Annotated in this window: 99 protein-coding genes and 3 tRNA genes (2 of these 102 only partly in view); 66 read left to right on the top strand and 36 right to left on the bottom strand. The window is 66.7% G+C overall.

Features of this window, described 5'->3' with window-relative positions:
• From miaB to ACTJI4_RS15440, 7 genes are all read left to right on the top strand, one after another.
• On the top strand, positions 1-1159 hold the 3' portion of the coding sequence (gene miaB, locus ACTJI4_RS15470; RefSeq protein WP_440869856.1) for a tRNA (N6-isopentenyl adenosine(37)-C2)-methylthiotransferase MiaB. The gene continues 290 nt to the left of window position 1, outside the view; the window shows 1159 of its 1449 coding nt (coding positions 291-1449); the start codon falls outside the window, past its left edge; it ends in the stop codon at positions 1157-1159.
• Positions 1160-1635: 476 nt separating this feature from the next.
• Positions 1636-2619 carry a PhoH family protein gene (locus tag ACTJI4_RS15465; protein ID WP_068850654.1) on the top strand — a complete coding sequence of 328 codons (984 nt, stop codon included), beginning with the start codon at positions 1636-1638 and terminating at the stop codon, positions 2617-2619.
• Positions 2620-2693: 74 nt separating this feature from the next.
• A complete protein-coding gene (gene ybeY, locus ACTJI4_RS15460; protein WP_068850652.1) occupies positions 2694-3179 on the top strand; it encodes an rRNA maturation RNase YbeY in 486 nt (161 codons plus the stop codon).
• A gap of 28 nt (positions 3180-3207) precedes the next feature.
• Positions 3208-3819 carry a hypothetical protein gene (locus ACTJI4_RS15455; RefSeq protein ID WP_440869855.1) on the top strand — a complete coding sequence of 204 codons (612 nt, stop codon included), beginning with the start codon at positions 3208-3210 and terminating at the stop codon, positions 3817-3819.
• A 64-nt stretch (positions 3820-3883) separates the two neighbouring features.
• Positions 3884-4765, top strand: a complete 882-nt coding sequence (locus ACTJI4_RS15450; RefSeq protein WP_392916257.1) for an HlyC/CorC family transporter — start codon at positions 3884-3886, stop codon at positions 4763-4765.
• An 8-nt stretch (positions 4766-4773) separates the two neighbouring features.
• Positions 4774-6039: a lipoprotein N-acyltransferase Lnb domain-containing protein gene (locus tag ACTJI4_RS15445; RefSeq protein WP_440869854.1), complete on the top strand. Its 1266-nt coding sequence runs from the start codon at positions 4774-4776 to the stop codon at positions 6037-6039.
• Between the two features lie 15 nt (positions 6040-6054).
• Complete coding sequence (locus tag ACTJI4_RS15440; RefSeq protein WP_392916251.1) at positions 6055-7044, top strand: magnesium and cobalt transport protein CorA; 990 nt, start codon at positions 6055-6057, stop codon at positions 7042-7044.
• Between the two features lie 121 nt (positions 7045-7165).
• On the opposite strand, the gene ACTJI4_RS15435 is transcribed toward ACTJI4_RS15440, so the two are convergent.
• The 4 genes from ACTJI4_RS15435 to ACTJI4_RS15420 form a co-directional block, all read right to left on the bottom strand.
• Complete coding sequence (locus tag ACTJI4_RS15435) at positions 7166-8530, bottom strand: NAD-dependent succinate-semialdehyde dehydrogenase (RefSeq protein WP_440869853.1); 1365 nt, start codon at positions 8528-8530, stop codon at positions 7166-7168.
• A gap of 85 nt (positions 8531-8615) precedes the next feature.
• Complete coding sequence (locus ACTJI4_RS15430; RefSeq protein ID WP_392916246.1) at positions 8616-9458, bottom strand: ABC transporter permease subunit; 843 nt, start codon at positions 9456-9458, stop codon at positions 8616-8618.
• Positions 9455-10366 carry an ABC transporter permease subunit gene (locus tag ACTJI4_RS15425; RefSeq protein ID WP_440869852.1) on the bottom strand — a complete coding sequence of 304 codons (912 nt, stop codon included), beginning with the start codon at positions 10364-10366 and terminating at the stop codon, positions 9455-9457. The genes ACTJI4_RS15430 and ACTJI4_RS15425 overlap by 4 nt, the downstream gene beginning before the upstream one ends.
• Entirely contained in the window at positions 10363-11496 is a 1134-nt protein-coding gene (locus tag ACTJI4_RS15420; protein WP_392917568.1) for an ABC transporter ATP-binding protein, read from the bottom strand. The genes ACTJI4_RS15425 and ACTJI4_RS15420 overlap by 4 nt, the downstream gene beginning before the upstream one ends.
• 778 nt (positions 11497-12274) lie before the next feature.
• Here ACTJI4_RS15420 and ACTJI4_RS15415 point away from each other — a divergent pair.
• The 3 genes from ACTJI4_RS15415 to ACTJI4_RS15405 all read left to right on the top strand — a co-directional run bounded on the left by ACTJI4_RS15415 (position 12275) and on the right by ACTJI4_RS15405 (position 15359).
• Positions 12275-13102, top strand: a complete 828-nt coding sequence (locus ACTJI4_RS15415; protein WP_440869851.1) for a M35 family metallo-endopeptidase — start codon at positions 12275-12277, stop codon at positions 13100-13102.
• A gap of 380 nt (positions 13103-13482) precedes the next feature.
• Positions 13483-14862, top strand: coding sequence for a flavin-containing monooxygenase (locus tag ACTJI4_RS15410; protein ID WP_392916241.1), 1380 nt, complete (start codon positions 13483-13485; stop codon positions 14860-14862).
• Between the two features lie 20 nt (positions 14863-14882).
• Positions 14883-15359, top strand: coding sequence for a hypothetical protein (locus tag ACTJI4_RS15405; protein WP_440869850.1), 477 nt, complete (start codon positions 14883-14885; stop codon positions 15357-15359).
• A gap of 57 nt (positions 15360-15416) precedes the next feature.
• On the opposite strand, the gene ACTJI4_RS15400 is transcribed toward ACTJI4_RS15405, so the two are convergent.
• Positions 15417-16520, bottom strand: a complete 1104-nt coding sequence (locus tag ACTJI4_RS15400) for a polyamine ABC transporter substrate-binding protein (RefSeq protein WP_440869849.1) — start codon at positions 16518-16520, stop codon at positions 15417-15419.
• A 94-nt stretch (positions 16521-16614) separates the two neighbouring features.
• Positions 16615-18066, bottom strand: a complete 1452-nt coding sequence (locus ACTJI4_RS15395; RefSeq protein WP_392916234.1) for a glutamine synthetase family protein — start codon at positions 18064-18066, stop codon at positions 16615-16617.
• A gap of 145 nt (positions 18067-18211) precedes the next feature.
• Between ACTJI4_RS15395 and ACTJI4_RS15390 the strand changes: the two genes are divergently transcribed.
• Positions 18212-19513 (top strand): NAD(P)/FAD-dependent oxidoreductase, encoded by a 1302-nt coding sequence (locus ACTJI4_RS15390; protein ID WP_440869848.1) that lies wholly within the window; start codon positions 18212-18214, stop codon positions 19511-19513.
• A 349-nt stretch (positions 19514-19862) separates the two neighbouring features.
• Positions 19863-21398, top strand: a complete 1536-nt coding sequence (locus ACTJI4_RS15385; RefSeq protein ID WP_440869847.1) for an MASE1 domain-containing protein — start codon at positions 19863-19865, stop codon at positions 21396-21398.
• Position 21399: 1 nt separating this feature from the next.
• Here ACTJI4_RS15385 and ACTJI4_RS15380 read toward each other — a convergent pair whose 3' ends face one another.
• Complete coding sequence (locus ACTJI4_RS15380) at positions 21400-21834, bottom strand: hypothetical protein (RefSeq protein ID WP_440869846.1); 435 nt, start codon at positions 21832-21834, stop codon at positions 21400-21402.
• A gap of 522 nt (positions 21835-22356) precedes the next feature.
• Between ACTJI4_RS15380 and ACTJI4_RS15375 the strand changes: the two genes are divergently transcribed.
• The 3 genes from ACTJI4_RS15375 (at position 22357) to ACTJI4_RS15365 (ending at position 25293) form a co-directional block, all read left to right on the top strand.
• Positions 22357-23229 (top strand): hypothetical protein, encoded by an 873-nt coding sequence (locus ACTJI4_RS15375; RefSeq protein WP_440869845.1) that lies wholly within the window; start codon positions 22357-22359, stop codon positions 23227-23229.
• Between the two features lie 192 nt (positions 23230-23421).
• Positions 23422-24762 carry a GGDEF domain-containing response regulator gene (locus tag ACTJI4_RS15370; protein WP_392916218.1) on the top strand — a complete coding sequence of 447 codons (1341 nt, stop codon included), beginning with the start codon at positions 23422-23424 and terminating at the stop codon, positions 24760-24762.
• 69 nt (positions 24763-24831) lie between these two features.
• On the top strand, positions 24832-25293 hold the full coding sequence (locus ACTJI4_RS15365; RefSeq protein ID WP_068850625.1) for a bacteriohemerythrin: 462 nt from the start codon (positions 24832-24834) through the stop codon (positions 25291-25293).
• Here ACTJI4_RS15365 and ACTJI4_RS15360 read toward each other — a convergent pair.
• Positions 25274-26569, bottom strand: coding sequence for an MFS transporter (locus ACTJI4_RS15360; RefSeq protein WP_392916214.1), 1296 nt, complete (start codon positions 26567-26569; stop codon positions 25274-25276). The two genes, ACTJI4_RS15365 and ACTJI4_RS15360, sit on opposite strands and share 20 nt — an antisense overlap.
• 207 nt (positions 26570-26776) lie before the next feature.
• On the opposite strand from ACTJI4_RS15360, the gene ACTJI4_RS15355 reads away from it, so the two are divergent.
• The 4 genes from ACTJI4_RS15355 (at position 26777) to ACTJI4_RS15340 (ending at position 31127) form a co-directional block, all read left to right on the top strand.
• Positions 26777-28129 (top strand): aspartate aminotransferase family protein, encoded by a 1353-nt coding sequence (locus tag ACTJI4_RS15355; protein WP_440869844.1) that lies wholly within the window; start codon positions 26777-26779, stop codon positions 28127-28129.
• A gap of 52 nt (positions 28130-28181) precedes the next feature.
• Positions 28182-29060 (top strand): plasmid replication/partition related protein, encoded by an 879-nt coding sequence (locus tag ACTJI4_RS15350; RefSeq protein ID WP_440869843.1) that lies wholly within the window; start codon positions 28182-28184, stop codon positions 29058-29060.
• Positions 29061-29191: 131 nt separating this feature from the next.
• Positions 29192-30484 carry a DUF445 domain-containing protein gene (locus tag ACTJI4_RS15345; RefSeq protein ID WP_440869842.1) on the top strand — a complete coding sequence of 431 codons (1293 nt, stop codon included), beginning with the start codon at positions 29192-29194 and terminating at the stop codon, positions 30482-30484.
• 244 nt (positions 30485-30728) lie between these two features.
• Positions 30729-31127: a DUF4124 domain-containing protein gene (locus tag ACTJI4_RS15340; protein ID WP_392916202.1), complete on the top strand. Its 399-nt coding sequence runs from the start codon at positions 30729-30731 to the stop codon at positions 31125-31127.
• Positions 31128-31151: 24 nt separating this feature from the next.
• Here the strand turns inward: ACTJI4_RS15340 and ACTJI4_RS15335 are convergent, their stop codons facing one another.
• Positions 31152-32381, bottom strand: coding sequence for an aminotransferase class V-fold PLP-dependent enzyme (locus ACTJI4_RS15335; protein ID WP_440869841.1), 1230 nt, complete (start codon positions 32379-32381; stop codon positions 31152-31154).
• 246 nt (positions 32382-32627) lie between these two features.
• Here ACTJI4_RS15335 and ACTJI4_RS15330 point away from each other — a divergent pair, with 246 nt between their 5' ends.
• Genes ACTJI4_RS15330 through ACTJI4_RS15320 form a run of 3 tightly spaced genes read left to right on the top strand, consistent with a single transcriptional unit; the run spans position 32628 to position 34908 of the window.
• Positions 32628-32951: a DUF3649 domain-containing protein gene (locus ACTJI4_RS15330; RefSeq protein ID WP_440869840.1), complete on the top strand. Its 324-nt coding sequence runs from the start codon at positions 32628-32630 to the stop codon at positions 32949-32951.
• A complete protein-coding gene (locus tag ACTJI4_RS15325; protein ID WP_440869839.1) occupies positions 32948-34582 on the top strand; it encodes a PepSY-associated TM helix domain-containing protein in 1635 nt (544 codons plus the stop codon). The genes ACTJI4_RS15330 and ACTJI4_RS15325 overlap by 4 nt, the downstream gene beginning before the upstream one ends.
• On the top strand, positions 34579-34908 hold the full coding sequence (locus ACTJI4_RS15320) for a DUF3325 domain-containing protein (protein ID WP_440869838.1): 330 nt from the start codon (positions 34579-34581) through the stop codon (positions 34906-34908). The genes ACTJI4_RS15325 and ACTJI4_RS15320 overlap by 4 nt, the downstream gene beginning before the upstream one ends.
• Positions 34909-34966: 58 nt before the next feature.
• Here the strand turns inward: ACTJI4_RS15320 and rlmKL are convergent, their stop codons facing one another.
• On the bottom strand, positions 34967-37111 hold the full coding sequence (rlmKL, locus tag ACTJI4_RS15315; RefSeq protein WP_440869837.1) for a bifunctional 23S rRNA (guanine(2069)-N(7))-methyltransferase RlmK/23S rRNA (guanine(2445)-N(2))-methyltransferase RlmL: 2145 nt from the start codon (positions 37109-37111) through the stop codon (positions 34967-34969).
• Between the two features lie 176 nt (positions 37112-37287).
• Positions 37288-37815: a hypothetical protein gene (locus ACTJI4_RS15310; RefSeq protein WP_440869836.1), complete on the bottom strand. Its 528-nt coding sequence runs from the start codon at positions 37813-37815 to the stop codon at positions 37288-37290.
• 57 nt (positions 37816-37872) lie between these two features.
• Here ACTJI4_RS15310 and ACTJI4_RS15305 point away from each other — a divergent pair, with 57 nt between their 5' ends.
• Entirely contained in the window at positions 37873-38442 is a 570-nt protein-coding gene (locus tag ACTJI4_RS15305; RefSeq protein ID WP_440869835.1) for an N-acetylmuramoyl-L-alanine amidase, read from the top strand.
• Positions 38443-38482: 40 nt separating this feature from the next.
• Here the strand turns inward: ACTJI4_RS15305 and ACTJI4_RS15300 are convergent, their stop codons facing one another.
• The 3 genes from ACTJI4_RS15300 to ACTJI4_RS15290 form a co-directional block, all read right to left on the bottom strand.
• The gene (locus ACTJI4_RS15300; RefSeq protein ID WP_392916178.1) at positions 38483-39391 is read right to left on the bottom strand and encodes a sulfurtransferase; all 909 of its coding nucleotides are present in this window, start codon (positions 39389-39391) and stop codon (positions 38483-38485) included.
• Complete coding sequence (locus ACTJI4_RS15295) at positions 39388-40170, bottom strand: CoA pyrophosphatase (protein ID WP_392916176.1); 783 nt, start codon at positions 40168-40170, stop codon at positions 39388-39390. Before ACTJI4_RS15295 ends, ACTJI4_RS15300 begins: the two co-directional genes overlap by 4 nt.
• Positions 40171-40280: 110 nt before the next feature.
• Positions 40281-40982, bottom strand: a complete 702-nt coding sequence (locus ACTJI4_RS15290; RefSeq protein ID WP_392916173.1) for an FKBP-type peptidyl-prolyl cis-trans isomerase N-terminal domain-containing protein — start codon at positions 40980-40982, stop codon at positions 40281-40283.
• A gap of 170 nt (positions 40983-41152) precedes the next feature.
• Here ACTJI4_RS15290 and ACTJI4_RS15285 point away from each other — a divergent pair, with 170 nt between their 5' ends.
• The 17 genes from ACTJI4_RS15285 to rnt all read left to right on the top strand — a co-directional run bounded on the left by ACTJI4_RS15285 (position 41153) and on the right by rnt (position 55283).
• Positions 41153-41935, top strand: a complete 783-nt coding sequence (locus tag ACTJI4_RS15285) for an enoyl-CoA hydratase/isomerase family protein (RefSeq protein WP_392916170.1) — start codon at positions 41153-41155, stop codon at positions 41933-41935.
• 3 nt (positions 41936-41938) lie between these two features.
• Entirely contained in the window at positions 41939-42301 is a 363-nt protein-coding gene (locus ACTJI4_RS15280; RefSeq protein ID WP_440869834.1) for a hypothetical protein, read from the top strand.
• On the top strand, positions 42301-42975 hold the full coding sequence (gene nth, locus ACTJI4_RS15275) for an endonuclease III (protein ID WP_440869833.1): 675 nt from the start codon (positions 42301-42303) through the stop codon (positions 42973-42975). The genes ACTJI4_RS15280 and nth overlap by 1 nt, the downstream gene beginning before the upstream one ends.
• Before the next feature lie 181 nt (positions 42976-43156).
• Positions 43157-44368: an OprO/OprP family phosphate-selective porin gene (locus tag ACTJI4_RS15270; RefSeq protein WP_392916162.1), complete on the top strand. Its 1212-nt coding sequence runs from the start codon at positions 43157-43159 to the stop codon at positions 44366-44368.
• A gap of 238 nt (positions 44369-44606) precedes the next feature.
• Positions 44607-45626, top strand: coding sequence for a phosphate ABC transporter substrate-binding protein PstS (gene pstS, locus ACTJI4_RS15265; RefSeq protein WP_392916159.1), 1020 nt, complete (start codon positions 44607-44609; stop codon positions 45624-45626).
• A gap of 312 nt (positions 45627-45938) precedes the next feature.
• Positions 45939-47030 carry a phosphate ABC transporter substrate-binding protein PstS gene (pstS, locus tag ACTJI4_RS15260; RefSeq protein ID WP_440869832.1) on the top strand — a complete coding sequence of 364 codons (1092 nt, stop codon included), beginning with the start codon at positions 45939-45941 and terminating at the stop codon, positions 47028-47030.
• A gap of 61 nt (positions 47031-47091) precedes the next feature.
• Positions 47092-48060 (top strand): phosphate ABC transporter permease subunit PstC, encoded by a 969-nt coding sequence (gene pstC, locus ACTJI4_RS15255; protein ID WP_068850586.1) that lies wholly within the window; start codon positions 47092-47094, stop codon positions 48058-48060.
• A complete protein-coding gene (pstA, locus tag ACTJI4_RS15250; RefSeq protein ID WP_392916152.1) occupies positions 48060-48935 on the top strand; it encodes a phosphate ABC transporter permease PstA in 876 nt (291 codons plus the stop codon). The genes pstC and pstA overlap by 1 nt, the downstream gene beginning before the upstream one ends.
• A 19-nt stretch (positions 48936-48954) precedes the next feature.
• The gene (pstB, locus tag ACTJI4_RS15245; protein ID WP_068854606.1) at positions 48955-49785 is read left to right on the top strand and encodes a phosphate ABC transporter ATP-binding protein PstB; all 831 of its coding nucleotides are present in this window, start codon (positions 48955-48957) and stop codon (positions 49783-49785) included.
• 141 nt (positions 49786-49926) lie between these two features.
• The gene (gene phoU, locus ACTJI4_RS15240) at positions 49927-50631 is read left to right on the top strand and encodes a phosphate signaling complex protein PhoU (RefSeq protein WP_392917565.1); all 705 of its coding nucleotides are present in this window, start codon (positions 49927-49929) and stop codon (positions 50629-50631) included.
• Positions 50632-50760: 129 nt separating this feature from the next.
• Positions 50761-51102, top strand: coding sequence for an RcnB family protein (locus tag ACTJI4_RS15235; protein ID WP_392916149.1), 342 nt, complete (start codon positions 50761-50763; stop codon positions 51100-51102).
• Between the two features lie 223 nt (positions 51103-51325).
• Positions 51326-51835, top strand: a complete 510-nt coding sequence (locus ACTJI4_RS15230) for an RNA polymerase sigma factor (protein WP_392916146.1) — start codon at positions 51326-51328, stop codon at positions 51833-51835.
• An 81-nt stretch (positions 51836-51916) separates the two neighbouring features.
• Positions 51917-52273 carry an HvfA family oxazolone/thioamide-modified RiPP metallophore gene (locus tag ACTJI4_RS15225; RefSeq protein ID WP_440869831.1) on the top strand — a complete coding sequence of 119 codons (357 nt, stop codon included), beginning with the start codon at positions 51917-51919 and terminating at the stop codon, positions 52271-52273.
• Positions 52260-53123, top strand: a complete 864-nt coding sequence (locus ACTJI4_RS15220; RefSeq protein ID WP_392916141.1) for an HvfB family MNIO-type RiPP peptide maturase — start codon at positions 52260-52262, stop codon at positions 53121-53123. Before ACTJI4_RS15225 ends, ACTJI4_RS15220 begins: the two co-directional genes overlap by 14 nt.
• The gene (locus tag ACTJI4_RS15215; RefSeq protein ID WP_440869830.1) at positions 53120-53875 is read left to right on the top strand and encodes an HvfC family RiPP maturation protein; all 756 of its coding nucleotides are present in this window, start codon (positions 53120-53122) and stop codon (positions 53873-53875) included. Before ACTJI4_RS15220 ends, ACTJI4_RS15215 begins: the two co-directional genes overlap by 4 nt.
• A gap of 76 nt (positions 53876-53951) precedes the next feature.
• On the top strand, positions 53952-54611 hold the full coding sequence (locus ACTJI4_RS15210) for an HvfX family Cu-binding RiPP maturation protein (protein WP_440869829.1): 660 nt from the start codon (positions 53952-53954) through the stop codon (positions 54609-54611).
• A gap of 84 nt (positions 54612-54695) precedes the next feature.
• A complete protein-coding gene (rnt, locus tag ACTJI4_RS15205; RefSeq protein WP_392917562.1) occupies positions 54696-55283 on the top strand; it encodes a ribonuclease T in 588 nt (195 codons plus the stop codon).
• On the opposite strand, the gene ACTJI4_RS15200 is transcribed toward rnt, so the two are convergent.
• The 3 genes from ACTJI4_RS15200 to ACTJI4_RS15190 form a co-directional block, all read right to left on the bottom strand.
• Entirely contained in the window at positions 55284-58310 is a 3027-nt protein-coding gene (locus tag ACTJI4_RS15200) for a two-component regulator propeller domain-containing protein (RefSeq protein ID WP_440869828.1), read from the bottom strand.
• A gap of 151 nt (positions 58311-58461) precedes the next feature.
• The gene (locus ACTJI4_RS15195) at positions 58462-59874 is read right to left on the bottom strand and encodes an ATP-binding protein (protein ID WP_392916131.1); all 1413 of its coding nucleotides are present in this window, start codon (positions 59872-59874) and stop codon (positions 58462-58464) included.
• Entirely contained in the window at positions 59871-60581 is a 711-nt protein-coding gene (locus tag ACTJI4_RS15190; protein WP_214901591.1) for a response regulator, read from the bottom strand. The genes ACTJI4_RS15195 and ACTJI4_RS15190 overlap by 4 nt, the downstream gene beginning before the upstream one ends.
• A 284-nt stretch (positions 60582-60865) precedes the next feature.
• Between ACTJI4_RS15190 and ACTJI4_RS15185 the strand changes: the two genes are divergently transcribed.
• The 3 genes from ACTJI4_RS15185 to ACTJI4_RS15175 are packed head-to-tail and all read left to right on the top strand — an operon-like array spanning position 60866 to position 65399.
• Entirely contained in the window at positions 60866-62038 is a 1173-nt protein-coding gene (locus ACTJI4_RS15185; protein ID WP_440869873.1) for an efflux RND transporter periplasmic adaptor subunit, read from the top strand.
• The gene (locus tag ACTJI4_RS15180) at positions 62035-64005 is read left to right on the top strand and encodes a MacB family efflux pump subunit (RefSeq protein WP_440869827.1); all 1971 of its coding nucleotides are present in this window, start codon (positions 62035-62037) and stop codon (positions 64003-64005) included. Before ACTJI4_RS15185 ends, ACTJI4_RS15180 begins: the two co-directional genes overlap by 4 nt.
• Entirely contained in the window at positions 64002-65399 is a 1398-nt protein-coding gene (locus ACTJI4_RS15175; protein WP_440869826.1) for a TolC family protein, read from the top strand. Before ACTJI4_RS15180 ends, ACTJI4_RS15175 begins: the two co-directional genes overlap by 4 nt.
• A gap of 98 nt (positions 65400-65497) precedes the next feature.
• On the opposite strand, the gene rlmB is transcribed toward ACTJI4_RS15175, so the two are convergent.
• From rlmB to rnr, 3 genes are all read right to left on the bottom strand, one after another.
• On the bottom strand, positions 65498-66241 hold the full coding sequence (gene rlmB, locus ACTJI4_RS15170; protein ID WP_440869825.1) for a 23S rRNA (guanosine(2251)-2'-O)-methyltransferase RlmB: 744 nt from the start codon (positions 66239-66241) through the stop codon (positions 65498-65500).
• Between the two features lie 85 nt (positions 66242-66326).
• Positions 66327-66797 (bottom strand): GFA family protein, encoded by a 471-nt coding sequence (locus ACTJI4_RS15165; RefSeq protein WP_392916116.1) that lies wholly within the window; start codon positions 66795-66797, stop codon positions 66327-66329.
• 98 nt (positions 66798-66895) lie between these two features.
• Positions 66896-69226 carry a ribonuclease R gene (gene rnr / locus ACTJI4_RS15160; RefSeq protein ID WP_440869824.1) on the bottom strand — a complete coding sequence of 777 codons (2331 nt, stop codon included), beginning with the start codon at positions 69224-69226 and terminating at the stop codon, positions 66896-66898.
• Between the two features lie 260 nt (positions 69227-69486).
• Here rnr and ACTJI4_RS15155 point away from each other — a divergent pair.
• Positions 69487-69573 (top strand) — tRNA-Leu (locus ACTJI4_RS15155).
• 44 nt (positions 69574-69617) lie between these two features.
• Here ACTJI4_RS15155 and ACTJI4_RS15150 read toward each other — a convergent pair.
• Positions 69618-70301 carry a glutathione S-transferase family protein gene (locus ACTJI4_RS15150; RefSeq protein ID WP_440869823.1) on the bottom strand — a complete coding sequence of 228 codons (684 nt, stop codon included), beginning with the start codon at positions 70299-70301 and terminating at the stop codon, positions 69618-69620.
• A gap of 99 nt (positions 70302-70400) precedes the next feature.
• Between ACTJI4_RS15150 and ACTJI4_RS15145 the strand changes: the two genes are divergently transcribed.
• Together ACTJI4_RS15145 and ACTJI4_RS15140 are read left to right on the top strand one after the other, a co-directional pair.
• Positions 70401-70487, top strand: a tRNA-Leu gene (locus ACTJI4_RS15145).
• 131 nt (positions 70488-70618) lie between these two features.
• Positions 70619-70705, top strand: a tRNA-Leu gene (locus ACTJI4_RS15140).
• A 678-nt stretch (positions 70706-71383) separates the two neighbouring features.
• Here the strand turns inward: ACTJI4_RS15140 and ACTJI4_RS15135 are convergent.
• Genes ACTJI4_RS15135 through ACTJI4_RS15120 form a run of 4 tightly spaced genes read right to left on the bottom strand, consistent with a single transcriptional unit; the run spans position 71384 to position 76103 of the window.
• Positions 71384-72970: a DHA2 family efflux MFS transporter permease subunit gene (locus ACTJI4_RS15135; protein WP_392916107.1), complete on the bottom strand. Its 1587-nt coding sequence runs from the start codon at positions 72968-72970 to the stop codon at positions 71384-71386.
• 7 nt (positions 72971-72977) lie between these two features.
• Positions 72978-74159 (bottom strand): multidrug efflux MFS transporter periplasmic adaptor subunit EmrA, encoded by a 1182-nt coding sequence (emrA, locus tag ACTJI4_RS15130; protein ID WP_392916104.1) that lies wholly within the window; start codon positions 74157-74159, stop codon positions 72978-72980.
• A gap of 10 nt (positions 74160-74169) precedes the next feature.
• Positions 74170-75663 carry an efflux transporter outer membrane subunit gene (locus ACTJI4_RS15125; protein WP_440869822.1) on the bottom strand — a complete coding sequence of 498 codons (1494 nt, stop codon included), beginning with the start codon at positions 75661-75663 and terminating at the stop codon, positions 74170-74172.
• Positions 75660-76103 (bottom strand): MarR family winged helix-turn-helix transcriptional regulator, encoded by a 444-nt coding sequence (locus ACTJI4_RS15120; protein ID WP_392917558.1) that lies wholly within the window; start codon positions 76101-76103, stop codon positions 75660-75662. Before ACTJI4_RS15120 ends, ACTJI4_RS15125 begins: the two co-directional genes overlap by 4 nt.
• Before the next feature lie 205 nt (positions 76104-76308).
• Here ACTJI4_RS15120 and parC point away from each other — a divergent pair, with 205 nt between their 5' ends.
• The gene (gene parC, locus ACTJI4_RS15115; RefSeq protein ID WP_440869821.1) at positions 76309-78552 is read left to right on the top strand and encodes a DNA topoisomerase IV subunit A; all 2244 of its coding nucleotides are present in this window, start codon (positions 76309-76311) and stop codon (positions 78550-78552) included.
• A gap of 179 nt (positions 78553-78731) precedes the next feature.
• Here parC and bfr read toward each other — a convergent pair whose 3' ends face one another.
• A complete protein-coding gene (gene bfr / locus ACTJI4_RS15110) occupies positions 78732-79220 on the bottom strand; it encodes a bacterioferritin (RefSeq protein ID WP_093533183.1) in 489 nt (162 codons plus the stop codon).
• Positions 79221-79347: 127 nt separating this feature from the next.
• Here bfr and ACTJI4_RS15105 point away from each other — a divergent pair, with 127 nt between their 5' ends.
• Positions 79348-81714 (top strand): penicillin acylase family protein, encoded by a 2367-nt coding sequence (locus ACTJI4_RS15105; protein WP_440869820.1) that lies wholly within the window; start codon positions 79348-79350, stop codon positions 81712-81714.
• Positions 81715-81758: 44 nt separating this feature from the next.
• On the opposite strand, the gene ACTJI4_RS15100 is transcribed toward ACTJI4_RS15105, so the two are convergent.
• A complete protein-coding gene (locus ACTJI4_RS15100; RefSeq protein WP_440869819.1) occupies positions 81759-83153 on the bottom strand; it encodes a cation:proton antiporter domain-containing protein in 1395 nt (464 codons plus the stop codon).
• A gap of 100 nt (positions 83154-83253) precedes the next feature.
• A complete protein-coding gene (gene asnB, locus ACTJI4_RS15095; protein WP_440869818.1) occupies positions 83254-84945 on the bottom strand; it encodes an asparagine synthase B in 1692 nt (563 codons plus the stop codon).
• A 329-nt stretch (positions 84946-85274) separates the two neighbouring features.
• On the opposite strand from asnB, the gene ACTJI4_RS15090 reads away from it, so the two are divergent.
• Both ACTJI4_RS15090 and ACTJI4_RS15085 read left to right on the top strand, forming a co-directional pair.
• On the top strand, positions 85275-86147 hold the full coding sequence (locus ACTJI4_RS15090; protein ID WP_440869817.1) for a tetratricopeptide repeat protein: 873 nt from the start codon (positions 85275-85277) through the stop codon (positions 86145-86147).
• A gap of 72 nt (positions 86148-86219) precedes the next feature.
• A complete protein-coding gene (locus ACTJI4_RS15085) occupies positions 86220-86903 on the top strand; it encodes a pentapeptide repeat-containing protein (RefSeq protein WP_440869816.1) in 684 nt (227 codons plus the stop codon).
• 122 nt (positions 86904-87025) lie between these two features.
• Here the strand turns inward: ACTJI4_RS15085 and dapE are convergent, their stop codons facing one another.
• The 7 genes from dapE to map form a co-directional block, all read right to left on the bottom strand.
• Positions 87026-88153 carry a succinyl-diaminopimelate desuccinylase gene (gene dapE, locus ACTJI4_RS15080; RefSeq protein WP_440869815.1) on the bottom strand — a complete coding sequence of 376 codons (1128 nt, stop codon included), beginning with the start codon at positions 88151-88153 and terminating at the stop codon, positions 87026-87028.
• Positions 88150-88512 (bottom strand): arsenate reductase, encoded by a 363-nt coding sequence (locus ACTJI4_RS15075; protein ID WP_392916076.1) that lies wholly within the window; start codon positions 88510-88512, stop codon positions 88150-88152. Before ACTJI4_RS15075 ends, dapE begins: the two co-directional genes overlap by 4 nt.
• An 84-nt stretch (positions 88513-88596) precedes the next feature.
• The gene (locus tag ACTJI4_RS15070; protein ID WP_440869814.1) at positions 88597-90378 is read right to left on the bottom strand and encodes a hypothetical protein; all 1782 of its coding nucleotides are present in this window, start codon (positions 90376-90378) and stop codon (positions 88597-88599) included.
• Between the two features lie 65 nt (positions 90379-90443).
• Positions 90444-92084: a hypothetical protein gene (locus tag ACTJI4_RS15065; RefSeq protein WP_440869813.1), complete on the bottom strand. Its 1641-nt coding sequence runs from the start codon at positions 92082-92084 to the stop codon at positions 90444-90446.
• 203 nt (positions 92085-92287) lie between these two features.
• On the bottom strand, positions 92288-93340 hold the full coding sequence (gene dapD / locus ACTJI4_RS15060) for a 2,3,4,5-tetrahydropyridine-2,6-dicarboxylate N-succinyltransferase (protein WP_392916067.1): 1053 nt from the start codon (positions 93338-93340) through the stop codon (positions 92288-92290).
• Positions 93340-95979: a [protein-PII] uridylyltransferase gene (locus ACTJI4_RS15055; RefSeq protein WP_440869812.1), complete on the bottom strand. Its 2640-nt coding sequence runs from the start codon at positions 95977-95979 to the stop codon at positions 93340-93342. Before ACTJI4_RS15055 ends, dapD begins: the two co-directional genes overlap by 1 nt.
• 2 nt (positions 95980-95981) lie before the next feature.
• Positions 95982-96755 carry a type I methionyl aminopeptidase gene (gene map, locus ACTJI4_RS15050; RefSeq protein ID WP_392916061.1) on the bottom strand — a complete coding sequence of 258 codons (774 nt, stop codon included), beginning with the start codon at positions 96753-96755 and terminating at the stop codon, positions 95982-95984.
• Positions 96756-97012: 257 nt separating this feature from the next.
• On the opposite strand from map, the gene ACTJI4_RS15045 reads away from it, so the two are divergent.
• From ACTJI4_RS15045 to tsf, 8 genes are all read left to right on the top strand, one after another.
• Positions 97013-97546, top strand: coding sequence for a Csu type fimbrial protein (locus ACTJI4_RS15045; protein WP_392916058.1), 534 nt, complete (start codon positions 97013-97015; stop codon positions 97544-97546).
• A 7-nt stretch (positions 97547-97553) separates the two neighbouring features.
• Positions 97554-98309: a fimbrial biogenesis chaperone gene (locus ACTJI4_RS15040; protein WP_440869811.1), complete on the top strand. Its 756-nt coding sequence runs from the start codon at positions 97554-97556 to the stop codon at positions 98307-98309.
• Positions 98310-98355: 46 nt separating this feature from the next.
• On the top strand, positions 98356-100689 hold the full coding sequence (locus ACTJI4_RS15035; RefSeq protein WP_440869872.1) for a fimbria/pilus outer membrane usher protein: 2334 nt from the start codon (positions 98356-98358) through the stop codon (positions 100687-100689).
• The gene (locus tag ACTJI4_RS15030) at positions 100686-101726 is read left to right on the top strand and encodes a Csu type fimbrial protein (protein ID WP_392916053.1); all 1041 of its coding nucleotides are present in this window, start codon (positions 100686-100688) and stop codon (positions 101724-101726) included. Before ACTJI4_RS15035 ends, ACTJI4_RS15030 begins: the two co-directional genes overlap by 4 nt.
• A gap of 66 nt (positions 101727-101792) precedes the next feature.
• Complete coding sequence (locus ACTJI4_RS15025; protein ID WP_392916050.1) at positions 101793-102062, top strand: hypothetical protein; 270 nt, start codon at positions 101793-101795, stop codon at positions 102060-102062.
• Positions 102041-102757 carry a fimbrial biogenesis chaperone gene (locus ACTJI4_RS15020; protein WP_440869810.1) on the top strand — a complete coding sequence of 239 codons (717 nt, stop codon included), beginning with the start codon at positions 102041-102043 and terminating at the stop codon, positions 102755-102757. Before ACTJI4_RS15025 ends, ACTJI4_RS15020 begins: the two co-directional genes overlap by 22 nt.
• A gap of 213 nt (positions 102758-102970) precedes the next feature.
• Positions 102971-103777 (top strand): 30S ribosomal protein S2, encoded by an 807-nt coding sequence (gene rpsB / locus ACTJI4_RS15015; protein WP_392916045.1) that lies wholly within the window; start codon positions 102971-102973, stop codon positions 103775-103777.
• A 126-nt stretch (positions 103778-103903) separates the two neighbouring features.
• Positions 103904-104785 carry a translation elongation factor Ts gene (tsf, locus tag ACTJI4_RS15010; protein WP_392916042.1) on the top strand — a complete coding sequence of 294 codons (882 nt, stop codon included), beginning with the start codon at positions 103904-103906 and terminating at the stop codon, positions 104783-104785.
• 225 nt (positions 104786-105010) lie between these two features.
• Here the strand turns inward: tsf and ACTJI4_RS15005 are convergent, their stop codons facing one another.
• The gene (locus ACTJI4_RS15005) at positions 105011-105706 is read right to left on the bottom strand and encodes an AIM24 family protein (RefSeq protein ID WP_392916039.1); all 696 of its coding nucleotides are present in this window, start codon (positions 105704-105706) and stop codon (positions 105011-105013) included.
• Between the two features lie 274 nt (positions 105707-105980).
• Here ACTJI4_RS15005 and ACTJI4_RS15000 point away from each other — a divergent pair, with 274 nt between their 5' ends.
• The 8 genes from ACTJI4_RS15000 to bamA form a co-directional block, all read left to right on the top strand.
• Positions 105981-107480 (top strand): GGDEF domain-containing protein, encoded by a 1500-nt coding sequence (locus ACTJI4_RS15000; protein ID WP_440869809.1) that lies wholly within the window; start codon positions 105981-105983, stop codon positions 107478-107480.
• Positions 107481-107604: 124 nt separating this feature from the next.
• Positions 107605-108333 carry a UMP kinase gene (gene pyrH, locus ACTJI4_RS14995; protein ID WP_392916033.1) on the top strand — a complete coding sequence of 243 codons (729 nt, stop codon included), beginning with the start codon at positions 107605-107607 and terminating at the stop codon, positions 108331-108333.
• A gap of 47 nt (positions 108334-108380) precedes the next feature.
• A complete protein-coding gene (gene frr / locus ACTJI4_RS14990; protein WP_392916030.1) occupies positions 108381-108935 on the top strand; it encodes a ribosome recycling factor in 555 nt (184 codons plus the stop codon).
• A 5-nt stretch (positions 108936-108940) separates the two neighbouring features.
• The gene (gene uppS / locus ACTJI4_RS14985; RefSeq protein ID WP_440869808.1) at positions 108941-109711 is read left to right on the top strand and encodes a polyprenyl diphosphate synthase; all 771 of its coding nucleotides are present in this window, start codon (positions 108941-108943) and stop codon (positions 109709-109711) included.
• Positions 109708-110532 (top strand): phosphatidate cytidylyltransferase, encoded by an 825-nt coding sequence (locus ACTJI4_RS14980; protein ID WP_392916024.1) that lies wholly within the window; start codon positions 109708-109710, stop codon positions 110530-110532. Before uppS ends, ACTJI4_RS14980 begins: the two co-directional genes overlap by 4 nt.
• A 2-nt stretch (positions 110533-110534) precedes the next feature.
• The gene (gene dxr / locus ACTJI4_RS14975) at positions 110535-111725 is read left to right on the top strand and encodes a 1-deoxy-D-xylulose-5-phosphate reductoisomerase (RefSeq protein WP_392916022.1); all 1191 of its coding nucleotides are present in this window, start codon (positions 110535-110537) and stop codon (positions 111723-111725) included.
• Positions 111726-111759: 34 nt separating this feature from the next.
• Positions 111760-113118, top strand: a complete 1359-nt coding sequence (rseP, locus tag ACTJI4_RS14970; protein WP_440869807.1) for an RIP metalloprotease RseP — start codon at positions 111760-111762, stop codon at positions 113116-113118.
• 73 nt (positions 113119-113191) lie between these two features.
• A protein-coding gene (gene bamA / locus ACTJI4_RS14965; RefSeq protein ID WP_392916016.1) for an outer membrane protein assembly factor BamA crosses the window boundary here: on the top strand, positions 113192-114111 show its 5' end (the start). It continues 1504 nt past the right edge of the window; the window shows 920 of its 2424 coding nt (coding positions 1-920); the start codon lies at positions 113192-113194; its stop codon lies off the right edge, out of view.

The following is a 114111-nucleotide window of genomic DNA, read 5'->3' as shown; positions in this document are numbered from 1 at the left end:
AAAGGTATTCAGCCAGCTGGGCTACTGGAAGGCACTGAAAAACAACGGCCGTGGCGTGATCATCGGGGTAGGCGGCTGCGTGGCATCGCAGGAAGGCGAAGCAATCATCAAGCGCGCCCCGCACGTGGACCTGGTGTTCGGTCCGCAGACCCTGCACCGCCTGCCGGAGCTGATCCGCCAGCGACGCGAATCGGGCAAGTCTCAGGTAGACATCAGCTTCCCCGAGATCGAGAAGTTCGACCGCCTGCCGGAGCCGCGAGCCGAAGGCGGTTCGGCGTTCGTGTCGATCATGGAAGGCTGCTCCAAGTACTGCTCGTTCTGCGTGGTGCCCTATACCCGTGGCACCGAGGTCAGCCGCCCGTTCGAAGACGTGGTGGTGGAGGTGGCGCAGCTGGCCGCACAGGGCGTGCGCGAGATCAACCTGCTGGGCCAGAACGTGAACGCATACCGCGGGCCGTATGGCGAAGGCGAAATCGCCGACCTGGGCCTGCTGATCCGCACCATCGCCGAGATCGACGGGGTGGACCGGATCCGCTTCACCACCTCGCATCCGCTGGAGTTCAGCGATTCGCTGGTGGACGCCTACCGCGACGTGCCGCAGTTGGCCAACTTCCTGCACCTGCCGGTGCAGGCCGGCAGCGACCGCGTGCTGTCGGCGATGAAGCGCGGCTACACCGCGCTCGAATTCAAGGCCAAGATCCGCAAGCTGCGTGCGGTTCGCCCGGACATCTCAATCAGCTCGGACTTCATTGTCGGCTTCCCCGGAGAAACCGACGCGGAATTCGAGAAGACCATGAAGTTGATCGAGGACGTCGGTTTCGACCACAGCTTCTCCTTCATCTATTCGCGGCGGCCAGGCACGCCCGCTGCCGACCTGGAAGACACCATCAGCGACGCGGAGAAGCACGCGCGGCTGTCGCGCCTGCAGGCCCGGATCAACGAGCAGGCGGCCGCGATTTCCCATGCCATGGTGGGCACGGTGCAGACGGTGCTGGTGGAAGGTCCGTCGCGCCGCGACCCGAACGAGCTGACCGGCAAGACCGAGAACATGCGGTCGGTGAACTTCCCGGGGCAGGCGCGATTGGTCGGCCAGCTGGTGGATGTGGAGATCACCGAGGCATACAGCAATTCACTGCGTGGGCGGTTGGTCATCGCGTGAGGCCACGTACCGGCCGACGGTCGGTACCTCCCGGGCAGGTGCCGACCGCTGGTCGGCATCCGCGCTGATCCAGGCGCTTGCGGAACCGATGAAGGCCTGCAGCCAGCACCTTCGTCCACCGCTCCCGCCAGCGCGCGCCAAGCAGCACGATGCCGCGCACACGCACTGGTCATGAAATGATCACCCCTCCGCAGCCATTGCGCCGCAGGGGATAACGCCGCTTATCCACACCTTTCCCGCGCAACCGCCCACAAGCGGTGTGGAAAACCCCGAGGTAGATGTCGCTTTTTTGACCACGCAGGCGACAGCATTGCGGCAGTAGGGCCGTCAGCAACTATCCACAGGTTGCTGCACTGCTGCTGCACAGCCGCTGTGGAGAACCCCGCTGCTGTGGCGAGGCCCCCGCGCCCGCGCTACCCTGTCCTTCCTGTTCCCAACTTGCGGCACGGTCCTGGCGACCGCAGCCGACCGACGCAATGACCGCACTGGCACACCGCGACTTCACCCTGGCCCCGGAAGACAATGAACGCCTGGCCAACCTGGCCGGCCCCTTCGACGAGCACCTGCGCCAGATCGAACTCAAGCTCGGCGTGGAAATCGCCAACCGCGGCCACGTCTTTCGGGTGACCGGCCCGAAGGCCGTGGCCGAGGAAGCACAGGCGCTTATCGAGGCGCTGTACCTGGAGGCGGCCGAGACGCCCTTCGACAGCCACGCCATCCACCTGCGCCTGAACCAGGCCAACGTGGAGCACCTGGTAGAGCGCAGCTACGAAGCGCAGGAAGTCACCATCAAGGTCAAGCGCGGCACCGTGCGCGGCCGTGGCGCCAACCAGGCGCGCTACCTGCACCAGATCACCACCCATGACATCAACTTCGGCATCGGCCCCGCCGGTACCGGCAAGACGTTCCTGGCCGTGGCCAGCGCGGTGGATGCCTTGAACGAATCCCGCGTCCAGCGCCTGATCCTGGTGCGCCCGGCGGTGGAAGCCGGCGAGAAGCTCGGCTTCCTGCCGGGTGACCTCAGCCAGAAGGTCGACCCCTACCTGCGCCCCCTGTATGACGCGCTGTATGAAATGCTGGGCGTGGAAAAGGTGATCAAGCTGCTGGAAAAGAACGTCATCGAGATCGCGCCGCTGGCCTACATGCGCGGGCGCACCCTCAACGATGCATACGTGATCCTGGACGAGGCGCAGAACACCACCGTCGAACAGATGAAGATGTTCCTGACCCGGCTGGGCTTCGGCTCCACCGCCGTGGTCACCGGCGACCTCACCCAGACCGACCTGCCCAAGCACGTGAAGTCCGGCCTGCGCGACGCCATCGAAGTGCTGCGCGACGTGGACGGAGTGAGCTTCACCTTCTTCGAGGCCCGCGATGTGGTGCGCCACCCGCTGGTGGCGCGCATCGTCAGCGCTTACGACCGCCGCGACCTGCAGCAGGTCAAGCCGGGTGCCGAATGAGCGCGGCCGTCGCGGTGCGGCGCTACACGCGCGATACTGTCGTTTCCTGATTGACCAGACGTTCCGGAACCGCCATGACCAAAGGCCCCATTCGACTCGATGTCGCCGTCAGCTACGCGCTGCCCCGTGCCGGGTTGCCGTCGGCGGTGAGTTTCCGTAAATGGGTGGCCGCCGCGCTCAACGGCCGCATCCGCGAGGCCGACCTGGCCATCCGCGTGGTCGACGCGAAGGAAGGCCAGTCGCTGAACCGGCACTACCGCGGCAAGGACTACGCCACCAACGTACTCAGCTTCCCCGCCGAGCTGCCCGAGGGCCTGCCAAAGGGGGTCAAGTTCCCCCTGCTGGGCGACCTGGTGATCTGCGCGCCGGTGGTGGCCGCCGAAGCGATGGAACAGGCCAAGGCGCTCAATGCCCACTACGCGCACCTGACCGTGCACGGGGTGCTGCACCTGCTGGGCTGGGACCACGAGGACGACAAGGAAGCCGAGGCCATGGAACAGCTGGAGCGCGAGATCCTGGCCGACCTCGGCATCGCCGACCCCTACGCCGGCGAGCGCTGAGCCGCCGCCCCTGACGGACGTTTCCTGCATGACCTTCGCGCGCCCCGCCTGCCTGTGCCTGCTGGCCCTGTTCTCCACCCCGGCCCTGGCCGCCGCCGCGGCCGCCGCGCCGCTGGACCTGGCCGCGCTGATCGAGTGCCGCCAGCGCGTGGCTGACTATGACGCGGTCGCCCCGGTCGTGGCCGACCCGCTCAAGGCGGTGGCCAACGGCATGCAGCCGCTGCCGCAGAACAACCCGTTCATGAGTGAGTACCGCCTGGCTGCGCCGTTGACGGTGTTCGGCGTGCGCACCGAATACGTGGCGGTGTCCGGGGCCAGCATCATGGCGATCCTCGACGTGGCCGATCCCCGCCCGATGGCCAGAACCCTGGCGCTGGAAGACGGGGTGGACAACCCGGACAAGTTCATGGCCGGCCGTGAAGTGGTCAGCCAGGACGTGACCGATCCGCGCACCGGCGAGCCGATGATCGAATCGATCATCCTGAGCCTGTCCACGGTCAAGACCCACCCGGGCAAGACCTTGGCCGGCTGCACCTACAGCCTGGACCTGCCCGCCGAGGAGGAGGCCCCGGCCGACACCCCGGCGCCGCCGGCCGGCGCCCTGCCCCCGTCCGCGAAAACCCCGGCGGACGGGCACTGACAGCGGCCCGCATCCTGCTAGACTGGCACCAACGCCCGGCTCGCCGGGTGCCTTTTTTGCAGAGATGTCTGAAGACGACAGTAGTGGCTCCGTTCCGGAGCAAAATGAGAAGAAGCGCAGCTGGCTTGAACGCCTGACCTCTGCCTTCTCCGGCGAACCCCACACCCGCGACGAGCTGGTGGCGGTACTGCACTCCGCGCACGAAGACGGCCTGATCGCCGCCGACACGCTGCGCATGATGGAGGGCGCGATCTCGGTGGCCGAGCTCACCGTGGGCGACGTGATGATCTCGCGTTCGCAGATGGTCTCGCTGCCGGTGGAAGCTCCCTTCCTTGAACTGATGAAGCAGGTCGTGGAATCCGGCCATTCGCGCTTCCCGGTGCACGGTGACAACAAGGACGACATCCTGGGCGTGTTGCTGGCCAAGGACCTGCTGCGCGGCGTGGTCGCCGACAACGGGCCGGCCAACGTCCGCGAGCTGCTGCGCCCGGCGGTGCTGATCCCCGAAGCCAAGAAGCTCAACGTGCTGCTCAAGGAGTTCCGGCTGTCACGCAACCACATGGCGATCGTGGTGGACGAGTACGGTGGCGTTGCCGGGCTGGTCACCATCGAAGACGTGCTGGAGCAGATCGTCGGCGAGATCGACGACGAGCACGACGAGGCTGAAGACCATACCGCGCAGATCGCGATCCAGGCCGACGGACAGTACGTGGTCGACGCGCTGACCCCGATCGAGGATTTCAACGAGCGTTTCGGCGCCACGTTCCCCGACGACGACTACGACACCATCGGTGGCCTGGTCACCGAGGCGATCGGGCACCTGCCCGAAACCGGCGACGAGCTGACCCTGGACCGCTTCGTGTTCCGGGTGGCGCGCGCCGATGCCCGCCGCGTGCAGGCGTTCCACGTGACCGTGCTGCCGCCCGACGCCATCATCGAGGATTGACCCACGCCATGCGGCCCCTGCTGACGCGGTGGCCGTTGTGCCGCCTGTTGTTCCTCCTGTTCCTGGCCAGTGTGCCCAGCCTGCCGCAGGCGGCGCTGGCACAGGCAGCGGCTGAACCCGCGACGGCCCGCGCCGTCGCGTCGCCCGCAGAAGCACCCCCGCCCCGCATCGGCATCGTGACCATGCAGCCGGGCAGCATCTTCTTCGAGCGCTTCGGCCACGATGCGATCGTGGTCGCGGACCCGGTGACCGGCGAGGCCACCTCGTACAACTTCGGCTATTTCGACCCCAGCGAACCCGACTTCGTCGGCCGTTTCCTGCGCGGCGAAATGATGTATTACCTGGTGGCGCTGCCACTGGACCAGGACCTCACCTATTACCGTGACAGTGGCCGCGGCGCCAACCTGCAGTGGCTGGACCTGGACCCGGCACAGGCCCGCACCCTGGCCGCCTCGTTGGCCGAGCGCGCCAAGCCGGAAAACGCGCGCTACCGCTACGATTACTACACCGCCAACTGCGCCACCATGGTCCGCGATGCAATCGATGGTGCCTTGGGCGGCGGGCTGCACTCTCAGCTGTCCGGGCGCTCGCGCGGCAATACCTACCGCAGCGAATCCGTGCGTCTGGCTTCGCCAGCCCCCTGGATGTGGCTGGGCTTCGACATCGGGCTGGGCCCGTATGCCGACAAGCCGTTGTCACGGTGGCAGGAAGCCTTCGTGCCGATGCGCCTGGCCGATGCCCTGCGCGAAGTGCGCAACAGCGACGGTCGCCCACTGGTGAAGGCCGAGCAGGAACTGCTGCCGCACCGGATCGCGCCGGAGCCTGCTGAATTCGCGCGCCGCTGGTGGCCATGGCTGCTGTGCGGGCTGGTGCTGGCGGCCGGCGTGCCGGCCCTGCAGCGCCACCGGCGCCTGCTGGCCGGGTTGGCACTGCCGCTGTGGGTGTTCTGCGGTATCGCCGGCATCCTGCTGGCTTACCTGTGGGGTTTCAGCGCACACCACGCCGCCTGGGCCAATCGCAACCTGCTGCAGCTTTCGCCGCTGTGCCTGCTGCTGGTGCCGGGCGCGGTGACCCTTGTGCGCGGGCGCGCACCCGGGGCGTGGTTCCGCTGGATGCTGTGGGCGGTTGCCATGCTGTCGCTGCTGGGCCTGGTGCTGCACTGGCTGACCCTGCAGGCGCAGGTGAACCTGCAGTGGATCGTGCTGATGCTGCCACTGCACGCGGCGCTGGCGTGGGTGCTGGGCCGTCGTGACCTGCCTGTCACAGGCCGCTGAAGCAGGATGTCGTCCATGGAAACCACCGCCAATCCAACCTGCGTCATCAACTGCGTGCACTATGACGACCAGGGCAAGCGGCACGACATCGCGCTGGATGCGATCAGCGACGTGATCGCCAGCAACAACGGGTTCGTCTGGGTGGGGCTGTACGACCCTGCCGATTCGGTCCTGTTGAAACTGCAGGAAGAGTTCTGCCTGCACGACCTGGCCATCGACGATGCGCGAAACGCACACCAGCGGCCCAAGGTGGAAGCGTACGGCAACAGCCTGTTCGTGGTGGTCACCACAGCGCAGCGGGTGCACGACCGGATCGAGTATGGGGAAACCCATGCGTTCCTCGGCCCGCGTTTCCTGGTCACGGTGCGCCACGGTGCCTCGCTTTCCTACGCGCCGGTGCGCGCGAGGGTGGAACGCGAGCCGCAACTGCTGACCATGGGTGCGTCCTACTGCCTGTATGGCGTACTGGACTTCGTGGTCGACAACTACCTGCCGATCACCACCGACTTCCGCGACACCCTGGATTCGCTGGAGAAGGACATCTTCGCCGACAGCTACCAGCGCAGCACCGTGGTGCGCCTGTACGAGCTCAAGCGCGAACTCAACAAGATGCGGATGGCGGTGGCGCCGCTGCAGGACGTGCTGGCGCAGCTGCGCCGGTACCCCGGCGAACTGATTCCCGATGAAGTGAAGCTTTACATCCGTGACGTGCACGACCACGCAGTGCGCATCAGCGATGTGATCGATACCCTGCGCGAGATGCTGGGTACCGCGCTGAGCGTGAACCTGTCGCTGGTCACCCTGGCCCAGGGCGAGACAGTCAAGCGACTGGGTGCCTGGGCGGCCCTGCTGGCCGCCCCCACGCTGATCACCAGCTGGTACGGCATGAACTTTACCCACATGCCCGAACTGGACAAACCGTGGGCCTACCCCGCGATGATCATCGGGGTCGGCGCAATCTGCGTGGGTCTGTATCGCCTGTTCAAGCGGGTACGGTGGCTGTAAGCGCGTATCGACCAACGGTCGATACCTACCGCCGTACGTGACCACCGTAGTGTCCCCGCCGGTAGGTGACCACCGTGGGTGTCCCCGCCGGTAGGTGACCACCGTTGGTGGTCACGCTGTATCAGGCGACGTAAACCGTCTTGATGTTCATGAACTCGTGGATGCCGTGGTCGGCCAGTTCGCGACCGAACCCCGAGCGCTTGCTGCCACCGAACGGCAACCGAACATCGCTTTTGACGATCGCGTTGACGAACGCCGCGCCGCATTCAAGCCGCTTGGCGATGCCTTCACCACGCACCCGATCGCCGCTCCACACGCTGCCACCGAGCCCGAACGTGGTGTCGTTGGCCACGCGCAGCGCCTCGGCATCGTCGCGCACGCGCAGGATCGCCGCCACCGGCCCGAACAGTTCCTCGTCGTAGGCCGGCATGCCCGGCACCACGTTGTCGAGGATGGTCGCCGGATAGCCCGCATGGGTACCGGCCAGCGGCTCGCCGCCCAGCAGGACCTTCGCGCCCTTGCCCACGCTAGCCTGCACCTGCTTGTGCAGCTCATCGCGCAGGTCCGCACGGGCCATCGGCGCCAGCGTGGTCTTCTCGTCCTGCGGATCGCCGTACACGCGCGCTCCGGCCGCAGCAACGAACTTCTCCACGAACGCGTCGGCAATCGCGTCGACCACGATGAAGCGCTTGGCTGCGATGCAGGTCTGCCCGCTGTTGTCGAAACGTGACTTCACCGCTGCGGCCACGGTCTTGTCCAGGTCCGCATCGTCCAGCACCACGAACGCATCGCTGCCACCCAGCTCCATCACGCACTTCTTGAGCTGGTCTCCGGCGTTGGCCGCGATCGAGCGCCCTGCCCGCTCGCTGCCGGTCAGGGTGACCGCCTTGACCCGCCTGTCGCGCAGCACCTCGGCCGCCTGATCGTTGTCGATGTGCAGCACGTCGAACACGCCCTCTGGCAACCCGCCGTCGCGGCACACCGCCAGGATCAGGTCGGCGCACTGCGGCACGTTGCTGGCATGCTTGAGCAGGGCCACGTTGCCGGCCATGAACGCCGGCGCCAGGAAGCGAAACACCTGCCAGATCGGGAAGTTCCACGGCATCACCGCGAACACGCAGCCGATCGGTTCATAGCGCACGTAGCTGCGCTGGGCTTCGGTGTCGATCAGCTGGGGCTTGAGGTAATCGGCGGCATGGTCGGCGTAGTACTCGCAGGCCTGCGCGCACTTTTCCACCTCGGCCAGCGCCTCGCCCTTGAGCTTGCCCATCTCGTTGGTCATCGCCTGCTGGATGTCGTCCTTGCGTGCGCGCAGCTGGGCGGCGATGGCGCGCAGGATCGCACCGCGCTCCTGCAGCGAGCGGGCCGACCACAGGGGGAAGGCCGCGGCGGCAGCGGCCAGCCGCTGCTCGATCCCGGCGGCGTCCAGCAGCTCATGGCGGTAAGTCACAAGGCCCGTGGCGGGGTTGACGATTTCGACGGTCATCGCGGTGCTCCGAAAGACAGGCACCCATTCTGCGCCCGGCCCTGTGAGCCGGGTGTTTTCGGGCGTTGCCGGGCAGAGCCCGGCACTACCGGTCTTGGAGCGCCATCTGCACGTCGCGCTGCCGGCGCTTCTCGCTGCGCGCGGTGATGAACCACCCGGCCACCGCCGCGATCGAGACCGCCAGCACCATCAGCGTGGCCAGCGCGTTGATCTCCGGCTTGATGCCCATCCGCACCGAGGCGAATACCTTCATCGGCAGCGTGGTCGAATTCGGCCCGGCCACGAAGCTGGCGATCACCACGTCATCCAGCGACAGGGTGAAGGCCAGCAACCAGCCGGCCACCAGCGCCGGGGCGATGATGGGCAGGGTGATCTGGAAGAACACCTTCAGCCGGCTCGCGCCCAGGTCCATCGCCGCCTCTTCCAGCGAACGGTCCAGCTCCTGCAGGCGCGAGGAGACAATCACCGTCACGAAGGACAGCGTGAAGGTGACATGCGCGATCCAGATGCTGCCCACCCCGCGGCTGGGGAAGCCGGGAATGCCGCCCATCGCCACCAGCAGCGTCATCAGTGAGAAGCCCAGGATCACCTCGGGCATCACCAGCGGCGCGGTGATCAACGCGCCGAACACGGTCTTGCCCGGGAAGCGCTTGAAACGGGTCATCACCATCGCCGCCATCGTGCCGAGCACGGTGGCCGCGCTGGCGGTCCAGAACGCCACCTTCAGGCTGATCCACAGCGCATCCAGGATCTGCCGGTTGTTGAACAGCTCGCCGTACCAGCGCGTGGAGAAGCCGGACCACACCGTGGCCAGCTTGGACGCATTGAACGAATAGATCATCAGCAGCAGGATCGGCAGGTACAGGAAGGCAAAGCCCAGGCCCAGGACCGTCCAGCCCAGCCAGCGGCTGCGGCGCACCATGCTCATGTCAGCTTCCCTTCCAGCTCGCGCTGCTGCACCCGGTTGAACAGCAGGATCGGCACCAGCAGCAGGGCCAGCATCACGATCGCCACCGCCGAGGCAGTCGGCCAGTCGCGGTTGTTGAAGAACTCGCCCCACAGCACCCGCCCGATCATCAGCGTGTCCGGCCCGCCCAGCATTTCCGGGATCACGAATTCGCCCACCGCCGGAATCATCACCAGCATGCAGCCGGCGATGATCCCGGTGCGCGACAACGGCAGCGTGATGCGCAGGAACGCCTGCCACGGCTTGGCACCGAGGTCGTAGGCGGCCTCCAGCAGGCGGTTGTCCAGCTTCACCAAATTTGCATACAGCGGCAGCACCATGAACGGCAGGTAGCAGTACACGATGCCGATGTAGGCGGCGGTCGGGGTGTACAGGATCTGCAGCGGTGCATCGATCACCCCGATTTTCAGCAGCAGCTGGTTGAGCAGGCCGTTGCGGTCGAGGATGCCGATCCAGGCGTACACCCGGATCAGGAACGAGGTCCACGACGGCAGCACCACCAGCATCATCGCCACGTTGCGCGCGGCAGGACTCATCCGCGAAATCACATACGCCATCGGGTAACCGATCAGCAGCGTGAACAGCGTGGCGATCACCGCGATCCTGATCGAGCTCAGATAGGCCAGCACGTACTGGCTGTCCTTGACCATGGCCGCGTAGTTGCCCAGGTTGAGCTTGAGCGAGAACGCACCGTCCACGTACTCCAGCAGCCAGGTATACGGCGGCGAGCCGACCTGGGTGCGCGAGAACGAGATCATGAGGATGATCACGAACGGCACCGCGAAGAACAGCAGCAGCCACAGGTAGGGCGCGGCGATCACGCTGCTGCGCGTGCCGGGGAGCCAGCGCTTCCAGCCGGTGGCGTTCATGCGGTGAGCACCACGCCGTCGTTGTCGCGCCAGTGCACCCAGACGCTGTCGCCCCAGGTCAGGCCATCGCTGGCCCAGCGCTGGGAGTTGGCGAAGTTGGACAGCACCTTGGCCCCGCTGGGCAGGCGCACGTGGTACACCGAATGGCTGCCGAAGTAGGCGATCTCCTCGATCACGCCCTGCGCCTTGTTGGTGTCGCCGGCCGGCTCGTCCTTGCCGATCATCACCTTCTCCGGACGCAGTGCGAACGCCACCGGCTGCCCTTCATAACCGGTGATGCCGTGGGCCACGTAGATGGGCGCCGGGAACAGCGGCGTGCGCACGGTGACGTACTCGGGCAGGTCCTCGTCGATCACCCCATCGAACAGGTTGACCGAGCCGATGAAGCCGGCCACGAAGCGGTTGGCCGGCTGCTCGTAGATTTCGTCCGGCTTGCCGACCTGCTGGATCCAGCCGGCGTCCATGACCGCGATGCGGGTAGCCATGGTCATCGCCTCTTCCTGGTCGTGGGTGACCATCACGCAGGTCACGCCCGAGGTTTCGATGATGTTGACCAGCTCCAGCTGCATCTGCGAGCGCAGCTTCTTGTCCAGCGCGCCCATCGGCTCGTCCAGCAGCAGCAGCTTGGGCCCCTTGGCCAGCGACCGCGCCAGCGCCACGCGCTGCTGCTGGCCGCCCGACAGCTGGTGCGGCTTGCGCTTGGCCAGCTTCTCCAGCTGCACCAGCTCCAGCATCTCGCCGACCCGGCGGCGGATCGCGTCGCGGGCCAGGCCGTCCTGCTTCAGGCCGAAGGCGATGTTCTGCTCCACGCTCATGTGCGGGAAAAGCGCATAGGACTGGAACATCATGTTGATCGGGCGCTGGTAGGGGGGCAGCGCATTGATGCGCTGGCCGTCCAGGTCGATGGTGCCGGCGGTGGGGGTCTCAAAACCACCCAGGCAGCGCAGCAGGGTCGATTTGCCGCTGCCCGAGCCGCCCAGCAGGGCGAAGATCTCACCCTTGCGCACGTCCAGGCTGACGTCGTCGAGCGCGACGAAGCCGTCGAACTCCTTGCGCAGCGCGCGGATGGACAGATAGCCCGGCTCCAGGACCGGGACGACCTCGCCTTCCGGCTTGGCTTCAAATGGCATGGGCAGCGGCTCCAGGAGCGGCATCAGGACGGGGGGACGGCCCATTTTAGCGACCGTTGGCGACAGCAGCGATACCGGATCGTGGCGGTTGGGGCTGGCCGGGAAGAAGCTGAGTCCCCCAAGACACTAATAATAAAGGTGCAGAGGCAGGGTGAACGGGCTTAAAGGTCCCTTCAGCCCTCAGGCGGGTCAAGCCGTCGAGGACCAGCCAGTTGGTCCCCGACATACCGTTAGCGTTGAGCGCACGAGACCGATATACCTTCAGGGCAAGGGAATTTGCTAGGCCCGGAAAATCCTCTGCCACGCAGATATGCGTAACACTTCACAGATCCAAGCCCTGACCAATCCAAAACTCTATCCTTCATCACAAAGCAGGCGCTTGCTTTGTTGATGCACGAATCTGGTGTGAAATGCTTCCACCTCACCCTCAATGGTCCCGACATAGATGTCAACAAAAGCCATTTTCGCAACGTTGTGTGCACTCGGATTTGCATGCCAGCCGTCAATTGCCGGAGCGCAAGTAGTAGCGACCGTAGAGCAAGCCAAGTCGGCGAATCCGTCCACCGTGGCACTGCTCGTCACATACGTAAACAAAGGATCTGAACCTGTCGCACTCCGCCTGATCGATGTTCCGCGCACGGGAAAAGACGAGAAACTCAGAAGCAACGCGCTCAATGTAGTGGGAATCGACGGTTCGCGGCCGAGGTACTTGGGCTACCACATGGGGATGACCAGAGAGGCTTTGAGTCGAACTCAGACACTTGCGCCAGGTGAGTTCATGACCAGGACCATCAACCTCCATGCAAACTACGAACTGAAAGCGGGCATGAGCTATGACGTCTCGCCAACGGAGTACCGCCAAAGTTCAGTCCAGCAATCTGAAGAGTGTGCAGCTTCTCGTGATCGACAACGCTGCACCCGGGCAGTATTCACGACACCTCCAACCATCAGGATCACGGTCCCCAGTAGCATCAAGCCGCATTTCCCGCCGGAACGAGTTGCCAGTGCCAACACAGAAAAGGCCTGCACGCCAGATCAACTGAACGCGATTACGGGGGCCATGGGACCATCCTCCGATCTCGCCCGGGCCGCAAAGTCTTACCTGGCTTCGCTCTACAGGACGGAGGTTATCGATGGAAACGTTGTAACTCGCTTCAACCAGACCCCCCGATACAGCAGCTGGTTCGGTAGTCATGGTGATCCAGATGCCCCAAATCCTGTGAATAAGAGAATCAGGGACGTCGTCAATGCTGCAGCTGACCGATATGGAATGCTGTCACCCGCCACTTGCAGCTGTTCGGACGAAGACGAAAAGGACGGCACTACCGCTTGGGTTGACCCCAACTCCGCCCACGTCATCAACTACTGCCCTGCGTTCTTCAAACTCCCGGTCGGACCCAACATCCAGACTGGCTCACAGGCGGTCACGATCTACCATGAAGTCACACATTTCGATGACTTTCTGTCCAAGGGAGTCTCTGATCTCGACGGCAAATTCAGCTCTCCCGAAGATGCGCGTTGGGTAGCAGGGAATGAGCGCGACCTGGCGGCGGACAACGCCTACAACTTCGAGTACTTCGCTGACAATTATTCCAGTGAAGAGTGAGGCTTCATTCAAGGCACCCGTAACGGTGCAAGCGCTGCACGTACCCCGACACATCGTCGGGGTAGAATCTCTGCAGGGTTGCCCAACGCAGAGCCCTCGCTCAGCAAGCAACCTGCGCTTTGCACATTGCTGCACACGCCTTGCTTGACAGCCTAAGGCATGGCTCACGGGCTTTCACGGCCGAAAACGCTCCCTACTCTGACGTTCCCGGCTAGCCCAGGCGGGCGCGTGTGCAGATCCTTGATGGCCCGCACAGGTTTGGAAATGCAGATCAGCTGAGTCAAGCATCGGATCACAATCCGTACGATCCTGCGTTGACGATGCAACTCCTTCAAGGCGTTATCTCCAGAATGGCGAACGCGCACCAAAAGGAGATACGCATGTACACCAGTGACCGGCTCAAGCGGACCTCGGAAAGTGAACAGCGCTCCCTCAAGTCACACCTTGATGTCGCAATCATTGGAGCCGGACACTCCGGCCTGTCTCTCAGCGCCTTGCTCGTAGAGGCAGGCGTGAGTCACCAGGTTCTGGAAGCAGAAACCATCGGCTCCAGCTGGACGCGGCGGTGGGACTCATTCCGTCTCAATACGCCCAACTTCCTGACCGCCCTGCCCGGCTATCAGTACGACGGCATGGATCCAACGGGTTTCGCCACCGCGCCCGACGTCATCGAGATGCTGACCGGCTATGCGCGTCGACGGCAGCTGCCCGTCGTCGAGGGATGCGTCGTGCATCGGGTCTTTGCGGCAGGCGATGGCTACCGCGTCATCACCAGCGAAGGGACGCTGGAAGCACGCTGCGTGGTGGTGGCCAGCGGGGAATACCGTCGCCCGCGCTGGCCACGGGCGTTCTTCTCCCCTGCCCCCGAGCTGGAGGTCGTCCACTCCAGCGACTACCGTCGACCCGAGCAGCTCGGCCCCGGTGCAGTGCTTGTAATCGGCGGTGGCCAGTCCGGCGCGCAGATCGCCCAGGACCTGCGCACTGCCGGGCGCGAGGTGTATTGGTCCATGGCCGACCGCTTCTCGCACATCCGCCGGGTGCGCGGCAGGGACTCGATGCACTGGTGGGACATGCAGGGGCTGCTGCACCGGCATGTGAGCGAACGCCCGGACGTGATCGCGGGGCTGCCGGGCGCCCTGCAGAAGGCGCGAACGGCGGAGTTCCCCTTGGTATCGGGTACCGGCGCGCTGGGCATGGGCAGTTCGATCAGCCTGCTGTCGATGCACCGCGACGGCATCGTGCTGCTCGGCAGGCTGAAGCATCTGGAAGGCCACATCGCGCATTTTCGCGACGCGCGCCCGCAGATCCGCGCAGCGGTGGCCGGCACCCGCGCCGAATACAAGCACCTCAACGACATGGCCGATGCGCACTACACGACAGCCACAGAGATCCCCACTGACGACGCGCGCTACCTGCCCGAGGAGGTCTATCTGGACTGGGAGCCGGACGCCTCACCGCGCTGCATCCGGCTGGACGCAGCCGGCATCGGCGCCATCGTGGCGGCCACCGGTTTCGACGCACAGTGGCCATGGCTCGAAGTACCGGGCGTGCTCGATCCGAACGGCTACCCGCTGGGCGCTTACGGCGTCTCCCCGCAGCCGGGCCTGTTCTTCATCGGCATGTACAACCTGCAGCGACCAAGCTCGAACTTCCTGTGCAATGGTGGGCGGGATGCGGAAGCGCTCTTGCCGAGCATTCTCGCGCAGCTACGGTATCCTTCGGCGATGGTCAATTCGTGCATCGAACGGATGGAATCGTGAGGGTCCAAAGGCCATGGATGGTGGCTGCCCTCCTGCTATGTGTTTCTTCTACCGAAGCGAGAGTCGCCGCATCCATCAAGCAACGCTGCGCGCCACCCAGCGACAGCGTTGTGGTGACGGTGCGGTACGTCAACACAGGCGCACAGACAGCCACGATCCGCGAAGCAGACATTCCCCGCGCGATGCCTGACGGAAAACTGTGGAGCGACTATTTCCAGGTGGTCTCGACCTCTGGCAACGCGGCGAGGTACACGGGAAACGTGGTCAACCTGGTGCCGGAGGTACGGAATGAGGCCGTGGCACTGAAGCCAGGCGAGGAGGTTGCTGTCGACGTCAACATCTCCGCCAACTATGCGCTGGATCAGGAAGCCACGTACGACATCCAACTCCGCGGATTTCAACAGTCGTCCGAACACGGCACCCGGACCTTCACGGACTCCCCGTCGACCAGAATCCTCCCGCCTCGCATCTGGGCACGCCGGCGCTGCTCCCAATGAAAAAGGGCCGCCGATTCTGACCGGCGGCCCTTCCATCCATCCTTCAGACCCGTCGCCTCAGCGACCCGTCTTCACCTCGGTCCACAACCGGGTGTAGAGCTTGTCCACTTCCGGCGGGTTGATCGAGTAGGTGAACATCTTCGCGGCCACCTCGGCCGGCGGGTAGATGGTCGGGTCATTGCGGATCGCTTCATCCACCATCGGCGTGGCCGCGCTCACCGGGTTGGCGTAGTGGATGAAGTTGGTGTTGGCCGCGGCGACCTTCGGGTCCAGCAGGTAGTTGATGAAGGCATAGGCCGCTTCCGGGTGCTTGGCATCCTTGGGGATGGCCAGCATGTCGAACCACTGCGGCGCGCCTTCCTTCGGGATCGAATAGGCCACGGTCACGCCGTTGGCCGCTTCGGCCGCGCGGTCGCGGGCCTGGATGATGTCGCCCGACCAGCCCACCACCAGGCAGGTGCCGCCGTTGGCCAGCGAACCCACGTACTGCGAGGAGTGGAAGTTCTGCACGTACGGGCGGATGGTCTTGAGCAGGTCGGCCGCTTTCTGGATCACCGCCGGGTCATGGCTGTGCGGGTCTTCGCCCAGGTAATGCAGCGCGATCGGAATCATGTCGGCCGGGGTATCCAGGATCGTGATCCCGCAATCCTTCATCTTGGCGATGTTTTCCGGCTTGAAGATCAGGTCCCAGCTGTTGGCGATCTCGGTGCTGCCGCCGAAACGCTCCTTGAGCATCTCCACGTTGTAGCCGATGCCGGTGGTGCCGATCATGTACGGCACACCGTACTTGTTGTCCGGATCCTGCTGCGCGATGCGCTTCATCATCTCCGGATCGAGATTGGCCAGGTTCGGGATCCTGCTCTTGTCCAGCGGCAGGAACACGCCTGCCTGGATCTGGCGGCCGAAGAAGTTCAGGGTCGGCACCACCACGTCGTAGCCGCTGCCACCGGCCAGCAGCTTGGTCTCGACCATCTCGTCGCTGTCGAACACGTCGTAGGTCACCTTGCTGCCGGTGGCCTTTTCGAAGTTCGGGATGGTGTCTTCGGCGATGTAATCGCTGTAGTTGTAGACGTTCAGCACCTTGCTGTCTTCCTGCTTGGCGCCGCCACAGGCGCTGAGCAGGGACACGGCGATGCCGAGGGTGAGGATTCGCAGCTTCATTGGACTCTCCGCAGGTCAGGTGCGAGGTGGGGGAACCGGCCGGACCGGTAGAACGGTGCCAGCGTACCGGGCAACTGCTTGTTTTCCCAGCCGCTCACACATTCAGCAGCAGGAATTCGCGTTCCCAGGAGCTGATGACCCGGAAGAAGGTCTCGTATTCCTTGCGTTTGACCGACACATAGGCCCGGCAGAAGCGCTCGCCCAGCATCTCGCGCAGCTCGGGGCAGCGCTCCAGGCCATCCAGCGCCTCGCCCAGTGAGCGCGGCAGATCGTAGCCCAGCTCCTTGGCGCTGCCGCTGATCGGCGCGGTCGGCGAGCCCTGCTCGCGGATGCCCAGCAGGCCGGCGGCCAGGGTGGCGGCCATGGCCAGGTAGGGATTGGCGTCAGAGCCGGCGAACCGGCTTTCCACCCGCATGTTCTCGGGGGTGTCCATCGGTACCCGCAGCCCGCAGGTACGATTGTCAAAGCCCCAGTGCACGTTGCTCGGCGAGACCTCGCCAAATACCAGCCGGCGGTAGGAATTGACGTTCGGCGCAAAGAAGGCCATCGCTGCCGGCACGTACTTCTGCAGACCGGCCAGGTAGTGCCCGAACAGCGGGCTGAACTCTTCGCCGCCGCTGTCGCCGCTGAACACGTTGTGGCCGTCGCTGATCCGCACCAGGCTCTGGTGGATGTGCATGGCGCTGCCCGGCTCGGTTTCCATCGGCTTGGCCAGGAAGGTAGCGTACACCCCGTGGCGCATGGCCGATTCGCGCATGGTGCGCTTGAACAGAAACACCTGGTCGGCCAGGTCCATCGCGTGGGCGTGGGTGAAGTTGACCTCCAGCTGCGCCGCGCCGGATTCGTGGATCAGCGTGTCCACGTCCAGCTTCATCGCGTCGCAGTAGTCGTACATCAGGTCGAGGATCGGATCGAATTCGTTGACCGCATCAATCGAGTACGACTGGCGTGCCGTTTCCGGGCGGCCGGAGCGGCCGGCGGGCGGCAGCAGCGGGAAATCCGGGTCGGTGTTCTTCTGCACCAGGAAGAACTCCAGCTCCGGCGCCACCACCGGTCGCAGGCCCAGTTCGGCATAGGCATCCAGCACCCTGCGCAGCACGTTGCGCGGGGCCAGTTCGTGCGGCTCGCCGTGCTTGGTGTAACAGTCGTGGATGACCTGCGCAGTGGGATCGGTGGCCCACGGCACCATGCGCACGGTGTCCGGGTCCGGGCGCAGGATCATGTCCGAGTCCGACGGCGAGGTCAGCTCGTAGTAATCGTCCGGGAACTCGCCGGTGACTGTGGTGGCGAAAATGCCCTCGGGCAGGCGGGTGCCGTAATCGTGCGAGAACTTGTCGGCGGGGATGATCTTGCCGCGCGCGTTGCCGGTGATGTCCGGCACCAGGCATTCCACCTCGGTGATGCGACGATCCTTGAGCCAGCGCAGCAGCGCGCTCTCTTCGGCGGCCGGCTTTTCGGCGGCCTTGCGCGAGGGCGGCTTCCGCGGGGAAGCGGCCGTCTTTCGCGATGGAGAAGGAGCTTTGCGCGAACGCGTTCGGGTGGTCATGACCGGTCTGCTGTGCTGGAGTAACGACGACAAGCTTCGCCGAAGGGCTGGAACATCGTGTGATAGTGCCACTCTAACTCCGCCGGCGGCCGCCGTCACAGCGGGCGCACCTGCCCTCGACACGGGTTGCTGGCATGCTGTGCGCATGAGCGAGTCCCCGATGAGCCTGGCCGGCCAGGCACACGCACCCAGCTGGTATGCCGAAAGCGTGCCCGACACGGCACTGCGCGCGCCGCTGCGGGGCGACCATGCCACCGACGTCTGCGTACTGGGCGGCGGCTACACCGGCCTGTCGGCCGCACTCTCGCTGGCCGAGCGCGGCTATCGGGTGACCGTGCTTGAAGCGCAGCGGGTCGGCTGGGGCGCCTCCGGGCGCAACGGCGGCCAGGCCATTGTCGGCTACGGCTGCGAGGTGGATACGCTGGAACGGCTGGTCGGCAATGCCGATGCGCGCCGCCTGTTCGACTTCTCGCGCGAGGGCATGGCCCTGCTCCGCAATCGCCTGAGCCACTACGCCATCGACTGCGACTGGCGCGACGGTCATGCCAGCGTAGCGATCAATGCCCGCCAGGAGCGTGCGCTGCGCTCAGGCATGGACACCTTGGTGGAGCGCTACGACTACCCGCTCCAATGGTGGGACCGACAGCAGCTGTGCAGCCAGCTCGACAGCCCACGCTATCGCAGCGCAATGTTCGATGCGGCCAGCGGTCATCTGCATCCGCTCGCCTATGCGCAAGGGCTCGCCCGCGCGGCCGAGGGGCTGGGCGTGGTGATCCACGAGGCCAGCCCTGTCCTGGACCTGGTGCGCGGGGACCGCCCGCAGCTGCGCACCGCCAGCGGCACCGTCACCGCCAATCAGGTGGTCATCGCCGGCAACGCGTGGCTGCAGGGCATCGCGCCGGAGCTGGAAAGCCGGATCATGCCGGTGGGCACCTATATTGGCGCAAGCGCCCCCTTGGGGGAGGAACGGGCCCGGGCGCTGATCCGCAACGACATGGCCGTGGCCGACGTGAGCTGGGCGCTGGATTACTTCAAGCTCAGTACCGACCACCGCCTGCTGTTCGGCGGCCGCGCCAGCTATTCGGCGCTACCACCGCCGAACCTGCGCGGGGTAATGACCAGACGCATGCACCAGGTGTTTCCGCAGCTGGCCGACGTGGGCATGGAGCAGGTCTGGGGCGGCTACGTGGACATCACCCGCAACCGCGCCCCGCATTGGGGCCGGCTTACCCCTAACGTGTACTTCGCGCAGGGTTTCTCCGGCCATGGCGTCGCGGCGACGGGATTGGCCGGCAAGGTCATCGCTGATGCCATTGCCGGGCAGAACGAGCGGCTGGACGTGTTTGAGCGCATTCCGCATGGGCGCTTCCCGGGGGGGAAGCTGCTGCGCACGCCATTGCTGGTGGCCGCGATGTCCTGGTACAAGCTGCGGGATGTGCTGGGGTGAAGGCTGATCGGTGATCGGAAGCGCCGTATCCGGGTTCGTTCCGGGTGGGAGGCGTCAGGCCCACGAGATCGATGAAGATAGGAATATGTGCGGACTTGGGCGCGCATCGGCGGCGACAGAACGATGTAGGTCGCACCGGAAGTGAGACGCACCTCCGACTATTTCTCAGGATCTGTCGGATATCCCTCCAAGCGCGTGGAGTCCGCCGCAGACCCGCAGATCAAGCAAGCGCGTAGACGCTTCCAGCCATCGATCCAGCGATTGATTCCGATGTGGCCGGCCGATACCGTCTCCGCCCGAAGCGTGCCTGCATGAGCTGGCACTGATCCTGCAGGGACCGGAGGGGAATGTGAAACTGGATTGGTGGAGAGATGGACTTCGACTGGACTTTCGCATTCGGCCCATGGGGATCGCACTATCGGCCTTGTACGCGATTACTTGTCTGGCCGTGCGCGATGTTTCCCTCGATCAGTTTCACCTTCCTGCCGGGATCCGGATCGCGGCGCTGCTGTTGGTGCCTCCGCGCCTCTGGATATACCTGGCACTGGGTGAGTATGCATACCTAGCATGGGTGCGGTACCCCTTGGTCGAGGAGTTTGGACTTGCGTGGGCCACCGTCGGGTCGGCGATTCTTATTCCCTTGGTCGCAGTGGCCGTGCGGCTGCATATGCCAAGCATGAAGTCCCAGCAGGTTTACTGGTTGCTATCACTGGCCGCCTGCTCGGCCGTCCTGATAGCAGTGATCAGGCTTTCGACGATGCATCTACTGTGGCCTGAGCCACCGGAGGAACGCTTTCTCGCCAGCATTGGACGGCACGTGCTGGGCGACTACATCGGAATACTGACCGTTGCTCCGTTGGCACTACTCTGGGTAAAGCGCCATGAACAGCCTATGCTGGACCGCACGTTGCTTTGGCCATCCGTCTCATCTGTTTTGGTGCTGGTCGCCTTGGGCGCCGCGCCGACCTACTTCACAATCGGATCCGTGGCAATAAAGACCGCCATCCAGCTCATGATGCTTGCTCCCGTCATCGCACTGACCTGCATGCATGGGTGGCGCGGCGCGGCAATCGGCGTTCCCCTGATCAATCTGGCCGTCCACCTAACAACCCCCAGCACAGGCCTCCCCGGGTCTTTCGACGCCGCTACGTTCAAGACTCAGCAGATCATTGCCGCGACGGGCACTGCACTACTGGCACTCGGCTCACGAATCACGCAGCTGTACTACCACCATGTCCATGGCAGGCTTGATCGATCTGAGGCCATGAGCCTGACCCGCTCGGCTCAGATGGCCAGTGAGATGAATCTGCGTGCCCGCGCCCTGGATATTCGAGGCCTGAGCGATAACCTTGACAGAGCTCTCAGCGACCATGCTGACTGGCTCAGAAATCACGGGCACGACAAGCTGGCCAACAGCTTGCTGAAGACTACTGTCCTGCATTCGAGGAAGTTTCGCGAGCAGGTCACGATGGTTTATCCCACGTCCCTTGAGCATGTCGGCCTCTATCTTGCTCTCCAGATTGGCGGCATCAGTGAAGCCTGGAGCACCACAAATCGACTTCTCGAGCATCGCCTCACCGGGGACCCCTGCCAGCTCAGCGTTGGTTTGCAGCTGGCGGCGTATCGCACCCTGACCGAAGCAGTCGCGCTGTTGCTTCGGAATGAACCAGGGCAGATCCAGATCCGGGCGCGTAGCGGGACGCTTAAGAAACAGAAGGGAATCATGGTGTCGATATCTGTACAGAATTCCAGCCAGACACTCTCGGCCACCACGCTGACCCAGGCGGTGGAACGGCTTGCCGGACGGACAATTGGTTATGGCGGCTCAGTCGAGTGCCGCCACAACAGGATCCGGATGCTGCTGTTGGAGGAGCGTGCCGGTTAGGTCACGGACCTGCGGATTCGACCGACCAGATCGACCGATCACCGTGTCGGTAGACCAGCAGGGTGAAATCGGGGTGTCGGTAGACCGGCAGGCGTTGCGCGCCGGAAGCGATCTCCAGCCGACTGGGTGGCAAAGAGACCTCATGCGAACCTTGACCCGCGGGCAGGGCCCAGAACTGATCATCCAGATTCCCAACGATGGCGAGGACATTTCCCTCGATGTCGTTGATCTGATAGTACGTTATGCCATCGCGCTGGAAGCCGTAGACACGCCAGCTTGGGTCCAAGCTGAGGTTCCTGGCTGAAGGATACGATTCCCCCAGTCCTTGGGCGGCGAGCTCCGCTCCGGTACCAGAGCCTGGACAGCATTGCGCAGCGGCAAGCATCGGCGCTGACATCAGAAGCGAGAGGGAGATGGCGAGTTTGGCTGATTTCACGGGCACGGCGGGATCTCCAGTTGGAGGGGTGAGAAGGCTCACTCCCATGCTATCCACGCCGCTCAGTCGCACGCTCTGCAACATCTCTGAGTCTGCGGGCACCTATGACGGTTGATCCGGTTGGCTATACAACGGCAGCAGATCCGCTCAGTCTTTGGGGGAGGCGGAGGGTTCGCCGGGAGCCCGGGTCGAGGACTGCGAACCAACACACCATTTTCGTCGAGCCGTGGTCGCCGCGATTCCGCCAACGGCGGATTGGAACCATTGCGTAGCTTCGTCATTGCCTGCGTGTCACACCAGAATGCCGGATCATCGCTACCCTCCGATGGAAGATGCATCAGGGCACGATACTGAGGAACTAGATCCTAGCGAAACTTCCAATATTCAATCGCACACGTAACTCCTGAATGCCTGCGTGCCAACCGCCGCCATCAGGGTTGCTTGGAGCGATGGAAATCGGGAAGCGGTTCATTCAACCAGCCGGCAGAGTAATGGGCTGCGACCCCTAGAAGGCAATTCAGCATGGGCATTACGATTGTTGGGCGCTTCTCCAGCGCGGCAACCCCTGCTAGACCGCTGCAAGGCCTGCACCGTGGGCGAATCAAGGTTCGGAATGTACAGAACCGCTGGCTGAAGATCGGGGTAAGTCTTCACCCGCACATCAATCCAGTGCGGAGTGACCGCCCTGCGCAGAATGATGCGCGACAAGCATATCAATTGAATGCCCTTCGACACGGGCACGCGCTGATTGGTCTGCTGCGGATCTTTTCGCTTCCCAAGCTCGATGCCAGAACTCGCACCACACTCGTTGAGGCGATCGAGTCCGTTCGACAGTCGGCCATCAGCGGTCAGTTCGGGGATGCCAAACATCATCTTCAGGACGCGAGCCAGGAATGCCCGCCAGACATCCGCGGAGAACTGCGGGCCGTTGGAATGAGACTATCGTCTTCCGTCGAACCGATCAGTCCCTGCAACCATCCAGTGGAACAGATTGGATCGCAGGCAATGGCCGGAACAATCTGCGCAAGGCTGCTGGGGAACGTGCAGCGACCTGAATTGCAACCATTCGAGCCGGTCCCTGCCCTTCGCAGCACAGCGATCGTGACCGTAGCAGAGGCGCTCACGCGCGAACTGGCGACATGTGAGAGCAAAGATCAGGTGATTGCCGTTCTCTCCGGTTTCGTGGACAGGTTCAGGCTGGGTGAGGTGCCGCTTCCGCCAGGCAGGTTCACTGTGCTTGATGAGGCGCGAAGTGCACTTGTGTACTGCGAGAAATTCGATGTCAGGCAGGCTGGGCAGTCGCTGTCCGCTCCCATGAGTGGGTTTCCGCTTCTAGAAGCCAAGGCTTTGAATGAGGCGGATCATGATGGTTGGCGGGCGGCCTTGATGGCATAACGCCGGGATGTTGCGAGGTTGCCACGCAGGGCGTGGCACTACGGAGTCGGATGCGGGCATTGCGGCGTTGGATCCTGGCAATGGGGTCGCGGATCCGGACATGGCGATCACAGATCCGGAGATTGACCCTAAAGTCCGGCGTGAAGACGCCGATACACCTTCCGACCCTCTCGGATTTCGAGCGTACGTACCATGCCGGCACTGTTTCAGGGCGCCTTTCCCAGCGACCCCGGTGATGACCTCCCCCAGCGGATCCTGCTGGTGGAGAACTCGCGCACGTTCACCAGCATGCTCAAGGAAGCCATCGAGCAGCGCCTGGAGCTGCCGGTGTCGGTGGCGACCTCGCTGGCCGAGGCTGGGCGGCTGCTGGATGAGGAACAGGGCTGGTTCCTGGTGCTGACCGGACTGGTGCTGGCCGATGGCGACCGCGACAAGGTGGTGGAGTATTTCCTTTCGCGTGGGCTGCGCACCGTAGTGGTCAGCGGGGTATACGACGAAGACCTGCGCAAGCGCGTGCTGCAGCAGCAGATCATCGACTACGTGCTCAAGAACACCCCCGGCAGCATCGATTACCTGGTGTGGTTGGTGCAGCGGCTGGAGCGCAACCGGCGCATCGCCGCGCTGGTGGTTGACGATTCGATGTCCGCGCGCATGTATGCCGCCTCGCTGCTGCGCATGTACGGCCACGATGTCTACGAGGCCGCTGACGGCACCGAAGGCTTGAAGGCGATTGAAGCCCACCCTTCGATCCGGCTGGCGGTGGTCGACCAGGAAATGCCCGGCATGGAGGGCGTGGAATTCACCCGCCGCCTGCGCACCCTGCGCTCACGCGACAAGGTGGCGGTAATCGGCATTTCCGGCAATACCGATCCGTCACTGATTCCGCGCTTCCTCAAGAACGGCGCCAACGACTTCCTGCGCAAGCCTTTCTCGCGTGAAGAGTTCTTCTGCCGCGTCTCGCAGAACGTTGACCAGCTGGAGCTGATCGGCACCCTGCAGGACCTGGCCACCCGCGACTTCCTCACCGGCCTGCCCAACCGCCGCTGCTTCCTGGAGCAGAGCACGCGCCAGCTGCCCAAGCTGCAGTTGGAGGGCGAGCAGGTGGCGGTGGCGATGATCGACATCGACCACTTCAAGCACATCAATGACACCCACGGCCATGAAGCCGGGGACGACGCGCTGCGGGCGGTGGCCGCCGCGGTGGCCGACCACGCGCGCGACCAGGACCTGATCGCCCGTTTCGGCGGCGAAGAGTTCTGTCTGCTGGTGCCGGGGCTGGAAGAAGACGAGGCGATCGGCTATTTCGAGATCCTGCGCCAGCGCATCGCGGCGCTGGAAGTGGATCTTGGCCACACCACCCTGCGCATGACCGTCAGCATCGGCTTGTGCTGCCTGCGTCCGCAGCAGGATTCGCTGCACCGGCTGATTTCCGAAGCCGACCGCCAGCTGTACCTGGCCAAGGCCGGCGGCCGCAACCGCGTATGCAGCACGCGCGAGGCCACCGCCGCCCGGGAACCCGCGCTGGCGCCTTGATCCAGATCAACGCGGAGCCGCCGTGCCCTGCCTAGAGTCGTTCCCAGCGAACATCACAGGGAACGCAGCATGGCACTTCTGGTCTGGCAGGACGACCTGAACATCGGCATCGACGTCATCGACCACCAGCACATGCGGATCGTGGAGATGCTCAACCACCTGCACGTGGCCCAGACCAGCCTGCACAAGGTGGCCGTGGCCGAGGTGATCGACGAACTCGTGGACTACACCATGTCGCACTTCGCGTTCGAAGAAGAGCTGATGGAAGAAGCCGGCTACCCGTTCTGCGCCGCGCACAAGCGCGTGCACGAGATCTTCGGCAAGCGCGTGTCCGAATACCGGCTGCGTTTCCAGGCCGGCGAAGACATCACCGACGAACTGCGCACGATGCTGTCGCGCTGGCTGTTCAACCACATCCGGGGCGATGACAAGGCCTACGCCGAATCGGTCAAACAGCACCTGAACCAGTTTGCCCGCGACCACCAGCAGGGCAGCTGGCTGGGTCGCACGCTCAAGCGGATTTTCCGCTGAGCCGGGTCGGCCGGCCCATGGCCAGCAGCGCCAGGATGGTGATCACCGCGGTCAGGCACAGGTAGTAGCCCACTGCGACCAGACCAAAACGGCCGGCCAGCCAGGTGGCCACGTACGGCGCCGGCGCCGCGCCGAGGATGCCGGCCAGGTTGAACGACAGCGAAGCGCCGGTGTAGCGCACCTGGACCGGGTAGATTTCGGCCAGGAACGTGCCGCACGGGCCATAGGTCAGGCCCATCAGGAACAGGCCAAGCGCGAGGAACCCCACCACCAGCCACGGACTGCCTGCCTGGAACAACGGCGCGAACAACACGCCGAAGCCGAGGATCAGGCCGCTGGCCACGATCATCGTGCGCCGGGTGCCCCAGCGGTCGCCGTACATCGCCGACAGCGGAATACCGGCGGCGAAGAACAGGATGCCCACCATCTGCAGCAGCAGGAACTGCTCGCGGCTGTAGCGCAGCACAGTCGTGCCGTAGCCCAGGGTAAACACCGTCATCAGGTAGAACAGCACGAAGGTGGCGAATGCGCCGAGCGTGCCCAGCACCAGCGTGCGCGGATGATGGCGCAGCACGCTCCACATCGGCAGGCGCACGCGTTCGTTGCGGTCCAGTGCGGCCTGGAACTGCGGGGTCTCATGGATGTTCAGGCGCACCCACAGGCCTACCGCTACCAGCAACGAACTGGCCAGGAACGGCACGCGCCAGCCCCACTGCAGAAAGTCCGCATCGCTCATCGCGCGGCCCAGCAGCAGGAAGATGCCGGCCGAGAGCAGGAACCCGAGTGGCGCGCCCAACTGCGGGAACATGCCGTACCAGGCGCGCTTACCCGGCGGCGCGTTTTCGGTGGCCAGCAGTACCGCCCCACCCCACTCACCGCCCAGGCCCAGGCCCTGCCCGAACCGGCACAGCGCCAGCAGCGCCGGCGCCACGATGCCGATGCTGGCGTGGGTGGGCAGCAGGCCGATCGCCACGGTCGACACGCCCATGGTCAGCAGCGCGGCCACCAGCGTGGCCTTGCGACCGATCCGGTCGCCGTAATGGCCGAATACCGCCGAGCCGACCGGGCGGGCGATGAACGCCACCGCGAAAGTCGCCAGCGACTGCAGCAGCGCTGCACCCTCGCTGCTGTCGGGGAAGAACAGGTGCGGGAACACCAGCACCGCCGCCGTAGCGTAGATGTAGAAGTCGAAGAATTCGATGGTGGTGCCGATCAGGCTGGCCAGCAGGATACGGCGGGGCGAATTGGCGGCGGTGGCTGCGGCAGGAGTCGACATCGTTCACGTGCGGGAAGATCAGCTGCCCGATTCTGCCACGTGACCGCCGCCGACCGGCGGGATGGTTGCACCGGCAACATTGACTGGCCCCGTGATGCTTGACGACACCCGCGGCAGCCCCGGCCGTTGGCCGGGCCAGGCGGTCCACAACGAAGCAACGATCCAGGCAGTAGAGTCGATCCCATCCACATCCGCAGATCCAGCACCATGGCCCGAACGGAAACCCCACCGTCCTCCCTCTCCCAACATGCGCCCACCACCCTCGACGCCTGGTGGATGCCGTTCACCGCCAACCGCCAGTTCAAGGCCGCGCCGCGCCTGCTGGTGCGTGCCGAAGGCATGTATTACCACGACGTGGACGACCGCCCGATCCTCGATGGCGCCGCCGGGCTGTGGTGCTGCAACGCCGGGCACGCGCGGCCGCGGATCGTGCAGGCCATCCAGCAGCAGGCGGCTACGCTGGATTTCGCCCCGCCGTTCCAGATGGGCTCGCCGCTGCCATTCGTGCTGGCGCAGCGCCTGGCCGCGCTCGCCCCCGGACCGTTGAACCATGCCTTCTTCACCAACTCCGGTTCCGAGGCGGTGGATACGGCGATGAAGATCGTGCTCGGCTATCACCGGCTGCGGGGCGAAGGCCAGCGCACCCGTTTCATCGGGCGCGAGAAGGCCTACCACGGGGTCGGTTTCGGTGGGCTGTCGATTGGCGGGCTGCCCAACAACCGCAAGGGTTTCGGGCCGCTGCTGGCGGGCACCGACTTCCTTCGCCACACCCTGGACGTGTCACGCAATGCCTTCACTCCCGGGCTGCCCCGCCACGGCGCCGAACTGGCCGAAGACCTGGAACGGCTGATCGCGCTGCACGACGCCTCGACGATCGCTGCGGCGTTCGTCGAGCCCATTGCCGGTTCGGCCGGGGTGATCCTGCCGGCGCCGGGCTACCTGCAGCGCCTGCGCGAGATCTGCGACCAGCACGGCATCCTGCTGGTGTTCGACGAGGTCATCACCGGTTTCGGCCGGGTCGGCAACGCCTTTGCCGCGCAGCGCTTCGGGGTCACCCCGGACCTGCTGACGATGGCCAAGGGGCTGACCAACGGCGCGGTGCCGATGGGCGCGGTAATGGTGTCCGATGCCATCCACGCCGCCTATATGCAGGGCTCGCCGGGGGCCATCGAGCTGTTCCACGGCTATACCTATTCCGGCCACCCGCTGGCCTGCGCTGCTGCGTTGGCGGCACTGGACACCTATGCCGCCGAGGGCCTGTTCGAGCGTGCCATCGAACTGGGCGAATACTGGCAGACCCGCCTGCACAGCCTGCGCGGGCTGCCGAACGTGGTGGACATCCGCAATTTCGGGCTGATCGGTGCGGTCGAGCTGGCGCCGCGCAAGGATGCTCCCGGCAGCCGGGGCTATGAGGTGTTCGAGCGCTGCTTCCGCGATGGGGAACTCCTGGTGCGCTGTACCGGCGATGTGATCGCGCTGTCGCCGCCGCTGATCATCGACCGGGCGCAGATCGACCGGATCGTGGACGTGCTGGGCGAGATGATCCGCGCCACGGCGTGATGCTGGCGACCGGTACAATGGGCGGTCAACAGCTGCTCGCCGACCGGATTGCATGGATATTGTCGTCAAAGAAGAACTCAAGGCCTACATCGATCCGCTCACCGCCGACGAATACGAGGCACTGGAGCGCAGCATCCTGGCCGAAGGCTGCCGCGACGCGCTGGTACTGTGGAACGATGTACTGGTGGATGGGCACAACCGCTACGGCATCTGCCAGAAGCATGGCCTGCCGTTCCAGACGGTGCAGAACACCCGCTTCCAGTCGATGGATGACGTGCACCTGTGGATGATCGAACAGCATCTGGGCCGGCGCAGCGTCTCCGACTTCCAGCGCGGTGTGCTGGCCCTGCGCAAGCGCGACATCTTGGCCGAGCGCCACCGCGCCGACCAGGCCCAGCTGCAGCGCGAAAGCGACGGCGAGATTGCCGATGCCACGCCCGAGGGTGACGATGACAGCCCACCGTGGGCGCCGGCGCCGAAGGTGAGCCGCGCCGACATGGCGCGCGAAGCCCGGCTGAGCAGCAGTCAGGTGACGATGATCGAGCGTATCCACAAGCAGGCCGCGCCGGAACTGGTGGAAGCGGTCAAGAGCGGGGTGATCTCGATCAGCGCCGCGGCGGCGGTGGCTGCGCTGCCGGAAGAGGAGCAGCGTGCGGCCGCAGCCGCCGGCAAGGAAGAGCTGAAGCAGGCCGCCAAGCGCGTGCGCGAGGCCAAGCGCAAACCGCGCAAACCAGTGCAGGAGGTTCTGCACAGCGCCGATGGCGAGCTGGAGATCGATCCCAGTCGTGAAGCCGAGATTGCCGAGGCACTGACCTCGCTGGGCGAAGGTCCGGCCGAGCTGCGCCAGCGGGTGATCGCGCTGACCCTCGAAAACGATGCGCTCCGCGCGCAGCTGAGGTCACTTCGCCAACAGGTCGGCGAAGTGGCGTAACCCGTTTTGCCGGCCAACGACCGGCACTACCGTCGAGCGATGAGGAATTTCCATGGTAGCGCCGGCCGTTGGCCGGCCCTCCAGAATGCCTGTCGAGGCGGTGTTCGCACCCGTGTCGATACACTTGCCGCATGAACACCCCTCCCTCGATTGACCCCCGCCGCGCCCAGCTGCGCCGCCTCAAAGCCATTGCCCTGGCGATGCTGCTGGCCATGCTGGCCGGTTTCGTCGTCAGCCACCTCAACGGCGAGCGCGGCATCTGGGCGTGGGTGTCCGCCTTCTGCGAAGCGGCTGCGGTGGGCGCGCTGGCCGACTGGTTCGCGGTGGTGGCGCTGTTCCGTCACCCGCTCGGGCTGCCGATCCCGCACACCGCGATCATCCCGCGCAGCAAGGAACGCATCGCCGACAGCCTGGCGGTGTTCGTGCGCGACCAGTTCCTGGAACCGCAGGCACTGCTGGCCCGGCTGCAGGTATTCGACCCCGCCAGCCGGCTCGGTAGCTGGTTGGCCGATCCGGAACGCTCGCGGCTGTTGGCCGACATGGCCCGCGGCTGGGCCCTGCAGGCGCTGGATTTCCTTGACGAAGCTGCCGTGCGCCGCAGCATCCAGTCGTTCGTGGTCGAGCAGTTGCGGCAGTGGAACGCCGCAGCCACCGCCGGTGAGCTGCTCGGCCTGCTCACTGCCGATAACCGCCATCAGCGGGTGCTGGACGAAGGGCTGACCCGGATCAGCCAGTGGATGGACAACGAAGCGGTGCGGCAGCGGGCGTCCGAGTTGATCGTGCGCTACATCCAGCGCGAATGGCCGAAGCTGGCCAGCACGGTCAACTGGGTCAAGCCGATCGATGAAATCGGCGACAGCCTGGCCGAGCGCATGGCGCACGCAGTACTGGCCGAGCTGCAGCAGATCCTGGCCGAGCCGGAACACCCGCTGCGCAAGGACTACGAGGTGTGGCTGGGCGACTACATCCGGCGCCTGCGTCATGACCCGGCCCTGGCCGAAAAGGTCGACCAGCTCAAGCAGCAGGTGATCGACCACCCGGCCGTGCAGGAGTACGTTCAGGGCCTGTGGGCGCGCATCCATGCCAGCCTGCGCGCCGACCTGTCCAGCGAAGACTCGGCGCTGGCCGGACACCTGCGGCGCAGCCTGGCCAAGGTCGGCCAGGCGCTGCAGGACGATCCCTCCCTGCGCGAGGCGCTGAACCAGCATCTGATGGACGGTGCCGAGCGCCTGACCAGCCGCCTGCGCGAGGGCGTGACCAGCCATATCGCCCAGACCGTGAAGGGGTGGGACGAACGGCACCTGGTGGAGCAGCTGGAGCTGAGTGTGGGTCGCGACCTGCAGTTCATCCGGTTCAACGGCACCCTGGTGGGTGGGTTGATCGGGCTGTTGCTGCATGCGTTGACTGTTTGGATGCACTGGTAATGCACGGTCACGACCAACGGTCGTGACCTACCGGAATCCGGCATCGATCAACACCGGATGGGGCATCGATCAATGCCGGATGGGGCATCGACCAACACCCGCCGGCATGGATCAGTGCAGGTAGGTCACGACCGTTGGTCGTGACGCGCGTGTTGCCCGGTTGACAGATTGCCCGGGTGTTTTTGAGACGTGGTTCGCGTATTCTGCCGCGCATTCAGGGCTGGAGTGGCCCGCCGGGGGAACCATGCGAAGGACGATCGTGACGTTGGCGCTGTGTGCGCTGGCCTGCAATGCCCACGCCGGGCGCGTGTACAAATGTGCCGCTGGCGGCCAGACCATCTACCAGACCGTGCCCTGCCCCCCCGAGCAGGACACCGGCGTGACCCGCCCGATCGTCAAAGACCCCAACCTCACCTGGGAAGAGCGCACGCGCGCCCAGCGCGACCTGCACCAGGCCCGTCGCCGCATGCAGGCCGACGCCGGCCGCGGCCAGCCGCCGGTCCGCGGCACCGTGATCGAGGGTGCGGCCAATCCGGAACAATGCGAAGAACTGCGTTCCCGCCGTGAGATCAGCGAGATGTTCGGACGCCCCGCACCGGCGCGCATCGACGCCGAAATCGCCAAGGCCTGCAGCTCGCGCTGAACGTCTACCGGCAGGGAGACCCTGCTAACCAGCAACTGCGCGCACGGCGTCGATCAGCGACTGCATCTGCGGGGGGGAGCTGAAGATGCCGGGTGTCACGCGCACGCAGGCGCCGGATGCCAGTCCGTCGCGGGCCACCACGAAGACACCGCACTGTTGCAGCATGCGCTCGGCGGTGGCGGTGTTGGCCTCCAGGCTGAACTGACCGCGCAGGCGGAAGGCGGCGATGGCGCTGGACAGACGCGGATCCGGTGAGGACAGCAGCTGGATCCGGGCGTCGTCGCGCAGCGCGTCCAGCCACTGGTTGCGCAGGCGCAGCAGACGGGCACGTTTGTTCGCCACGCCGATCCGCTGGTGCAGCGACAACGCGGCCGGCAAGGCCATGACGGCTGCGAAGTTGACCGTACCGGTGTGGACGCGGCTGTCGATTTCGCCGGTGTCCGCCTCGCCCATGCAGGGATCCAGGTCCTGGACGCGTCCGCGACGCACGTAGAGCGCGCCCATGCCGACCGGTGCGCCGATCCATTTGTGCAGGTTGATGCCGACGAAATCCGCGCCCAGCGCGTGCAGCGGTGTGTCGACCTGGCCGATGCCATGGGCCGCATCCAGCACCACGTCCGCGCCGGCCGCGCGGGCCAGTGCGCTGATCTCCGCCACCGGCAGCAGCATGCCGTTGCGATGGCCGACCTGGGTGAGCAGCAGCAGGCGGGTGCGCGGGTAGCGCGCCAGCGCCTGGCGATAGGTGTCGACGATGCCGTCATGGTCGAACGGCTCCGGCAGCACGATGCGCTGTACCTCCACCCCCCTGCGTTCGCGCAGCCACTGCACTGCAGCGATCGCGCTTTCGTGGTCGGTGTCCGCATGGAGCACGGTATCGCCCGGAGACAGGTTCCGGTAGCCGGCAATCAGGACCTGCATCGCTTCCGTCGCGCCCCGGGTCAGCGCGATCTCATCGGCACCCACGCCAAGCGCTTCGGCCAGCGTTGCACGCGCGTGTTCCAACAGCAGCGGGAACTCCCGTCGCCCGAACCAGGCGTTCTCGCGGTTCACCCGCGCGGTGGCGCGGTGATACGACTGCAACACTGGCCGCGCCATCGCGCCCCAGTAGCCGTTGTCGAGCATGACCACCTCGTCGGTCAGGTCGTACAGCGCCGCTACCCGGGACCACCAGTCCTCATCGGCTGCCAGCATGTCAGGGTCGCGCCCGGCGGGATCGGGCAAGGCGCCGGGAGCGTGCAGGTCTGCGTCGGTCATGCGGCCAGTATTGCAGCCGCCGCGCGAAGAGCGGGTGGCGCGAAACGCCTATCAATCTTGCCGAAGCGAATGATAATGACTATCATTAGCGCACTGGATGCTTCCTCGATGCCGTCCTGCGCGAGGCAACACCGATCTCCAGGGATACCCCGCCCTGTGCGGCGGCTTGGCCAAGGATGGCCACCCTCCCCTGTCACCGGCCACGGCCGGTGACCTTCGTTGTTCGATCCGACATTGCAGGTTCCCGTGGACAGCACGCCTGATGCCAGCTGGTACAACCGCTTCGGCGGTTTCTTCGCCCGCCCCTGGTTGGGAGTGCTGTCGCGTTCGTTGGCCGCGATCATCGGCGGCTACGCGCTGGCCGCCACCTGCGCGATGTTCTTCGCCGTGGCCCTGCCGATCGCCCGCGCCCAGGCGGTGCTGACCGGCATGCTGGTGGCGATCGTGCTGTGCGCCTGCGCCGCGCTGTGGGCATTCGCCGCCCGCACCGCACTGCGCGCCTGGATCGGCATCGCCGTGCCCACCGCGTTGTTCTGGCTGGGCACCCTCGCACTGGGAGCTCGTGCATGAAGAATGGATTCCGCCAGTCCATGGCCTGGCTGCACACCTGGACCGGCCTGCTGGTCGGCTGGCTGCTGCTGCTCATCTTCATGGCCGGCACCGCCAGCTACTACCGCGAGGAAATCAGCCGCTGGATGCGCCCGGAGCTGCCACGCAGCAGCGTGCCCACCGAGGTTGCCGCCGAGCGCGCGGTAACCTTCCTGCAGCACAAGGCGCCGCAGGCCGAAAGCTGGAACGTGACCCTGCCCGACCCGCGCAACCCGGCGATGCGCATGTTCTGGCGCAACCCCGAATCGATGATGAAACCGCCGGCCGAAGGCGAAAGGCGCCGCCGCGGCGGTGGCCGCTTCGGCGATGCCACGGTGGACCCGGCCAGCGGCGAGGAAGTGGCCGCTCGCGAAACACGCGGCGGCGATTTCTTCTACCGGCTGCATTTCGACCTGCATTACATTCCGGTGCTGTGGGCGCGCTACCTGGTGGGCTTCTGCGCGATGTTCATGCTGGTGGCGATCATCACCGGCGTGATCACCCACAAGAAGATCTTCAAGGACTTCTTCACCTTCCGGAAGGACAAGGGCCTGCGTTCGTGGCTGGACTTCCACAACGTCAGCGCGGTGATGGCCCTGCCCTACCACGCGATGATTACCTATACCGGGATTGTCACGCTGATGTTCATGTACCTGCCGCAGGGCGTGAGCGTGGCCTATCCCAAGGACGAGGATGCCTTCTTCAGCGAGGCCTTTGCGCGCCTGGCCGATCCGACCGACCCCGCCGAAGGTCGCGCCGCCGCGCTGCCGATCCAGCAGCTGCTCAACAGCGCACGCGCCGAATGGAAGGGCGCGCAGGTCAGTGGCTTCACCGTGTTCCATCCGGGCGCGGCCAATGCGGTGATCGACATCTACCAGCGTGACGGCAAGCGGCTGTCGGTCGACACGCCTTCGCTGCGCTACCACGCGGTCAGCGGCGCGCTGATCCAGACCAGCCCGGTGCCCGGCGGCGCTACCCACGCCCGTGGCGTGATGTACGGCCTGCACCTGGCCCGGTTCGCGGACTGGGGCCTGCGTGCCCTGTTCTTCCTCTCCGGCCTGGTCGGCTGCCTGATGGTGGCCAGCGGCGTGGTGCTGTGGGCGGTCAAGGAGCGCCCCAAACACGCCAAGGCCGGCCGGATCGGCTTCGGCCTGCGCCTGGTGGATGCGCTCAACATCGGCGCCGTGGCCGGCCTGCCGATCGCGTTTGCCGCCTACTTCTGGGGTAACCGCCTGCTGCCACTGCAAATGGCCGAGCGTTCCGACGCGGAAGCCAGCGTGTTCTTCCATGCCTGGGGTGCCGCCCTGCTGGCGGCCTTCCTCTGGCCCAGGCGGTTGATGTGGGCCTGGCAGCTGTACCTGGGCGCTGCCCTGTTCGCGCTGATTCCGCTGATCAATGCGCTCACCACCCGTGCGCATCTGGGCGTCACCCTGCGCACCGGCGACTGGGCACTGGCCGGGTTCGATCTGGTGATGCTCGCCTTCGGCGCAATGCTGGCGTACTGCGGCCTGCGCATGCAGCGTTGGCAGCCGGCGTTGAGTGCGGCAGAGAAGAAGAAGCGCCAGACGGCTGCCCTTGCCGCCACGGCGGATACCGCCGAGGCCCGCGCATGATGCTGCTGGCGCTCACGTTGAATTTTTCGGCGTTCGCCGCGCTGTCGCTGGCGATGGAAAAGCACCAGCTCGATCTACACGGCAAGGCGCACCCCAGGCCAGCGCGCATGCGGCTGTGCCGCGGGTCGGGCTGGGCATTGCTGGTCACCGCGTTTGCCGCGTGCGTGGTCGACCACGGCTGGGCCGCCGGCCCGGTGCTGTGGCTGGGCGCGATGACGGTCAGCGGCCTGCTGATCGCCTTCGGCCTGTACCCCTGGCGGCCGCGTTGGATCGCGCCCCTGGCCTGGGCATTACCCGTGGTGGGGCTGGCTGCGGCTGTGCTGTAACGCCCGCCACGACCAACGGTCGTGGCCTACCGATGTTGCCGGTAGGTCGCACGTTGGATCAGGCGCCGTAGCGCCGGATCTCCCATGCGCGGTGGATGCGCGGATTCCGCTCGAAATCCTCGCCGATGGTATCGGCGGAAATCTCGCGGCACTCGGCGAACTCCTTGACCGCTTCCTCGTCGAGCTTGAAGCGGCGGAAGTTGTTCGAAAAATACAGCACGCCTTCCGGGCTCAACCGCGCCACGGCCGCGCGCAGCAACCGCACGTGCTCGCGCTGCACGTCGAAATCCTCGGCGCGGGCGGAGTTGGAGAAGGTCGGCGGGTCGCAGAAGATCACATCGAAACGATGCCGCTCGGCTTCCAGCCACGCCAGCGCATCGGCCTGGATCAGCTGGTGCTGGCTGCCGCCCTTGCCGTTCAGGGCCAGGTTGTCGGCGCACCACTGCAGGTAGGTGCCGGACAGGTCCACGCTGGTGGTGGAGGCCGCACCAGCCACCGCCGCCTGCACGCTGGCCACGCCGGTGTAGCAGAACAGGTTGAGGAAGCGCTTGCCCTGCGCTTCCCTGGCCATGTGCCAGCGCAGCGGGCGGTGGTCCAGGAACAGGCCGGTGTCCAGGTAATCGAACAGGTTCACCCGCAGCAGTGCATCGTTCTCGCGCACCAGCACGAACTCGCCACGCTGTTCGAAGCGGCCATACTTGCTGCCGCCCTTGCCGCGCTCGCGCGATTTCAGCGCGACCTGTTCGGCCGGCACCTGGAATACCTCGCGCGCGGCCGATAGCAGCTCGTTGCGGCGGCGGCGCACGTCCACGTCGGGAATGGTGGCCGGCGCGGCGTATTCCTGCACGTGCAGGAAGGTGCGGCCCGCGCCGCCGTCTTCCTCATACACGTCGATGGCGGCGGCGTACTCGGGCAGGTCGGCGTCATACACGCGGTAGCAGGTGACCTGTTCGCGCGCTCTCCATGTCTTGAATTTGCGGATGTTCTTGCGCAGCCGGTTGGCCACCATCTGCGCGCCTTCGCTGAGCTCGCGCGGCTGCCCTGCATGCTCGCGCTGCGGCACGGCGATGGGATCGCACACGATCAACGCACACTCGATGGCGCCGTTGAACAGCTGGTATTTCTTGTTCGCGCGCAGGCCGGTGGCAAATGCCAGTTCGGCGCTGCCGCACAGCAGGCTGGCCCGCCACTGCGGTACCGCACGCTTGAGCGCATCGCCCAGGCGGCGATACAGCACCGCATCGGCGGCCAGACGCTCGTCATACGGCGGGTTGCACACCACGCAGCCGGTTTCCTGCGGCGGCACCTGCACGTCTGCCACGTCACGCACACCAAACCAGATCGCTGCGGCGACACCGGCGGTTTCCGCGTTTTCCTTGGCCGCGCGGATCGCATGCGGGTCGATATCGCTGCCGTGGATGACCTGCTTGAGCGCGGCGCGCCCGGCCTGCTCGCGGGTGCGCGCCTCGGCCATCAGGGCGTTCCAGGCATCACGATCAAAGCCCAGCCAGCGGCTCGGCGGAATGCTGCCATGGCGCTGCAGCCCCGGCGCAACGTCGGCGGCCATCAACGCGCCTTCGATCAGCAGGGTGCCGCTGCCGCACATCGGGTCGAGCAGGCCGCCCCCTTCGGCGTGGATCCTGGGCCAGTTGGCGCGCATCAGCACGGCCGCCGCCAGGTTTTCCTTCAGCGGCGCCTCGTTCTGCGCCATGCGCCAGCCGCGCCGGTGCATCGGGCCGCCGCCAAGGTCGATCGAGATCGAGGCACGGCCCTTGCGCAGGGACAGGTTGATGCGTACATCCGGGAATTCGGTATTCACCGACGGCCGCTCCAGGCCCTGCGCGCGCAGGCTGTCGACCACACCATCCTTGACCCGCTGCGCGGCAAAGCGCGCGTGGGTGATTTCGGTCCCCGACACATGCGCGTCCACCGACAGGGTCAGCTCGGGGCTGATGTGCTGCTCCCACGGCATCGACGACACGCCCTGGTACAGCGATCCCTCGTCCGGGCAGTCGAACTCGGCCAGTGGCCAGAGTACCCGGCTGGCCAGGCGCGACCACAGCACCACCTTCAGCGCCTGCGGCAGCTCGCCCTCGGCATTGACGCCGGAAATGGTGGCAGTGGCCCTGGACAGGCCCAGCGCCAGCAGTTCGTCGGCGAGCAGGTACTCCAGGCCCTTGGCGCAGGAAACAAAGAATTTCACGGGATCGGTATCGCAGGTCAGCAGGAAGGGGGGCCCACGGGCACCGCAGGCGGCCCGGGCGCAGGCGCCGGACCGTCCATTGTACGTGACCCGGCCGGAATCGCCCCGGGACGCCCTGCGGCAGGTGCCAACCGCCTGTCGGCCTCCGATAGGTACCCACCGTTGGTGGGTACGCGTCAAAGGCCCAGAAGCAGCGCCTCGAACGCCTGCGCCGACGCATCCACGTGGTTGTTCAGGCGGTGCCCGTCATCCACCAGCAGCAGCCGCGCCGCGCGCGCCTGGGCCCAGGCGATCACATCGGCGGCCGGAATCAGCTCGTCGTGCCAGGCGTGGACCACGCTGGTGGGCACGCGGGCGGCGTCCAGGGCCGGCATCGGCCCCATCCGGGTCGGTGGCACCATCAGGAACAGGCCCTTGACAGGCACCTGCAGCGAGGCGATGGCGGAAATGTAGGCGCCCAGCGAGGACCCGGCCAGCACCACCGGGCCACCTGCGGCAGCGGCGCCGGCACGTTCGACCAGGCGCTGCAGGCGGGCACGGACATCGCCCACGCTGCTGACCTCGCGCAGGGCATCCAGGTCGGTGTAGTCCGGGCGTTCGTGGGTCCATCCCAGCCGCTGGGCCACCTCGGCCAGGGCGGTCACCTTGGTGGCGTCCGGGCCGCTTTCGAAGCCGTGGGAAAGAATGCAGTGGCCGCGGCTCATGCAGCCACCGCGTGGAAATCGATATCAGCGCTCATGCCCGAATGCTAGCATCGGCGCATGCCCGACCGCGCCCCGCCCGACATCGTTGAACAGCCGCTGCCCTACCTGGCGCAGCTGGGTGAGCGGGCGGTGGACGACATCGATCTGGTGGTGATCCACTGCACCGAACTGCCCGATCTGGCCACGGCGCGCCGCTATGGCGAACGCGTGCTGTATGACAGCGGCACCGGCAACAGCGGGCATTACTACATCGACCGCGACGGCAGCATCGTCCAATACGTCCCGATCGAGCGCGTGGCCCACCACGTCAGCGGCTACAACCCGCGTTCGATCGGCATCGAACTGGTCAACACCGGCCGCTACCCGCACTGGCTGGACTCGCGCCACCAGGCGATGGACGAGCCCTACCCGGACCCACAGATCGCTGCCCTGATCGATCTGCTCCAGCACCTGTGCGCTGTCCTGCCCGCCCTGCACCACATCGCCGGGCACGAAGCGCTGGACACCCGCGAAGAGGTGGCCAGCGATGACCCCGACCGCCGTGTGCCACGCAAACGCGACCCGGGCCGGTTGTTTCCATGGCCGCGGGTGCTGGCAGCGATCCGGTTGACTCCCCTGGCCCTTTGATCGCCGTCCGCGCGGGCCGGCCAATGGCCGGCGCCACCGCTCAGCTGCCCGTAGCCACCGGCCGGCTTGAATCACTGACCCACCCGCTCCACGAATCGGCATAGATCCGCGCACCGTGCAGCCCGGCCACTTCCATGGCCAGCAGCAGATGGCAGGCGGTGACGCCCGATCCACACATCAGCACCACCTGCTGCGGATCATGGGTTCCGATCAGTGGGCGCAGCGCGGCCTGCAGCTCGGCCGCCGGTCGCAGGCGCCCTTCGGCCACGTTCAACCCGAATGGGCGGTTCACCGCCCCCGGCACATGCCCCGCCACCGGGTCCAGCGGCTCCACCTCACCGCGGAAACGTTCGCCGGCGCGCGCATCCAGCAGCCAGCCCGTCGCGTGCTTCAAGCGTGCGGCAACCTCGTCGGACGACGCCACCTGGGTGGTGTCGAAGCGACCCGGGTAGGCCGGCAACGGCGCCACCTCCGGTACCTCCGTGGTCAGCGGTAGACCGGCGGCCTGCCACGCCGCAAGGCCACCGTCGAGCACCGCTACCTGTGCATGCCCGATCAACCGCAGCAGCCACCATGCGCGTGCCGCCGCCATGCTGCCGTCGCCGCCGTCGTAGACCACGACCTGGGTATCCGGACCGATGCCCCACCGCCCCAGCGTGGCAGCAAACGCATCGCTGTCCGGCAACGGGTGGCGGCCGTGGCCGACCACGCTCATGTCGGCCAGATCGCGGTTCACGTCCGCCCGCAGCGCGCCCGGCAGGTGCCCTGCGGCGTAGTCGCGCGCACCGGCCTGCGGATCGGACAGCGAAAAGCGCGCATCCAGCAAGCGCGGCGCCGCACTCGCGATGGCGCGGGCATCCAGCAGGCGGGCATCCCCCTGCGCCAGTGCGCTGGACAGCGTCGCCACATCGACAAGCGTGGTCCAGGCATTCGGCTTCGCAGTACTCATTCCAGTTGCTCCAGGCGGCGACGCAGGTTGTAAAGGATGGCGGCGGTGGCGCCCCAGATGCGCTGGCCAGGCCAGCCGTATTCCAGAACGTGGCGGATGCGGCCGCGGTGATCGATCTCGACCTGGCGCAGGTTGGCCGGGTCCATCAGGTAATCGAACGGCACCTCGAATACTTCGGCCACTTCATCCGGCTGCGGCACCGCCACGAAGCCGGGATCGATCACCGCCACCACCGGCATCACCCGGTAGCCGGTGATGGTCACGAACGGATCCAGGTAGCCCAGCGCCTGTACCTGATCGTGCGCAAGCGCGATTTCCTCATTGCTTTCGCGCACGGCGGCGGCCACCGCATCGCGGTCATCGGGCTCCTGGCGGCCGCCGGGAAACCCCACCTGCCCGCCGTGCTGGCGCAGGGTATCCGTGCGCCGGGTCAGCAGTACCTGCGCGCCGCCGGGGCGCGGAATGATCCCGGCCAGCACCGCCGCTTCCACCGGCGGGCCGGGCGGCAGCAGGTCAGCCAATTCGCTGCGGTTCCAGCCCTCGCCCCCTGGGGGTGCATCGAGCGGGTGCAGCGCGCGCAGCAGCCGCTCGTGGCTGGCCAGCGAGCCACCCAGCGACTGCCGCAGCTGTTCGCGCAGCGGCAGCACCTGCCGCATCACATGATGTTGTTCGTGTCGGGTCATCGTTGACCAGCGGGTGATTTCATCCACACTGCGCAGGCAGCCGCCGCACAGCCCGGCGCGATCAAGCGCGCAGGTTCCGATGCAGGGGCTGGGCATGGCATGAGCGGGGTTTTCCGGGAAGTGCACCGGGCAACAGTAGCGCGAATACAGGCAACAAAAAACGCGCCGATGTTGCCATCGACGCGTTCTGTGGTCTGCAGCCGTTCTTATTTGACGCTGACCAGCTTGATTTCAAACTGCACGGCGACGTTCGGCGGGAACGGGGTACGCGGGTCGGCACCGTAAGCCTGTTCCGGCGGCAGGGTGACTTCCCACTTCGAACCGGCCGGCATCTGCAGCAGCACTTCGCGCATGGCCTTCATTTCGACTTCGCTGACCTTGATCGACGGAATCTGCTGTGCCGGGCGCGCCTCGGTCGGGCGCTGGCCGAACGGGTACGGCCCGGCCACTTCCAGCTGCACGGTGCTGGCCTGGGTCGGCTTGGCGCCCTTGCCGGCTTCGACGATGCGGTACTGCACGCCGCTCGGCAGCGCCTGCACGCCGGCCTTGGCCTTGTTGGTGGCCAGGAACTGGGTGCTCTTGGTCTTGTTTTCGGCGGCAGCCTTTTCGTACTCGGCCTTGGCGGCGGCGGCACGACCCTGCTCACGCTTCTGGAAGGCTTCGACGGCCGGCTTCAGCTGCTCGGCGGTGATCGCCGGCTGCTTCTTGGCGTAGGCATCCTGCAGGCCCTTCACCACCGAATTGATGTCCAGCTGTTCGCCGCGACCGGTGAGCTCAGCCAGGTTGTTGCCGTAGTCGTAACCGAAGTAATAGCTCAGCTTGCCCTTTTCGGACGAAGTGTCCTGGGCGAAGGCATTGCCCGTCAGGGCCAGGGCCGCGACGGCGACCGCGATAGAACGCAACTTCATCAAACGTTTCTCCAGGGGTGGTAACTCAGGACGCATTGGGCCGCCCTGAGGCGACGGGTTAGGATAGCCGCCGCAACGTTGAACCGCCACTAACGACGAAGGCTATGACCTGCCTTTGTTTCCAGAGTTCAATATCACTTTTTTTTAACGTTTATCCAGGAGCCCCCGCCGTGGCCGACGCCCCCCTTACCGTTGCCGACGATGGTGCCATCCGCTGGATCACTGTCAACCGTCCCGACAAGCTCAATGCGCTCAATCGAGAGACCCTGGAGGCCCTGGATTCCGCGTTTCTGGCCGCAGCACAGCAGGAATCGGTCCGCGTGGTGGTGCTGACCGGGGCCGGCCCCAAGGCCTTCGTCGCCGGGGCCGACATCGCCGAAATGAACGGCCTGACGCCGGTTCAGGGACGTGACTTCTCGCTGCTGGGCCAGGCCGTGATGCGCCGCATTGAACGCCTGCCCAAGCCGGTGATCGCCCGGATCAACGGTTTTGCGCTGGGCGGCGGGCTGGAACTGGCCATGGCCTGCCACCTGCGGGTCGCCGCCGACACGGCCAGGGTCGGCCAACCCGAGATCAACCTGGGGCTGATTCCCGGCTTCGGCGGCAGCCAGCGCCTGCTGCGCCTGTGCGGTCGAGCCGCTACGCTGGAGCTGTTGCTGCTGGGTGCGCCGATTACCGCTGCACGGGCGCTGCAGTTGGGTATCGTCAATGAAGTGGTCGCCGCCGATGCACTGGATGCACGCGTCGGCGAACTGGCCACCCAGCTCGCACGTTCGGCACCGCTCGCCCTGCGCGGCATTCTCGATGCCGTGCATGTCGGTGGCGAATGCACGCTGGCCGACGGGTTGGAGTACGAGAGCGCGCAGTTCGGCCTGATGTTCGCCACCGAGGACATGCGCGAAGGGACATCTGCATTCCTTGCACGGCGTCCGCCGGTGTTCCAGAACCGCTGAGCGATGATGCACGACGCCACGCCCCTGCCCGCCCGCCTGTTGCTGCTGGTACTGGATGACGACCTGGATGCTGCGCTGGCGGCGGGACTGATGGGCTACGTGCCCGCCCCGGGCGATGACGCGCTGCTGGCTGGCCATCCCGACCTGCCGGCACGCCTGCTGCACGCACAGCAGCAGCTGCAGCGTGCATGGGCCGCACGCGAGCGTTATCGCCAGCGCACGCAGCGGCTGGCACGCCGCGCGGCCGAACGCGATGCACGCCGTGCGCCCGCCGCACCCACTCCCGATCTGAAGCCGGCCCTGCCGCCTGCGGCTGCCGCGATTCTTGCGCGCGCCAAAGCCAGGGCTGCTGGAAAACCTTCCTGATGACCACCGTTGCAAAGGCCGCACCGCGCAGCGCGCGCATGCCCAAGGCCGACGTCGTGGAAATGTTCACGCGGTTGCGCGAACTCAATCCGCATCCAAAGACCGAACTGGAATACAGCTCACCGTTCGAGCTGCTGGTCGCCGTTGCGCTCTCCGCGCAGGCCACCGACGTGGGGGTCAACAAGGCTACGCGCAAACTGTTCCCGGTCGCCAACACGCCGCAGGCGATCCTGGCGCTGGGCGAGGACGGACTGAAGAAGTACATCGCCACGATCGGGCTGTTCAATGCCAAGGCGAAGAATGTCATCGCCACCTGCCGCCTTCTGATCGACCAGCATGGCGGCGAGGTACCCCGCGACCGCGCCGCGCTGGAAGCCCTGCCCGGGGTCGGTCGAAAGACCGCCAACGTGGTGCTCAACACCGCGTTCGGCGAGCCGGTGATGGCGGTGGACACCCACATCTTCCGGGTCGCCAACCGCACCGGCCTGGCGCCCGGCAAGGACGTGCGCGCGGTCGAGGACCTGCTGGTCAAGGTGATCCCGGCCGAATTCCTGCGCGATGCCCACCACTGGCTGATCCTGCACGGCCGTTATGTGTGCCGGGCACGCAAGCCGGACTGCCCGCAGTGCGTGATCCGCGACCTGTGCCGGTTCAAGCAGAAGACCGCCGCCTGACGGGCGGCGACGACTGCCATCTCAACGCAACCGGGCAGTCATCTGTTTCAGGCAGTTTTGGCAACCCCAGCAACGGCTTGCCTTGGGACCGGGGCTGCTTTGTCCGAAACTGTCATATTTACGCAATCTTCACTTATTAGCCTGCGCAGCATCTTCCCACCTGCCTGCAAGGCTCCTTTCCATGAAACTGCATCGCCAACTCCTCACTGCGGCCGTGGCTGCTGCGCTGTTCGTGCCGGCCGCTCACGCTGAAGTGGCCATCGACGTGATCGGCGGCTCGGAGATCACCTTCGAAGGCCTGGTCCAGGCCGACGGCAACTGGTTCGACAACGATGTGACCGATCTCAACGGTGGCGACGCCGCCAACGGCAAGGACAGCGAATTCGAACTGCGTCGCGCCGAGCTGGTGCTGAAGGGCAAGGGCCCGGGCAACGTGGAATGGGTGGTCGGCTACGACGCCAAGGCCGACAAGTTCCTGGACACCAACGTCAAGTACAAGCTGGCCGGCAACGCCAACCACTTCGTGCAGCTGGGCCAGTTCAAGCAGCCCAACAGCCTGGAAGAGCTGTCCAGTACCAAGAACAACGACTTCATCTCCAAGGCTGCGGTCACCAACACCTACGCCGTGGCCCGCCGCCTCGGTGGCGCCTACAGCTTCGGCGACAACAACTGGTCGGTCACCGCCAGCGCCTTCGGCCGTGAACTCACCCGCAACCTGGCCCACGGCAGCGGCTACGGCGCGCGGGGTACCTGGGCGCCGATCAACGACAAGGGCCAGGTCCTGCACTTCGGCCTGAGCTATGTCGACTACGATACCGACGCGGACACCCTGCGCGTGCGTGCCCGTCCGAACGCCGACCTGGCCACCGCGCGCCTGGTCGACAGCGGAAACATGACCGACACCGACCGCGTCAAGACGATCGGCGCCGAAGCGATGTACATCGGCGGCCCGTTCAAGGCGCAGGCCGAGTACTACACCAGCGAAGCCAAGCGCATGACGCGCGACAACTACACCAGCGACGGCTTCTACGTAAGCGGTCTGTGGAACATCACCGGCGAGACCTGGGGCTACAAGGGCGGCACCCCGACCACCGGCCTGCCGGACGAGCCGGGCCGTGGCATGTGGCAGCTGGGCGCGCGCTATGACTCGATGAACCTGGATGACGGCAACCTGCGCGCCAACCCGGTCGCCGGTCGTCCGCCGATCGTGGACGGCGTGCTCGGCGGCAAGATGGATATCTGGACCGTGGGCGTGAATTATTACTGGCGCTCCAACACCAAGTTCGCACTGAACTACGTGATGGTGGACAGCAAGAAGTACAGCTCGGCCACGCGCACCTTCGTGAACGATGACCCGAACATCCTGGAAGCGCGCCTGCAGTTCTTCTGGTAAGTCCTGCTGTAATTGTGTGATGGAGGGGCGCAGCTTGGGCTGCGCCCTTTTTTTCGTTCCGATTTCCATGCGTTAGCGGGCGTTGAACCGTTCACTGCAGTCGTCTTGCGACCGACCCTACCCCGCACGCCGGTGTCACGGTTGCGTCATATGACAGTCGCTGCGCTGTCACGGAACCGTTATGGAATAGGCACCGGGCGGGAAACCCCGCACCACCATCCATCCCAGGAGCCACCCCGTGATCCACGCCTTCAAGTCGCGCGCCGCTGTTGCCGTCCTCGCCGCGTCCTCCGTGTTCGCCGCCAATGCCGCCGATGTGACCGGCGCGGGCGCATCGTTCATCTACCCGGTCATGTCCAAATGGTCGGCCGACTACAGCACCGCGACCGGCAAGAAGGTCAACTACCAGTCGATCGGTTCCGGTGGTGGCATCGCCCAGATCAAGGCGGCCACGGTGGACTTCGGTTCGTCCGATGCCCCGCTGAAGCCGGAAGAGCTGGCTGCGGCCGGCCTGGCCCAGTTTCCGTCGGTGATCGGCGGCGTGGTGCCGGTGATCAACGTGGCCGGCGTCGCCCCGGGCGCACTGAAACTGGATGGCCCGACCCTGGGCAACATCTTCCTCGGCAAGATCAAGACCTGGAACGATCCGGCGATTGCCGCGCTCAACCCGGGCGTGAAGCTGCCTGACGGCAAGATCACCGTCGTGCACCGCTCGGACGGTTCGGGCACCACCTTCAACTTCGTCAACTACCTGTCCAAGGTCAACCCGGAGTGGAAGTCCAAGGTTGGCGAAGGCACCTCGGTCCAGTGGCCGGTCGGCATTGGTGGCAAGGGCAATGAAGGCGTGGCTGCGTACGTGAAGCAGATCAAGGGCGGCATCGGCTACGTCGAACTGTCCTACGCGCTGCAGAACAAGATGTCCTACGCCGCGATGAAGAACGCGTCGGGCAAGGTCGTGCTGCCGAGCGACACGTCCTTCGCCGCCGCTGCCGCCAGCGCCGACTGGGCCAGCGCCAAGGACTTCTACCTGGTCATGACCAACGCCCCGGGCGCCGACGCATGGCCGATCACCGCGACCAACTTCATCCTGGTCCGCAAGCAGCCCAAGAACGTCAACAGCGCCAAGGCCACCCAGGAGTTCTTCCGCTGGATCTACAAGAGCGGCGATGCCCAGGCCAAGCAGCTGGACTACGTGCCGCTGCCGGACACGCTGGTCAAGCAGATCGAGACCTACTGGTCGCAGAACCTGAAGTACTGATCGACCGCCCCACAAGGCAACGGTGTCGCCAGGTCCTCTCTCCCCCTGGCGGCACCACCGGCGCGGATCGCAAGATCCGCGCTTTTTTTTTGCCGCAAGCGTTGAGGGCCCCGCCGGGGGACATTCGCCGGAAAGGGTATGGCGCCCCGGCGCTCGATTCACCGGCAGCCGCTGTAGATCCCCCCGCCAACCCTTGCCCCACGGGCCTCCGGCGTGCCCCCGGTCACGACGTCATCAAGCTGTAACAAAAACATCATTTCATAGCAGCGTCAGCCGGCAAGACCGGCCCCCTATCCCGCTACGGAGTGACGCATGAAACTGCATACGGCCGGCTTCGCCGCCCTTTCCCTGGCCATCGCGCTGGGCCTGTCCGCCTGCAAGCCGGCCGCCGAAGGCCGGGCTACCGCCCCGGCAGAAGGTGCGCCCGCCGCTGCCCCGGCCGCCGGCGACAAGCTGACCGCCGAGATTTCCGGCGCCGGCGCCTCCTTCATCTTCCCGCTGGTGTCCAAGTGGTCGGCCGACTACAACGCCGCCACCGGCGCCAAGGTCAACTACCAGTCGATCGGTTCGGGCGGCGGTATCGCCCAGATCAAGGCCGGCACGGTCGACTTCGGGTCCTCCGACAAGCCGCTGTCCAGCGAAGAGCTGGCCCAGGCCGGCCTGGGCCAGTTCCCGTCCGCCATCGGCGGCGTGGTCCCGGTGGTGAACATCGACGGCCTGGACGCCGGCAAGCTGCGCCTGAGCGGCCCGCTGCTGGCCGATATCTTCCTGGGCAAGGTCAAGACCTGGAACGACCCGGCCATCGTGGCCGCCAATCCGGGCGTGAAGCTGCCCGACGGCAAGATCACCCTGGTCCACCGTTCGGACGGTTCGGGCACCACGTTCAACTTCTCCAACTACCTCTCCAAGGTCAGCCCGGACTGGAAGAGCAAGGTTGGCGAGGGCACCTCGGTGCAGTGGCCGGATGGCGTGGGTGGCAAGGGCAACGAAGGCGTGGCCTCGTACGTGAAGCAGATCAAGGGGTCGATCGGCTACGTCGAGCTGGCCTACGCGCTGCAGAACGGCATGCCGTACGCCTCGATGCAGAACGCGGCAGGCAACTGGGTGCAGCCGACCGCTGAAACCTTCGCTGCCGCTGCGGCGAGCGCCGACTGGGCCAGCGCCAAGGATTTCAACCTGGTCATCACCAACGCCCCGGGCGACCAGGCGTGGCCGATCACCGCCACCAACTTCATGCTGATGCACAAGCAGCCCAAGGATGCCAAGCGCAGCAAGGACACCCTGGCGTTCTTCAAGTGGGCCTTCGAGAACGGCCAGGCCCAGGCCAATGAACTGCACTACGTGCCGCTGCCTGCGGAACTGGTGAAGCAGATCGAAGGCTACTGGACCGCTGAATTCAAGTGATGCAACCAGGCCCGCGCCCTGCGCGGGCCTGCCCCCTACCTAACGGGCCCCAGCCTTACCCATGAATGCCATCGCCCAGCCTGTTCCCGCACCGTCCACCCGCGACCTGCGTGACGCCCGCAATGACAAACTGTTCCGGTGGGTGCTGATCGCCACCGTCGTCCTGGTCCTGGTCGCCCTGGCCTGCGCCGCGCTCTCGATGCTGTGGGGCGGCCGGCATGCCCTGCAGGAGCAGGGCCTGAGCTTCTTCTACTCCTCCGACTGGAATCCGGTGGAGAACAAGTTCGGCGCGCTGGCGCCGATCTACGGCACCCTGGTCACCGCATTGATCGCGATGCTGATCGCGGTGCCGGTGAGCTTCGGCATCGCCTTCTTCCTTACTGAAGTGGCGCCGCGCTGGATGCGCGGCCCGGTCGGTACCGCCATTGAACTGCTGGCCGGCATTCCCTCGATCATCTACGGCATGTGGGGCCTGTTCGTGCTCGTCCCGGTGATGACCGAGTACGTCACCCCGACCCTCAATGAAACCCTGGGCGAATGGCCGATCATCGGCCCGCTGTTCCAGGGTCCGCCGCTGGGCATCGGCGTGCTCACCGCCGGCTTCGTGCTGGCCATCATGGTGATTCCGTTCATCTCCTCGGTGATGCGCGAAGTGTTCCTGACCGTGCCGACCCGCCTGAAGGAATCGGCCTACGCGCTGGGCTCCACCAAGTGGGAAGTGAGCTGGGACATCGTGCTGCCCTACACCCGCTCGGCAGTGATCGGCGGCATCTTCCTCGGCCTGGGCCGTGCGCTGGGTGAAACCATGGCCGTGGCCTTCGTGATCGGCAACAGCGTGCGCCTGTCGCCGTCGCTGCTGGAACCGGGTACCACCATCGCCGCGCTGATCGCCAACGACTTCGGCGAGGCGACTGAAACCTACCGCTCGGCGCTGCTGCTGCTCGGCTTCGTGCTGTTCATCGTGACCTTCGTGGTGCTGGCAATCGCCCGCCTGATGCTGATGCGCCTGTCCCGCAAGGAGGGCAACTGATGTCCACCGCCATCGCCAACAACCCGCAGCCGCTGTACCTGCGCCGCCGCATCGTCAACATCGTCGCGCTGCTGCTGTCCTGCCTGACCGCGCTGTTCGGCCTGTTCTTCCTGGGCTGGATCCTGTTCACCCTGGCCTCCAAGGGTCTGGCCGGGATCAACCTCGATCTGTTCACCAAGATGACGCCACCGCCCATGCAGGAAGGTGGCTTGGCCAATGCCTTCTACGGCAGCGCGGTCATGTGCGCACTGGCGATCGCCATCGGCACGCCGCTGGGCGTTCTGGCCGGCACCTGGCTGGCCGAGTACGGTAACTTCCGCAAGGCCGGCACGGTGGTGCGTTTTGTCAACGACATCCTGCTGTCGGCACCGTCGATTGTGCTGGGCCTGTTCGTCTACACCCTGTACGTGATGCAGACCGGCGGCCAGTTCTCGGCCTTCGCCGGCGCGCTGTCGCTGTCCTTCATCGTGCTGCCGGTGGTGGTCCGCACCACCGATGAAATGCTGCGCCTGGTGCCCTCGCAGATGCGCGAAGCGGCCCTCTCGCTGGGCATCCCGCAGTGGAAGGTCACGGTGCAGGTCCTGTACCGCAGCGCCGCCGCAGGCATCGTCACCGGCATCCTGCTGGCCCTGGCCCGCATCTCGGGCGAAACCGCGCCCCTGCTGTTCACCGCCTTCGGCAACCAGTACTGGAACAGCAACGTGTTCCAGCCGATGGCGAGCGTGCCGGTGGTGATGAACCAGTTCGCTGGCAGCCCCTACGAATCCTGGCAGACGCTGGCCTGGGCAGGCGCCCTGGTGCTGACCCTGTTCGTGCTGCTGGTAAGCCTTTCGGCGCGCGGCATCCTGCTGCGCAACCGTATCTCCCATGACTGACCTTTCCACGGACACCGCCATGAACGACCTCACCAATGCCGTGCCGATGCAGCGCATCGCGGTGCCGGCCTCGCATGAATCGCTGGGCAACCCGGCGCCGATCAAGCTGGCCGCCCGTGGCCTGGATTTCTACTACGACAAGTTCCACGCACTGAAGAACATCAGCCTGGAAGTACCGGAAAAGCGCGTCACCGCGCTGATCGGCCCCTCCGGCTGCGGCAAGTCCACCCTGCTGCGCATCTTCAACCGCATCTACGCGCTGTACCCGAAGCTGGAAGCGCGCGGCGAAGTGCTGCTCGATGGTGAGAACATCCTCTCGCCCAAGTACCCGATGAACCGCCTGCGCAGCAAGGTCGGCATGGTGTTCCAGAAGCCGGTGCCGTTCCCGATGACCATCTTCGAGAACGTCGCCTACGGCATCCGCCACCACGAGAAGCTGTCCAAGGCGGACATGAACGACCGCGTCGAACATGCGCTGCGCCAGGGTGCGCTGTGGGACGAAGTGAAGGACAAGCTCGGCCAGAGCGCGCTGGGCCTGTCCGGTGGCCAGCAGCAGCGCCTGTGCATCGCCCGCGCCGTGGCACTGCGCCCGGACGTGCTGCTGCTCGACGAGCCGACCTCGGCGCTGGACCCGATCTCCACCAGCCGCATCGAGCAGCTGGTGGAAGAGCTCAAGCACGACTACACCATCGTGATCGTGACCCACAACATGCAGCAGGCCGCGCGCGTGTCCGACTACACCGCCTTCATGTACCTGGGCGACCTGATCGAACACGACCGCACCGAAGTGATCTTCTCGCAGCCGAACAAGCAGCAGACCGAGGATTACATCACCGGGCGGTTTGGGTAAGGCAGCCCGCTTGCGCGGCACTGCCGCGCGGCCTGCCGCACGCCCGGCCACAGATGGCCGAACCGGACTGTCCGAAGCCGCCTCGGTTCCGCCATGGACGGCAACGACGATGCCACCAACCAGACAATTGAGTACATCACAATGAACATTCCGAACGACCACATCGTCAAGAGCTACGACGAAGAACAGCAGCGGCTGGTGGCCGAAATCGTGCGCATGGGCGAAATGTCCGTGGCGCAGCTGGAAGCGGCGCTGGACGTGATCGAACGCCGCGACGACAACGCCGCGCAGCGCATCATCGCCAATGACGAAGCCATCGACAGCCTCGAACAGCAGATCAGCCATGACGTGATGCGCCTGGCGCTGCGCGGCCCGATGGCGCGCGACCTGCGTGAGATCCTGGCCGGCCTGCGCATCCCGGCCGACATTGAACGCATTGGCGACTATGCCGCGAACGTGGCCAAGCGATCGATCGCACTGAGCAAGGTGCCGCCGCTGCCGCAGATCCAGGGCCTGCGTGCGCTGGGCCGGCTGGCCGCGCAGCAGGTGCGCCGTGCCATCGAGGCCTACCGTGACAACGACGCGGCGGCCGCGCTGGCGCTGCGCGAGGACGATGCCCGGCTGGACGCGCAGTACACCGCGCTGTTCCGCGAGCTGCTGACCTACATGATGGAAGACCCGCGCAACATCACTCCCTGCACCCACCTGCTGTTCATGGCCAAGAACCTGGAGCGCGTGGGCGACCACGCCACCAACATCGCCGAGAACGTGTGGTTCCTGGTGCACGGCGAGCAGGCGCTGCCGCCGCGCGAGAAGCGCGACGAGACCAGCACCGAACGCCTGTAGGCACGCGCCAGCGCTGTTACACGCCGTTACAGGCCGATACTGCGTATCGGCCTTTTTTAATTGCCTATTCAGCAAAAAAATCCGACTCTGGACCTGCGTTCCACCCCACCGTTCCAGAGGGCTCACACCATGAAACGTTTCCTCGCCGCTACGCTGTCGCTGACCCTGCTTGCCGCGACCGGTTCCGCCTTCGCCGCCCCGCCCCACCATGACGACCGCGACAAGCGCGACCGCCATGACCAGCGCGACGAGCGCAACCATGGCCCGTCGCGGGGACACGACCGCCACGATCCGCCCCGCCGTGGCGGCCACCTGGCCAGGGATCAACGTGGCGCCTACGTCAGCGACTACAAGCGCCACGGCCTGCATGCGCCGAAGCGCGGCCAGCAGTGGCGCAAGGTGGACGACCGCTACGTGTTGATCGCGGTCGCCACTGGCCTGATCGCCGACGTGGTGCTCAATGGCCGTTGACTCGGTGGCGACAGGCCAGGCCAAGCGACGCGCCGGGACCTCCCGGCGCGTCTCCGTCTGCGGTCCGGGTCATCGCCGTCCCCGATCGTCGCGAACATCCGGTGATGTCGCGAACGCACCATGGGTTCTGAATCGCCCCTGTCTCGGACCGGCGCCCCGCGCATCCTTGCGGCCCCGGACGCGCTCTCATCCTGTGCCACGTTGAACAGGATCCGCCGACCGCATGCACCGCCTCTGCCCGCACGAACTTGCCGCCGCCCATCGCGGCGACCGCGCCGCGCTGGATCGCGTCCTGCGCCACTCGCGCCAGCACCTGCGCCGCTATGCCGAGTACCACTGCGTCATCAACGATGTCGAGGATGCGGTGCAGGAAAGCCTGATCACCGTTTCACGACGACTGTGCGACCTGCGCCTGGTGGAGTGCTTCACCTCGTGGGCCTTCCGCATCGTCAAGCGCGAATGCAACCGGCTCAAGCGCGCGCGCTGCCAGTGGCGGCACGAAGAGCTGCGCGAGGAGATCCTGCCGCCGGCCCAGCGCGACAACCTGGACCTGCGCCGCGATTGCGCCGCTGCACTGGAATCACTGCCCGCCCACTACCGCGAAGTGATCCTGCTGCGTGACCTGGAAGGCCTGTCGATCGCCGAACTGGCCGCACAGCTGTCCACCACCCCCGAAACCATCAAGGCCCGGCTGCACCGCGCCCGCGTCATGGCGCGCGAATACCTGGCCTGATGTTCCCCGCATGCCGGCAATCCGGCATGCTTCCCCTGCAACACCCCTGCCCACGAACGGGCATTTCAAGGAGCTTTGCGCATGACCCTATCCACCAAACACGCTTCCCTGCTGGCCTGTGCCGCGCTTGCCGGCGGGCTCGGCCTGGCTGGCACCGCCTCGGCACTGTCGATGACGGACCTGGCCCAGGGCTACGCGCTGGCTGCCCAGGCCGCACCCAAGGCCGGTGCCAAGGCAGCGGAAGGCAAATGCGGTGAAGGCAAGTGCGGCGCCGACAAGGCCGCCGGGCACGCTGCCGACAAGAAGCCCGCCGAGGGCAAGTGTGGCGAAGGCAAGTGCGGCGCCGACAAGACCAAGACCAAGCCCAAGCCCGCGCCTGCCGCCGGGAAGGCCGCCGAAGGCAAGTGCGGCGAAGGCAAGTGCGGTGCCGGGCACTGATCCGCGCACCCGGGTGAGCCCTGCACGCCCACTGCCGTTGCCTGCAACGGCAGTGGGACTGGGGCTGCGCCGCGCCCTGCTCGATGACCTGGAACAGGCACCGCCGGGTGATTTCGATTTCCTCGAGTGCGCGCCGGAGAACTGGATCGGCCTGGGCGGCGTGATGGGCGAGCGCCTGCGCGGGCTCAGCGCACGCCATCCCCTGACCTGCCATGGGCTGTCGCTGTCGCTGGGCGGCAGCGCGCCGCTGGACGTGGCGTTCATCGACCAGGTCGGGCGCTTCCTGGACGCACACGATGTGCGCCTCTACAGCGAACACCTGAGCTACTGCAGCGACGATGGCCATCTGTACGACCTGCTGCCGCTGCCGTTCACCGACGAGGCCATACGCCACACTGCGGCCCGCATCGCCCGGGTGCAGGACCGGCTGGGCCGGCGCATCGCGGTGGAGAATGTGTCCACCTACCTCACCCCGCATGCGGCGATGAGCGAACTGGCGTTCACCACGGCGGTGCTGCAGGAAGCAGACTGCGACCTGCTGCTGGACATCAACAATGTCTACGTCAATGCCATCAACCATCGCTTCGACCCGGTCGCATACCTCGACGGGCTGCCTGCCGAACGCATCGTCTGCCTGCATGTGGCCGGGCACTACGATGAGGCCGATGACCTGAAGATCGACACCCATGGCAGCGCCGTGGTGGAGCCGGTGTGGGCGCTTTTGGAACATGCCTGTACCCGGTTCGGGCCGCGCCCTGCCCTGCTCGAACGCGATTTCAACCTGCCGCCGTATGCCGAACTGCAGGCGGAGCTGCGGCAGATGCGCCGTATCCTGGATGCGGCGGCATGAGCGACCCGTTGCGTGACCAGCAGTTCGCCCTGACCCGCCATCTGCGCGACCCGGCACATGAACCGTCGCCTCCCGGCCTGGAGCCGCGGCGGCTGCAGATCTACCGCGACCTGCTGTTCAACAACCTGCAGGCGCTGTTGGGCAGCAGTTTCCCGGTCCTGCTGCAGGTGCTGGACGGCGCGGAATGGCAGGCGCTGTGCCGGCGATACTTCATCGAGCACCGCTGCCTCTCGCCGTTGTTCACCGAGGTCGCTGCCGAGTTCGTGCAGTGGCTGCAGCGGCAGGACACGCTGCCGCGTCCGTTCCTCGGCGAGCTGGCCCATTACGAATGGGTGGAACTGGCGCTGCAATCGCGGGATGCGCTGCCGCTCGAACCGCCGCGCGTGGAGACCGATGTCTGGCACGGCCTGCTGCAGCGTTCCCCGTTGGCATGGCCCTTGGCGTACCAGTGGCCGGTGCAACAGATCGGGATAGCCTTCCAGCCGGTGGCGCCCCCGCCCGAACCGACCTTCCTGCTGGCCCGCCGGCTGGCCGATGGCCGCATCGTGTTTTCGCAGCTCAGCCCGTTGGCGTGGCAGCTGCTGATCCAGATGGAGGCCGCCGGGCACCGCAGCGGCGCCGCGCACCTTGCGCAGCTGGCGGACGCGAATGGACTGGATCCGTCCGGACTGGAACCGGCCGGGCGTGCGCTGCTGGCGCAGTTGCTAGCGACCGGCGTGATCGGTCCTGCCCAGTCCCCGACCCGCGGCTGAACCGCGCCGCCGGCGCCCGCATCGTTGATCGCGTGCCGGCCCTCTTCAAGGGACCTCCACTGACCGGGCTGTCCCCATGCATTTCCCCCGCTGCCTTGCCTCCAGCCTGCGCCCCCGCCTCGATGGACTCGGCGCCTGGCTTGCGCCACTGGGACTGCGCGTGCTGCTGGCCTGGGAGTATCTGGAATCCGGGCTGGAGAAGTGGCGCGGGGTGAACTGGTTCAACGCCGTCCAGTCGCACTTTCCGCTGCCGCTGCGCTGGTTGCCGGCGGAGTTCAATTGGCAGGCGGCGACCTGGATCGAACTCATCGGCGGCATCTGCCTGTTGCTGGGCGTGGCCACCCGGGCCACCGCCGCGCTGCTGATCGGGCTGACAGTAGTGGCAACCGCCGCCGTCCATTGGCCTTCGCAGTGGGACTCGCTCGCCATGCTGGCGCAGGGCTATGCGATCAGCGACCAGGGCCAGGGCAACTTCAAGCTGCCGCTGTTGTTCATCGCCATGCTGCTCCCGCTGCTGCTGCAGGGCGCCGGGCGGCTGAGCGTGGATGGCTGGGTGTTGCGGGAAACGCGTGGCCGCGCCGACGCGCTGGCCTGGGGCGGATTTGCGCTGGCCGCCGCCTGGCCATTGGGGTGGTTGCTGCCGGGTCCGGCGCTGGCGTTGGCCACAGTGGGCACCGCCTTGCTTGGTGTGGCGGCCTGGCACGGCCGCCATGGGACGGTCAGGCCGCTCTGCTAAACTCGCTGCATGACTCAAGACCCCACCCTGACCGCCGGCGCGCCGGTGGCCGCCGAAGACATGCCCTCTGCCGCACAGCGCATGATGGCGACCCGCTTCCGTGGCTTCCTGCCGGTGGTGGTGGACGTGGAAACCGGCGGCTTCGACAGCCAGCGCCACGCGCTGCTGGAGATCGCCGCGGTGCCGATCGAGATGGACGACAACGGTCTGCTCTACCCGGGCCAGACCGCCAGCGCCCACGTGGTCCCGGCCGAAGGGCTGGAGATCGACCCGAAGTCGCTGGAGATTACCGGCATCATCCTCGATCACCCGTTCCGCCTGGCAAAGGCGGAGAAGGATGCACTGGACCACATCTTCGCGCCGGTGCGCGCGGCGGTGAAGAAGTACGGCTGCCAGCGCGCGATCCTGGTCGGGCACAATGCGCACTTCGACCTGGGCTTCATCAATGCGGCGGTGAACCGGGTGGGGCACAAGCGGAATCCGTTCCACCCCTTCAGCGTGTTCGACACGGTGACCATGGCCGGCATCGCCTATGGCCAGACCGTGCTGGCGCGCGCGGCGACGGCTGCCGGCCTGGGGTGGGATGCGGAGGAAGCGCACAGCGCGGTCTACGACACCGAGCAGACGGCCAAGCTGTTCTGCAGGATCGCCAACGCCTGGCCGCGCCCCTGATCAACCTATCGCGGTACGGTCGCGGCCTTCGCTCTTGGCGCGGTACAGGGCGCGGTCGGCGCGCTGGTAAAGCAGCATCGGGGTGCGATCACCTGCCTCCAGCTCCACCAGTCCGGCGCTGAAGGTCACCTGCAGGCCCGGCACGCCGGCCCAGTCCGGATGGTCGTGGAACAGCCCGCGCAGGCGCGCGCAGACCTGCGCCGCTTCGGCCAGGCGGGTGTCGTTGAGCAGCAGCGTGAATTCCTCGCCGCCGGTGCGCGCGGGCATGTCCGAATCGCGGCAGGCCGAGGCGATCACCCGCGCCACTTCCCTGAGCACCACATCGCCCACGCTGTGGCTGTGCTGGTCGTTCACTTCCTTGAAGTGGTCGATGTCCAGCACCACGAGGCACAGCGGGTGGCCGCTGCGCTGCGAACGCGCAAAGTCGCGTGCCAATGCTTCATCGAACGCGCGCCGGTTGGGCAGGCCGGTCAGCGCATCCTCGCGCGCCTGCCGCTCGAACTGCTCGGCCTGTACGGCCAGGCGCGCGGCCAGCTGGGTCTTCTCTTCATTCAACGCCTGCAGGCTGGCCGTCTGCGCCTTGAGGTCGCGGGTAGCGGCATCGACCTTGCGTGCCAGGCGCACGTTGCTGGCCTTGTAACGCTTGATCAGGTAGCGGTACAGCGCCACCAGGCCGGCCAGCAGCAGCAGGCCGCAGATGAACTGCACGCTGCGCCGCTGCCACAGGAACGGTTCGACCGTGAACGACCACACCGCCTCGCTGTCGCCCCAGCTGCCGCCCGGGTGGGCTGCGGACACGTGCAGGGTGTAATCGCCCGGCGGCAGTCCGATGAATTCCACGTTGCGCTGCTGGCCGCGCTCGATCCACCCGCTGTCCAGGCCTTCGAGCCGGGTGCGATAGCGGATGCGTTCGGACATCAGGTAGCTCAGGCCCACGTAGCTGATGCTCAGCCGGCGCCCACCGGGCAGCGTGTTGTGGTTGGCGCCCTGCCAGTGCAACGGTACGCCATCAACCAACACCGTCTCGATCGCCGCCGGCGGCGCCAGGCGTTCGCGAAAGCGCTGCAGGCGCAGCGGATCCACCGTGCTCAGCCCGCCTGCGGTCACCACCCAGAACGTGCCGTCCTGGCGCAGGATCGCCGAGGGACCGGAACTGCCATTGGCCTGCGAATTGGCCATGCCGTCAATTTCATTGTAGTGCTCCACCTCGATCCGGCGCGTGCGCCCGTCTGCCACGTCGTTGAGCATGGCCATGTCAGTGCGCAGCACGCCGCGGTTGCTGCTGATCCAGACATTGCCAACCCGGTCCGGGACCAGCTGGAACACGGTATCGACGGGCATGCCCTGCTCCAGCCCGACCCGTGACAGCATGCCGTCCTGGTAACGGTACAAGCCGCGGTCGCTGCTGATCCACATCGCATCGTCGATCTGCTGGAAACCGAACACACTGCGGCCGCCGCCCAACGGAGCCAGGTCGATGCGCTGCACATGGTCGCCGCGCATCACGCTGATGCCTTCGATGGTGCCTATCCACAGGTCGCCCTCGGCGTCGTGGGCGAGCGCGGTGATCAGGCCGGTCGGCATGCCCGGCATGGCCGGCACGGTCACTCCAGTGGCGTCCAACCGCGCCACGCCCTTCTGGGTACCGGCCCATACCGCACCCTCGCGGTCCACGCTCATCGCGCGGATGTTCCCGCCCGGCAGGCCGTCATCGGCACCGTAGCTGCGCAGCATGCGACCCTGCCCGTCCAAACGCAGGATGCCGTCCCCGAACGTACCCACCCACAACCCACCCTCATGGTCCTGGGCCAGGCTGAGCACCGACGGCGTCTTGCCACCGCGGTTGCGCAGCGGCACCGGGTGGAACACACCCTGTGCATCGCGCCGGTCGAGGCCACTGGCGCTGCCCACCCACAACTGTCGGTCGCGGTCTTCCAGCACGGTGCGCACGTAATCGCCGCTGAGCCCGTCACGCTCGGTGAAACTGCTGAACAGCGTTTCGCGCAGTCGGTACAGGCCACCGTTGGCACCGACCCAGATGCTGCCTTCAGCGTCTTCGCGCAGGCTCACCACCCGGCCCCCGGGCAACGAGAGCCCGGCAGGCAGGCGCTCCAATCCGTGCCGTGACAAACGCAGCAGGCCCTGGTTCTCGGTCCCCAGCCACAGGTCCCCGTGGCGGTCCTGCAGCATCGAGGTGATGTGCATGCCCGGGGCCAGTCGGTGCTGCAATTGCGGCATGCCATCCACCATCCGGTAGATGCGCTCGCCCGCCACGATCCACAGCACGCCGTCGGGCGCGCGGTATGGCCATACCAGGCCATGGCCCAGCCCGTAGCTTTCAGGCGCGCGGCGCAGCACGCCATCGGTGCCGCGCACCACCAGGCCGTCCAGGGTGCCGACCCAGACCCGGTCCTGGGCATCCACCACCAGCTTGGTGAAGCTCATCGCCATCGGCACGTCGATGGGCGGCTTCTGGTATTCGAAACGACCCTCGCGGGTCACGCTGCCAATGCCGTTGCCTTCGTACAGCAGCCAGAGCCGGCCGTGGCTGTCCATCTGCATCGCCTGGATCAACACCTGCGGTGCAGGCGGCTGGTGCGCGAACACCTGCCAGCGGCCGTCGGCGCTGCGCCGGGTCACATTGCCGCGTGAGTCGCTGATCCAAAGCCCACCATCGCGGTCGACGAACAGTGCGCCCACCCCGTTGTCGCGCAGGCCCGGGCGGGTGCTGCGGTCGAAGACGGTGAAGTCCAGCCCGTTGTAGCGCACCAGCCCCTCCCAGGTGGCGAACCACAGATGGCCCTCCGGGGTCTGCGCGATGTCGCGGAGCGAGTTGTGCGGCAGGCCGTTACGCGACGTCCACACATCGATGGCATAGTCGCGCAGCGGCGGCGGGCCGTTATGTGCAGCCAGCGTTACCGGGCTCCCGAACAGCAGGCACAGCAACACGAGCGCCAGATACAGGCGCCGTACATTCACTGCTGCTTGTACCGGCCGCCACCGGTTCCCGCCTCCCCCTTGGCTCATCCGTCAGGATCCGCCGGGGACGCTGGAATGGCGCGGCGCGGACAGCGCGGCACCAGGGTGGAAACCAGCCAGATCGGGCGCACTCATGCGGCGAATACGGGCGGGGGTTGCCCATAGTAGGCAAAACCGCGCCCGTTTGCCTCCTGTGCGGTCAGCCGGCGCGGGGGGTCGGCGGGCGCGGCGGTGACGGCCAGTGCACGATGGCCTCCAGCCCGCCCTGCGGGTGGTTGCGCAGATGCAGGGTGGCCCCGTCCTTCTCGGCCAGCGCGCGGGCGATGGTCAGCCCCAGCCCGGCCCCGCCGGTTGCCCGCGAGCGCGAGGTCTCCAGGCGCACGAACGGGTCGAACACGGTTTCCAGCGCGTCCTCGGCCAGGCCCGGGCCACTGTCGCGTACCCGTACGATCACCCCGTCGGGACCCTGCTCTCCCCGTACCTCGGCAGTGCCGCCGTAGCTCAACGCGTTGTCGACCAGGTTGGAGAACAGACGGTGCATGGCCAGCGGGCGCAACATCAGCACCGCGCCGCTGACCTGCTCGAAACGGGCATCGGCGCCGGCCTCGACCGCGTCCTCGACGATGCTTCCCAGCAGCGAATCCAGGTCCAGCGCGGCGCGTGGCTCGGCGCTTTCAGCGCTGCGGGCCAGCTCCAGGCCCTCGCGGATCAGCGCCTGCATTGCGCCCAGGTCGCCGATCAGGCGTTCACGCAGGGCTTCATCCCCTACGTTTTCCAGACGCAGCCGCAGGCGGGTCACCGGGGTCTGCAGGTCATGGGTGATCGCCGCCAGCATCTGGGTGCGCTCGCCCAGGGTGCGCTGCAGGCGTTTCTGCATGGCGTTGAAGGCTTCTGCGGCACGGCGGACTTCCAGCGGTCCGGTCACCGGCAACGGCGCGCGCTGGAGGTCGTCACCCAGCTCGGCAGCGGCCGAGGCCAGCCGCTGCAGCGGCGCACTGGCCATGCGCGCGACCACGTAGGCCAGCACGCCGATGGCCAGCACCAGCAGGGACAGGAACAGGGGGTCGACCGCGAGGACGCCGTTGTGGGCAATCGCTGGCGATTCGAGCGCCAGCGAAAGCACCGTCCCATCGCTGAGCGGCACCTGCACCGCACGGCATTTGGGCGGGATGAAGGCCGGGTCGCGTTCGTGCGGCGGTCGGCGCCGCTGCTGGGGCGGCGGTGGCGGCGGCAGCAGTTCCTGCGCCTTGGGCAGGCACGAACGGAACGAAGTGAAATGCACGGTAGCGTGTGCGACCGGACCCTGGCGGTCGTCGAGGATGCCCATCAACGCCGCATCCTCGCGCCCCAGTCGCGCCCCTTCGGGCAGGCTGCGCACCGCCGGCCCGCCCACCGTCAGCAGCCGATCGCGCAGCTCCGGGTCGCCGTCAAGCATGTTGACGAAGCCCTGCAGGCGATCCGCGATGCGGTTGAGGTTCTGCCGCTCGAACTCCTGCTGGCGTTTGGCGCTGGCCAGCATGGTGGCACCGATGGCGGCCACGCTCATGCCCAGCAGCAGGATCACGAACAGGCGACCGACCATCGAGGCGAAGAAGCGGCGCAGGCGCATCATTCCAGTGTGACCGCCGTGGCCAGCACATACCCTTCGTTGCGCACGGTCTTGATCAGGCCGTCACTGCCACCGTCGTCGGCCAGCTTGTTGCGCAGCCGGCTGACCTGCAGGTCGATCGCGCGGTCCTGCGACTCGTAGCTGCGGCCACTGCTCAGCGATACCAGCTGCTCGCGCGAGAGCACCTTGTTGGCGTGCCCGACGAACACGCGCAGCAGCCGGAACTCGGCGCCGGACAGCACCACCACGCGCCCATCCGGGTCGACCAGGTGACGGTGCTCCAGGTCGAACACCCAGTGCGAGAAACGAGCGCGGCGGATCGCCAGCGGTTCCAGGTTTGCCGGCAGCGCTTCGGTCCGACGCAGCACGTTGCGGATACGCGCGAGCAGCTCGCGCGGTTCGAACGGCTTGCCCAGGTAATCGTCGGCGCCCATTTCCAGGCCCAGCACGCGGTCGATCGGCTCGCTGCGTGCGGTGAGCATGATCACCGGCGTGCTTGAGCGCGCACGCAGGTCCCGGCACAGGGTCAGGCCATCCTCGCGCGGCAGGTTGAGGTCGAGCACGATCAGGTCCACGTGCTCGCGTTCCAGCACCTGGCGCATGCCCTGGCCATCGCTGGCCGTGCTGACCTGGTAGCCGGCACGACCGAGCTGTTCGGCCAGCAGCTGGCGGATGTCGTTGTCGTCATCGACGATCAGCAGGCGTTGCATCGTAGTGGTGTTCTCCATGCGGCGATGATCCCCTGTCGGGAGCTGAACCGCATCCTCTGGTTTGCGTACGCATGTTTCAAGGCATGCACACGATACAGAAGGACACGTCGGACCGGGGTGTGGTTACGTGCCGTTACATGCCGTGCGTTGAGCCCTCGAAAGGCGCTCTTCACAATGCTGACAACGCCGCGCGCCGGCCTGTCGAGTTGACGATCACCGTGAAGTCCCGCCTGCCCACCACCCGTCGCGGCCGCGTGCTGCTGTTGATCGCCCTCGCCCTCCTGATGTGCGGCATTGTCGCATGGAGCCTGCGCAAGCCGGGCGCCCCCACCCTGGCCACCAGCCCGGTCACCCGCGGCGATCTGGAACAGACCGTAGAAGCCACCGGCGTGATCGATGCCTACAAGCTGGTCAGCGTGGGCGCACAGGCTTCAGGCCAGATCAAGTCGCTGAAGGTGCAGCTGGGCGATACCGTCAAGCAGGGCGACCTGATCGCCGAGATCGATGCCACCACCCAGCGCAATGCCGTGCTCAACGCGCAGGCGTCACTGGACCAGGTCACCGCCCAGCGCGCCGTGCAGCAGGCCACCCTGCGCCAGGCCGAACTGGAATTCGCGCGCCAGAACGAGATGCTGGCGGCCGAGGCCACCTCGCGTGCGGAGTTCGACACCGCCGAGGCCGCGCTCAAGACCGCCCGGGCCCAGGTCAAGGCCTATGACGCGCAGATCCAGGGCCGCCAGACCGAACTGGGCACGGCCAACGCCAACCTGGCCTACACCCGCATCACCGCGCCGATGGACGGCACCGTGGTCGCAGTGGTGGCCGAAGAAGGCCGCACGGTGAATGCAAACCAGACCGCGCCGACCATCGTGATGCTGGCGCGGCTGGACCTGGTGACGGTGAACGCCGAGGTCTCCGAAGCGGACGTGGTCAAGATCAAGGCTGGCATGCCGGTGTACTTCACCACGTTGGGTGATCCGGACCGCAAGTACCACGCCACCCTGCGCCAGATCAATCCGGCGCCATCATCGATCGCCAGCGACAGCTCCAGCAGCTCCAGTTCGTCCAGCTCCAGCGCCAGTTCGGCGGTGTATTACAACGCGCTGTTCGATGTGGAAAACCCGGACGGCACATTGCGCATCGACATGACCGCGCAGGTCTCGGTACTGCTCAGGCAGGCCAAGGGCGTGCTGATCATTCCGTCGGTTGCGCTGGGGCCGAAATCGCGCGATGGCCAGTACGTCGTGCGCGTGGCCGATGCCGATGGCATGCCGCAGCCGCGCAAGGTCAAGGTCGGCATCAACACCGGTTCCAGCGTGGAGGTGCTGTCAGGGCTCAAGGAAGGCGAGAAAGTAGTGGTCGGCGAAGGCAGCGCCACCCCGGCCGCGTCCGGCAGCGGCAACCGCGGTGGCGCGCAGTTGCGCATGGGCGGCCCGGGCATGGGGCCGCGTCGATGAAGACCGCTCCCACCGCCGCGCCGCTGCTGCGACTGCGCGACCTGCGCCGCGAGTTCCCGGCCGGCGATGAAACCATCGCCGTGCTGCGCGATGTCAACCTCGACATCGCCGCTGGCGAAATGGTGGCCATCGTCGGCCAGTCCGGCTCGGGCAAATCGACGCTGATGAACATCCTCGGCTGCCTGGACCGCCCCACCCGCGGCAGCTACCAGGTCGCCGGCCGCGAGACCGGCAGCATGCTGCCCGACGAGCTGGCAGAACTGCGCCGCGAACATTTCGGCTTCATCTTCCAGCGCTACCACCTGCTGGGCGACCTTGATGCGCGTGGCAACGTGGAAGTGCCGTCGGTGTATGCCGGCAGCCCGGCCGCGGTGCGCAGCGCGCGCGCCGAACAGCTGCTGCAGCGGCTGGGACTGGGCGACCGCATGCGGCACAAGCCGGGCCAGCTGTCCGGCGGCCAGCAGCAGCGCGTGTCGATCGCGCGGGCGCTGATGAACGGCGGCGAGGTGATCCTGGCCGACGAGCCGACCGGCGCACTGGACACGAAATCAGGCGAGGAAGTGATGGGCATCCTCGGCGAACTGCACGCCGAAGGCCACACCATCATCATCGTCACCCACGACATGTCGGTAGCCGAACACGCCCAGCGCATCATCGAGATCCGCGACGGCGAGATCATCGCCGACCGCGTCAACGCCGGCGCGCCCAGCTACCGTGCGCAGCGCACGGCGACCGTGGCCGCCAGCAAGGGCCACAGCTGGCGTGCCGCGCGCGACCGCTTTACCGAAGCGTTCCGGATGGCGTTGCTGGCGATGAACGCGCACCGCCTGCGCACCTTCCTGACCATGCTCGGCATCATCATCGGCATCGCCTCGGTGGTGTCGGTGGTGGCATTGGGCAACGGCTCGCAGCAGCAGATCCTGCAGAACATCAGCGCGCTGGGCACCAACACCATCGACGTGTACCCCGGGCGCGGCTTCGGCGACATGCGCTCGGCGCGGGTGCAGACGCTCAAGGCCAGCGATGCCGACGCGCTGTCGAGACAGAGCTACATCGACAGCGTCACCCCCAGCGTGTCCTCCTCGGCCACCGCGCGCTACCGCAACCAGTCGGCTACCGCACAGGTCAGCGGCGTGGGCGAGCAGTTCTTCCGGGTCAAGGGCGTGACCCTGAGCGCTGGCAGCTTCTTCGACGCCGATGCGGTGAAGGGGCTGGCGCAGGTGGCGGTGATCGATGAGAACACCCGCAGCCAGTTTTTCCCCAACGGCGCCGACCCGGTCGGCCAGGTGATCCTGCTGGGCAACGTGCCAGTGCGCGTGATCGGCGTGGCCCAGCGCCAGAGCATGGGCTTTGGCAGCAGTACCAGCCTGTCGATCTGGGTGCCCTACACCACGGTGATGTCGCGGATGCTCGGCCAGAGCCATGTGTCCAGCATCACCGTGCGCGTGGACGACGCCACTCCGATGGATGCGGCGCAGGCCGCCATTTCCAAGCTGCTGGTCATGCGCCATGGCACCGAGGACTTCTTCCTCAGCAACAGCGCCGAGATCCGCGACACCATCGAGCAGACCACCCGCACGATGACCCTGCTGATCAGCGCCATCGCCGCCATCGCGCTGCTGGTCGGCGGGATCGGGGTGATGAACATCATGCTGGTGTCGGTCACCGAGCGCACCCGCGAAATCGGCGTGCGCATGGCGGTGGGCGCGCGGCAGAGCGACATCCGCCAGCAGTTCCTGATCGAAGCGGTGCTCGTGTGCCTGCTCGGCGGCCTGCTGGGCGTGGGCCTGTCGCTGGTGGTGGGCTGGGTGTTCGACACCTTCGCCCCTGATTTCAGGATGCTGTTCTCCACTGCCTCGATCGTGGCCGCGTTCGCGTGCTCCAGTCTGATCGGCGTGGCGTTCGGCTTCCTTCCGGCACGCAATGCGGCCCAACTCGATCCCGTGGAGGCGCTGGCGCGCGAATGAAGACGTCCATCCTGTTATCCAGCACCCTGCTGCTGTCGGCCTGTGTCAGTACCGGCCAGTACCAGGTCGACCCGCCCAGCGTGCCGGCCGTGTACGGCCGTGGCGACGCGCAACGCAACGCGCCTGTAGCGACATCCAACGCATCCTCCCGGCTGCGTACCGACGTGCGCGACGACGCCTGGTGGACCGGCTTCGGCGACCCGCGGCTGGACCGCATCATCGCGCGTGCGCTGCAGGCCAACACCGACCTGGCCTCGGCCGGGCTGGCGGTGCAGCGCGCCCGCCTGCAGGCCGGGCTGAGCGACAACGCGCTGTGGCCGCAGCCATCGGGCAGCGTCGGCAGCAGCGGCAATCGCCCCATCGACCAGGGCGCCGACTGGAGCCGCAGCAGTTCGGCCGGGGTCTCGCTGCAGTGGGAAATCGACCTCTGGGGCCGCCTGCGCACCCAGCGCGACATCGCGCAGTGGGAAGCCCAGGCCAGCGAGGAAGACCTGCAGAACACCGCGCTGCTGGTGATCGGCGACGTGGCCACACAGTACTGGACCCTGGCCTACCTCAACCAGTCGATCACGGCCGGCGAAGCGAACCTGGCGCGCCTGCAGCGCACCCTGGAACTGGTGCAGGCCCGCTTCACTGCCGGCGCGGTTTCGCGGCTGGAAGTGCGCCAGGCCACGCAGCAGCTGGAAGCGCAGCGTGCCGCGCAGAGCGCGCTGGAACAACAGCGTGTGGCCAGCCGCAATGCACTGACCGTGCTGCTGGATGGCCAGCCCTGGCCGCAGGCCGACGAACCGCAGGCGCTGGACAGTGCCGGCAGCCCGGCCATCGCCGAGGGCCTGCCGGCCGACCTGCTGGGCCGACGCCCGGACCTGCGCGCCGCCGAGCTGCGCCTGCGCAACAGCCTGAAGAACATCAAGGTGACCGCCACCAGCTACTACCCGGCCTTGAGCCTGACCGGTGGCGTGAGCAGCGGCGCGACCACGCTGTCGGACGTGTTGAAGAACCCGGTGGCCTCGCTGGGTGCGGGGCTGTCGCTTCCGTTCCTCAACATCCGCCAGGCCCAGCTGGATACGCAGATCGCCGGTACCGATTACCAGATCACGGCCAATACCTTCCGGCGCACGCTGTATACGGCGCTGTCGGAGGTGGACAACGCACTGTCGGCGCGCACCCAGTTCGCCACCCAGGTGGCGGCGTCGCAGGCGTCGTATGACGAAGCGGTGGAGATCGAGCGCATGTACGAAGTGCGCTACCGGGTCGGTGCCACCGACCTGCGCACCTGGCTGGAAGCGCAGCAGACCCGGCGCGACGCCGAGCTGTCGCTGGCATCGGTGAGGCAGAAGCAGCTGGTCAACGATGTGACGTTGTTCAAGGCACTGGGAGGCAGCGCGGGGTGATTCCGCGCCTGGCATTCAAGGCAACGGGCGGTTGCACCGCCCGCTCGAAGCTCATCCTACCAACGGTCGGCTGCTACCCGTCTGTTTGAAGCTGCCCGTCAGCTGCGCTGACGCACGGCTTCAAACAGGCTGACACCTGCAGCCACCGATACGTTCAGGCTCTCGATGTCGCCCGGCATCGGGATCTTGACCAGGCCGTCGCAGTTTTCGCGGGTCAGGCGGCGCATGCCGTCGGCTTCGCCGCCCAGCACCAGCGCCACGTTGCCCTTCAGGTCGATCGAATACAGCGAGGTGGTGGCTTCGCCGGCCAGGCCGTAGATCCACACCCCCTGCTTCTGCAGGTCCTTCAGGCAGCGCGACAGGTTGGTCACCGCCACCACCGGAATGCGGTCGGCGGCGCCGGCCGAGGTCTTGCGCACGGTGGCATTGACCGTGGCCGACTTGTCCTTGGGAATGATCACCGCAGTGGCGCCGGCAGCCGCGGCACTGCGCAGGCAGGCGCCCAGGTTGTGCGGGTCCTGCACCTCATCCAGGATCAGCAGCAGGGCCTTGCCCTCGGCCGCCTCGACCAGGCCTTCCAGCTCGTTTTCACCCCAGGTGCGGGCTGCCTGGTAACGGGCGGCCACGCCCTGGTGGCGCACCGAACCGCCCACGCCGTCCAGCGCCTGGGCGTTCACCTTGCGCACGTCGATGCCCTTGCGCCGTGCGTTTTCCTCGATTTCCGTCAGCCGAGGATTCTTCGCGCCCGCCTCGATGAGCACTTCGCGGACGTTCTCGGCATCGTTCTCGATCGAGGAGGCGACGGCGTTGACGCCGACAATCCACTGGCTTTGCTTGCTCATTGCGGGGGCGGGACCGGTACAGGGGGTGGTAATGGTAGAGCATTGCCGGTTCGGCTGCCGTAGCGCCGCGGCCCTGCCCGGCCGCTCAACGGGGCCAGCGGGCGGTGTCGTGGTCCGGGTGCTGATGGGAAACCAGCGTGCGCAGGCGCTCGGCGTCCGGGTCGTCTTCCTGCAGGATCACCTCCAGCGCGCCAAGCTGGTCCACGAACGGCAGCTTGGACTCGGTGCCGTACTGCACGGTCGGCGGCAGCCGTTCAGGCTGGTCGAACGCACCGGCCGCCACGGCCATGCCGTCTTCGCCTTCGTAGGTGAGCGGGGTGCCACAGTCGGCGCAGAAGCCGCGACGGAAGTGATTGGAGGACTGGAACCGGCGCGGCTCGCCACGGGTCCACTGGAAATCGGCCCCGCGTACCGAGACCAGCGGGGCGTAGTACGCCCCGAAGGCCTTCTGGCACATCCGGCAGTGGCAGATGGAACGATCCGGCAGGGCGCCGCGGACGTGGAAGCGGACCGCGCCGCATTGGCAACCGCCGGAGAATTCGGGAACCGGGTTCATCGCTCACTCCTCACGTCCGTACCGACCAACGGTCGGCACCTGCCAAGGCATCGTCCCGCGACGGCAGGTACCGACCGTTGGCCGGTACACCGCGGGCCTCAATATTTCTGTTTCTGCCGCTTCGCCGGCTGGCCGCGTGGCGGCAATGCCGGTTCTTCATCGCCCTTCTCTTCCACCAGCCGGAAGTCGATCTTGCGTTCTTCCATGCTGGCCTTGAGCACCAGGATCCGCACGCGATCACCCAGCCGGTAACTGCTGCCACGGCGTTCGCCGCTGAGCGTCTTGCGGGTTGCATCGAACTGGTAGTAGTCGTGCGGCAGCTGGGTGACATGGACCAGGCCGTTGACCTTGGACTCATCCAGCTCCACGAACAGGCCAAAGCTGGTCACGCCGCTGATCACGCCGTCGAACTGGCCGCCCACGTGCTTTTCCATCCACGCCGCGCGGTAGCGCTCATCGACTTCGCGCTCGGCCTCGTCGGCGCGGCGCTCGCGTTCGGAACACTGCAGCGCCAGCGCGGCCATTTCGCGCTGGGTATAGGTGAACTTCTCCAGCGGCTTGCCGCTCAGCGCATGCTTGATCGCGCGGTGCACCAGCAGGTCCGGATAACGGCGGATCGGCGAGGTGAAGTGCGCATACGCATCCAGCGCCAGGCCGAAGTGGCCCTGGTTGTCCGGCGAGTACACCGCCAGGCTCTGGCTGCGCAGCAGCACCGATTCGATCAGCGCTGAATCGGGGCGCTCGCGCACCTTCTTGAGCAGCTTGGTGTAATCGCCGGGCTGCACCTTGGACCACGGCGGCAGGCTCAGCTTGAATTCCTTGAGGAACTCCAGCAGGTCCTCGAACTTGGCTTCCGGCGGCTTGGCGTGGTCGCGGAACGGCGCCGGTACCTGCTTGTGCAGCAAATAACGTGCGGCCTGCACGTTGGCCGCGATCATGCATTCCTCGATCAGCTTGTGCGCATCGTTACGCACCAGCATGCCGGCCTGGGTGACTTCGCCGGTGTTGTCGAGCACGAAACGCACTTCGGAGGATTCGAACTCGATCGCGCCGCGGCGGGTGCGGGCCTTGGCCAGCACCTTGTACAGCTGGTGCAGGCGCTCGACCTGCGGCAGCAGCGCGCCGATGGCGTTGCGCGCGGCCGGGTCGTTTTCGCCCACCGCCTGCCAGACCTGGGTGTAGGTCAGGCGCGCATGCGAGTTCATCACCGCTTCGTAGAAGCGCGAGTGGATCACTTCGCCGTCGCGGTTCACCTGCATGTCGCAGACAAAGCACATGCGGTCGACCTTGGGCATCAGCGAACAGATGCCGTTGGACAGCGTCTCGGGCAGCATCGGCACCACGAAGCCGGGGAAGTACACCGAGGTGGCGCGCTTCTGTGCTTCATCGTCCAGCGGTGTGCCGGGACGCACGTAGTTGGAGACGTCGGCGATGGCCACTACCAGGCGGAAGCCTTCGGCGTTGGGTTCGCAGTAGACCGCGTCGTCGAAGTCCTTGGCGTCTTCGCCGTCGATGGTGACCAGCGGCGTGCTGCGCAGGTCGACGCGGTCGCCGATCATCGCCGGCTCCACCTGCATGGGTACCGAGGCGGCCTCGTCCAGCACTTCCTGCGGGAATTCGAACGGCAGCTCATGGCCGTGGATCGCGGTTTCCACGATCAGCGAGGCGGTGAGCTTGTCGCCCAGCACGGCGATGATGCGGCCGATCGGCGGGCGCCGGGTATCCGGGGCCTGGGTCAGCTCACACACCACCAGCTGCCCATCACGGGCATCGCCGGTCTGGTCGGGCGGAATCTGCACGTTGCGCTGGATGCGCTTGTCGTCGGGCACGACGTAATTGATGCCGAATTCGACGCTGAAGCGGCCGATCAGGCGGGTCATGCCGCGCTCGAGCACCCGCGCGATGCTGCCTTCGCGGCGGCCGCGGCGGTCGATGCCGGTCACGTTGGCCAGCACGCGGTCGCCGTGCATGACCTTGCGCATTTCATACGGCGCCAGGAACAGGTCGTCGCCCCCATCGACCGGGCGCAGGAAGCCGAACCCTTCCGGGTTGGCGATCACCACGCCGGTGATCAGGTTGGTGGCCTGCACCGGGGCGAAGCCGCCGCGACGGTTCTGCACCAGCTGGCCATCGCGCACCATCGCGCCCAGGCGCTTGCCCAGCGCATCGGCGCGGTCGGGTTCGGTCAGGCCAAGCTGGATGCCGATTTCTTCGGCGGTCTGCGGGCCATCGCAGCGGTCCAGCAGCTGCAGGATGGCTTCGCGGCTGGCGATGGGCTGGGCGTAGCGTTCCGCTTCACGGGCGGCAAAGGGATCCTCCACGCTGCCCACCGGCGCGCTGGGCCGCGGGTTGCGGCGGGTCGGAACCGGCGGGCCATCCGGTCGCGGACCGGAGCGCTTGCCGCCACGGGGCGGCGCGGGGCTGTTCATGGACTCGGGCATCCAGGGCGGCAGCTTGCCGGACTTGGCAGCAGCGCGGGACTTGCCCGACGGACCGGCAGCCTGCTTGGGCGCCGGGGACGTGGGGGCTTTGGCGCCCCGGGTCGGTTTCTTTGATTTCATCGACCCCCATGGTACCGCGTGGCGGTGTGCAGAATGGGTCATTGCCGCCGCCCATGCAGGATTGTGAAGAAATTTAACAAAACCGTTGACAAGCCCTGCGGACTTGCCCAGAATTCGCCCCCTGAGTCGCCCAGGTGGCGGAATTGGTAGACGCACTAGCTTCAGGTGCTAGCGGGGGCAACTTCGTGGAGGTTCGAGTCCTCTCCTGGGCACCATGACTCGGAAAATGATCAAACCCGCGAAAGCGGGTTTTTTCGTTTCAGGCCTCCGGCGTGTAGAACCGGGCCGACAGCCCTGCCCGCCCCGGGAAGTACCTGAACCAGGGCCGGGCCGCGTCGACCACTGCGGCGACGGCCCGATGCGCCATCAAGCGTTCGAAGTAGGCGAGCAGGTGAACCTCGTTGCCAGGAATCGGCACATAGGCCACGGCATAGAACAGCGCGGGCGCCGCCGCACAATCGGCCATGCTGAAGCCCTCGCCGGCCAGCCACGTGCGGCCTTCCAGCTGCCGGTCCATGGCGGCGTAGCTTTCGAGCAGCCGTGACCGGGCGCTCTGCGCGGCATCTTCGCTGCGCCCGCTTTCGGGCTTGAGCCGGTCGGCGGTCAGCGCCTGCATCGGGGTCATCACATAAAAGTCGGAGAACCTGTCCCAGAAGCGCACGGCGAGGGCGCCATCGGCATCGGCAGGAATCAGGCGTGCGCCGGTGGCCAGGTGCTGCTGCAGGTATTCGATGATGATGCTGGTTTCGGCAACGGCCCGGCCGCGGTCGACCAGCACCGGCATCTTCCCGGCCGGGGACACGGCGTTGAGCATCTCCCGGTCTGCCGGATCGCCGAGGTTGACCATGCGTTCGTCCAGGGCCACGCCAAGCACGCGGGCAGCGATCAGCACCTTCTGGCAACAGGACGACAATGGGTGAGCGTGCAGGATCGGCGGTGCCATGGAAACTCCAGACAGTCGGTGTCGGCCGAGTATGCCCATCGGCGCCTCAGCATGCATTGACAGCCTCCGGATGCTTCCGCATAATTCGCCCCCTGAGTCGCCCAGATGGCGGAATTGGTAGACGCACTAGCTTCAGGTGCTAGCGGGGGCAACTTCGTGGAGGTTCGAGTCCTCTTCTGGGCACCACGACTCGGTAAATGATCAAACCCGCGCAAGCGGGTTTTTTCGTTTCCGCGGCACGGATCGATCGCGAGAGATTTTCTTCGACATCCTGTTGACACATTCGCGGTTCTCCCGCAAAATTCTCCTCCTGAGTCGCCCAGGTGGCGGAATTGGTAGACGCACTAGCTTCAGGTGCTAGCGGGGGCAACTTCGTGGAGGTTCGAGTCCTCTCCTGGGCACCATGACTCAGTAAATGATCAAACCCGCGAAAGCGGGTTTTTTCGTTTCTACCGCACGCGATTCCATCGTGCCGGGCTGCGCCCGGCTTCATGCATTTTGGCGAACAGCCGCTGGGCCTGCGCATGGTCTGAGCTGGGCCGGCGGGTGCGGGTTTGCGGGACACGCCGTGAACCCATCCATGGGGGCTCGTAGAAAACATCCATGTTTTCTACGGTCCCACAAACCCGCCCCCGCCGACCCTCGCCGGTGTGTTGGTGGCCATGGAAGATCAAAGGCCGGTGTCGATCATTTTCATGCGTTACCGGCTGCGGTGCCGTTCCGTGCCGTCGTTCGGGAACCGACGCTACCGCCCATCCCATTCGCGTACCCGCCGCGTAGAGCCACGCCTTGCGTGGCTGCTCGTTGCATCCGCACACGACCATCTATCGGGGGCGGCCGGCGGGTAGCCCCCGGAGGGACGCTAGAAAACATGGATGTTTTCTAGCAGCCTACAGGGACGTACTTGCGGCGTGTCCCGGAGCGGGGCTGCCCGACGGCCGCCCCAGCACGGAAGAATTGAAACGCTGCTGTTAGCTGTTGGCTGTCGGCTGTTGGCTGTTGGCTGTTGGCTGTTGGCTGTTGGCAGCACAACAAAAAACCCCGCCCTTCAGCGGGGTTTCTCGTTTCAGCCACTCAGAACATCAATGCCCGCCGGCGGACGCCGCGCCGGCACCGGCGCCGAACGGCGGCTTGGCCAGCCACAGGAAGGCGATGATGGCCAGGAAGATCCAGCCCAGCAGGAAGAAGATGTCGTTGAAGCCCATCTGCGATGCCTGGTGGTTGATGATGTTGTTCAACGCCGCTGCGCCATGTTGCAGGTCGCCCTGCCCCATTGCCGCCACCTTCTCCTGCATGCCCGGCGTGTAGCCGGAAATGCTCTCGGTCAGGTGCGCATGGTGCTCCTGCGTGCGGCGCGCCCACAGCCACGTCGTCAGCGATGCCGCGAAGCTGCCGCCCAGCGTGCGCAGGAAGGTGGCCAGGCCCGAACCTGCCGCGATCTCGCGCCCGTCCAGGTCCGAGAGCAGGATCTGCAGCACCGGCATGAAGAACAATGCCACGCCGATGCCCATGATCAGCTGCACCCCCGCCACGTGTGCGAAGTCCACCTGCAGGTTGAAGCCCGAACGCAGGAAGCTGGTAAAGGACAGGAACACGAACGCGAATGATGCGATCCAGCGCATGTCGAACCGCGAGGCGTACTTGCCCACGAACGGCGTCATGATTACCGGCAGGATGCCGATCGGTGCCGTCGCCAGGCCCGCCCAGATCGCCGTGTAGCCCATGTCACGCTGCAGCCACTGCGGGATCAGCAGCGACACGCTGAAGAACGCCGCGTACGCCACCACCATCGCCAGCGTGCCGGCGCGGAAGTTGCGGTGGCGGAACAGCCGCAGGTCCACGATCGGATCCTTGTCGGTCAGCTCCCAGATCAGGAACACCGCCAGCGCCACCACCGAAATGCAGGCCAGCACCACGATCGTCGGCGAACTGAACCAGTCTTCGTCGTTGCCGAGGTCCAGCACCAGCTGCAGCGCGCCCACGCCGATGATCAGCGTGATGAGGCCCACGTAGTCCATCTTCGGCTTTTCGATCTGCTCCGGTCGCCCCTTCAACTGGTTGCCTACCACCAGCGCAGCGAAGATGCCCAATGGCACGTTGATCAGGAAGATCCATTCCCAGCTGTAGTTGTCGGTGATCCAGCCACCCAGGATCGGGCCGCAGATCGGCGCCACCACCGTGATCATCGCCAGCAGCGCCAGCGCCTGCCCGCGTTTCTCGCGGGGGTAGATCGAGACCAGCAACGACTGCGTGATCGGGTACATCGGACCGGCTACGAACCCCTGCAGCGCACGCGACACCACCAGCATGCCCATGCTCTGCGCCAGGCCGCACAGCAGCGAGGCCATCACGAACGACAGCGTGGCCCAGATGAACAGCTTGGTCTCACCGAATCGGCGGCTCAGCCAACCCGTCAGTGGCAGCGCAATCGCGGTGCTGACGGCGAACGAGGTGATGACCCAGGTCGCCTGCTGCGAACTGGCGCCGAGGTTGCCGGCGATGGTCGGCAGCGAAACGTTGGCGATGGTGGTGTCGAGCACCTGCATGAACGAGGCCATGGCCAGGCCTGCAGTACACAGCGCGACATTGGCCGGCCGGAACGCGCCGGTCGCACCTGGCGCCGACGGCGCGCCCGGATGTCCGGGCGCGGCGGGAGCTTGTGCGGACATGGCTACCTCAGCTTGCCTTGGACTGGCGCGGCAGGTTGCCCTGGATGATCTCGTGGATCATATCGTCGGCACTGTGCAGCTGCTTGGCGTACACATCGGTGTCGAACACCTGGCCCTTGGCCGCGGTGGTCGGCAGCACGGTCCCCTTCTGGTCGCGCAGGCTCACTTCCGCCTTCATCGACAGGCCGATGCGCAGCGGATTGTCGGCCAGCTGCTTGGCATCAATGGCGATGCGCACGGGAACGCGCTGCACGATCTTGATCCAGTTGCCACTGGCATTCTGCGCCGGCAGCAGCGAGAAGGCCGAACCGGTGCCCAGGCCCAGGCTGTCGATGCGGCCCTTGTACTTCACATCGCCGCCGTACAGGTCCGAACGCAGTTCCACTTCCTGGCCCAGGCGCATGTGACGCAGCTGGGTTTCCTTGAAGTTGGCCTCCACCCACATCTGTTCGGTCGGCACCACCGCCATCAGTGCGGTGCCTGGCTGCACGCGCTGGCCCACCTGCACCGAGCGACGGGCCACGTACCCGCTGACCGGCGCGACGATGCCGGCGCGCGCATTGTTGAGGTAGGCCTGGCGCAGCTGCGCGGCAGCTGCTTCCACGTCCGGCTGGGTGGCGATCACGGTGTCGTCGACCAGCGCATTGCTGCGCTCGAAGGTTTCGCGTGAGCCGGCTACGGCCGCTTCGGCGGCGGCCAGTTCATTGCGCGCGTGCGCCAGCTCCTCGTCGGAAATCGCACCCGTGGCGGCCAGGCCCTTGCGGCGCGCGAAGTCTTCGCGGACACGGTTGAGGGTGACCTGGCGGGCGCTCAGTTCGGCCTGCGCACCTTCCACGCTGCGGTACAGGCCGCGCGTCTGGCGCACGGTGCGGGCCAGGTTGGCGCGGGCCTGCTGCAGCGCCACTTCGGTGTCGGCCGGGTCCAGCTGCACCAGCAGCTGGCCGCGCTCGACGCGCATGCCGTCATCGGCGTTGATCGCCACCACGGTACCGGTCACCAGCGGCGTGATCTGGACCTGGTTGCCCTGCACGTAGGCGTCGTCGGTTTCCTCGAACCAGCGGCCGAACATGAAGTACCACAGCGCTGCGGCGGCAAGCAGCAGCACCACGATGACCAACAGGCCGCGCAGCAGCTTGCCGCGGCGGGAGGGGGCTGCCGGCGCGGCAGCGGGAGCGGAAGTCTGGCTCATGGAAGGTATCTCAGGAATGCGTGGATTCGGGGGAGGTGGCGAGCGTGGCGGTCTCAGCGGACGGGGTGAAGCCACCGCCCAGCGCCTGGCTCAGCCGAACCGAAACAAGGATCTGGCGCGACTGCAGCGAGGCCAGCTGCTGCTGTGACTGCAGCAGCTGCGCCTCCACGCTGAGCACGTCGAGGTAGCTGCCGATGCCGGCCGTGTAGCGCTGCTGCGCCAGGTCATGGGCGGCTCGCGCGGTGCTCACCGCCCGCGCCTGCGCGGCAGCCTGATCGGCCAGCGAGCGCACCGCGTTGACCTGGTCGGCCACCTCGCGCAGTGCGTTGACCACCGACTGGTTGTAGTCGGCCACGGCCAGGTCGTACTGCGCGTCTGTCTTGTCCAGGTTGGCACGCAGGCGGCCACCGTCGAAAATCGGCAGGCTCAGCGCCGGACCGATGAAGGCGAAGGTCGAGCCGCTCTTGAGCAGTTGGTCCACCTCGCTGGCGACCACGCCGCCGAGCGCGGTGAGGTTGAGGCTGGGATAGAACTTCGCCTTGGCCGCGTCGATCTCGCGGCCGGCCGCTTCCACCCGCCAGCGCGCGGCCACGATGTCCGGGCGACGGCCCAGCAGTTCGCTGGGCAGGACGCCCGGCAGCTGCAGCGCGAGCGGGTTGAGCGGCTGCGGGCGTTCAATCTGCAGGCCACGGTCCGGGCCCTGCCCGACCAGCGCGGCCAACGCGGTACGGGCCTCGTCGATCTGTTGCTGCGCGGCCTGCAGTTGCTGCTGCGCGGCCGGAATGCGGGCTTCGGCCTGGCGGGTCTGCAGGTCGCTGTCGATGCCCGCCGCGCGACGCTGGCGGGTCAGCGTGAGCGTCTTCTGCGAGCGGTCCAGCTCTTCGCTGGCCACATCGTGCAGCTGCCAGGCATAGCCGAGCTGTGCATAGGCTTCGGCGATGGCGGCCGACAGGTTCAGGCGCGCGGCTTGTGCGTCGACGGCAGCGGCATGGCCGCTGTCCACCGCCGCTTCCCACGCAGCCCGCTTGCCGCCCCACAGGTCCACCCCGTAGCTGACGCTGAGGTAGGCCTGGCCGCTACCGGCATAGCTGCCGCCAAGCTCGTCACCGACCATCGATTCAGGCAGGCGCACGCCGGTGTAGCCGCCGGAGGCGGACACGCTGGGCAGGCGGTCGGCGCGTGCGGTGCCGATCTGGGCACGCGCCTGGCGCAGGCGCGCATCGGCCGCCTCCAGGCCCGGGTTGCGCTGCAGGCCTTCGGCGATCAGCGCGTCCAGCTGCGGGTCGTTCAGCGCCCGCCACCAGTCGGTGGCCGGGAATGCCGACGGGCTCAGGGTGTGGCCGGCCAGGGTGCGCTGGGTCTGCAGGCTGTCGGCGTCGAGCAGCTGGCCGTGCGGTTGCAGGCCACCGGTGCTGGCACAGGCAGCCAGCGCCAGCGCCAGCACGGACAGCAGCACCGGCCGCAGCGGGCGCAGCGATGTGGTGCGATCAGGTTTGGAAGTCATGGCGAAATGAGAGAGTCACGGACACGGGTCAACAGGGAAAGCAGCAGGGCGCGCTCGTCGGCGGACAGGTCGCGCATGGCGTCGTCCATCACCGCGTCACCGCGTTGCTTGAGGCGGGCCCACAGCTGGCGGCCCTCCTCGGTCAGTACGATCTGCAGCGCGCGACGGTCCTGCGCATGCGGTTCACGGCGTACGCAGCCCAAGGCCTCCAGCTTGTCCAGCAGGCGCGTGACCGCGCTGGGCACCTGGTCCAGGGCCTGGGCCAGTTCGTTGGCGGTACACGGCGCGCGGAACGACAGCACCTTCAGACCCAGGTAGTGGGTGAAGCCGATGTCGAGGTTTTCCTCGGCCATGGACACGTCCAGCTGGCGCATCAGGCCGTCGCGGACCTGGCGCAGCAGCAGGCCCAGGCTGGGCGGCGTCGTTTCGGGGCAGATCATCATGGGGACGCACTTTACTTCCGGGAAATATATTTCTCAATGGAAATATTCAACATGGAAGGAAATGCAGTGTTGCCCCATTCAGGACAGCGGGCCGGAGACCGGATTCCTTCACGTCGCTTGGCATCCCACGCCGCATCCGGATAATCGTCCGCCTGCGAGGGCGACAGCCGTCGCCGTCCCTTGCCACAGGTAACAATCCCGCATGACCGATCTAGCCCGCCCCGCTTTCCACGGCTTTGAACAGCTGCCCCTGCGTGAATACGCTGAACGGGCGTACCTGGACTACTCGATGTACGTGGTGCTCGACCGTGCGCTGCCGTTCATCGGCGACGGCCTCAAGCCCGTGCAGCGCCGCATCATCTATGCGATGAGCGAGCTGGGGCTGAACGCCGCCGCCAAGCCGAAGAAGTCCGCGCGTACCGTCGGCGACGTCATCGGTAAATACCACCCGCACGGCGACAGCGCCTGCTACGAAGCGCTGGTGCTGATGGCCCAGCCGTTCTCGTACCGCTACCCGCTGATCGAAGGCCAGGGCAACTTCGGCTCCACCGACGACCCGAAGTCGTTCGCGGCGATGCGCTACACCGAATCCAAGCTGACCCCGATCGCCGAAGTGCTGCTGGGCGAAATCAACCAGGGCACCACCGACTGGACCCCCAACTTCGATGGCACCCTGGAAGAGCCGACCTGGATGCCGGCGCGCCTGCCGCACCTGCTGCTCAACGGCACCACCGGCATCGCCGTGGGCATGGCCACCGATGTGCCGCCGCACAACCTCAACGAGATCGTCAGTGCGCTGCTGCACCTGCTGGATGATCCCGAGGCCAGCATCGGCGACCTGCTCGAGCACGTGAAGGGGCCGGACTACCCGAGCGCGGCGGAAATCATCACCCCGGCCGCCGACCTGCGCACCCTGTACGAAACCGGCAACGGCAGCGTCCGCGCGCGCTCGACGTACTTCAAGGACGGCACCAACATCGTCATCAACGCGCTGCCGTTCCAGGTCTCGCCGTCGAAGGTGATCGAGCAGATCGCCGCGCAGATGCGCGCCAAGAAGCTGCCATGGCTGGAGGACATCCGCGACGAATCCGACCATGCCAACCCGGTGCGGGTGGTGCTGGTGCCGCGTTCCAACCGCGTCGATGCCGAACAGCTGATGGGCCACCTGTTCGCCACCACCGACCTGGAGCGCAGCTACCGGGTCAACCTCAACGTGATCGGGCTGGACGGGCGTCCGCAGGTGAAGAACCTGAAGATGCTGCTCAGCGAATGGCTGCAGTTCCGCGGCACCACCGTGACCCGCCGCCTCACGCATCGCCTGGAAAAGGTCGAACGTCGCCTGCACCTGTTGGAAGGCCTGCTGGTGGCGTTCCTCAACCTGGATGAAGTGATCCACATCATCCGCACCGAGGACGAGCCCAGGCAGGCGCTGATCGCGCGCTTCGCATTGAGCGAGGACCAGGCCGAGTACATCCTGGAAACCAAGCTCAAGCAGCTGGCCCGCCTGGAGGAAATGAAGATCCGCGGGGAGCAGGACGAGCTGGCGAAGGAGCGCGACAAGATCCAGTCGATCCTGGACAGCAAGGCCAAGCTGCGCAAGCTGATCCGCGATGAGCTGGTAGCCGATGCGAAGAAGTTCGGCGATGCGCGCCGTTCGCCGCTTGTGCAGCGTGGCGCCGCGCAGGCGATCGACGAAACCGAGCTGGTGCCGAGCGAGCCGATGACCGTGGTGCTGTCCGAAAAGGGCTGGATCCGCGCGGCCAAGGGCCACGACGTGGACCCGTCCACCCTGTCCTACCGCGACGGCGATGCACTGCTGGGTGCGGTACGGGCGCGCAGCACCCAGCAGGTGGCATTCCTGGACAGCGAAGGCCGCGCCTACTCCACCCTGGTGCATACCCTGCCCTCGGCACGCGGCAATGGCGAGCCGCTCACCGGCCGCTTCTCGCCGGCCCCGGGCAGTGCCTTCATGACCCTGGCCAGCGGCGAGAACGCCACCCGTTTCGTGCTGGCGTCCACGCATGGCTACGGCTTCGTGACCCGCTTCGAGAACCTGACCGGCCGCAACAAGGCCGGCAAGGCAATGCTCAACCTGACCTCCGGTTCGAAGGTGCTGACCCCGGCCGTGGTAGCCAACCCGGACACCGACCGCATCGTGGCGGTGACCAGCTCGGGCAACCTGCTGGCCATCCCGGCCAGCGACCTGCCGGAACTGGACAAGGGCAAGGGCAACAAGATCATCGAAATCCCGAAGGCCAAGCTGGCCACCGAGCGCGTGGTCGCGGTGGTGGCGGTGGGCCCGGGCAACACCCTGCTGGTGCGCAGTGGGCAGCGCACGATGAACCTGTCGTACAAGGACCTGGAGGCCTACCTCGGCAGCCGCGCCAGCCGCGGGCACCTGCTGCCGCGTGGGTGGCAGAAGGTGGAAGGGTTGTCGGTGGAGTGATCGACCACAAAAAAACCGGGGATTTCCCCGGTTTTTTTGTATCCGTCGCTGGCTGGCTTCTGGCTGGCTGGCAGTTGATTCCGCCCGACCAACGGTCGGGCGCTACCGGTAGGTGCCGACCGTTGGTCGGCACGAGGCGCATCACGATAGGTGCCGACCGTTGGTCGGCACACGGCGCATCAATGCGCGGCGGTGCCCTTCGCGTCCATCTTGCTGGTCTGGTACAAGGCCAGGCCGATGCGCTTGATCAGGCCCAGCTGCTGTTCCAGCCACCAGGCGTGGTCTTCTTCGGTGTCCTTGAGCTGAACCAGCAGCATGTCGCGGCTCACGTAATCCTGGTGCTGTTCGCACAGCTTCATGCCGGCGGCCAGGTTGTTGCGCACGCTGTATTCGGTATCCAGGTCCTTCTGCAGCATTTCCTCCACGGTCACGCCCGGCTCGAAGCCGTGCGGGCGCATGTCCGGGTTGCCGCCCAGGAACAGGATCCGGCGCAGCAGCGCGTCGGCGTGCTGGGTCTCCTCCTCCATCTCATGGTTGAGGCGCTCATACAGCGCGAACAGACCCTGGTCCTCGTAGCGGCGCGAGTGGATGAAGTACTGGTCGCGCGCGGCAAGTTCGCCGCGCAGCAGTTCCTTCAGGCATTCAATGACGTCGGGATGGCCTTTCATGGGGGAGCTCCTGTGAATCGATGGGGCCATGGTGCCCTATCCCGGATCGCCGTGATCTAATCGGAATCAGTTGCATGCGCAGGCGCAGGCGGGGTCGGCCTGCATGACCTTCTTCGGGGAGCGTGGGATGCGTCGTTGGCTGAAACGGGGTGCGTGGGCGTTCGGGGTGCTGGTCGGGGTCGGGGTCGTCGTTATCGGCGTGGCCTGGTTCCTGCTGCGCGGCAGCCTGCCGGCTCTGGAGGGCGAACATCCCGTGACCGGATTGCAGGCCAAGGTCACCGTCAGCCGCGATGCGCTGGGCGTGGTCACCATCGAGGCCGGCAGCGAAGCCGATGCGATGCGGGCACTGGGTCTGGTGCATGCGCAGGAGCGCTACTTCGAGATGGACCTGATGCGCCGCGCAGCGGCCGGCGAGCTGTCCGAGCTGTTCGGGTCCGCCGCCGTGCCCACCGACCAGCGCATGCGGGTGCATCGCCTGCGTGCGCGCACCGATGCGCACCTTGCGCAGGCGCTGGGCGAGCGCCTGCAGGTGGTGCAGGCCTACGTGGAAGGCGTCAACCGTGGCTTGGGCAGCCTGCGCGTGCGCCCCTGGCCGTACCTGCTGCTGCGCCAGCACCCGACCGCATGGACCGCCACCGATTCGGTGTTGACCGGGCTGGCCATGTACGCGGACCTGCAGGACCCCGCCAACCAGAACGAGCTGGCCATGCGCCGGATCCGCGAGGTAGCGCCGCCGGCGCTGTATGCGCTGCTGAGCCACGACGGCAGCGAATGGGATGCGCCGTTGTTTGGACAGGCGCGTGGGAATGCGGTGCTGCCACCGTCCGATGCATTTCAGTTGCGTAACGACCAACGGTCGTTACCTGCCGCAGATGACGGCACCGCCGAACGCGCTGACCAGGACGTGCATGGCAGCAACAACTTCGCGGTGGCGGGCGCATTGACCGCCGATGGCCGCGCGATCCTCGCTGACGACATGCACCTGGGCCTGCGCGCGCCGAACCTGTGGTTCCGGGTACGGCTGCGCTATCCCGATCCGGCCGCACCCGGCGGCCGCGTGGACGTCAGCGGTTTCTCACTTCCCGGGTTGCCGGCGATCGTGGTCGGCAGCAACGGCCATGTGGCCTGGGGTTTCACCAACAGCTATATCGACAATGCCGACTTCGTGCCCGTACCCGCGGGCGCCGGCGGCGTCCAGGTGCACGAAGAGCGCATCCGCGTGGCTGGTGGGGCCACGGTAACCCTGCGCGTGCGCGAAACCGCATGGGGCCCGATCCTGCACGAGCGCGCCGATGGCAGCGGCGAAGCGCTGCGCTGGACCGCACAGCTGCCGGGCGCGGTCAGCATGGCGTTCGCCGACATGGCGCGGGCCGGTGACCTCGACGATGCGCTGAAGATCGCCGACCGCGCCGGCATTCCCACCCAGAACCTGCTGCTGGCCGATGCCCACGGGCGCATTGCCTGGCGGTTGATCGGCGCGCGCCCGGATCGCGCGGCAGACTGCCCGCCCAACGGCTTCGCCACTGCCGCACCGGCCCGTTGCGCACCGTGGGCAATCCGCAGCGACCAGTCGCCGTCCCTGATGGATCCGCCCACCCAACGGTTGTGGACGGCCAACGGCCGGGTGCTGGATGGCGCCGACCTGGCGGTGGCCGGCAATGCCGGCTACGACCTGGGCGCGCGGGGCCGGCAGATCCGCGACGACCTGAACGCCAGGCAGCGTTTCAACGAGCGCGACCTGCTGGCGATCCAGCTGGACGACCGCGCGGTGTTCCTGGAACGCTGGTGGCCGCTGCTTCGGCGGGTTGTTGAGTACAGCGATGACCCGGCCCTCAAGCGCCTGGAGGCGGCGAGCCGGCAGTGGGAAGGCCATGCTTCGGCCGATGCGGTGAGCTACCGGATCACACGCGGTTTCCGCAGCAAGGTGCAGGACATCGTCACTGCGGCGCTGCTTGCGCCGGCGAAAGAATCCTTGGGCGACAACTACCTGGAGCCGAAGCTGACGCAGATCGAGGGCGTGCTGTGGCCGCTGGTGACCGAGCAGCCCGCGCATCTCCTGCCGGCACCGTACCCGGACTGGAACGCGCTGCTGGCCGATGCGGCGCGGCAGACGGAAGCCGAGCTGGCGGAAACGGGACCGGACCTGGCCGGGCGCACCTGGGGTGAGCGCAACACAGCGGCCATCTGCCATCCGATCAGCCGCGCCCTGCCCGCCTTCGCACGGCCGTGGCTGTGCATGCCGGCCGATCCGCTGCCCGGTGACAGCAACCTGCCGCGCGTGCAGGGCCCGTCGTTTGGCGCGTCACAACGCATGGTGGTATCGCCCGGACATGAAGCCGACGGCATCATCCACATGCCGGGCGGCCAGAGCGGCCACCCGCTGTCGCCGTTCTGGGGCGCGGGTCACGAGGATTGGGTGCACGGCCGGCCGACGCCGTTCCTGCCGGGCAAGGCCCGTTACACGCTGGTGCTGGAGCCCGAGCGCGGACGGTAGAGCGGACTGTCAGTCCGCTGCCGCTCGCGATCATCGAACCGGGATTACGCGCGAACCTTCCAGCGCTCCATCCAGCCCAGCAACGGGCCGGTCATGGCGGTGGTCACCAGCGCCATGATCACCAGCACCGCGAACAGGCGGTCGCCGAGGAAGCCCAGTTCGTACCCCAGGTTGAGCACGATCAGCTCCATCAAACCGCGCGTGTTCATCAACGCGCCCAGCTTCCAGGCCTCGTGATTGCCCATGCCTGCGCTGCGCGCGGCGCTCCAGGTGCCGAACAGCTTGCCCAGCGTGGCCACCGCGATCACCACCGCGCAGAGCAGCAGGTCGCTGCCCTGCAGCGCGTCGGCGCGCATGCGCAGGCCGGTCATGGCGAAGAACAACGGCAGCAGCAGGGTCACCGCGAACGGCTCGACCCGGGCGATCAGCAACCCGCGCAGCTGCGCATTCGACGAGACGGCCACGCCGGCGGCGAATGCGCCGAACAGCGCATGGATGCCCAGCACTTCGGTCACCAGTGCACTGCCCAGCGACAGCAGCAGCATGCCCAGCAGCCAGCGGCCTTCACTGCCGGGTTTAACGACCTGCCGCGAGAACCACGGTTTGACCACGCCCAACATCAGCGCGATGAACAGCACCACGCACAGCAGGCTGAGGCTGGCCGGCACCCAGCCGGTGGCCTGGGCGGCCGCCACGATCAAGGCCAGCAGGCACCATGCGGTGGCATCGCCGAGCGCTGCGCAGGCAATCGCGGTCTGTCCCAGCGGGGTCTGGGTGATGCCACGGTCCGCGAGGATCCGCAGCAGCACCGGGAACGCGGTGATGCTCAGCGAAATACCCACGAACAATGCGAAGGCGGTGAAGCCCACCCCCTTGGGACCGTGTTCGGGATACAGCCAGATCGCCAGCAGCACACCCAGCACGAATGGCACGGCAATGCCGGCGTGGCTGACGGTGAAGGCGAAACGGCGGCGGCCGCGCAGCCCACCCAGGTCGAGCTCGGCGCCGGCCACCAGCAGGAACATCAGCACGCCCAGCTGGCTGAGCATGCCCAGCGGGCCGAGCGAGCTGGCCGGGAACAGTGCGCCGTGCAGGCCCGGCAGCAGGCTGCCGAGCACCAGCGGGCCCATCATCAGGCCGGCGGCCATTTCGCCGATCACCGCCGGCTGGCTTAGCCGCTTCAACAGCGCGCCCGCGCCCTTGGCGACCACCAGCAGCACCAGCAGTTGCAGCAGGAACAGCCCCAATGGAGAGGCCAGATGGTGGGCCCAGTCGCTGCCCACCACCGGTTCGACCTTGGCGGCCACGGCCGGCAGCTCGGGGCCGGCGTAACGCGCCAGCGCCAGGCCGATGACCAGCGGAATCCCGGCCCAGGCCAGGTAGTGCCAACCCCACTTCATCCGCGGCACGCTGCCTCCGGTCTGTACATCCATGAACATTCCCCAATGTTGGAAAGGGAATGATAGCGGCAGGGATCGGCCCACGTAGCGCCTGCAGCGTTCATGAGGGCCGACCAACGGTCGGCGCTACCCGCCTTGGCTACGCCAAGGCCTGCTCATGCACACCGGCGACGGCGCGGCCGGAGGGGTCGGCCATGCTGGCGAAACTGGCGTCCCAGGCGATCGCGGCAGGCGATGAACAGGCGATCGACTTGCCGCCGGGCACGGTTTCGGCTGCGGCCTGGGAAGGGAAGTACTGCTCGAACACATGACGGTAGTAGTAGGCCTCCTTGGTCTGCGGCGGGTTGTGCACGAAACGCTTGTCGGCCGCGGCCATCACCCGGTCGCTGATCTGGGCTTCGGCGTGCGCCTTGAGCCCATCGATCCAGCCGTAGCCCACGCCATCGCTGAACTGCTCTTTCTGCCGCCACAGGATCGACTCCGGCAGGTAGCCTTCGAACGCCTCGCGCAGCACCGCCTTTTCGATCCGGCGCGCGCCACCGGCACCCTGCCCGACCATCTTGTGTTTCGCATCGATGCGCATTGCCACGTCGAGGAACTCACGGTCCAGGAACGGTACGCGCGGCTCCACGCCCCAGGCCATCATCGACTTGTTGGCGCGCAGGCAATCGTAGTTGTTCAGCGCATCCAGCTTGCGCACCAGTTCTTCATGGAATTCGCGTGCGTTCGGGGCTTTGTGGAAGTACAGGTAGCCGCCGAAGATCTCGTCGCTGCCCTCGCCGGAGAGCACCATCTTCACTCCCATCGCCTTGATCCGCCGCGCCAGCAGGAACATCGGGGTGGAGGCGCGGATGGTGGTGACGTCGTAGGTTTCGACGTGGCGGATCACGTCGGGCAGTGCATCCAGCCCTTCTTCGAATGTGTACTCGAAACCGTGGTGGACGGTGCCCAGTGCTTCGGCGGCGATGGCGGCAGCGGCCAGGTCGGGCGATCCCTTCAGGCCGATCGCGAATGAATGCAGGCGCGGCCACCAGGCCTCGCTCTGGTCGCCGTCCTCGATGCGATGGCGGGCATAGCGTGCGGCAACGGCGGCGACCAGCGACGAGTCGAGCCCACCGGAAAGCAGCACGCCATAAGGAACGTCGGTCATGAGCTGCCGGTGCACGGCGCGTTCGAACGCTTCCCGCAGCGCGACGCGGTCGGCCTCGACCCCTTCCACTGCGTCGTAGTCGCGCCACGGGCGCTCGTAGTAGCGGGTGAGCGTGTCGGTGGCGCTGTCATACCAGTGGCCGGGCGGGAACTGCGCGGCGTCGGCGCAGGTATCCACCAGCGATTTCAGCTCGGAGGCCACCAGCAGGCGGCCGTCCTTGTCATGGCCCCAGTACAGCGGGACCACTCCGATCGGATCGCGCGCGATCAGCACGCGCTTGCGGGTACGGTCCCACAGCGCGAACGCGAAAATGCCGTTGAGGCGGTTCAGGTACGACGCCGGAGTGTCCTGCTGGTACAGCGCGTTGATCACCTCGCAGTCCGAACCGGTCTGGAAGGCGTACGGCTGGGTCAGTTCGGCCTTGAGTTCGCGGTGGTTGTAGATCTCGCCGTTGACCGCCAGGGCCAGGCTGCCATCGTCGGACAGCAGCGGCTGCGAGCCGCCCGCCGGGTCGACGATGGCGAGCCGCTCATGGACCAGGATGGCGCCGTCATCGACGTACACGCCGCTCCAGTCGGGGCCGCGATGGCGCTGGCGCTGCGACAGGTCCAGCGCGTGGCGGCGCAGCGCGGTGAGGTCATCGCCGGCCTGCAGGCCGAACATTCCAAAGATCGAACACATGGGAACAGCTCCTGATGATGGGGGAATACACGTAATGCCTGCATTCGACCGGCCAGAAAACAAAAAACCCGCATCGGCCGATGCGGGTTTTCTGGGGTCCGGGCGTATGTTGCTTGTTCTAGCCCTGGTCGCAGTCCCGCATTGGCCGCGCACGATTGTTCGCGCGCAGATTATTGCGGTTGTTGGTGGTGACGGCGGTGGCCAGGAGCGTGGACATGGACCGACCGTACCGCCGTTCTGGCTGCGGTGCAACTGTTGCGGGCGCAACCGATTCAGTCCGCGACATGCTCCGTGCCGGATAATCCACACCTGCCCTCTGGAACTCACGGATGAATCCCCTTCGTTTCTGCCTGTCGCTTTCCGCACTGGCGCTGCTGGCGCTGGCCGGCTGCACCACCGCCCCCAACCGCCCCACCAGCGATACCGAGGTGAAGTGGCTCACCGCCGCCGAGCGCGGCGACATCGAGGGAATGCTGGAACTGGCTGAACTGTATGAACGCTGGAACGACCGCCGGGCGCTGGACTGGTATGAGCGGGCTGCGGCCGCCACGCCCTGGACGTTCCGCAATACCATTGCCGAAGAAGCACTCGGGCGGATCTGGGCCAGCGGTGAGATGTACACCGGCCGTCGCCCTGAAGACACGCCGCCCCCGGTGCTGCGCGCGTCGCCGCGCAAGGCCGGACGCTGGTACCTCGCGGCAGCCAACCACGGCAGTCCGGGCGCGATGCTGTCGCTTGCCAAGTTCGAACGCGAACGTGGCCACGCGGCCGCAGCGCTGCGCTGGGACCTGCGCGCCACGGTGTACCAGCGGTATTCGACGAGCAGTTCAGGTCTGCCCGCCGCGATTGCACCCCAGGCCGGCGCACTGCACCCGCTGGTGGTCGACATCCAGCGGCGCGCGGCGCGCGGCGATGCGGAGGCCGAGGTGGACCTGGGCGCGCTCTACGAGAGGGGAATGGGCCTGGGCATCGAGCGCGATCCTGCAGTGGCGCTGCAGTGGTACCGCAAGGCAGCCCTGCAGGGCAACGTGTTCGGCCAGTACTTCACCGGCCTGATGCTGGGCCGCGCGCCGCCCGGGGTGCCGCGCGATGAGGAAGCAGCCGCAGGATGGTTTGCCAAGGCCGAGGCGCAGAAGTTCTTCCTTGCCGGTGAATCGTATTGGCGCAAGGGCATCCAACCGGCGTTCTGGACGTACGATTGAACGAGGCTGTACACACCCGCCGCGCACCTTCAAGTCTGCCGGCGGGCGCGCGCTTCGCCCAGAATGGGCGCCATGAGTACCGCCACGTTCCGCGATGAAACCCTTTCCCGCGCCCGCATGCAGGCCATCGTCGCCGCGCATCCGCGCGCGGCCGTGTTCGAGGACTGCAGCTTCGACAACGCCGACTTCTCTCGACTGGACATGGACGGTTTCCAGTTCATCCGCTGCTCGGTGGCCGGTACGTCATGGCTGGCCGCCTCGCTGGAGGAAAGCCGATGGGACAAATGCCGGGGTGGCCAGTGCGATTTCAGCTCGGCCCTGCTCGGCGATGCGGTGTTCTTGCACTGCGATCTGAACAACAGTCACTGGCGCCGTGCCACGCTGTCGTCGGTCCGCTTCGAGGATTGCAAGTTGACCGGGGCACACCTGCAGGAGGTGACCGGCTGGGCGCTGGAGTTCCGCGACTGCCTGCTGGTGAGTGCGGACCTGCGCGGGCTGTCGTTCCGCAAGGCTACCCTGCAGGGCATGGATTTTTCCGACGCCGAGCTGTCCGGCTGCGACTTCCGCGATGCCGTATTCGACGGCGGCAGCCTGCGCAATGCGCACACCCGTCTGACCCGGTTCGAGGGCGCGGATCTGCGGGGCACCGACATCAGCGGGTTGAACGTGATGGATGCCAGGCATTTCAAGAAGGCCGTGATTTCGCAGCGGCAGGCGGCCGCGGCGTTGGCTGCGTTCGGGTTGATCGTGGCCTGAAGCGAAGGACCGACCAACGGTCGGCCCCTACCGTGGGGAAACGCCAACTGGGGTGGGAACCGACCATTGATCGGTTCACAGGCACGGGTACGAACCGACCGCTGGTCGGTTCTGGCAGTCGGTCAGGCCAACAACCGCTCGATCAGCCGTTGGTAAAGCGCCGGCAATGCTTCGAGTTCGGCGACCGCCACATTCTCATCCACCTGGTGGATGCTGGCGTTGACCGGCCCCACTTCGATGCACTGCGCGCCCAACGGCGCGATGAAGCGTGCATCCGAGGTACCGCCGCCGGTGCTTTCTTCCGGCGCGGCGCCCGCAAATTCACCCAGCACCTCGCGTGCCACCCGGCGCAGGGTACCTTCCGGGGTGTAGAACGGTTCACCGCTGCGGTGCCACTTCAGCCGGTACTCCAGGCCGTGGCGGTCCAGCAGCGCGGTGATCTCCTGTTCCAGTTTCGGCGCGTTCCAGAGCGGGTTGTAGCGCAGGTTGAACAGCACCTGCAGCTCGCCGGGAATCACGTTGTTGGCGCCGGTGCCGGCGTGGAGGTTGGACACCTGCAGGCTGGTCGGCGGGAAGCTCTCGAAGCCATCGTCCCAGTGCCGCGCGGTCAGCTCGGCCAGCGCCGCAGCGGCCAGATGGATCGGATTGCGCGCCTTGTGCGGGTACGCCACGTGGCCCTGCACGCCCTGCACGGTCAGCGTGCCCGACAGGCTGCCGCGGCGGCCCACGCGCAGCAGGTCGCCCAGCACGGCGGTGGAGGACGGCTCGCCAGTGATGCACCAGTCGACCTTCTGGCCACGCTCGCGGAAGATGTCCGCGACCCGGCGCACGCCGTCGATGGCATCGCCTTCTTCATCGCTGGTCAGCAGCACCGCCAACGTACCGGGATGGTCCGGATGGGCAGCCACGAACTGTTCGGCCGCGACCACGAATGCCGCCACGCTGCCCTTCATGTCCGCCGCACCGCGCCCATACAGCACGCCGTCGCGGATCTGCGGATCGAAGGGATCGTTGTGCCAGGCCTCGACCGGGCCGCTCGGCACCACGTCGGTATGGCCCAGCAGCACCAGCACTGGCGCGCCCTGCCCGTGCGTGGCCCAGAGGTTGTCGACCTCACCCAGACGCAGATGTTCGCAGGTGAAGCCGGCACGCCCCAGGCGTTCGGCCAGCAGCGCCTGGCAGCCAGCATCGTCCGGGGTGACCGAAGGGCGTGCGATCAGGTTGCAGGTCAAGGCAACGACATCGTTCACGCGCCGACTCCGAACCGCTGCTTGAAGCCGTTGTCCGAAAAACCCTGGGTCATCACGCCGTCGGCGGTGACCACCACGGGGCGCTTGACCAGCTGCGGGTATTCGCGCAGCAGCAGCTTCCATTCGGCATCGGAGGCAGCGGCCTTGCGGTTGTCGGGCAGCTGACGCCAGGTGGTCGACGAACGGTTCACCAGCGCGGGGAAACCGCCAGCCTGCGCGGCCCAGTCGACCAGTGTTTCCGGGCTCGGCTTGTGCTCGCGGTAGTCGACGAAGGTGTAGACCAGCTGGAAGCGGTCGAGCCACTTGGTGGCCTTCTTGCAGGTGTCGCAGTTCTTCAAGCCGTAAAGGGTTGTGGTCATTGCCGACAGATACTCGTGCAGGGGTTCAACGGGGTTGCGTCAACCCCGAGTATAGCCTCGCGCCGGGAGCGCACGTCCTGCTGCTCACCCCTCGCATTCATGCTCAATGATCACGTCCAGCAACGAGCGCTGCCACGACGACAAGCCGGAGGCGAACGGTACGTCCGTTCCCAGGAGCGGCCTGCCATCGGCGTCGACCACGAGGGCGAGCTGCGACGACAGGAAACCGCGCAGGCGCTGCAGTTGCCCCGCATACTGCGGCGCGTCGAACGAGTCGGCTTCATACAGCCGCATGCACACGCAGTCCATGTCCAGCAGCATCTGCACGCGCAGGGAACCACTCAATGTAGTCCGACCTGCCTCGATCGAGAGGATCAGCGCATTGGCCGCCGCTATGGCCTCCTTGCGATCGAAGCGGTCGGCCGCCTCCCCCAGCCGGGTCAGGTCGCCGGCTGCCTGGCTGAAACGTGCGAGCTCGGCAGGCGGCTTGGCGGGAGCGATGTCAAGCGACAGGGGGCGGCGCGCCGGCACGGGCGTGGGCGGTGGGAGTGCGCAGGCCGCCGACACTTCCGGCGCGGGCGACATGCCCTGCCGCACCACCGCGGCAAAGTTCCGGCCGTCCTGCGGGTTGTCCGCAATGGGGCCGCGTTCGGCTTCCTGCAGCCCGAAGCGGTCCTTCATCCACTCTGGCTTGTGCTGCAGCCACTTGCCGTAATAAAGGGCGCAGTAGGCCAGGTAATCGCGAAGCTCCTTGACGCCCCGGAACGGGGTGAAGCCCCGGAACGTGCTGTCGCGTTGATCCCAGACACCGCGGGAGAAACGCCGTGCTTCCTCGATGACCGGCTTGATCGCACGGGCCGCATTCTGCTGCAGGCGCTCGGCGTGGGGCAGCCGACCACGGCGTTGGCCCACCATGTCAAGCTGGCGCAGATACTGCACGCCATAGTTGGCCAGCAGGGTCAGGGTCCGGGTTTCCCAGACCTCCAACAGGTCCGGCTCTGCCGCCAGCAGCTCAGGCACCAGCAGGAGCAGCCTGTCGACCGCCGGCGGCGGCAGCGGCCCGCTACCACGCCGGGCAAGCTCGTGCGTGCAGGCACGCAGTGCACTGACCAGGCCGAACGCCAGCGTGGCGCCCGCGATCGCGTGCACGGGGTGCTGGCGCACAAGCGCCTCGAAGATCGGCACCATGTGGTCGATGATTGTCTGGCTGCACACCTGCTGCAGCGGTGCGTGATTCATCAACTCGCCGAGGTGGAACATGATCACGCTTGCATTTTCCAGCGTGAACGCCTGGCGTGCGGCCACCACCTGGACGCAGGTACGCGTCACCGTCGAGAGCAGGCGTTCGTCCAGGGCGAGTGCGCCGCGCTGGTCGGTCAGCTTGCACAGGATGTTGAGCGCTTTGCCCAGGTAGATGTTGGAGATGCGTCGTTGGGGATTGGTATCGGCATGCGTACCGCTGCCGGCCAACACCTGGCCGAGCGTGTCCAGATCGACGTTGACCGTGGACCGGTCACCGTACTTCACCATCTTCTGGTACAGCGCGGCGATGATGCCGTCCGCTTCGGTCAGGCGCGCGGCGTGCCCGCCCATCGGCGCGTGCGGCACGACGTCGTTCCCCGGGGCGTTGAAGATGTCGGTGGGTGTCGCCGCCGACGGTCGCGCGCCGATCAGGGGCAGCGGTATCGGCGGCAGCCGGCGATGTGTCACCGGCACCGGCATCGTATTGTTGACGTAGTCCACGCGGACCTTCTCTGCCTGAAGAAACCGCAGCATAGCCATGTGCCGGCACCGCCGGAATGACGCGCACCTCAAGCTGTGACGAGGTTTGCGAAGCAGGTTTAATGCGCGGGGCGGAAGCGTCACGGGACATCGGATGATCAGGTAACGGCGTCCTCACACACACCGGGCGCCGCACGTGCATACACTGCCTATCGAGCACCTTCACAACTGTTGAGTATGACCAGCAGGGATCTCTGCCAGGCAGAAAGACCGGGGCTATCCGGCAGGTCGGCCGCCATCAATGGCTTTCCATTGGTACCCACCACCTGCGCCAGCTGCGTGGACAGAAAACCGCGCATGCTGTCCAGCTGCCACGCGTAATGGGATGGCTGGGGGGATGCGGTCGCCAGCTGCCGGCAAACCGCGTCCATGTTCAGCAGCATCTGCACGCGCTGCGCCTGGGTCAACACCGTCCGCCCGCTTTCAATGGATGCCACCAGTGTATTTACCGCTGCGATGACATCCTCGCGGTCAAAGCGATCAGCGTTCTCGCCATACCGCACCAGCGCGCCTGCTACTGCATCAAACCGTGCCAGATCCGGTGCCGGCGGTGGCGGTTCCGCTGCCATGCACACCTCATCGGCAATGTCAGCGTCAGGTGGCGCCGGGGCGTTGATCACCCCTGCTTGCGTGGTCGCGACATCAACGCCCAGACGCGCGACCTCGGCAAAAGCGCGTTCGTCCCGGAGGTTGTCGGGAAATGGACCTCGGGGTGGCTCGGCCAGTTCAAAGCTCGCCCGGATACGTTCCGGTTGCCCCGCCAGCCAACGGCAGTAGTAACGCGCGGCATAGGCAAGCTGGTCGCGAAGCTCCTTGCCCTGCGCCAGGCTGCGATATGCGCCGTCGTATTGCCATACCGCGCGATGCGGCAATCTGGCTTCCTCGATCACCGCCTTGAGCAGGTGGGCGACATTGAGATGCTGCGAAACGATCGTCTCCGTGGACCGACAGCGTCTGCTCATTGCGCCGAGCCGGTTGAGGTACTGCGCGCCGTATTTGGCGACCAGCGCCAATGATCGACTCTCCCAGCCGGCCAGCAGACCCGGACATTCCGCCTTCACCGCACGCAGTGTTGTGAGCAGCGCATCCGGTGCGAATCGCGGCACGGTTGCGCCCACGGGCAGACGCATCTCGACCTCCGATGCCCGCAGTACGCTGGCCAACGCCAATGAGAGGATGGGGCAAGCCACCGCCTGCTGCGGCGCGGCCTTCAGCATCTGGTCGAGGTGCGGAGCCAGGCACCCGCTGATCATTTCGCTGCAGGCCTCTGCAACGGACGCGCGGTTCATCAGCCCGCCCAGGTGGAACATGATCACGCAGAGGTTCTCAAGGGTGAACTCCGTGCGCCCTCTCAGCACTTCCATGCACCAGTTGACCGCTCGGACCAGCACCGCGCTTGCGCACGGCAACGGCTCCTGGCCGCCCACCCGGCACAGCAGGTTCAACGCCTTCCCCAGGTAGATGTTGGTGACGCGCTGCTCGGTTTCCAGCTCCCCCATGCTGGCCGACTCCGCCAACGCTCGACACAGCCGTTCCAGGTCAACATTGAGCGTGGAAAGATCATCGCGCTTGACGATCTTCACATACAGCCCGCCAACAATCGCGTCGGCCTGGGTCTGCTGCACGCTGTTCTCGCCGACCGGAACGACCGGCATGCCGGTCGGGAACCCGGCATTGGCGATGTTCTGCAGGAGCGACGCCAGCCGGTCGACCACCGGCCGTGGCAACGCAGTCCGGGTACGCAGCGCACGGGAATCCGTCGGAACCGTGCGCGCACTGATCTTGTCCATGCCACGCTCTCCTGCCGGGAAACCCCGACGCCCGCAAGAGCTTAGCGACCCAACGCGGGATTGCGTCGGTGCAGCTTCCAAGCTGTGACCGCCTTGGCGAATGCGCGGCTTCGAACGTGCCAGTCACGCCAGTGACGGCAGCACGATTTCCCTGACGGTGGTTGGCGCAGCCGACGGGAGCGGCATGCCGCTCCCGTCGCCGCTCAGTCGGCCAGGCCGCGCAGCAGCTCGTTGACGCTGGTCTTGCTGCGGGTCTTGGCATCGACCTGCTTGACGATCACCGCACAGTACAGCGAGTGCGAACCATCCTTGGACGGCAGCTGGCCGGACACCACCACGCTGTACGGCGGCACCGAGCCGTAGCTGATCTCGCCGGTGGCGCGGTTGTACACGCGGGTGCTCTGGCCGAGGAACACGCCCATGCCGATCACGCTGTGGTGGCCGACCACGAAGCCTTCCACGACTTCCGAGCGCGCACCGATGAAGCAGTGGTCTTCGATGATGGTCGGGCTGGCCTGCAGCGGCTCCAGCACGCCGCCGATGCCGGCCCCGCCGGACAGGTGGCAGTGCTTGCCGATCTGCGCGCACGACCCCACCGTGGCCCAGGTATCGACCATGGTGCCTTCGCCAACGTAGGCGCCGATGTTGGTGAAGCTCGGCATCAGCACCACGTCCTTGCCGAAGTAGCTGCCGCGGCGCGCGATCGCACCCGGCACCACGCGCACGCCGGCCCGGCGGAACCTGGCTTCATCGAACCCGGCGAAGCGCGATTCCACCTTGTCCCAGAACGGCGCCGGGCGGGCGTCCACCACCGCCATGTCGTTGACGCGGAAGTACAGCAGCACCGCCTTCTTCAGCCACTCATTGACCTTCCAGCCGCCGTGGCCATCGGGCTCGGCCACGCGGAATTCGCCGGTTTCCAGCCCGTCGATGACGCGACCGACCAGCGGCTTGGTCGAGCCTTCGATCTCATGCAGGGTCAACGTAGCGCGGCGTTCGAAGGCACTTTCAATGCCGAACCTGAGTTCTTCCACGCCCGGGGTGGCCGGCTTGCGCAGCGACTTGCGCGCGATGTTCTCGGCGCGCTTGGCCGCCGTGTCGGCCGCGCTGCTGGCCGAAGTCTTCTTGACCGGCGCCTTCTTCACGGCCGGCGCGGCTTTCTTCGCAGCGGTCTTTTTCACGGCCGGGGCAGCGGCAACGGTCTTCTTGGCCGCCGCGGTCTTGGCGGCAGTCTTCTTGGCAGGCTTGGTGGCCATCAGTGGGGGTCTCCGGCGTTTCGATCAGGGTCCAGGCAGCGCAGCATGGCGTCATGCAGCTGCTGACGGGCGGTTTCGGTGAGGGGGCGGTCGTGCTCATCGCTGATCACGAACATGTCTTCGGCGCGCTCGCCGAAGGTGGCAATGCGCGCGTCATGCACACGCAGCCCCTGGTTGCGCAGTACAAAGGCGACATCGGCCAGCAAGCCGGGGCGATCGGGCGCCACCAGGCTGAAGCGGGTGCCGCCGGTATCATTATCGTTGGCATCGCGGAATTCGATGCGCGGGGCGAAGCGGAAATGGCGCAGCTGGCGCGGCACTACCCGCCGGGAGGGACGCAGGCGCGACAGATCGCCGGCCAGCGCCTCGCGCAGCGCCGCCTCCAGGCGCGGCGCATCGCCATCGGCGAAGCTGTCGGCCGGGGTCACCTCGAAGGTATCGAAAATGGTGTCGGCCGGGCCATCCAGCACGCGTGCCCGATGGATGCCGTAGCCCTTGCGGTCCAGGGTCATCACGATCGCCGCGAACAGGCCATCGCGGTCGGGCGAATGCACGAACACTTCCAGCGCATCGTCGTCGGCGGTGATCCGGCGCACCTTGACCAGGGTCTGGCCCTGCTTGACCGGCACCAGCGCGGCCGCCTGCCAGGCCAACTGTTCGGGGCGCAGGCGGATGAAGCTCTCATCCGGCATCACGGTGAACTGGCGGTCGATGGTGGCGTCGTCGTAGCCGCGCTCACGCACCAGCGCGCGCACGTTCTCACGCGCCTCCAGCACGCGCTCGGCGGCCGGCATCTGGTTTTCCAGGCCATCGCGCAGCGCGCGGCGCGCGGCGAAGTACAGGTCGGCCAGCAGGCGATCCTTCCACGCGTTCCAGAGCTTCGGGCTGGTGCCGGCGATGTCGGCGCAGGTCAGCAGGTAGAGGTAGTCGAGGCGGTCGCGGCTGGCCACCAGCGTGGCGAAGCGGTGGATCACATCCGGGTCGGAGATGTCCTGCTTCTGCGCGGTCACCGACATGCGCAGGTGCTGCTCCACCAGCCAGGCCACCAGCTCGGTATCGGAACTGCTCAGCGCATGCGCCTGGCAGAACTCCCGCGCATCGACCGCGCCGAGTTCGGAATGGTCGCCGCCCCGGCCCTTGGCGATGTCATGGAACAGTCCGGCCAACAGCAGCAGTTCCGGCTTGCGCAGGCGTGGCCACACTTCGTGGGCGATCGAGAAACGCTCGTCGGCGCGACTGCTGGCGAACAGGCCGATGTTCCGCAGCACCATCAGAGTGTGCTGGTCGACGGTGTAGACGTGGAACAGGTCGAACTGCATGCGCCCCGACACCTGTGCGAATGCGGGAATCCACTGCCCCAGCACACCCAGCCGGGCCATGCGCGCCAGCGTATCGACGGCGCGCGGGCTGCGCAGCAGGGTCATGAACTGTTCGCGCGCGGTGGCACTTGCCTCGGTGTACGCCGGCAGCTCGGCCAACGCTTCGGCCAACGCCCGCGCGGTGAGCGAATGCAGGCCACGGACATCGGGGTTGTAGGCCCAACTGGAGAACAGCGCAAATACCTGCTCGATATCGCCCTGCGGCCACTCCGGATCATTGGCGGCAAGGTAGCCGCGGCGCAGCGAGAAGCCCACGCTGACCGGTTCGGGCACCGCCTCGCCATCGAACTGTTCCTCGAAGCGCTGCAGCAGCCGATCGCTGATCCGCCTCACCACGGTGGCGCTGCGATAGAAGCCCTGCATCATTTTTTCGACCGCCAGGCTCTCCACGTCGTCGGCGAAGCCCAGCCGCGCCGCCAGGGTCTTCTGGTAGTCGAAGCGCAGGCGCTCTTCCGGGCGGTTGGCCACCAGGTGCAGGCCGAACCGGAGCTGCGCCAGCGCGCAGCGCTCGCGGCGCAGGGCCGCGGCTTCATCCGGCCCCAGGTGCCCCAGCCCGACCAGGGCTTCCAGTTCGCGCACGCCAAAGGCGCGCAGTGCCATCCAGCCCAGCGTATTGAGGTCACGCAGGCCACCCGGTCCATCCTTGATGTCCGGTTCAAGGTTGTCGGCGGTGTCGCCGAAGCGCTGGTGGCGGGCCAGCAGCTCCTCGCGCTTGGCCAGGAAGAAGTCGCGCGGCGGCCACAGGCCTTCGCTGTTGACGGCCTGCTTCAGGGCCTGCCGTGCCGCGTCGTCCGCCACCAGCGGCCGCGACTCGATCAACGCAGTGAGCACGGTCTGATCGGCGCTGGCCTGCACGCATTCGTGGGCCGAGCGCACCGCGTGGCTCACCGGCAGGCCGCAATCCCACAGCAATGCAAACAACCGGGCCAAGGCCGCCTCATGCCGGCGCTGCGCATCGGGGGCGCCGAGCACCAGCAGGTCGATGTCCGAGCGCGGGAACAGCTCGCCGCGCCCATAGCCACCCACGGCAAACAGCGATAACCCGGCATCAGGCGGCACGCAGCGCTGCCAGGCCAGCCGGATCAGGTGATCGGCAGCGCGGGCGCGCAGCGCCAGCAGCCGCTCGATGTTGTCATTCTGGTCGAAGCGCCGGTACAGGCGCGCATCAGCCTGCTGCAGCGATTGGCGAGCCTCCGCCGCCCACTCGGGGTCGGCGACGGCATTGGCCGGCGCGTCCAGGGTCGGGCTCGCCGGCAACATGCTCAGACCTGCGATTCGCCGGGCGACAGGGTCAGCACATCCACGCCGGTCTCGGTGACCGCGACCATGTGCTCCCATTGTGCCGACAGCTTGCGGTCCTTGGTGACCACGGTCCAGCCATCGGGAAGCACCTTGTTGTAGCGGGTGCCCTCGTTGATCATCGGCTCGATCGTGAAGGTCATGCCCGGCTGCAGCACCAGGCCCTGTCCCGGGCGCCCGTAGTGCACCACCTGCGGTTCGTCATGGTAGACCTTGCCGATGCCGTGCCCGCAGTACTCGCGCACCACGCTGAAGCGTTCGCCTTCGGCGAGCGACTGGATGGCGTGACCGATGTCACCCAGCGTGGCGCCCGGCTTCACCGCGCGGATGCCGGCCCACATCGCCGCATAGGTGGTGTCGACCAGACGCTTGGCCATGGTCGAAGGCGTGCCCACGAAGTACATGCGGCTGGTATCGCCGTGCCAGCCATCCTTGATCACAGTGACATCGATGTTGACGATGTCGCCGTCCTTCAGGACCTTGGCTTCGCTTGGGATGCCGTGGCAGATGACGTTGTTGACCGACGTGCAGACCGTCTTGGGGAAGCCACGGTAGCCGACGTTCGCCGGTGTGGCCTTCTGCACATTGATGATGTGGTCGTGGCAGATGCGGTCCAGCTCTTCGGTCGTCACGCCAGGTTTGACGTACGGGGTGACGATGTCGAGCACTTCGCTGGCCAGGCGGCCGGCGACGCGCATCAGTTCGATTTCCTCAGGGGTTTTCAGATTCACGCTCATGGCGCCCATTATCGCCGATCCGGGGCCATTCTGAACGGGAAGTGCCGGAATGCTGACAGCCCACGTTCGGGTCGAATGCCCTTGACGGCGGGGCATTCGCCCTCCGGTAACGGAAAAAATGTGAAAACCGGCCAGTTTTCCTCACATCGCCCCTACAAGTGCGCTTTTATAAGGGAGTCGCGTTACCCCTGACGCCCTCCCCTGCAGTACGCCGGCATCGATTCGTTGATCCAGGACCCCCGTCCAAGGAGAAGACCATGCGATTCCTTCGCGCCCCGCGTCCCCTGCTGTTCAGCCTTGGGCTGGTGGCCCTGGCCTCGCCCGCCATGGCGGCTGACACCACCACCTTCAACGTCCGCATCATCATCACCAAGGCCTGCACGATCACGGCAGCCGCCGCGACGGATGTCGATTTCGGCTCGGCGCTGTCCACGGCCACCACCCCGTCCAACGCCCAGGGCTCGGTCACCGCGCAGTGCTCGGCGCTGACGCCGTACACCATCGCGTTGAATGCCGGCTCCAACGCCGCGACCGCAAATGACGTCACCACCCGGCGCATGCGCAACACCGATGCGGCGGTGACCACCAACAACTTCGTCGGCTACCAGCTGTATTCCGATGCGGGCCGTTCGAACGTCTGGGGCGCCACCACCGGCACCAACACCGTGGCGGGCACTGGCACCGGCCTGGCGCAGGCCTACCCCATCTATGGCCAGGTGGCCAATCCGAGCGTGAACAACGCCGCCACCGGTACTTACCAGGACACGGTCACCGCCACCATCTCGTACTGAGGCCGCCATGTCAGCATTCGAACGGGGGCGCGCACCGCCCTCCACGGCGGCTGTCTGCGCCTGTGCATTGCTGGCGCTTCTGGGGCTGGGACAGGCACGCGCCGCCAGCCTGCAGGTGGCGCCCACCTCGCTGCAGCTCAGCGCCCGTCAGAACGCCGAAGCGCTGTGGGTCAGCAACAGCGGGTCGGCGCCGGTAAGCGTACAGGCGCGCGTTTTCCGCTGGACCCAGCGCGACGGTCGCGACCAGCTCGACCCCACGTCAGACCTGGTGATCAGCCCGCCCATGCAGTCGCTAGCGGCCGGGCAGCAACAGTTGATCCGCGTCGTGCGCGCCCAGCCGGAAGCGCCCGACGCACAGCTGTCGTACCGGATCATCGTCGACGAAGTACCCACGCTGGACCCCAGGCGCCAGGGCATGCAGTTCGTGCTGCGCTACTCGCTGCCGGTGTTCATCCAGCCCGCTGGCAGCGCCGCAGGCAAGCCCGAACTGCAGAGCAGCGTGCGTGTCCAGCCCGATGGCAAGGTGATGCTGGAGGTGCACAACCGTGGCGATGGCTATGCGCAGCTGGCCGACCTGGCGGTAGGTCCGCTGGATCGCCCGCAGATCTTCCAGCCGGGCCTGATCGGCTACGTGCTCAGCGGCCAGACCATGCGCTGGCCGCTGGATATTCCCGCGACGCGGCTGGCCGGGGCCACGCTATCGGCGAAGATCAATGGCGGCGCGCAAGCCACGCCTCTGTCCCCGACGCCACCGGCTCGCTGAGGCCTGCGTGCGCGTCGCCCTGGCTGCCGGCGCGGTCTCGTCTGGAATGCCGGGCCCGCCGGCATGGGCGGCCGCACTGCCGGCCGCTGGCGCAGCATCCGGCGCCGCCGATGAGGTGATGCTGCCAGCCCCCACGCCCCTGACCGCACCGCAGACCCTGTACCTTGACGTCACCCTCAACGGCAGTCCCCGCGGCCTGCTGCCGTTCACCGAGCTCGCGGGCCAGCTGCGCGCCGACCCGCCCGTGCTGCGTCAGCTCGGCTTCGCTGCGCCCGACGGCGCGCCGGTCGCACTGGGCCAGCTCAGTGGCCTGGTGATGCGCTACGACGCCTCGCTGCAGACCCTGGCGCTGGAAATCCCGCTGGAACAGCTCAACCTGCCGGTCACCGAACTGGGGGCCACTCCCCAGACCACCCCGACGGCCAGCGCCTCGCCCGGTGCCCTGCTCAACTACGACGTCTATGCCAGCCACAACCAGGACGCCGGAAACCTGGCGCTTACCAGCGAATGGCGGGTGTTCGGCATGGGCCGCGGCGTGCTCCGCAGCAGCCAACTGCTGCGCACCTACCAGGCGGGAGGCAGCGACTGGCGGGGCGAGAGCGTGCGCCTGGACAGCGCCTGGCAGCTGGATTTTCCCGAAACCGCGCTGACCCTGACCGTCGGTGACTTCTTCAGCGGCTTCGTCGACTGGAGCCGCCCGGTGCGGATGGGCGGCATCCAGATCGGCCGCAACTATGGCCTGCAGCCCTACCGCGTGCTCACCCCCACCCCGAGCTTCCTGGGCGAGGCCGTGGTGCCGTCCAACGTCGAGCTGTATGTCGACGGCCTGCGCCAATACAACGGCGAGGTACCGGTTGGGCCGTTCCAGTTGGCCGCGCAGCCGGGCATCAGCGGCACCGGCAATGCGCAGGTGGTGATCACCGATGCCTACGGCCGCATGCAGACCCTGGATTTTGCCTTCTATGGCACGCAGCAGCTGCTGGCTGAAGGACTCTCGGACTGGTCGGCCGGCGTTGGCCGGATGCGTCGCGAATACGGCATCCGCTCGTTCGCCTACGACAGTGCCACCGTTGGCAGCGCCACCTGGCGGCGCGGGGTCAGCAACCGCTTCACCGCTGAGCTGCATGCCGAAGGCGGGGGCGGCGTGGCCAGCGCCGGCGCCGGCGGCTGGTGGCAGCTGGGCCAGGCCGGCGTCGTCAACGCCTCCTACGCGTACAGCCGCCGCGACGGTCTGCAGGGAGGCCAGTGGGCGCTGGGGTACAGCTGGAACAACCGGGTGTTCAACCTCAACGCCGCCACCCGCCGCACGCATGGCGACTTCCAGGACCTGGGCAGCCTGCAGGGGGCGCGGCCACCGGACGTGACCGACCAGGTCACCGCCGGTGCCAGCCTGGGCCGGCTGGGCTCGTTGAGCGCCAGTTACCTGCGCCTGTCCTATCCCGACGGCGACGACCGCCGCTATGCCAGCGTGTTCTGGAACCGCACGTTTTCCCAACGCTGGTCGGCCTACGCCTCGTTCAACCAGAGCCTGGACGACGACGCGGACCGCAGCGTCTACCTGTCCGTTTCGGCCAGCCTGGGCAACAACCGCCAGAGCAACCTGGCCGCGCAGCGCAATGGCGACCGCAACCTGTACACGGTGGATGTATCCCAGCCGGTGCCCGGTGATGGCAGCCAGGGCGGTTACGGCTGGCGGCTGCAGGCCCGGCAGGGCGATGACGGCACCGGCGGGCTGGTCGAAGCCGGCTGGTTGAACCGGGTGGGCCGCTACTCGCTGGGCGCGGCGCGCCAGGGCGATGCCAACTTCGCCTATGCCAACGCCAGCGGCAGCGTGGTCTGGATGGGCGGGCACCTGTTCGCCGCACGCGAGGTGCCCGACGCGTTTGCGGTGGTCTCCACCAACGGCGTGGGCGGCGTACCCGTCCGCCTGGAAAACCGGGTGATCGGGGTGACCGACGACGACGGCATGCTGCTGGTCACCCCGCTGCTGTCCTGGCAGCGCAACCGGATTTCGATCGACACCCTGGAACTGCCGGCCGACATGCGTGCCGACCGCGTGGACACCCTGGTGACGCCGCGGCAGAGCGCCGGGCTGGGGGTGAGCTTCGGGCTGCGCCGCACCCGCGCCATCACCCTGGTCCTGCACGACGCGCAGGATCAGCCCCTGAAGGCCGGCAGCCAGGTGCGCCTGCCGGACCAGCGCAGCGCCACGGTGGGCTACGACGGCGAGGTCTACCTGGAAGATCTGCCGGCCCAGGCATTGCTGCAGGTGGACACCGATGACGGGCGCTGCCAAGTGCGCGTGCCGGTCAGCCCGGCGCCGGGCAGCGCAGCGCTGCGGTTGGGGCCGCTGCGCTGCGTGGCCGGAGCCGGGCCATGAGCATGCGCCTGCTGCTGGGATGGTTGCTGGCGCTGGCCGGGGTAGTGGGCGCCGGCGAGGCCCGCGCCGACACCACCTGCACCACCACCACCCCGGTGACGGCGGCCTTCGGCAACGTCGGCAACGCGGCCACTGCGCCCAGCTTCACCACCACCACGTTCACCATCACCTGCAACACCACCGCGCTGAGCCTGCTGGCAACGGCGTCGGTACGCGCCTGCATCGGCATCGGCGTGGGCAGCACCGGCGTGGCCATTTCACCGCTGCGGCGGATGACCAACACCACCGCCGATCCGCTCAGCTTCCAGCTGTTCACCAGCGCCGCCTACAGCACCATCTGGGGGCTGACCCCCGGCACCACGCCCGGACCGCAGGTGGTGGACCTGAACTACCCGGTCCCCGTGCTCACCGGCGGCAGCGGCGCGGTCAGCGTGACCATCTACGGTCGCATCCCAGCCAGCCAGACGCTGGCGGCCGGCAGTTACAGCACCTCGTTCAGCGGTGCCGACGTACGCCTGGAATATGCCTACAACGAGGTCCTGCTGGGCACGGCCAGCGCGCCGGCGGCGTGCACCACGGCCTCCGGTGTCAGCGGCCACAAAACCGCCACCGGCGGCTTCCCGTTCACCGTCACCGCCACCGTGCTGCCACAGTGCAGTGCCTATGTCACGACCGACATGGACTTCGGCAGCAGTGCCGGCACGATCACCGCCAACATCGACCGCACTTCGACCATCGGCCTGACCTGCCTCAACCGCACCGCCTACACCATCGCGCTGGACAACGGCCTGTACGCCAACGGCAGCGTGCGGCGCATGCGGCACACCACCAACCCGGCCTGGTTCATTCCCTATGCGCTGTACCGCGAAAGCACCCGCACCCAGCGCTGGGGCAGCACCGCCAACGTCGACGTTGTCTCGGGCACGGGAACCGGGAGCGCCCAGACCCTGACCGTTTACGGGCGCGCACCGCCCACGGTCGGTGCGGTGGCTGCAGGCAGCTACAGCGACCAGATCAAGGTGACGATCACCTACTGAATCGGCGTCCCTCAAGACCGCCAGCGCCGGGCCGATATCCCGACGACCCCCCCGCTGCCGATCCGGATGAACCGACGCCGCCGCGCCCCTGTCACCACCTGCGTGGCGCTGACCACCCTGCTGTCTGCCGTCCACGCGGCCAATGCGCCACTGCAGGTCCGCCTGCGGATCGTGGAGGCGTGCACACTGGACGCAGACGCTGCGCGTGCCAGGTGCCGCAGCGCACACCGACGCAGCGACGACAGGATCCCGGCCCCGCCCCAGGTGCAGCAGCTGACCCCGGCGGGCGAAGACGACGAACACGCCCGCCGGCCATGGCTCACCCTGACCTTCTGATCCGCGCCTGCCTGCTGCTGGCGCTGCTTGCTCCGGCCGCCGCGCATGCGCTGGACATTTCCCCGCTGCGCGTTGTGCTGCGCCCGGACCAGCAGGACGCCGAACTGTGGCTGCACAACGAGACGGCGCAGGCGTGGTCGGGCCAGGCGCGGTTGTACCGGTGGGAGCAGAGCGCCGACGCCGAACGCCTGACCCCGGCGCAGGACCTGGTGGTGAGCCCGATCCGGCTGGCGCTGGCACCGAACGCCCGGCAACGGGTACGGGTAGTCCGGATCGGACCCGCCCCGAGCGCCGAGCAGGGGTACCGAGTGGTACTCCGGGCCGCACCCGAAAGCCCGCCGCTGCAGGTGTCGCTGCCGGTGTTCGTAGCCGGGCCGCAGCCGCGCCCGGCGCCCGCCCTGTCCGCCAACCTCCGCGAGGCCGCAGGCCACGCCATGCTGGCGCTCTACAATGGCGGCACCGGCCACGCGCGGCTGGCGGACCTGAGCTTCATCGGCCCCGACGGACGCGCCACGTTGCTGTTTCCGGAGCTGGCCGGCTATGTCCTGGCCGGCAGCACCCGCCTGTGGGCCTTGCCCGGCCCCGCCGCAGGCTATGCGGGGGGCCGTTTCCGGGCCCGGATCGGCGACGCGGAACCCGGCGACCTCCCGGCCGCCGCCCCGCCAATTGCGCGGGGACGCCTGCCCGGGCTATAATCGACCGGATCTCCCCGCGCCCTGTGCGCAGGAGCCCCGTCAACACCGGACGTCACCGGTGAATCCACACCTGCCGCCCATATCCGTGCCGGGGTGCTCCGCGAGGAGTTCGGACACGGAAGCGACAGGGAAGCCAAACCCCGGAACCCTCCGCCTTGCGGCGGACCGCCCTTTATTACCCGTGGCGGTCGGTTCCTCATCAGGAGTATTGCAATGCCCCAGGTCACCATGCGTCAGATGCTGGAAGCCGGCGTCCACTTCGGCCACCAGACCCGTTACTGGAACCCCAAGATGGGCCAGTACATCTTCGGCGCCCGCGGCAAGATCCACATCATCAACCTGGAAAAGACCGTTCCGCTCTTCAATGACGCGATGAACTTCATTTCCAGCATCGCGCAGAAGCGCGGCACCATCCTGTTCCTGGGCACCAAGCGCAGCGCACGCGAGTCGATCCGCGAGGAAGCCGAGCGTTGCGGCATGCCGTTCATGAACCAGCGTTGGCTGGGCGGCACCCTGACCAACTTCCGTACCGTCAAGCAGTCGGTTGCCCGCCTGAAGGAACTGGAAGCCGGCGAAACCGACGGCAGCTTCGACAAGCTGGTCAAGCATGAAGTGCTGGGCCTGCGTCGTGAGCGCGACAAGCTGGAAGCCTCGCTGGGTGGCATCAAGGACATGAACCGCCTGCCGGACGCCATCTTCGTCATCGACATCGGCCACGAAGACATCGCCATCAAGGAAGCCAAGAAGCTTGGCATCCCGGTGATCGCGGTGGTTGATACCAACTACAACCCGGAGCTGGTCGACTACGCGATCCCGGGCAACGACGACGCCATCCGTGCCGTGCAGCTGTATGCCCGCGCCGCTGCCGACGCCGTGCTGGAAGGCAAGGCCGCTGCGCCGCACGCTGCCACCGTCCGTGAAGAAGAGTTCGCCGAAGCTCCGGCTGGCGAAGAAGCCAAGCCGGCCCGCCGCGCTCCGGCCAAGAAGGCTGCTGCCGACAAGGGCGAAGCCCAGGCCTGATCTAGGCCCGCGGTGGGCGCCTGGCGCCCGCCGCTCCTGTCCGCTGCCGCTGGCGCGATGACAGGATGCTGTCACATGGGCCGGCCACGATGCCGGCCCAACCCCTTTCTTTCGTGAGGAATTCCCGTGGAAATCACTGCTTCCCTGGTCAAGGAACTGCGCGAGCGCACTGGCGCCGGCATGATGGAGTGCAAGAAGGCACTTACCGAAGCCAATGGCGACATCAACGCCGCTGCCGAAGCGCTGCGCAAGTCCGGTGCTGCCAAGGCCGACAAGAAGGCTGACCGCGTGGCCGCCGAAGGCCGCCTGGGCCTGGCCCAGGCCGACGGCAAGGCCGTGCTGGTCGAAGTCAACTCGGAAACCGACTTCGTCGCCAACGACGTGAACTTCAAGAACTTCGTCAACGACGTTGCCGCTGCCGCCCTGGCATCGGGCGCCGCTGACGTGGACGCGCTGAAGAGCGCCCCGCTGGCCAACGGCCAGACCGTCGAAGAATCCCGCGCCACCGCGATCCAGACCCTGGGTGAAAACATCCAGATCCGTCGCATGATCAAGCTGGATACCACCGGCAACATCGGCGCCTACGTGCACACCAATGGCAAGGTTGGCGTCCTGGTCGACCTGCACGGCGGTGACGTCGAGCTGGCCCGCGGCCTGGCGATGCACGTTGCCGCGCTGAAGCCGCCGCACAACAAGGCAGGCGACGTGCCGGCCGACTTCGTGGCGAAGGAAAAGGAAATCGAACTGGCCAAGATGTCCGAAAAGGACAAGTCCAAGCCGGCCGAAATCCTGGAAAAGATCATCAGCGGCAAGATCAACAAGATCGTCAGCGAAGTGACCCTGTACGGCCAGCCGTACGTGCTGGACAGCGACAAGACTGTCGAGCAGGTCGTCACCGCCGCCAAGGCGGACGTGGCCGGCTTCCAGCTGCTGATCGTCGGCGAAGGCATCGAGAAGGTCGTCGAAGACTACGCGGCCGAAGTGATGAAGCAGGCCGGTCTGGCCTGATCCATCGCCTCAAGCGATGAAACGAAAAAGCCCGGCGCGAGCCGGGCTTTTTTGTGGGTGTTCTGCTGTGTTTCGAAGGTGCTGCGAAGAGCAGCGTCTCAGTTATCACGAACTGGGGAGGCCGACGGGCAGCCCCTTACGGGACACGCCGTAAACCCACCGCCGCCGGCCCCGGCGCGGCAACCACGCAGACCTGGGCCGTTGCCGTTGCCGTTGCCGTCGCTCTCAGCCCTTCGCCTGGAACGTAACTTCCTCATACGGCTGCACCACCACCCAGCCTTCGCCGGCGAAGCGCAGCTGCAGCGTTTCGCCCGAGCCACGCCCGACCAGCGTGCCCAGAGAAATGTCGGTGACGATCTCGGGCGTCAACGAACCGGACCAGGCCACCGTCGCGTTCGGGTCGGTGAACACCGGGCCGCCCTGCGCCGTCACCGGCAGCGTCAGCGGCTCGTAATGCGAGGTGATCGCCACGATCCCGTGCCCGCTCAGGCGCATGTTGAACAACCCGCCCGAGAGCATGCCCGCCACCTTGCGCATCATCGTGATCTTCGAATCGATCCCCGTCTCGAACGCCAGCACATCGTTGCCGTTGACGAAAATCGACTCGCCCGCCAGCCGCAGCAGCGTCACCTGCTTGCCCGCATCGGCCAGGTAGGCCCGGCCCTGTCCCTCGATCTTCATCAGCTGCAGCCCCTCACCGCTCACCATCTTCTTCAGCAGCGTGCCCAGCCCCTGCTCCAGCAGGCCCTGGCGGGTGAACTTCACCGCCCCCTTGCGTGCAACCATCGAGCCGGCCTTGGCCCAGACCATGCCGTTCACCCGCACCTCCAGCATGTGCAGGCTCTCAAGCTCGAATGCGTCCGCACTGACGTCTTTTTCGTGCGTGCTGGCAAGGAATTCCTGAAGCGACTTTACGGCCATGGGGTCCATCCTTTTCTATTGGAGGCCGAATGGTACCCGCGCCACCCGCCATCGCGCATCACCGAACCCCACGCGCGCCACTCCCCCATCCGTCAGCGAATGTGATACCAAAGAGCTTGCCGCCCCACGCAACACGATCTGCCCGTTGGTTTTGCATCGAAAGGCACCTCGGCCCCCACTTGCCGACGGCACAATTTTCCTCAACGCAAGCACCGGCACTCAAATCTGTGACGCACTCCATGTATTCTTGCCACATCACCTCAGTATTCCTGCCATGCCTCCCGAGCTGACAGCCGCCCTGGCGCTCTGCCGCAACCTGCCCTCGCCGCCCGGTATTGCCCTGCGCATCATCGAACTGGCGCAGGACCCGGAGACGGACATCACCACCGCCGCCGACGTCATTGCCATCGACATGGCGCTGAGTGCGCGCATGCTGCGCATTGCCAATTCACCGCTGTATGCCAGCCGCCGCCGGATCGAGAACCTCGGCCAGGCACTGACCATGCTGGGGCTCAACGCCACCGTCAGCCTCGCCCTGGGTTTCACCGTCACCCAGGAGCTGACCGCCCCCGGGCAGGGCCAGGACGTGCGGGAGCGCGCCTGGCGGCGCAGCATCCTCAGCGCGCTGGCGGCCAGCCTGCTGGGCCAGGCCCGCGGCCTGCGCAAGGCCGAGGAACTGATGCTGGCCGGGCTGCTTCAGGATATCGGCGTACTGGTGCTGGCCCAGAGCGAGCCTGATCGCTATCTGCCGCTGCTGCGCCAGGCCCGCGACAACGAGGCCCTCATCGCACTCGAACGCGAGCATCTGGACTGCACCCATGCCGAGGTTGGCGCGTGGATGGCCGAGCAGTGGGACCTGCCCCGCTACCTGGTGGACGCGATCGCCCGCAGCGAATCGCCAGCCGCGGCCGAGGACAATTTCCAGGCCTGCGTCGCCCTGTCGGGCGCGGTCGCCGACATCTGGCTCAGCGCCGACGCGGATGCCGCCCGCGAACACGCCCTGCAGCAGGTCAACGACACCCTGAAGCTGGACAGTGCCCAGTTCGACCAGGTGCTGGCCCGGATCGGCGAGGCCCTGCCCGAGATCAGCGCCCTGTTCGAAACCAGCCTGATCTCCCCGTCGCGCGTGCAGCAGCTGATCGACCATGCGCAGGAGCTGGCGACCCTGCGCAACCTGCGCGAAATGCAGGATGCGGCCCTGGCCCGCCAGCGCGCCGACGAATTCGAGGCGCGCGCCAACCGGTTGGCCGAGCAGGCCCACCGCGACGCCCTCACCGGAGTGCTCAACCGCCGGCAGCTGGAAGCGGTGCTGGAACAGGAGTTCCTGCGCGCCACCCGGCACGGCTGGCCGCTGTCGGTGGCCTTCATCGACCTGGACGATTTCAAGAAGATCAATGACGCCCATGGCCACCTGCTCGGTGACCAGGTGCTTCGCGAGTTCGCCACCAAGCTGCAGGAACACCTGCGCAACAGCGATACCGTGGCCCGCTTCGGCGGCGAGGAATTCATCGCCCTGCTGCCCAACACGACCGAAGGGGTGGCGCTGGACGTGGTGCGCCGGGTGCTGGCCAGCATCGTCAACACCCCCATGGCCGAAGTGGCCGACGGCCCGCTGTTCGTCACCTTCTCGGCCGGCGTGGCCACCCAGGGGGGCTATGAGCGGTTCGCCGATGTCCAGGACCTGCTGAAAGCCGCCGACGACGTGCTGTACCGTTCAAAGAACCTGGGGCGCAACCGCGTGATTGCGCGTTCACCCGGGACCGCCACCGCCTGAATGGAGTCAGGGACCGGCAATCCACCGCCGTGGCAGGGCCGCGCCGCAGTGCAGCAGATTTTCCACGCCGAGTGCCGCGGCTTCCAGTAGAATTCCCGCGTTTTCCACGCATCCAGAGGCCACCATGTCCAATCTTTCCTATCGCCGCATCCTGCTGAAAGTTTCCGGGGAGGCATTGATGGGGGATGAGGACTACGGCATCGACCCCAAGGTCATCAACCGCCTGGCACGTGAAGTGATCGAAGCGCAGCAGGCCGGGGCCGAAGTGGCGCTGGTCATCGGCGGTGGCAACATCTTCCGCGGCGCCGGCCTGGCAGCCGGGGGCATGGACCGCGTGACCGGCGACCAGATGGGCATGCTGGCCACCGTGATCAACGCGCTGGCAATGCAGGACGCCCTGGAGAAGCTGGGCGCCAAGGCCCGGGTGATGAGCGCGATCAAGATCAACGACGTGTGCGAGGACTACATCCGCCGCCGCGCCATCCGCCACCTTGAAAAGGGCCGCCTGGTGATCTTCGCCGCCGGTGTCGGCAGCCCGTTCTTCACCACCGATTCCGGTGCCGCGCTGCGCGCCATCGAGATCGGCGCGGACCTGCTGCTCAAGGCCACCAAGGTCGACGGCGTGTACGACAAGGACCCCAACAAGCACGGCGATGCGGTCCGTTTCGACTCCCTGACCTACGACGAAGTGATCCGCCGCGGGCTGGAAGTGATGGACACCGCCGCCTTCGCCCTGGCCCGCGACAGCGACCTGCCGCTGCGCGTGTTCGACATGGGCCAGCCGGGTGAACTGCTGAAGATCCTGCACGGCGAGAACATCGGCACCCTGGTCCGGGGCCGCGACAACGCCTGAGAGGGGATATAATCGCCCGATTCCCAGTGACATCCAGGATTCGGGCGATGCTCAACGATATCAAGCAGGACGCGCAGACGCGCATGGCAAAGAGCATTGATGCTCTGAAGCACACCCTTACCACCATCCGTACGGGGCGCGCCTCCACGTCCCTGCTGGACCGGGTCACGGTCAATGCCTATGGCAACGCCAGCACCCCGCTGAACCAGGTGGCCAACGTCACCAACGCCGACGCGCATTCGCTGCTGGTCACGCCCTTCGACAAGAGCATGATCAAAGAGATCGAAAAGGCGCTCTACAACATCGAACTGACGCCCAACACCATCGGCACCGCGATCCGGGTCAACCTGCCGCCGCCCACCGAAGAGCGCCGCAAGGAGCTGGCCAAGCAGGTCCAGAAGGAAGGCGAAGGCGCCAAGATCGCGATCCGCAACGTCCGCCAGGACGCCAACAAGGCCGTCGCTGCCCTGCTCAAGGACAAGGCGATCAGCGAAGACGACAAGAAGCGCGGCGAAGACGACATCCAGAAGCTGACCGACAAGGCCATCAAGGACGTCGACACTGTCGTGGCCGAGAAGGAAAAGGAACTGATGTCGGTCTGAGCGCCATGACCCAGGCCCCGACCAGCAGCTCCACCGCCGCCGTGCCCCGCCACGTTGCCATCATCATGGATGGCAACGGCCGCTGGGCGCAGAGGCGTCGTCGCCCGCGCGTGATCGGCCACCGGGCCGGTGCGCGCGCGGTCAACCGCACCATTGATTTCTGCCTGGAGCGCGGCGTTGCCGCGCTCACGCTGTTTGCCTTCTCCAGTGAAAACTGGGGCCGGCCGAGCGATGAAGTCGACGCGCTGATGAAGCTGTTCCTCAATGCCCTCGATCGCGAGGTGGATGAACTCCACCGTCGTGGCGTACGCGTGCGCTTCATCGGCGAGCGCGAGCGCTTCGGTGCCGGGCTGGTCAGCCGCATGCAGCTGGCCGAGCAGCGCACCGCCGGCAACACCGCCATGACCCTGAGCATCGCCGCCAGCTACGGTGGCCGCCAGGACATCGCGCGCGCCGCACGTGAACTGGCCGCCGAGGTGGCCGCCGGGCGCCTGCTGCCCGAACAGATCGACGAAGCGCTGCTCGGCAGCCGCGTCGCCCTGGCCGACCTGCCGCCCCCGGATCTGTTCATCCGCACGGGCGGCGACACCCGCATCAGCAATTTCCTGCTGTGGCAGCTGGCCTATACCGAACTGTGGTTCACCGAGGTGCTGTGGCCCGAGTTCGACGCCGCCATCCTGCAGCAGGCGCTGGACGCCTACGCTTCCCGTGAACGCCGCTTCGGGCTGACCAGCGCCCAGATCGCCGCCCTGGCCACCGAGACGTCCACCCCATGACCAAAACCCGAGTCATCGCCGCGCTGATCATGGCGCCGGTCGCCATTGCCGCGATTCTGCTGCTGCCCACCCAATGGCTGGCCGCCGCCGCCGCCGGCGTGTTCCTGATCGGGCTGTGGGAATGGCTGAAGCTGGCCGATGTCGACGACACCCTGGCCCGCACCGTGCTGCTGGTGCTCAACCTGCTGCTGATGGTGCTCATCGTGTGGGCCGATGCCGGCACCCTGGTGCTGTACCAGATCGCCGCACTGGTCGGCATCGGCTGGTGGCTGCTCGCTCTGCTGTGGTTGCGCTTCTTCAGCTTCGGCGCCGAGCCGGGCAGCCGCGCCCGTGCGCTCAAGCTGCTGGCCGGCAGCCTGGCCATCGTGCCGGCCTGGGCCTCGCTGGTGCTGATCCATGCCAGCGGCGACAAAGGCCACCTCTGGCTGCTGACCGCGCTGGCCCTGGTCTGGGCCGCCGATTCGGGCGCCTACTTCGCCGGGCGCACCCTCGGCCGTACCAAGCTGGCCCCGCGCATCAGCCCCAACAAGACCTGGGAAGGGCTGGGTGGCGGCATGCTGGCCGGCCTGCTGGTGGCCCTGGTGTTTGGCTGGATCGCCGGGATCGCGCCCGAGCACGTGGTCGGCCTGGTCATCACCACGGTGGTTGCCGTGTTCGCCTCGGTACTGGGCGATCTGTACGAAAGCCTGATCAAGCGCCACGCCGGCGCCAAGGACTCGGGCCACATCATTCCGGGCCACGGCGGCGTGCTGGACCGCATCGACGGCGTGCTGGCCGCGCTGCCGGTATTTGCACTGGGCAAGGAAATCTTCGGATTCTGAGCATGCAGAGCACTCTCGCCCCCCGCCGGGTCGCCGTGTTCGGCGCCACCGGCTCGATCGGCGCATCCGCGCTGGACGTGATCGCGCGCCACCCGGACCGTTACCGCGCCACCGTGCTGGCTGCCGGCACCCAGGTGCAGGCGTTGGTCGCACTGTGCGTGATCCACCGGCCCGCGCATGCGGTGATCGCCAGCGAGGCCCTGTATGCCACGCTGCGCGAAGGCCTGCTCGCCGCCGGCCTGGACACCCAGCCGCATGCCGGTGCCGCCGCGTTGGACCAGCTGGCCGCCAGCGATGCGTGCGACACCCTGGTCGCGGCCATCGTCGGCGCCGCCGGGCTTTCCTCTACCCTGGCCGCCGCCGGAGCCGGCAAGCGGATCCTGCTGGCCAACAAGGAATCGCTGGTTCTGGCCGGCGAGCTGCTGATGCAGCGCGCGAGCGCCGCAGGCGCCGAGATCATCCCGATCGACAGCGAACACAGCGCCATCTTCCAGTGTCTGCGCTCGCGCGATGCCAGCCTGGACCAGGCCGGCGTGCGCCGGATCCTGCTCACCGCGTCCGGCGGCCCGTTCCGCGGACGCACCCGGGCCGAACTGGCCGGGGTCACCCCGGCCCAGGCGGTTGCCCACCCGAAGTGGTCGATGGGCCCGAAGATCTCGGTGGATTCGGCGACGTTGATGAACAAGGGCCTGGAGGTCATCGAGGCCCATCACCTGTTCAACATCCCCGGCGAGCGCATTGAAGTGCTGGTCCACCCGCAGAGCCTGGTGCATTCGCTGGTCGAGTTCGTCGACGGCTCCACCCTCGCCCAGATGGGCCTGCCGGACATGCGAACCACCCTGGCCGTCGGCCTGGGCTGGCCGCATCGCATCGAATCCGGGGTGGGCGGTCTGGACCTGCTGAGCCAGGGTCGGCTGGATTTCGAGGCCCCCGACGTCGATGCCTTCCCCTGCCTGGGCCTGGCCTGGCAGGCGATGGCCGCCGGTGGCACCGCCCCGGCGGTACTCAATGCGGCCAATGAAGTGGCGGTTTCAGCGTTTCTTCAGGGGCGGATCGCTTTCCTAGCCATTCCAGGCCTGGTGGCTAACGCTCTTTCAACACTGCCTTCAGCGTCCGCCGATACACTGGAGGGCCTGCTGGCTGCCGACCAGCACGCCCGCCACATCACCCAAGCCGCCATCGACCACGCCTGAATGCCCCTCCCGCCCCCTTCCCGCGACGTCCACCATGGGTGAATTCATCGGCTCCGTCTGGTGGATGATCGTCAGCCTTGGCCTGCTGGTGACCTTCCATGAGTTCGGTCACTACTGGGTCGCGCGGCGCTGTGGCGTGAAAGTGCTGCGCTTTTCGGTCGGCTTCGGCAAGCCACTGTGGATGCGCCGCAACCGCAACGGCACCGAATTCGCCATCGCCGCCATTCCGCTGGGCGGGTACGTGAAGATGCTGGATGAGCGCGAGGTCGAGGTGCATCCGGCCGAGCGCGGCCTGGCGTTCAACCACAAGAGCGTCTGGCAGCGCATCGCGATCGTGGCCGCCGGCCCGATCGCCAATCTGGTGCTGTGCGTGGCCCTGCTGTGGGCCATGTTCGTGCTGGGCAAGCAGGATTACTCGGCCACCATCGGCCGCACCACCGGCATGGCCCAGGTGGCCGGGTTGAAGGCCGGCGACCGCGTGGTGAGCGTGGACGACCGAAGCGTGCTGACTGCTGGCCAGGCGGCAATGGCGCTGACCACGGCCGCGATGGACCGCCACGATGCGACCGTGGAAGTGGTGGATGCGCAGGACCAGCTGCATACCCGCACTCTGCCGCTGTCGCAGCTGCCAGCCGGCTTCGATGAGCGCTGGGTGGCCTCACTGGCCGGCCTCACCTGGCAGTTCCACCTGCAGCCGGCACTGGTCGAGCAGGTGCTGCCCGACTCCGCTGCCCAGGGCGTGCTGCTGCCGGGCGACCTGGTGGTGGCCGTGGACGGCCAGCGCATCGATGCCGCCGACCAGGTTTCTCCGGCCATCCTGGCGCTGGGCCGGCGCGGTGGACCGGGCATGATCGAGGTGCTGCGCAACGGCGACCGGCTGGCGCTGGAAGTCACCCCGCGCCAGGGCAAGGATGGCCGCGGCCAGCCGACCTGGCAGATCGGCGTCGGCTTCCCGCAGGCCAGCGCGCCGGCCTATGACACCACCCTGCAGTACGGCCCGCTGGCAGCCGTTCCGGCTGCGCTGCGTGAAACCGCGCGCGCGGCAGGCGATTCGCTGGGCATGATGCGCCGCATCGTGACCGGCAATGCCTCGCTGCAGAACGTTTCCGGGCCGGTCACGATCGCCCGCGTGGCCAACCAGACCGCCCAGCGCGGGCTGGACTGGTTCCTCTGGTTCCTGGCCGTGCTCTCGCTCAGCCTGTGCATCATCAACCTGCTGCCCATCCCCATCTTGGACGGCGGGCACCTGCTGTATTACCTTATCGAGTTGGTCAAGGGCAGCCCGCTTAGCGAGCGTGCCATGGCGGCGGGCCAATACATCGGCCTGGCCATGCTGGCCGGACTGATGGGACTGGCGTTCTACAACGACATCCTCGGTCTGTTCCCGCGATGAACTTTTACCCTTTTGTCGTCGTCTTATGCGCCGGCATCCCGCAACATCGTATTCGACTCCAACCGGACGTGACATGACGCGACTCCCCAATCGCCGCCTGCTTGCCCTCGCACTCGCCGCCGGTTTCGGCGCGCCCGCCCTGGCCCAGGCAGCCGAGCCCTTCACCGTCAGCGACATCCGTGTCGATGGTCTGCAGCGCATCACCTCCGGTACCGTGTTCACCTATCTGCCGGTGGAACGTGGCGAGACCCTGACCGACAGCAAGGTCGGCGAATCCATCCGCGCCCTGTACAAGACCGGTTTCTTCGAGGACGTCCAGCTTGAGCGGCAGGGCGACATCCTGGTGGTCACGGTCAAGGAACGCCCGGCGATCAACAAGCTGACCGTCACCGGCAACAAGGACATCAAGAGCGACCAGCTGCTCAAGGGCCTGAGCGACATCGGCCTGAGCGAAGGTGGCACGTTCGATCGACTGAGCCTGGACCGCGTGACCCAGGAACTGCGCCGCCAGTACAACGACCGCGGCAAATACAACGTCGAGATCACCCCGACCGTCAGCCCGCTTGACCGCAACCGCGTGGACATCACCATTGCGATCAAGGAAGGCAAGGCCGCCAAGATCCAGCATGTGAACCTGGTCGGCACCGAGAAGTTCGAGTCCAAGGACATCCTGGAAACCTGGGAATCCAAGGAGCACAACTGGGCGTCGTGGTACCGCCGTGATGACCAGTACTCCAAGGAAAAGCTGTCCGGCGACCTGGAAAAGCTCAATGCCTGGTACCTGGACCGCGGCTACGTGGACTTCAGCATCGACTCCACCCAGGTCTCGATCAGCCCCGACAAGCGCGACATGTTCATCACCGCCGGCGTGACCGAAGGTGAGCAGTACAAGATTTCCGAGATCAAGGTCACCGGCGACACCATCCTTCCGCAGGAAGACGTGGAGCGCATGCTGATCCAGAAATCCGGCGATACCTTCTCGCGCGCCCTGCT

This window comes from Stenotrophomonas sp. 22385, assembly GCF_052045085.1.
Classification (GTDB): Bacteria; Pseudomonadota; Gammaproteobacteria; order Xanthomonadales; family Xanthomonadaceae; genus Stenotrophomonas.
Note: the sequence above shows the minus strand (reverse complement) of the source record. Positions and strands in the feature narration are given on the sequence as shown.

Bases quoted from the DNA above. Each gene is read 5' to 3' on its own strand.
- ACTJI4_RS15465 (WP_068850654.1), top strand. From the start codon at position 1,636: ATGACCGCACTGGCACACCGCGACTTCACCCTGGCCCCGGAAGACAAT.
- ybeY (WP_068850652.1), top strand. From the start codon at position 2,694: ATGACCAAAGGCCCCATTCGACTCGATGTCGCCGTCAGCTACGCGCTG.
- ACTJI4_RS15455 (WP_440869855.1), top strand. From the start codon at position 3,208: ATGACCTTCGCGCGCCCCGCCTGCCTGTGCCTGCTGGCCCTGTTCTCC.
- ACTJI4_RS15450 (WP_392916257.1), top strand. From the start codon at position 3,884: ATGTCTGAAGACGACAGTAGTGGCTCCGTTCCGGAGCAAAATGAGAAG.
- ACTJI4_RS15445 (WP_440869854.1), top strand. From the start codon at position 4,774: ATGCGGCCCCTGCTGACGCGGTGGCCGTTGTGCCGCCTGTTGTTCCTC.
- ACTJI4_RS15440 (WP_392916251.1), top strand. From the start codon at position 6,055: ATGGAAACCACCGCCAATCCAACCTGCGTCATCAACTGCGTGCACTAT.
- ACTJI4_RS15435 (WP_440869853.1), bottom strand. From the start codon at position 8,530: ATGACCGTCGAAATCGTCAACCCCGCCACGGGCCTTGTGACTTACCGC.
- ACTJI4_RS15430 (WP_392916246.1), bottom strand. From the start codon at position 9,458: ATGAGCATGGTGCGCCGCAGCCGCTGGCTGGGCTGGACGGTCCTGGGC.
- ACTJI4_RS15425 (WP_440869852.1), bottom strand. From the start codon at position 10,366: ATGAACGCCACCGGCTGGAAGCGCTGGCTCCCCGGCACGCGCAGCAGC.
- ACTJI4_RS15420 (WP_392917568.1), bottom strand. From the start codon at position 11,496: ATGCCATTTGAAGCCAAGCCGGAAGGCGAGGTCGTCCCGGTCCTGGAG.
- ACTJI4_RS15415 (WP_440869851.1), top strand. From the start codon at position 12,275: ATGACCAGGACCATCAACCTCCATGCAAACTACGAACTGAAAGCGGGC.
- ACTJI4_RS15410 (WP_392916241.1), top strand. From the start codon at position 13,483: ATGTACACCAGTGACCGGCTCAAGCGGACCTCGGAAAGTGAACAGCGC.
- ACTJI4_RS15400 (WP_440869849.1), bottom strand. From the start codon at position 16,520: ATGAAGCTGCGAATCCTCACCCTCGGCATCGCCGTGTCCCTGCTCAGC.
- ACTJI4_RS15395 (WP_392916234.1), bottom strand. From the start codon at position 18,066: ATGACCACCCGAACGCGTTCGCGCAAAGCTCCTTCTCCATCGCGAAAG.
- ACTJI4_RS15390 (WP_440869848.1), top strand. From the start codon at position 18,212: ATGAGCGAGTCCCCGATGAGCCTGGCCGGCCAGGCACACGCACCCAGC.
- ACTJI4_RS15375 (WP_440869845.1), top strand. From the start codon at position 22,357: ATGGGCATTACGATTGTTGGGCGCTTCTCCAGCGCGGCAACCCCTGCT.
- ACTJI4_RS15370 (WP_392916218.1), top strand. From the start codon at position 23,422: ATGCCGGCACTGTTTCAGGGCGCCTTTCCCAGCGACCCCGGTGATGAC.
- ACTJI4_RS15365 (WP_068850625.1), top strand. From the start codon at position 24,832: ATGGCACTTCTGGTCTGGCAGGACGACCTGAACATCGGCATCGACGTC.
- ACTJI4_RS15360 (WP_392916214.1), bottom strand. From the start codon at position 26,569: ATGTCGACTCCTGCCGCAGCCACCGCCGCCAATTCGCCCCGCCGTATC.
- ACTJI4_RS15355 (WP_440869844.1), top strand. From the start codon at position 26,777: ATGGCCCGAACGGAAACCCCACCGTCCTCCCTCTCCCAACATGCGCCC.
- ACTJI4_RS15350 (WP_440869843.1), top strand. From the start codon at position 28,182: ATGGATATTGTCGTCAAAGAAGAACTCAAGGCCTACATCGATCCGCTC.
- ACTJI4_RS15345 (WP_440869842.1), top strand. From the start codon at position 29,192: ATGAACACCCCTCCCTCGATTGACCCCCGCCGCGCCCAGCTGCGCCGC.
- ACTJI4_RS15340 (WP_392916202.1), top strand. From the start codon at position 30,729: ATGCGAAGGACGATCGTGACGTTGGCGCTGTGTGCGCTGGCCTGCAAT.
- ACTJI4_RS15335 (WP_440869841.1), bottom strand. From the start codon at position 32,381: ATGACCGACGCAGACCTGCACGCTCCCGGCGCCTTGCCCGATCCCGCC.
- ACTJI4_RS15325 (WP_440869839.1), top strand. From the start codon at position 32,948: ATGAAGAATGGATTCCGCCAGTCCATGGCCTGGCTGCACACCTGGACC.
- ACTJI4_RS15320 (WP_440869838.1), top strand. From the start codon at position 34,579: ATGATGCTGCTGGCGCTCACGTTGAATTTTTCGGCGTTCGCCGCGCTG.
- ACTJI4_RS15310 (WP_440869836.1), bottom strand. From the start codon at position 37,815: ATGAGCCGCGGCCACTGCATTCTTTCCCACGGCTTCGAAAGCGGCCCG.
- ACTJI4_RS15305 (WP_440869835.1), top strand. From the start codon at position 37,873: ATGCCCGACCGCGCCCCGCCCGACATCGTTGAACAGCCGCTGCCCTAC.
- ACTJI4_RS15300 (WP_392916178.1), bottom strand. From the start codon at position 39,391: ATGAGTACTGCGAAGCCGAATGCCTGGACCACGCTTGTCGATGTGGCG.
- ACTJI4_RS15295 (WP_392916176.1), bottom strand. From the start codon at position 40,170: ATGCCCAGCCCCTGCATCGGAACCTGCGCGCTTGATCGCGCCGGGCTG.
- ACTJI4_RS15290 (WP_392916173.1), bottom strand. From the start codon at position 40,982: ATGAAGTTGCGTTCTATCGCGGTCGCCGTCGCGGCCCTGGCCCTGACG.
- ACTJI4_RS15280 (WP_440869834.1), top strand. From the start codon at position 41,939: ATGATGCACGACGCCACGCCCCTGCCCGCCCGCCTGTTGCTGCTGGTA.
- nth (WP_440869833.1), top strand. From the start codon at position 42,301: ATGACCACCGTTGCAAAGGCCGCACCGCGCAGCGCGCGCATGCCCAAG.
- ACTJI4_RS15270 (WP_392916162.1), top strand. From the start codon at position 43,157: ATGAAACTGCATCGCCAACTCCTCACTGCGGCCGTGGCTGCTGCGCTG.
- pstS (WP_440869832.1), top strand. From the start codon at position 45,939: ATGAAACTGCATACGGCCGGCTTCGCCGCCCTTTCCCTGGCCATCGCG.
- pstC (WP_068850586.1), top strand. From the start codon at position 47,092: ATGAATGCCATCGCCCAGCCTGTTCCCGCACCGTCCACCCGCGACCTG.
- pstA (WP_392916152.1), top strand. From the start codon at position 48,060: ATGTCCACCGCCATCGCCAACAACCCGCAGCCGCTGTACCTGCGCCGC.
- pstB (WP_068854606.1), top strand. From the start codon at position 48,955: ATGAACGACCTCACCAATGCCGTGCCGATGCAGCGCATCGCGGTGCCG.
- phoU (WP_392917565.1), top strand. From the start codon at position 49,927: ATGAACATTCCGAACGACCACATCGTCAAGAGCTACGACGAAGAACAG.
- ACTJI4_RS15235 (WP_392916149.1), top strand. From the start codon at position 50,761: ATGAAACGTTTCCTCGCCGCTACGCTGTCGCTGACCCTGCTTGCCGCG.
- ACTJI4_RS15230 (WP_392916146.1), top strand. From the start codon at position 51,326: ATGCACCGCCTCTGCCCGCACGAACTTGCCGCCGCCCATCGCGGCGAC.
- ACTJI4_RS15225 (WP_440869831.1), top strand. From the start codon at position 51,917: ATGACCCTATCCACCAAACACGCTTCCCTGCTGGCCTGTGCCGCGCTT.
- ACTJI4_RS15215 (WP_440869830.1), top strand. From the start codon at position 53,120: ATGAGCGACCCGTTGCGTGACCAGCAGTTCGCCCTGACCCGCCATCTG.
- ACTJI4_RS15210 (WP_440869829.1), top strand. From the start codon at position 53,952: ATGCATTTCCCCCGCTGCCTTGCCTCCAGCCTGCGCCCCCGCCTCGAT.
- rnt (WP_392917562.1), top strand. From the start codon at position 54,696: ATGGCGACCCGCTTCCGTGGCTTCCTGCCGGTGGTGGTGGACGTGGAA.
- ACTJI4_RS15200 (WP_440869828.1), bottom strand. From the start codon at position 58,310: ATGAGCCAAGGGGGAGGCGGGAACCGGTGGCGGCCGGTACAAGCAGCA.
- ACTJI4_RS15195 (WP_392916131.1), bottom strand. From the start codon at position 59,874: ATGATGCGCCTGCGCCGCTTCTTCGCCTCGATGGTCGGTCGCCTGTTC.
- ACTJI4_RS15190 (WP_214901591.1), bottom strand. From the start codon at position 60,581: ATGCAACGCCTGCTGATCGTCGATGACGACAACGACATCCGCCAGCTG.
- ACTJI4_RS15185 (WP_440869873.1), top strand. From the start codon at position 60,866: ATGTGCGGCATTGTCGCATGGAGCCTGCGCAAGCCGGGCGCCCCCACC.
- ACTJI4_RS15180 (WP_440869827.1), top strand. From the start codon at position 62,035: ATGAAGACCGCTCCCACCGCCGCGCCGCTGCTGCGACTGCGCGACCTG.
- ACTJI4_RS15175 (WP_440869826.1), top strand. From the start codon at position 64,002: ATGAAGACGTCCATCCTGTTATCCAGCACCCTGCTGCTGTCGGCCTGT.
- rlmB (WP_440869825.1), bottom strand. From the start codon at position 66,241: ATGAGCAAGCAAAGCCAGTGGATTGTCGGCGTCAACGCCGTCGCCTCC.
- ACTJI4_RS15165 (WP_392916116.1), bottom strand. From the start codon at position 66,797: ATGAACCCGGTTCCCGAATTCTCCGGCGGTTGCCAATGCGGCGCGGTC.
- rnr (WP_440869824.1), bottom strand. From the start codon at position 69,226: ATGAACAGCCCCGCGCCGCCCCGTGGCGGCAAGCGCTCCGGTCCGCGA.
- ACTJI4_RS15150 (WP_440869823.1), bottom strand. From the start codon at position 70,301: ATGGCACCGCCGATCCTGCACGCTCACCCATTGTCGTCCTGTTGCCAG.
- ACTJI4_RS15135 (WP_392916107.1), bottom strand. From the start codon at position 72,970: ATGTCCGCACAAGCTCCCGCCGCGCCCGGACATCCGGGCGCGCCGTCG.
- emrA (WP_392916104.1), bottom strand. From the start codon at position 74,159: ATGAGCCAGACTTCCGCTCCCGCTGCCGCGCCGGCAGCCCCCTCCCGC.
- ACTJI4_RS15125 (WP_440869822.1), bottom strand. From the start codon at position 75,663: ATGACTTCCAAACCTGATCGCACCACATCGCTGCGCCCGCTGCGGCCG.
- ACTJI4_RS15120 (WP_392917558.1), bottom strand. From the start codon at position 76,103: ATGATCTGCCCCGAAACGACGCCGCCCAGCCTGGGCCTGCTGCTGCGC.
- parC (WP_440869821.1), top strand. From the start codon at position 76,309: ATGACCGATCTAGCCCGCCCCGCTTTCCACGGCTTTGAACAGCTGCCC.
- bfr (WP_093533183.1), bottom strand. From the start codon at position 79,220: ATGAAAGGCCATCCCGACGTCATTGAATGCCTGAAGGAACTGCTGCGC.
- ACTJI4_RS15105 (WP_440869820.1), top strand. From the start codon at position 79,348: ATGCGTCGTTGGCTGAAACGGGGTGCGTGGGCGTTCGGGGTGCTGGTC.
- ACTJI4_RS15100 (WP_440869819.1), bottom strand. From the start codon at position 83,153: ATGTTCATGGATGTACAGACCGGAGGCAGCGTGCCGCGGATGAAGTGG.
- asnB (WP_440869818.1), bottom strand. From the start codon at position 84,945: ATGTGTTCGATCTTTGGAATGTTCGGCCTGCAGGCCGGCGATGACCTC.
- ACTJI4_RS15090 (WP_440869817.1), top strand. From the start codon at position 85,275: ATGAATCCCCTTCGTTTCTGCCTGTCGCTTTCCGCACTGGCGCTGCTG.
- ACTJI4_RS15085 (WP_440869816.1), top strand. From the start codon at position 86,220: ATGAGTACCGCCACGTTCCGCGATGAAACCCTTTCCCGCGCCCGCATG.
- ACTJI4_RS15075 (WP_392916076.1), bottom strand. From the start codon at position 88,512: ATGACCACAACCCTTTACGGCTTGAAGAACTGCGACACCTGCAAGAAG.
- ACTJI4_RS15065 (WP_440869813.1), bottom strand. From the start codon at position 92,084: ATGGACAAGATCAGTGCGCGCACGGTTCCGACGGATTCCCGTGCGCTG.
- dapD (WP_392916067.1), bottom strand. From the start codon at position 93,340: ATGGCCACCAAGCCTGCCAAGAAGACTGCCGCCAAGACCGCGGCGGCC.
- ACTJI4_RS15055 (WP_440869812.1), bottom strand. From the start codon at position 95,979: ATGTTGCCGGCGAGCCCGACCCTGGACGCGCCGGCCAATGCCGTCGCC.
- map (WP_392916061.1), bottom strand. From the start codon at position 96,755: ATGAGCGTGAATCTGAAAACCCCTGAGGAAATCGAACTGATGCGCGTC.
- ACTJI4_RS15045 (WP_392916058.1), top strand. From the start codon at position 97,013: ATGCGATTCCTTCGCGCCCCGCGTCCCCTGCTGTTCAGCCTTGGGCTG.
- ACTJI4_RS15040 (WP_440869811.1), top strand. From the start codon at position 97,554: ATGTCAGCATTCGAACGGGGGCGCGCACCGCCCTCCACGGCGGCTGTC.
- ACTJI4_RS15035 (WP_440869872.1), top strand. From the start codon at position 98,356: ATGCCGGGCCCGCCGGCATGGGCGGCCGCACTGCCGGCCGCTGGCGCA.
- ACTJI4_RS15030 (WP_392916053.1), top strand. From the start codon at position 100,686: ATGAGCATGCGCCTGCTGCTGGGATGGTTGCTGGCGCTGGCCGGGGTA.
- ACTJI4_RS15025 (WP_392916050.1), top strand. From the start codon at position 101,793: ATGAACCGACGCCGCCGCGCCCCTGTCACCACCTGCGTGGCGCTGACC.
- ACTJI4_RS15020 (WP_440869810.1), top strand. From the start codon at position 102,041: ATGGCTCACCCTGACCTTCTGATCCGCGCCTGCCTGCTGCTGGCGCTG.
- rpsB (WP_392916045.1), top strand. From the start codon at position 102,971: ATGCCCCAGGTCACCATGCGTCAGATGCTGGAAGCCGGCGTCCACTTC.
- ACTJI4_RS15005 (WP_392916039.1), bottom strand. From the start codon at position 105,706: ATGGCCGTAAAGTCGCTTCAGGAATTCCTTGCCAGCACGCACGAAAAA.
- ACTJI4_RS15000 (WP_440869809.1), top strand. From the start codon at position 105,981: ATGCCTCCCGAGCTGACAGCCGCCCTGGCGCTCTGCCGCAACCTGCCC.
- pyrH (WP_392916033.1), top strand. From the start codon at position 107,605: ATGTCCAATCTTTCCTATCGCCGCATCCTGCTGAAAGTTTCCGGGGAG.
- frr (WP_392916030.1), top strand. From the start codon at position 108,381: ATGCTCAACGATATCAAGCAGGACGCGCAGACGCGCATGGCAAAGAGC.
- uppS (WP_440869808.1), top strand. From the start codon at position 108,941: ATGACCCAGGCCCCGACCAGCAGCTCCACCGCCGCCGTGCCCCGCCAC.
- ACTJI4_RS14980 (WP_392916024.1), top strand. From the start codon at position 109,708: ATGACCAAAACCCGAGTCATCGCCGCGCTGATCATGGCGCCGGTCGCC.
- dxr (WP_392916022.1), top strand. From the start codon at position 110,535: ATGCAGAGCACTCTCGCCCCCCGCCGGGTCGCCGTGTTCGGCGCCACC.
- rseP (WP_440869807.1), top strand. From the start codon at position 111,760: ATGGGTGAATTCATCGGCTCCGTCTGGTGGATGATCGTCAGCCTTGGC.